Origin of the sequence: Nostoc sp. TCL26-01, from assembly GCF_013393945.1 — a bacterium.
GTDB lineage: Bacteria > Cyanobacteriota > Cyanobacteriia > Cyanobacteriales > Nostocaceae > Trichormus.
In genome coordinates this window covers 1-115,343 of sequence record NZ_CP040297.1, presented here as the reverse complement: position 1 = coordinate 115,343, position 115,343 = coordinate 1, and the positions used below count along the sequence as shown (strand labels likewise).

Below are 115,343 nucleotides of genomic sequence, written 5' to 3'. Positions count from 1 at the left end.
ATTCAACATGACAAAGAAACAGACTTTTCAAACGTCCTCTTACAATGCAACGTCTCTATTTTGATTTAGTACTCTTCATCTATGCTACTTATTGAAGTTCAGAATGTGGGATAGAAAATTAGTATATCTAACCTCCTGGTGTTTGCATATAAATTGCCTGACCTTGAGCATTGTAGATAAACAAAGGTAAATTAGCGTTTTCACTAATTACTTTTAAGGCTTCTTGTAAACTTTGCCAGTGATTAGCAACATCAACCACAGAATTGACATCTTGAGCTTTGGTATCGTCAGTACTACTTTGGAGAACTTGTTCATACTCAGGTGTAATTCTGACCACAATTCCTTTATCGTCTAGGGTAAAGTTGCAGATTCTCATTTCCCCAGAACAAATTCTATCTAAATCAGCACGAGTTTGTTGCTGACCGTTATTTAGTTGGAGTTTTTCTTGTGCTTGCTTGAGAGACTCGGAATATGGTGTAATTAAACTCTGGGCTTGATTGTAATATGGGCTATTATTGGAAATTTGTTTAGCAGTCTGCAAAGCTTGTTGCCAGTAGATTACGGCTGCTTGCCATTGCTGTTTCTGCTCATAGGCTTTGGCTTGGTTGGCAATACTTATCAGCTGCTCGTAACTTTTAGCTGCTAATTGTTCTGTAGTGACGCGATCGCGCGCTCTAGCTAGTTTGGGTTTATATTCTAGTAATAGTTCTTGTGCTGGCTGATATGCTGAATTCGATGGCGGAATCGCACTTAAGGCACTAACTACTACTTGCCAAGTAGATTGTACCTTTTGCCAATCTTTTACGGATTTAGCAGTGGTTTCCCACTTGTTAGCTACACTGGCGACAGCTTTGGCATCGGCTAGTTTTTTCACCCATTTTTCTTGAGATAGCAACTGCTGATTCACCGTTTGCAAATTAACCCGATATTTCAGTAATCTGGGCTGTACTAAATTATAAAGTTCACTATTGGGATTGATGGACTCTAACTGTGTGATGGCTTGTCGCCACAGTTGTTGTGTGGCTTGTAACTCCGCTTGGCTAGTGGCGGGTGTTTGCATTTTTTGTTCTGCTTGCGTCGCCGCCTGTAACGCTGTGATGACTTGATTGATTTTTTGGGAATGTCCAGATAAATTGGTCTTCAGGTCTTCTGCTTGCTGGTGATGCGGCGACCAGCCGGGTATTGTATTTAAATCTGTACTGGTTTGTGTTAACTGTTTTTGGATAGCGATTAATTCTTGTTCTGATTTAGCACGACCTATCAGTTTTGTGGATTGAATTTTCAGTTGTTGAGCTGTTTGTAACTCTTGACACACAGACAAGACACAAGGAAGAGTAATCAGGTAAGCACCACCAACACTTAAAAACACAATTCCCACCACAGCACCCAACAAAATTGGTGGGATTTGGCGCTTGGGTGGAGTAACTAATAAATCTGGTGTACCAGCTAAAGGATCGAAGACTTCTTCTGGTTCATCATCGGTGGTATCAGATGCAGGATCATAACTCAGAGGTAGTGCCAAGGATGAAAAAGATGTCTCTTCCTCATCTACCTCATCTTTAGGAATCGCTGGATTTTCTACCTGTCCATGTCCCCGCATCATCAGAGAACGTTTAGCGTAGGGGAGTTTTTCACCCACAATTCTCAGAAAACATTGGACTTGCTGATCCCGATATGGTGGTAGCGATCGCAATGCTTCTTCCAATACAACAAAAATTTGTTCCGTATTAACCTTGACATTAACGGGATGTTGAGTCAATATCATTAACTCATCTTTATTGACAGCACATTTAATCTGAAAAAATTCGCCAGAAGGAACTTCAGCCAGGAATTGTTCTTGTAAAGTCCTCGCTAAAAGCTGTAAATCCTCCTGCTGGACTGCTACTTTCATAGAGCTTTCCTGCTGGTTTTCTATATTATTTTTTTTATCTGTAGGAGAAGAAAAAGAAAGATGTTCGTTTGTTGAATACAGATGCACAGTGTAACCAACCATAACCACAAAATTTGATAGACCAACTTTTTAACACAACTTCTGAAATTTCAGCAAAATAAAAATAATCAATAGTCAATAGTCAATGGTCAATAGTCAATGGTCATTAGTCACTACTCTCCGACTTCGACTCAGCACTCCCTCACTCAGCACTCAGCACGGGCTAAACGCCCCGCTTCCGCTAACAGCACTCTCTCACTCTCTCACTCCCCCTACATCTTATTGTCTAACTGTATATTTACTGATAATATCAATTACCCCAGATAGAGCAAATCTCTAGAGTTAGTGCTAGAAATTAATTTGCTATATTTACTGGATTCGATAAAATTGATACGTAAAAAATAGGTTTTTTATAGTTGACTCAGCCTGATTATATGATGAAGGTGCGATAAAACCTGGGAAGTAGCACCGTAGAGACTCTCTAAAAGTGTAAATTAAGAGGTGCATAACAATGGATTTATTAGAGTATCAAGTTAAAGAATGGTTTGGAGAAATTGGTATTCCTGTATTACCATCTCAAAGAATTGACCATCCCACAGATTTGAAGCGGCTCAAAATTCGCTATCCAATTGTATTGAAATCTCAAGTACACGCAGGAGAACGGGAAAAAACAGGTGGTGTGAGGATGGTAGAAACTACCATTGATGCGATCGCCGCAGCACAAAATATCTTTAATTTATCTATCTGGGGCGAGTTACCAGAGGTGTTACTGGCAGAATCTAAATATGATGCTCACCAAGAATTTTATCTGGCAGTAGTCCTAGATACGGCTGTTTGCCGACCTGTATTGTTGGGTTCCACCACAGCAGATATTGATTGGGAACTGACAGACGAGCAAATTCAGTATGTGGTTGTCGAACAAGAATTCTCGCCTTTCTATGCGCGGAGACTGGCTTTAAAGATGGGTTTGCAAGGCACTCTCATGCAGTCTGTCAGCAATGTTTTAGAGAAAATGTACCAGTTATTTGTCCAGAAAGACTTGGATTTAGTAGAGATTAATCCTTTAGGTGTGAATATTTCTGGGGAGGTAATGGCTCTTAATGGTAAGGTGAGAGTCAATGAACGGGCAATTGGGCGACATCCAGAAATTGCGGCCATGGCAGCAAAAGTCAGCTATCGTCATCGGGGGATTAGTCCCGCAAATGGCAAGATAGCTGATTTGGAGAGTTTGAAAACACGCAACAAAATCGGCATTTTAGGTAATGGGACTGGTTCAATTATGGCAACTAGTGATTTAGTTGCTGATGCCGGTGGTCAAATAGGAGTATGCTTAAATCTCAGACACGCAGCAATTAGAGATTTATCTTCAACTACGTTTAGCGATCGCCTCTCTCAAGGTCTAGATACTTTAGCAGCTGACAAAAATACTCAAGTAATCTTAATTAATCTCCTGGGTAGTATCCCTCAACCCGAATTAGCAGCACAAGTTATCGTCAACTCGCTGCAACAAAATCATGGAGATAACGGTACTAATGGCAATAAAAACCGTCGCCAGTCACAGTTCCCCCACTTAGTTATCCGTCTAGCCGGTTCCGAGTTAGACACAGCTAAGGATGTCCTAGCAACATTTGCTACTCATCATCATGGCGTAACACTGGTAGAAAATTTAGATGAAGCCGTAGCAGAATCAATTCGCTTGGCTAAAGCACAAACTTATAAGAAAGTTTCTTAATCAGTGATGAGTGCTGAGTAGGGAGTGAGAGAGTGAGGGAGTGAGGGAGTGAGGGAGTGTTGAGTGCTGTTAGCGGAAGCGGGGCGTTTAGCCCGTGATGAGTGCTGAGTGGAAGTCGGAAGTCGGAAGTCGGAGAGTGCTGACCATTGACCATTGACTAATGACCATTGACTAATGACTATTGACCATTGACCATTGACTAATTTTATGAACTTAACCCCCGATAGCAAAATTATTATTCAAGGCTTTGATGAATTCATCTCAGCGACTCAGATTGCTCAAATGAAAGCTTATGGGACAAATTTGGTTGCGGGTGTTGCGCCTGGATGTGGTGGACAGCAACTTTATGATTTGCCAGTCTTTGATTTAGTAGAGGAAACATTATCACAGTTTGGCACGATTGACACAACTATTCTTTGTGTCCATCCCTATCAAGTCCTAGATGCGGCATTAGAGGCGATCGCTTGTGGGATTAGTCAGATTATTATTATTACTGCTGGTGTGCCGCCGTTGGATATGGTGCAACTCCTCCGTAAAGCTGAAGCCTGCGAAACTTTGGTAGTCGGCCCCAATAGCCCTGGTATTATTGTCCCAGGCAAGATTCTCTTAGGGACTCAGCCTAGAGAATTCTATACTCCAGGGTCAGTTGGTATTGTCAGTCGTAGCAGTACCCTCACCTATGAAGTAGCGCGGGAACTCACTCAAGCAGGCTTAGGACAATCGATTAGTGTGAGTATTGGTAGTGATGCGATCGTTGGATCTTCCTTTCTCCAATGGTTGCAGATTTTAGACGAAGATGAAAGTACTGAGGCGATCGTTTTGGTCGGACAACCAGGTGGTGATAGCGAAGAAACCGCCGCACGTTACATTGCTGAAGCCATTGATAAGCCAGTCATTGCTTACATCGCAGGTAGACACGCACCACCAGGCAAAACTTGGCGACAAACTGGTACATTAGCAACTGTTATCGGTCGTCCTCCTAATTTTGGCACTGCTCAAAGCAAAATTGCCGCTTTCGCCGCCGCCGATGTTCCCGTAGCCGAACGTCCTTCTTTAATTCCCCCATTGTTGAGGAAGGCAATTCATTTAGGGGAGAGATGAGACTGTAGCTTGTTTAATCAGGTTCGAGCCAATTTTCTACTTTTAAATTGGGAATGCGACAAAATTCACGAAAATTGGCGGTAATAACTGTTAGGTTTAATGTCAAAGCATGGGCAGCAATTAATAAGTCATTACCTCCTATCGGGCTACCTTGCTGTTCTAGATCCGTGCGAATTTCTGCGTAATATTGCTCTACTGGATGAGTTAGGGATAGTATTTCGATACTATCCAAGATTATTTCAAGTTTTTCTATGAGCTTTTGAGAGTTCTTTTTTTAAGCTCCAAATCTTGATTCACAAGCTACAATAATACTTGTACAAATTTTGTCTTCTCCAACATTTTGAATTTTTGAAAATATCACCCCCCTCGGATTTTTAATTAGATCGGAAATGATGTTTGTATCTAACAAGAACAAATAACTCATTTTTAAAACTTAATATCATCTAAAGGTAATAATCCTTCGTCTAAATCGGCAAAGTCTTCGTCCAATGGTTCAAGGGTAGAAAGGGTTTGGAGGAGAGATTTTTTCTTAATAGGAGAAATGATGGCGAAGGGGACACCATTTTGAATAATGGTTAGTGGCTCGCCTGTTTTTTGAGCTTGGTTGATTAGGCTTTGGACGGTTTTGGGGAGGTCTGAAAGGGTAATTTGTGTCATCTTAGTTTTTAGACTTAGAGGGTGTTTGAAAAGTTTCGGTAGGTATAAAAATGTCATTCTGACTGGAGCAGAGCGTAAGGAAGAATCTAGGTTTTGTGGCATATACCGAGATGTTTCATTCCGCTACGCTGCATTCAACATGACAAAGAAACAGACTTTTCAAACGTCCTCTTAGGGGATAAGGATTTGCCATACATATATTTTACCTGTAACGGCGTTGGTAATTAGGGCAGTGCGATATTCTTTTAATAGTTAGATGGCTTCTTTAACCATTAATAATCAATTCTTGCTTTTCGGTAAATAGCATAGCTACACCTTTTTCATAGTAGGCGGCTTCGTTAATAAAAATGGGATAAATTGTTGATGTGCCTGCGTAGGCGATCGCTTGACCATCTAATGTTAGAAATAAAGCATCTCCTGGGTTTAATGGTTCATAGTCTCGATTTTGCAATGCAGGATGTATCATTGCTTGAATTTCCCCGTTTTCATTTCTGGGATAATCTATCGACCCTACATATTTATATAGTGTTAGTGTATGACTAATTTCGGGTATCAGACCTTGATTATATTTATCTAAATAATCTAAAATTGCGTAGATTAATTCTTCAGTCTTGTGAAACCATTCCGCATTTAACACACCCTGCGCTACAGGGCCAACTTCAATTACAAAACCTAATTCACAAAGAGAACGGAGAAAATTACTCCCTCTTTCAGGTATGGTGTAGCAAACTTTTACTAAAGGATTAATAGAACTAAGATAAGCGGCTAATTTTAAGAGAAAGGGATGTTGATTACCTAGAATAATGCTTAACTGCATATTTGTAGTTGTGCTGTGTAAATCTACCAGCATATCTACCGGAGATTTACTATCTTTCCCTAACATTTTTACTATAGTTTTTGCTTGAATATCTTCATAACTAGTTAGGGTTTCATCTTGGAGATTCTGCTCTAAAAAACAACGGTTCAAATCTTTTTCAATATAACGTTTACCTGCGGCAAAAGCTTGGGGATTTGCCAATAATGTTAAAACTTCAAAGCTGGATTTTTGAATTAGCTGAGGAAATTGTTCAAATTTTTTAATTAAGAATGCCCCAGTAAATTCATTTCCATGAGTTCCTCCAACAATTGCAACCCGATTAATTTTGTTCATAAAAGCAATCACCGTGAGGTCATCAAGATAAACTTAGAACTTACGCACTCAACCAATAAACCCTTCTGAGGGTGGTCAATAGTCCATAGTCAATGGTCAAAATTAAGTTTTTTTGGACTATTGACTATTGACCATTGACCATTGACAAAAAGTGCGGAAAATCGGTGACACTGCGTAAGTCCTGAAACTGTATTGTTCTATAAATATAGCAATCATATCTGATATGTGATACCAATTTCCTTTAAATATGAACAGTAGAGACGTTGCAATGCAACGTCTGTACATAATTTATGTGTATCATGATTAACGGGAAATGGTATGAGAATTTAGATACTCAAATACCCGACTTCGCAAAGAAGTCGGGTATCTTGTTGCTCATGAACGATTGAGAATTGTTATATCTGACAAAAAAGCAAGAGTGAGTCTGAGACAATTATTAGCTGATATTATGCCACAGCGACCTGCTTACTATAGTACTCAAGTTGGGGATATACGCTGATCAGACTATTGCCAACTACAAAAAATGTCCCTGATTGCTCATGTTTAGAAAACTGCAAGTTAGGATATTGAGCAGCAAGTTCTTCAGCCATCATGGCTGGCGCAGTAATGGCATTAGGTAATCTGCCAGTTACACCAATGTAAAATACCCAAGGAGAGACTTTAGTTTGATAAATTTTCTCTGCACAATCTTCTAACTTAGCTTTAGCATCTGTCAAGGCTGCTACCATGTTATCTTTATCGATATTCTTGCCGGAATTTTTGTCTTGTAATATTTGTACTAAGTTATCAGCACCAACTTTGCCAAGAATTTGTTGCACAATACCGTTACTTGCCAAGCCCAAAAAATCATCAAAAATCGCCTGCATAAATTCATCAACTTTGGTAATTTTGATGCGATTTGATTGTAACTTATGCCGAAAAGCGAGATTTTTTTGGAAAGCGATCGCTAAACTTGGTTTAGTAAATATTTCTCCAGTTTCTGCATCATAAACACGATACATTTTATCCAAAAATTTATTAGCAGAATAAAACTTACTCAGATTCAAAATTTCTGGACTACCAATATCAATCTTGTAGCTAAACTTTGATTCTAGCGTGCTATTAGCTATGGCTTGTTGGCGATCGCTATATTTGTTAGTGGTGGGAAAATTCACATAAACACTCTTGGAGAGATAGTTATTTTTCAACTCTGCTAATTGATTTGGGACAAATACATCAGACTCTCCTTTAAGATAAGCAGAAATAATGCTAGAAAGTACTTTGATTTCTGCCAGTTCTGAGAATAAACCATCAAGGCTAGGATAATTTACTTCACTAGGTACTATTGGTAAATTATCCAATCGAATAGTATATTCCTGACAAAAATCAAATTTCTCGTCATTGAGGATATTTTTGAGTTTGAGTAAGCTAAACAGTTTTTTGTTACTAATTTTGACTTTTAAGGCATTTACATTGAGCTTACCATCACTGACAATTGTATAATTATTAAAGCTGTTTAACTGATTCACAAGCAAACCAGCAACTTCAAGTACTGGTGTTTGATCCTCCAATTTCACCAACTTAACTTGACGTTGAATCAGCATATTTAGGGTAGCAGTATTGCGATTAAATACGAATGTACCCATGCGAATATATTGGGCATTATCGACATATTCTGTCCGCAACCAAGGCTGATTAATTTCGCCTTTTTCATCTCTCCATCCAGCAATACGTTTAACCCCAGTCCTCTGATAACTTTCTTGCAGATGTTGGATATTGATAATAATGTAGTTACGGTATTCTGTAAAAATATCGATGAGTTCTAGCAGAGAAATTTGGCAATTATTTGTCACGTTGCTGCGCTCCAAATTCAAAACAAAAAATGAACAATGCCATCAATAAGTTAACCGAACAGGTAACAGGTGACAGGTAACAGTGCATTAGTAGGTTGGGTTGAGGCTTTGGGAAACCCAACATCAGATCCATACTAGGTTTTTGAGATCCATGTTGGGTTGCGCTGCGCTTAACCCAACCTACTGATCTTTTCCAGTTATCTTGCGATTGTGCATATTCAGTGGATAACTGAATCAACCAGAGTTGAATGATTTTGATTATAGTACAATTGTATCATAAGTATTGGCAGCTAGCAAGATTTACGAGTGATGTAGGTTTCTAGTAATGGTAATTGGTAATTGAGAGGAAATTCTTACCCATTACCCATTACCCATTTATTTGAGATGTCACCTTGGCGAGTTTCTGAGCGATCGCTTGTACTGTTTGCACCTGCTTTTCATCCTTGAGTTGTCCTTGTTCATCAAAGGCTTGGTAGGCGTTGGGAATAGCCTTTTGATCGGGAATTACCAACACACCAATCCCTTCCAGAATTGCGCGGACATGAACTAGTCCCCGCATCCCACCTAATCCACCAGGAGAAGTTGCCAATAGCGCTGCAACCTTACCAGTAAAACCACTGAGCGCCATTGCTTCGTTTCCTGGTTCTGGTCGAGAAGCCCAATCAATAGCATTCTTCAATAGTGGTGTGATCGAGCCGTTATACTCTGGACAGGCAATCAAGAATCCCTGATGACTTTTCAACAGTGCTTTGAACTCCAGCACTGATTCCGGTAGCCCTGTTTCTGCTTCTAAGTCTTCATTGAATAGAGGCATGGGATAATCAATTAAATCAATGTAGTTAACCTCTGCACCTACATTTTTTGCCCCTACCGCCGCAATTTTTACCAGTTTTTTATTGAAGGATTCCTGGCGTGAACTACCAGCAAAAGCCAGAATTTTCGGTGGATTAGTCATTTGCTTTATTTCCTTATCATGCCAACAAAAAACTAATGTAACAAATACTGCAATGGCGCTTCTATCAACTAAAGTTTAATTTTGGCGATCGCTCTCAAAATCCAGTAAATTTGACCATTATCATCTCCATCTTTTCATCCCCTTGCGGGGAAGCAAAAAATTATAGTTTGACTGGTTCGATGCCTTTCATACCATTTCACTTTAATAATGATACAAATACGTGAGTCCGACAGGGATTGTAAATCCCTGTCTCATAGCTAAAGTCCTCTCAAGAGGACTGAATATCAGAGTCCATTTTAATGGACTTAAGCTATGAGACCACCGTTTTAACGGTGGGCGGACAATACCCAACGAGTAAGCTATATGTATCAGGATTTTTGTGAATTGGTATCACGAACTGTATCTGCGCGTAACTCAACACCGATATCTCAAGGTTTTTATCCCCTTGCGGGGTAATGCGATCGTAAAGAGCAAATTGACCTCGATGCAAGCTGCGCCACTTTGAAGTTTCCATCCCCTTGCGGGGAGATGCGATCATAAAGTCAACAACGACATCGAAAGCGTGCTTTGGTACTACTGTTTCCATCCCCTTGCGGGGAGATGCGCTCTTAAAGTGTAACGGATTTTGTTTTTACAATCAACAGTCTACCGTTTCCATCCCCTTGCGGGGTGATGCGATCGTAAAGAATCATATAATGAATCCCGCATTCCGTCTTCTCCTGCCCGTTTCCATCCCCTTGCGGGGTGATGCGATCGTAAAGCATTGCCCAAGGCTTTTACGCTAGCGGGCATTTGATGAAGTTTCCATCCCCTTGCGGGGCGATGCGATCGTAAAGGCAATTTTTCTTCGCTCATGGCAGTAGCGATGATCTGAACTTGTTTCCATCCCCTTGCGGGGCGATGCGATCGTAAAAGGCTTTAGCTTCCACCGTTAGCGCCTCCCACTAGGAGGTTTCCATCCCCTTGCGGGGCGATGTGATCGTAAAGAATAATTTTTCTGATATATTTTCTTATCTCTTATTTAAGGTTTCCATCCCCTTGCGGGGCGATGTGATCGTAAAGAAACTTGCAGAATTTCCTCCAAATCCCAAACACCAAATTGTTTCCATCCCCTTGCGGGGCGATGTGATCGTAAAGTCATCGAGTAATCTGTCTTTCTGCTGCAACCACTATGTTTCCATCCCCTTGCGGGGCGATGTGATCGTAAAGCTAACAAAGCCGTAGATTTTGGGGTTCAACACACTCAAGTTTCCATCCCCTTGCGGGGCGATGTGATCGTAAAGTCTAATTTAACCATTTCCCTAGAAATAGGGAAAATGGTGTTTCCATCCCCTTGCGGGGCGATGTGATCGTAAAGTGGTTTCCGCCAGCCCAGTACTGGCTGATGAAGAAATGTTTCCATCCCCTTGCGGGGCGATGTGATCGTAAAGAGTTCACTTCTGGAAACCTTACTATAAGCGGGTTTCAGACCCCCAATTCGACACACCTTTTTTATCCAACGAAATAAAATTAAGAATTGGCGAATTTTGTAGGCTGAAACCTGGACTGTGTAAGCAATCGACACAGGTCAACGAAGTTATAGGGTTTTCAAGGTTCGGTGGAGCTGCGTCGATGAATTCAACACTCCAGTTTTAAGAGTAAAATATGTTACTGGAAGCTGTCAATTTTATTACAAAAACTTAACTGATCAGATCGCCTAATAATTTACGTAGGTAGGCAATAGGCAATAGGGAATGGGCAATAGGCAATAGGTAAGAAGTTTCTTGACGGGTACTGATTTTTTTCAATAATCAAATACTAGTCCTATAGTAAAATTTTCCTTGCTGCTATAATTCTTCCAAAGCAGCTGACAGAAATAGCATAGATGTGTAAAGTAGTTGAGGAATGTTTACCACCTCTCATCTTTAACGCATCCATCTATGGATAGAAAAACCAAACGCTTGTTACTGCTGATAGCTTCCTGTAGCTTAACTGGGGTCATTTTAGGCGGAACCGCCAGTTGGGCTGAGAGCAATCTTTGCTTGCGAGCCGATAGGGTGACAAGTGATTGTGTGACTCAAGACCCGATACAAAAAACCATCGAAGGTATGAGTACAGGGTTAGTAGCCGGAGCCGGAGCAGCTTTGGGTGTAGCCTGGAATTTACGTCATCAAGACTAAAAACGATAATTGCGATCGCGTACCCACAGACTCACTGGGATAGCATTACCTTGGGGGTCTACTTTCACTTTTACTGCTAGCGGTCGTAACTGTCCATTGCGTGTTTGCCGAGCAGCGCGGAAAATATCATTATTCAACTGCTGACGCTGTTCATTGGCAACATTGTAAGTTTCCACGCCGTAGTTAACAAAACCATTTTGATAGACACCTCTTAAAGCCACTTGATTATCTGGGAGAGACATAGGCAAGTTGCTAGTCACTCTCACAGGTCGCCAAGCTCTAGGAGTACCACGACCAAAAGATTGCTGCTCTTGCAAAATCACATACAAATTGGTTCCAGATAGGAGTTGTCTGCTGTTTCTTCCCCGATTTCTTCTGAATAACTCCTCCCAACCAGGAAGTCGTCGCAAACTAGATAAACGAGATATATTGTAGTCCAGATTGAGAGTGTCACCTTGTAAAACATTATCAGGGTCAGCCGATAATGTTTGTAAAATTACCTCCCTACCTGTGAAGCTAGTCAGCATTGCTTGGCTAGGAACTGACAAAATTAGCCCAGTTTGCAGCATTAACGGCAAGAATAACCGCCAAAAAGGTAAAGGCTCGTTAAATTTTTTGTCAGTAGACTTGAGATAATCTCGAAAAGTCTGCTTTTTAGAAGAGTCAGATTCGGAAGACGATACTTTATTCTTACTAGATTCAGAATTTTTACTGGATTCAGATGAATCACTTTTCATGAGCGTAGTCCTAAAAATAGCGAACTTTGAGGTAGCAAAAACAAGACTTACGCAAATAAATTCCCCTCAAAAGAATCGCAACATAGATTTACTTCTAACTTGCACCAGGCGACTGGAAGTCGCTGCTACACAGGCAAAACCCGCCTGCGCGGGTTTCAAACCCTTGATTTTGTGTTAGTCCGCGTAGGCGGACTTTGTTTGTATAGCCGCGATTTCTAATCGCTAGGGCTAGGTGCAAGATGTGAGTAAACTCACAACTCACCACTCTTAACTCAGCACTCACCACTCTTAACTCAGCACTCAGCACTCACCACTCTTAACTCCCCACTCAGCACTCACCACTCAGCACTCTTAACTCCCCACTCTCAACTAGACTTCTTTCCCGACGAACTAGTTAAACGACCTTCAAACCAGAGTCCCGCACTAATTAATAATGAACCACACATTAAAAAAACCATCGACCGAAAAAGTGGATCAGTATTGTATTCTAACATCCGGCTAATAACTAGTAAAGTTAGTAATAACATCCCCCCCCAAAAGGATTTTCTATCACTCAGTTTTATGCCTTCTTGAATTAGTCCCCAAGACAGTACACCCAAAAGAATGTTGAAAATAAAACTTCCCAGATCGCCAATTCGACTGATAGCTTGATGCCAAAAAGGCACTACAACAATAAAACCGAGAAAAGTGGCAATTAGACCAGTATTAAACACAACTTCCCGCCGAGGAGGGTTATTTCTTTGACGTAAGAGAAACAACCATTGCAATACTGCTAAACCACTCAGAATTCCCAAATCGATAATAGGCAGAGATAAGTAATTGTTGACGTTATTCGTTGAGCCAAAGGAGTTGGAAGAAAACCCTTGCCATTGCCAACGAAACGAAAGAGCATAAAATACTAAACCAAAAGCAATTAAAGCTAAATTCCGCGCTAAGGGTTGAAACAGTCTGTAACTAATCGTGGGAAATAACAAATCGTCGTAGCTCCAGAATATCGCAGGTGGCAGCGCTAAGGCAAAAGATGCCACCCAAGGAGCCACATCAGAGAAATTTAACAGAGGTAGAGGATTGAGATTGAATTGTAAAGAAGCAGCAAAAAATAACGCTGCTAAGAAAAAAATCCACCGGGAACGACAAAAATAGGCGAGAGGGACAAACAATAGCCATGAGATTAATGGCATATGTCTGACTGCTAATCTTGCCCATCCCGCATCACCTGAAGAATACCACAAATCCCCTAGTCCAGCCCAATACCCAATCTGTACTAAGATAATTGCCATAATTCCCAAGGAATTTAACGACAAACCATAAGCCATGAAAGAAACGCCAAATCCCCAAGCTAAGAATAGTTCAGCAGTCGAACCACTGATATTAAAAATTTGTGCCATTAGGATTAAATTTGCACCCAAAATAAAGGCAGCAAAAATCAGTAAGGCTTCACCTAAAAAGCGCTTACTCCGTGGCGGTTTTTTGCCGTCTTTTTTGGCGAGTGTCGGTTCTCTCCAGGTGTAAAAACCTGTGATACTAATAGTGAAAAACAGACTCATCATCAAGATGAATTTGACCTCACGCGACCATGCTAGCCAATTGGCAGCCGCAAAGGTAAATACACCTATGACGAGGAGGATACCACCTACAGCGATCGCTATCATCATAAAGCGATCGCGTGCAGCAGCTTCCAGCTTATTAAATTGATAGCGATCGGCAATTTGTTGATACTGAGAAGGACTAAGCATACCTTCATCACGCCATAATTGCGCTTCTTTCTGCAATTTTCGTTGAAAATTATCAAAAATCATGACCCTTGCCAGTACGCTGAATTTGGGCATTGAATACTGGGTATTGGGTATCAAGGATTAGGTATTTGGTTTGCGGTATTTAATAATAGAAAAATTAATTACTACTCCCACTCCCCATTACCCCTTATCCCCAGAGGGGGCCCCGAGTTCCCCATTACCCATTCCCCATTTCCCAGTATTATGAAGCCAAGCCGCTATCCAGCATTGTTCTTCTCTAACAATTTCATTAATGGAAAAACCATCAAATTTATTACTTAAACTTGCCCGGCGTTTGTTTGAAAACCCTGATAAACAAGAACAATTTATTGCCACATTAATTGCGCCCCAACCTTTTAACCCTTGTATTCTTTGGTGTCAAAATCAACCAGATATTTCACCTTTTGTAATCGAATCCCCATTAAGTTGGCAACCTAAGTTTGTAGATCGATTGCAGTTAGGACAAAAACCCGGACAGCATCCTCTACATCATCAAGGCTATTTCTATTGTTTAGATTTTTCTTCAGTATTCGCCGCATCTACTTTACTAACACTTACCCAACCAGCACCGTTAATTGTTGATATATGTGCTGCCCCTGGTGGTAAAAGTATTTTTGCTTGGCAAGCTTTGCAACCCAAATTACTGTTAAGCAATGAAGTGATTGGTAAACGTTTAGGAATGCTAATTTCTAACCTAAAACGTTGTCAAATTAGCCCATCTATTGTGGTTAATAGAGATTCTAGTATTTTTGCCGAAACTATGCCTTTCACAAGTAATTTAGTGTTAGTAGATGCTCCTTGTACTGGACAATCTCTACTGGCAAAAGGTGAAAAAGCACCAGGATGTTTCCATCCAACTGCTATTAATAAGAGTGCTAATCGTCAAAAAAGAATTATTGCTAATTCCGCCAAAATTGTTGCTCCACAAGGCTATCTTGCCTATATGACTTGCACCTATTCACAAGAAGAAAATGAGCAAGTTTGTGAATGGTTCTTGTCACGCTTTCCCCAATTCCAAGCAGTAACAATTACTCATTTACAAAATTATCAATCACATTTAACGACTCTGCCTTGTTATCGTCTCTTCCCTCAAGATAAATTAGGCGCTGGTGCATTTACAGTCCTTTTTCACAATACTGAGGAAGGTGGAATCAAAGAATTCGATCAGGAAGTTTTAAATCAACTCGGCATTATCCAGAGTTTATAATCCAGACTAGCAACTGAGTGCTTTCTTAATTTTGAATTTTGTGGAAAGTTGCGTGCGGTGAATCCAGCCCTGTAGGCGGGAAACCAGCCGTAGGGGACTATAGTCAATAGTCAATAGTCCTATTAGTATAAGTCCCCATATTTATTTTTCTTTCTTCCTAGTTCCAAGAAAAGGTTAACGTGCGCTTCTCTGGAAAGCACACGTTAAGGGAAAGTATTACGCAATATTTTTTTCATTCAGTCAGACACAAGGCCTCACTGTTTTATTTCTTTACACCCTGCTGGATTGTTTAGTTTTGAGGTGGCAGTATTAAAGATGGAGGGGTAACTATAGGCTGTGTAACGCTAGGATTGGTAATTCCTGGCAAGCCTGGGACAACTTGCCCCCCTTGTTGATTGGTATTGGATTGATTTAACCTGTCTCTGTAAGCTTTGGCTGCTTCATCTATTTGATTCAGGTTAAATGTGCCAGTACCAAAGTTTGCCCGATGAATTAGGTCAAACATATTAAAGTTACCAGAGTTGAAGTCAAGATTATTTTGGTTTTCGTCGAAACTACCACTGGGCGTATCAGTTGTACCGAGTTGAGCTAAACTGGGCTGGTCTGTGAGCAAGGAAGCAAAGCTGATGCTTGCCACTGTTGCTACTAAGAGTCTGGTAACGAATAAAAAAGTTGTTTTCATGATTTTGACTCTAAAATTCCTCTAACACCATCCTGCTTTTATCTTAAGCAAGAGTTCGTCGTAGTTGGGGCTGAATACTCAATAATGCCACAAGGGCAAAACCAAACAAGACGAGTAAAGCGCCCCCAAAGGTAACATCACCCCAAGGAGCCTGCATAACTACACTAGCCAATCCCCAATCACTATGGAGATAAAGATAGCGAATGGGTTCAATAGCATAACTGAGAGGGTTTAAAGTGGCAATAACCTGTAACCACTTGGGCATGAAGGATAAAGGCGCTAAAGCTGTACTGGCAAACAGTAAGGGCAGGTTGGTAACGAATATGACAGCGATTAACTCAATATGTCCAGGTAAAGCAAAAGCCAAACCGAGAGAGATGGCTGTGACACCCAGAGCTAAGAGGAAGACTATAAGAGCGATCGCTATCAACCCGGTCACATCTGGTAAGCCAGCACCCAAAAATGCCGCCGCAGCTACAATTACGGCTGCTTGCAACAAACTTTGACTGATAATAAATATGGCTGAAGCAAAGACAATGGAGAAGCGCGAGGCTAAGGGTGCAACTAATAAACGATTCAAAAAGCCAAATTCCCGATCAAACATGACGGGTAAGCCAGCGTTTAATGCTCCCGCAAAGGCGGTAAAGACGATAACACCCGCAGATAAAAATTGTCCGTAATTTGTCGTAGTACCAAATAAACCTTTGGGTGCATTCTGGAACAAAGCCCCAAATAACACCAACCACATTACAGGTTGAATAATCCCTGCAAGTAAGGTTGAAGGACGACGTTGTAATTGAATAAACAAGCGACGAGTTAAAGCTAGTGTCTCTTGTACTAGTTCACCAAAAAAATTCGGCGCACTATCAGCATAGGCTTGGGGTGACGTGGCTGGTTGCCAGTTGATATCAGGTTTTGGGGTTACGCTCATAAGAATTTTGGGGTAGTGGGGATTGGGGATTGGGGATTGGGGATTGGGGATTGGGGATTGGGGATTGGGGATTGGGGATTGGGGATTGGGACAAGTAAATACTGACTCTCTCATCTCCCTGCTCTCTCTCATCTTCATCCTCATCTTCTTCCCAGTCGCTAGTCCCTAGTCCCCAGTCCCTATCTCATATTCTGCTTTTTCTCAGCTTTGGGATCACGATTGGCTGCTGCTGCCAATTCTGCATCTAAGAGAGTGCGTCCGGTGGCGGCGAGGTAGACATCATCTAGGCTGGGACGAGATTGGGCTATGCCAAAAATCGGTAAGCCTGCGTGGTTGAGGGATTGTTGGATGGTAATTAACACATCGTTTTGGGGTGTGACTACCAAGTTGAGGGAATTACCTTGAGCGCTGTTGATGATGACTTCTTTGACAAAGGGTAATTCTTGCAGCAGGTTCTTGGCTTGTTCGGCTTCAGATGTGGGGGAGAATTCGCGGATGCGTAAAGTGATGCGATCGCCACCTAAGCGATCTTTCAATTCTGAGGGTGTACCCACAGCAATGATCACACCACGATCAATAATTGCCACGCGATCGGCTAGAGCGTCAATCTCTTCTAAATAGTGGCTGGTAATCACAACTGTTGTCCCTGATGCCCGCAACTTCCGCAGGAAATCCCACACCACAAAACGGCTTTCAATGTCAAGTCCTACAGTCGGCTCATCCAATACTAAAACATCTGGGGCGTGGAGTAACCCAGCAGCCAAGTCTAGACGCTTGCGTAAGCCACCGGAATAAGTGCCAGTTTTCTTATCGGCGTATTCTTGTAAACCGAGTAAATCTAAAACTGTCTCGATGCGTTGTTTCGCTACTTTGCCGGGGAGGTGATAAAGTGCGGCTTGCAATTGCAGCAGTTCTCGTCCAGTCAGCACTTTATCCAAAGCGACTTCTTGGGCTACATAGCCTAGCCGTTGTCTGGCCACTCTGGGGTTATCCACGACAGAAACGCCAGATACTTCGATTTTGCCAGCATCCGGTGTGGTGAGGGTACACAAGGCACGCAAAGTGGTGGTTTTGCCTGCACCGTTGGGGCCGAGTAAACCAAAGATTTCCCCTGGTTCTACCAAAAAGGAAACATCCTTGACAGCTTCAACAGTACCGTAGCGCTTTTGCAGATTTTGAATTAAAACGGCGGGAGCCATGACAGCTAGACCCTAACTATACAATTCTCAACAAAGTCTATCTATATTGTAGTTGAGAGGTGAGAAGTCGAGCGATCGCCTATCCACTTACCCACTACTTCTGAATTTTTCCGTGATCAAGTCTGATATTTTTTCTGACTAAGTAATACCAGATCGTCCAACTCTTGCTGCATCTTGCTCACAACTAACTCATAACATTCATTCACATAATGGCGATCGCTGGCAGCTTCTCTACCGTAGCGTTCAAAAATAATCTGCGGACAAATTCGCGTATGTATAGACACAGGGAAAGGAATATTTGGTAAAGGGCCAATAGCTAATCCCCAAGGCAAACCCAGATAAATGGGAAATACCACCGGATCAACATCAAATAACCAAGGCATTCCCCAGTCGTGGAATTGCTTAACAACATTGTATAAATCAGCTAGCACAATTAAAGTATCGTGAGCGCCACAAGAAATTGCCGGAATAATCGGCACTTTTTCCCGCAGTGCTAGCTTGATAAATCCTTGCCGATCAGCAAAATATATTTTATTACGTAAATGATGAGGTCTAAACACATCTTCCGCCCCTCCTGGATACACAAGTACGGTAGCACCGGAACGCAAAGCCGCATAAGCCATTTTGGGGTGAGCCATAATTGCCCCAGTCTTAGCCACCATCTGCGCTAACGGCGGCGCAACTTGCCAAACTGTAGGGTGCATGAGTCCGTAAGCTGGACGTTCTACGCCAAACTGGCGAAACCAGTCATACATCATCATCAACATATCAGGAGCCGACAATCCCCCATTATGGGAACCGACAATTAAAGCTTTTCCTTGCGGCGGGATGTGATGCCAACCACTAGTTTGGACTCGAAAATAATAATGGTAGAAAAACCCCAATAAGGGCATGATCGATTTGATAAATTGGGGATCTCGTTCTGCTAGAGACCATCCCAGTTGTGTGTTGTGGGTAGATTGCTTGTGTAACATTCAGGCATATTAACAAAGTTGAAAGTAGAAAGGGAATAGGGAATTGGGGATCGGCGATTGGGGAGTAGAGATTAATGACTAATGACTAATGACTAATGACTATTCCCTATTCCCTAGTTCGATGATAGGCTATCAGCGTTGGCAGTGTAGAGGTATTGAAGATGACTAAGTTGCGGGTAGGATTGTTATTTGGTGGTCGTTCTGGGGAGCATGAGGTTTCCATAAATTCAGCACGGGCGATCGCTACAGCCTTAAGTGCTGAGGAGAATGCCAACAAGTACGAAATCTTGCCTTTTTATATCCAAAAGGATGGACGTTGGCTAGCAGGCGAAGCCCCACAACAGGTTCTTCAGTCTGGTGTCCCTCTAATAGCATCTGAAAATGCCGCATCTGCAACCCAACATGATTTAGTATCCCAGCAGCAACAAACAATTGATCGTTGGCAATCACCCTCCCAAGTGGCAGAAGTAGATGTTTGGTTTCCCATTCTCCACGGGCCGAATGGGGAAGATGGGACAATTCAAGGCTTGCTGACTTTAATGCAGGTTCCTTTTGTGGGTTCTGGGGTGTTAGGTTCGGCTTTGGGCATGGATAAAATAGCCATGAAGATGGCTTTTGAGCAAGCTGGACTTCCTCAAGTGAAATATAAGGCTTTAACTAGAACGCAAGTTTGGTCTAATCCTTGTGTGTTTCCTAAATTGTGCGACGAAATCGAAGCGGCTTTGGGTTATCCGTGTTTTGTTAAACCAGCAAATCTTGGTTCTTCTGTGGGTATTAGTAAAGTGCGATCGCGTCAAGAATTAGAGAATGCTTTAGATCAAGCTGCTACTTATGATAGACGTTTACTAGTCGAGGCAGGAGTAGTAGCGAGGGAAGTTGAATGTGCCGTTTTAGGTAATGATCAACCCCAAGCCTCTATCGTTGGGGAGATTACCTTTAATAGCGATTTTTATGATTATGAAACTAAATATACGGCAGGTCAAGCAGATTTACTGATCCCTGCTCAAATTCCCGATGAAATCAGCCGTCAAATTCAGGACATGGCTCTGCAAGCCTTTGCAGCTGTTGACGCTGCTGGGTTAGCAAGGGTAGACTTTTTCTACGTGGAAGCTACAGGAGAAGTGTTGATTAATGAGATCAACACCTTACCAGGCTTTACAGCTACCAGTATGTATCCCCAACTCTGGGCTAATAGCGGCATCCCCTTTCCAGAGTTGGTAGACCGATTAGTGCAGTTGGCAATAGAAAGACACAATCCTCGTAATTCGTAATTCGTAATTCGTAATTATGAAATTAAGGTGAGAGCGTTTCGTTTGTAGAGAGACGTAGCAATGTTACGTCTATTGTGGAATGGCAATGCTGCGTCTCGCCTGTGGAAATTCTTAAAATCTGATTTTGTAGCCAAAATGGCACAAAAAAGTTACTAAAATCGCCAAATTCGTTACGGATACCTGATGGGGCAACCCTTTAGTACAATCATGGACTAGAGGGGAAATAATCTGAAAGTCATCATGGAAAACAATCAGAGTACACAGCATGAGCTAACCCAGGTACAAAAACCCGTAGCCGAACCAAAAAACAGTAAGTCTGTAGTTATCAGCAGTTCCAAATTATTTATCTATCTGCTGACACGTCATCCTTTATTGTTATTGACTGGGTTGTTAACAACACTTCTGGGAACTACTGCCCTTGCCTTGTATAGCCTAACCCATGTTAGTGATGTCGAGCAGGTGGAATCAGAACAAGTCCCAGCTATTGTAGAAAGTCCAATAACAACTACATCTGAGAATAACAATCCTCTGCCTTTGTGGATGGTAGCAGCGATCGCTCTCAGTTGTGCCAGTGGTTGTTGGGTGATTTTCCGTTTACTCAATCAATCAACACACCGTCCCAAAATCCAGCAACCACCAGCAAGTTCTCACAAAGTCCCGTTGAAATCAACTCACCAACCAAAACGGGCATCCCAGACTCTCAACACTCAACCAATTTTTGCATCATTACCACCATTACAGCCAATCACCCCCTTACAGGCTATCAGAAAACCCTTGGTGACAATTCTGCCACCAGAACCGAAAAATCCTTTTGATGAGAGCAAAGAGTCTTTAGCAGACTTGCTAGATTGGCGTAAACACAATTCCTTAACAGCCATTTTGCAGCAATATCCATCGTGAGCAGGCAGGGATTAGAGAAGTCTGGAAACAAAGCAGTGACCAGACTTCGTTGAGCTTCAGTGACCACCTACGGGGATTAAAAGCTTGATTTAAAGACAAGAGAATTTTTTTGACATCTGCTCAACCCCGTGTAAACTTATACGCAGGAGAACAGAATACAAATAATCAAAAAGCGCCTTATGTCAATTATTGCGCTCAGAGCATGGTATCTTCAGGACTATGAACCGATCGCTGAACTAGAAAAACGCCCACCAGACATCCGCCTGAGTAAAAAGAGTCTGCTGAGATCAGCATTGCGTGCGGATTTTTTAGAAGACAGTGACGAGGTAAAGCAGTCAACTTGGTTTGGACGCTATCTGGAGGGTGAAAATGTAGAATTTTACATTGAAGGTAGTGGGGGCTACTCTGTTGCTAACATTGACTTGATTAGCCATGAGATTTATTTTACCAAGCAGGCACTACTAGCTCAGTTAGAACCAACGATTTTTTTCTCCTCTCAAACTGAGTATGCCGCCGCCAGTGATGCACTCAAAGAAGGATTACAAAAAAGTTTAGAAACTTTGAATGTGCGATCGCGTCTTCCACTCACATTAGTAGAATCATACCGCCCCAGCGATGCTCCCCTACGCCTCAATCGCACCATCTTGCGAAAAATCCGTAAAAGTTTGTTGTTTATTGCCGATACCACGCCCATTGCTACCATTGATAGTCAAGAATCTCCGCAATTGATTCCCAGTCCCAATGTTTGTGTGGAGATTGGCTACGCTATTCAAAGCAAGCGATCAGAACAAATTTTACTAGCTCATCAACAACGCCCAGACTTTACCGGACAATTCCCCTTCGACTTACCCACACAACAAATCTTACAATTTCGAGACAGTAAAGAACTAAATAAAATCCTCACAAAAGCCATCGAAACCCAACTAGCAAGGTTTAAATTATTTTTCTAAAATATGACAAATTACCTCACTGCATTCTATCTATCGTCCGATATTGAATAGCTTCCGCCACATGATGCGGTTTTAGTTCATCGTCACCGGCTAAATCTGCAATAGTCCGGGCTACTTTGAGAATGCGATCGCTAGCTCTGGCTGATAAACCTAACTTTTTAATTGCGGCTTCTAACAAATTGCGGCTAGCATCGTCTAATTTACACCATTTTTGCAGATGGCGACTTTGCATTTGCGCATTACAACATAGACTGGGTTCTTCTTGAAAACGATTAATAGCGCGATCGCGTGCTTGTTGTACCCTTGCGCGTACAGACACAGACGCTTCTCCTGTGGGCTGTTGAGTAATTTCTTCTGGTTTTAAGCGATTGACAGCCACTTGCAAATCAATTCTATCCATTAAAGGGCCAGAAAGTTTTGCCCAATACTGCTCTCTTTGTCTGGGTGAACAAGTACACTGTTGGATGGTATCGCCATAGTAACCACAAGGGCAAGGATTAGTACTTGCTACCAAAGTAAACTGTGCTGGAAACATTACCGATTGTCTTGTCCGAGAAATAGTTACGTAACCATCCTCTAAAGGTTGTCGCAAAAATTCCAACACATCTCGCTTAAATTCCGTAAGTTCATCGAGGAAAAGTATACCTCTATGTGATAAAGAAATTTCTCCAGGACGAGGGAAACTACCACCACCGACGAGAGAAGGGCCAGATGCTGAGTGGTGGGGACTGCGAAACGGGCGATCGCGTACTAAAGAACCACGATTTTTTAATAACCCAGCGACTGAGTGAATGCGGGTCACTTCTAAAGCTTCACTAAAACTCAATGGTGGTAAAATACCTGATAAACGTCTGGCTAGCATGGTTTTACCACTGCCAGGAGGCCCGACAAAAATGAGGTTGTGTCCGCCAGCCGCCGCAATTTCTAAAGCCCGGCGACCATGAGCTTGAGCTTTGACTTCTTTTAAATCTGCACCTTGGTAAGATGCTGCTGGCAGAACCTCCATCTCATCTAACTTTACAAGCTGGTGCTTTCCAGGATTATTTAACAAATCCACGACTTCACATATATTTTTACAGCCATACACAGATAATCCCTGCACCACCGAGGCTTCTTGAGCATTATCAGTTGGTACAACTAAACCAGCAATTCCCATTTTTTTAGCAGTAGCCGCAATTGGTAAAACACCCGCTACCGGGCGCAAACTACCATCCAAGGAAACTTCACCCAAGAAAAGATAATCCCCCAACAAATCAGCACTGACTTGTTCAGAAGCAGCCAAAATTCCCACACTAATCGGCAAATCAAAACAAGGGCCTTCTTTGCGTAAGTCAGCTGGAGTTAAATTGATGACAATTTTTCGCATCGGAAAGGCAAAACCAGCATTTTTTAATGTGGCTTTAACTCTCTCTCTCGACTCCTGAACCGCGCTATCTGGTAATCCTAAAACAACAATTCCTGGCAAACCCCCCGATATATCGACCTCTACACCTACTTTCACGGCATCGATACCGACAATTGACGCACTCCAGACTCTAGCAAGCATTGGCTAAATATTTCTTCTATAAACAGTAACCCTTTAGAATCTCTAGCAGATGAGTAATAAAAACGGCATGAGTGAAACCACAGAGACAATTTTTAGCAAAATTATTCGTCGGGAAATTCCCGCCAACATCGTTTATGAGGATGACTTAGCTTTAGCATTTACAGATGTCAATCCCCAAGCACCAGTACATATCCTGGTCATTCCTAAAAAACCCTTGGCAAAGCTAGCTGATGCTGAATCTCAAGATCATGCTCTCTTGGGACATCTTTTGTTAACAGTCAAGCGTGTTGCTGAAGCAGCTGGATTAGACAATGGCTATCGCGTGGTCATAAATAACGGTGTTGATGGAGGTCAAACAGTCTACCACTTACATTTACATATTTTAGGTGGTCGGCAGATGGCTTGGCCTCCCGGTTGATCCTGCTTGATGAATCGCGTCTTAGACGTGATTCATCAGTAAAACAAATGAGAGACATAAGATATGGCTAATTAATTTTGCTTTACAAAACTAAATATTAAGATTAATGTAGTAAGCAAGGTAGAAACACCTACCAAAAACATACATAAAACCGCAATCATAAAGCAATGACCGCAACCTTACAACAGCGCCAAAGCGCCAACGTATGGGAACAGTTCTGCAACTGGATCACCAGCACCAACAACCGCATATACATCGGCTGGTTCGGCGTATTAATGATCCCCACCTTGCTAGCTGCAACCACCTGCTTCATCATCGCCTTCATCGCCGCCCCCCCCGTAGACATCGACGGCATCCGTGAACCAGTAGCAGGTTCATTAATGTACGGAAACAACATCATCTCCGGAGCAGTAGTACCATCATCCAACGCAATTGGACTACACTTCTACCCAATATGGGAAGCAGCATCATTAGACGAGTGGTTATACAACGGAGGTCCATACCAACTAGTAGTATTCCACTTCTTAATCGGAGTATTCTGCTACCTAGGACGTGAATGGGAACTATCATACCGCCTAGGAATGCGTCCATGGATCTGCCTAGCCTTCTCCGCCCCCGTAGCAGCAGCAACAGCAGTATTCTTGGTATACCCAATCGGACAAGGATCATTCTCAGACGGAATGCCCTTGGGTATCTCTGGAACCTTCAACTTCATGATCGTGTTCCAAGCAGAGCATAACATCCTGATGCACCCCTTCCATATGTTAGGAGTAGCAGGAGTATTCGGTGGAAGCTTATTCAGTGCAATGCACGGAAGCTTAGTAACATCTTCCTTAGTTCGTGAAACCAGCGAAAACGAATCACAGAACTACGGCTACAAATTCGGACAAGAAGAAGAAACCTACAACATCGTGGCAGCCCACGGCTACTTCGGTCGTCTCATCTTCCAATACGCATCCTTCAACAACAGCCGTTCCTTGCACTTCTTCCTAGCAGCATGGCCAGTGATTGGTATCTGGTTCACCGCCCTAGGCGTAAGCACAATGGCGTTCAACTTGAACGGATTCAACTTCAACCAATCCATCATCGACTCACAAGGTCGTGTAATCAATACCTGGGCTGACATCATCAACCGCGCTAACTTGGGTATGGAAGTCATGCACGAGCGCAATGCTCACAACTTCCCCTTAGATTTGGCTGCTGCTGAGTCTGCTCCTGTGGCTATCAGCGCTCCTGCTATCCACGGTTAATTTCTCAGCTTAATCTAGCTCGAAAAAGCGTCTCCCTTGCGGGGGGCGCTTTTTTGTTTGAGTTTCTCATTTACCTAAAAAAAGGTAGATTAAGACTCACATTAGTTCTCTGTTCTACTTGCTAAAAGCATCTTTGATATTATCAACAGTGCGTTCAACAGCATTCTTGGTTTTATCTACTGCTTTTTGTGTCCGACTTGCATCTTGTTCTGCTCTTTGCTCAATTCGGGCTACGTCTCTTTTGGCTTTGCGCTCAACAAAACTACCGTTGTTATTTGTTGCTTCCTCAACCCGTTTAGCATTCTTCTGGGCTGTTTCCTCAACTTTATTGGCAGTGTCACGAATGAAATTCTTGGTTTGTCCTGCGTCTTTACTGGCTTTATTTTGAATCACATTACCTGCGTCTGTAGAACTAGCGATCGCTATATTATTGGCGAAATATGCCCCATGCCAAGTAAAAGCGAAAACTGATACACAAAGCAAAGCAGTAGCTAGACAACGTCCTACAGTTGAAAGCCGGTTGCTTAAATAATTCAATTTCATAGAATACAATCTTCATGAGATTTGGCATTCTCATATTTACTTTATTTGGTTCATTGACCAAATCATTCTTGAGACTGAGGTTTTCTTGTCATCAGTTCTCAATAAATTCTCTCTTTCCATAGATAGTAATAATCAACAAGTGTGAAAGTTGCTAACCAAGTCCCTTCGGGTGACGCTCGCAAGCTCGCTACCGCTACGCTAACGCCAGTTCCCTACGGCGGGAAACCCGCCTACAGGACTGGTCTCATACCAATTTCCTTTAAATGTGAAACAGTAGAGACGTTGCAATGCAACGTCTCTACATAATTCATGTGTATCATGATTAACGTGAAATGGTATCACCGCCTGCGCGGACTAACATAAAATCAAGCTTTTAACCCGCGTAGGCGGGTTTTGTCTGTGTAGCTGCGACTTCTAGTCGCCTGGTGCAAGATATGAGGTTTTTCAGATAGTGTTGGGTGACGCAAAGCCTCTACCCAACCTAAATTTTTCTTGACTAGAGAAATTCTGCGATTCTCTCAACAGCAGTTTCTAGGATAGATGGCTCGTGAACTAGAGCAAAACGCACGTATCCTTCGCCAGATTTGCCGAAACCAGCACCAGGAGAAGCCGCTACACCTGTTTGTTTCACTAATTGGGTACAAAATTCTATAGAGTTTTGATGCCAATGTGGAGGTAACTTTGCCCAGATGTACATTGTAGCTTTGGGGGTGGGGACATACCAACCGATGCGGTGCAAAGCATCAATAAAAGTATCACGCCGTTGACGGAAGGTAGCAACAGCAGTTTGCACTCCTGTTTGAGGGCCAGAGAGAGCTGCGATCGCTCCGTGCAGAATTCCCCGATACTGATTAAAATCGACGGCGGCCTTGATTTGTCGCAGAGCCTGAATCAACTGGGCATTACCGATAGCGTAGCCAATGCGGAATCCACCCATATTGTAAGACTTGGAAAGAGTGAAAAATTCAATAGATACACTCTTATCTAGGTCAGCTTGGAGAATTGAAGGCACAAGGGATGAGGGCTTTTCCCAGTCCCCATTTCCAGCAAACACCAAATCTACATAAGGGAAATCGTGAACTAGCGCAATATTGTGCTGTTGACAGAAAGCGACGGCTTCCTTGAAGAAAGACAGAGGAGCGATCGCAGCTGTAGGATTATGAGGATAGCTCAACACCATCATCCGCGACTGAGCCAAGACGCTAGTTGGGATATCTGTAAATACTGGTAAAAAGTCATTTTCTGCCTGCAATGGCATCGGGTAGATTTGCCCACTAGCTAAGTAGACTCCCCCAGCATGAGAAGGATAGCCAGGATCGAGAAGGAGAGCAAAATCACCAGGATTGAGCAAGGCTAAAGGTAAATGCGCTGTACCTTCTTGGGAACCAATCAAAGGTAGTACTTCGGTTTCCGGATCAACTGTGACACCAAATTTTTGTGCGTACCAATCAGCTGCGGCTTGGCGAAACTCCCTTGTACCATTAAATAACAAATAACCGTGGGTACTAGGATCATAAAGGGATTTGGCGATCGCCTCCAAAACATGAGCTTCAGCTGGCAAATCAGAAGATCCTAGAGACAAATCAATTAAATCTCTACCTGCTGCTAGGGCGATTGCCTTAGCCCTATCCATATCAGCAAATACATTAGATTTTAGGGGTTGTATACGGCTAGCAAATTGCATATTAGTCATTGGTCATTAGTCATTAGTCAACAGTCAACAGTCATTAGTCATGGCTATGGACTATTGACTATGGACTAATTATTATTTAAATGCGAATCTAGGAAATTGAGTAATTTGTCTTTGCCAATCACTCCTTCGGTAGAGTCTAATAGTTCTTGTCCTTTAAATAGTCTCAGAGCTGGAACACCTTCTACTTGGTATTGTTTGACTGTAACAGGATTAGGATCGATTTCTAGTTTGACCACCTTGAGGCGATCGCTGTAGGTATTAGCAGCCAGATTAATTAACGGCGACATTAGCTGACAAGGCCCACACCAAGAAGCCCAAAAGTAAACTAATACAGGCTGCTTGGCTTTCAACACTTCGGTTTCAAACTCAGCATCAGTGATGGTGATTACACCCTTACTCATTGCAGTCTCCATTAGTTGACATCAATACAATGTTGATACACAGAATACTCTATACCAAAGTAGTCAGTTTAGGGAAATTGGAAGGCGACAGGGGACAGGGGGACAAGGGGACAAGGGGAGTATAGAGGATAGCTAATGACTAATGACTAATGACTAATGACTATTGACCATTGACTAATGACTAATGACTAATGACTAATGACTATTGACCATTGACTATTGACTAACTAAACAAAATCCCACAACCAAGAGGTGTGGGACTATATGTCATGGTTATCGGCAAATTTACAATTGATCCAATTGTTTGCGGAGGGCATCTAACTCAGAATCAACCACTTCGTTCGATTTGGGAGGAGTGGATGCTTGTTGCTGTTGTTGTTGTGGGGGTAGTAGATTCTGTTCGGGTGCAGGAGCCAAGGAGGCTTTCAAGGCTGCTAATTCATCATCTACATCGCTACCAGCTTCTAGTTGAGCAAATTGGGTTTCTAAGTCTGCGCCTGCCAATTCTGCGGCTGATTGGGCGCGGGCTTCTTGCATCAGGACTTTTTCTTCCATGCGCTCAAAAGCAGCCATAGCACTGCTGGTATTCATCCCGCGCACCATCCCTTGAAGTTGTTCTTGGGCTTTGGCGGTGGTAATCCGGGCTTTGAGCATTTCTTTCTTGGTTTTGGCTTCAGAAATTTTGCTTTCTAGCTGGATGAGGTTACGCTTGAGGGTGTCTACTTGAGTGACTTGTTGATCTAGACTAGCTTTGAGAGATGTACTGGTTTCGGTATAAGTTTTTTTCCGTTCAAGGGCTTGTCGTGCTAGGTTCTCATCACCTTTTTGCAATGCCAATTGAGCATTACGTTGCCACTTATTAATTTCATTTTGGGCATCAGTATATTGTTTCTCTGTACGTTTTTGCGCCGCGATGGTTTGGGCTACACCTTGGCGTAACTGTACCAAGTCTTCCTGCATCTCCAGGATGGCTTGCTCCAGCATTTTTTCTGGATCTTCAGCTTTATTAACTAAGTCGTTGAGGTTGGCACTGACTACTCGCTTAATGCGATCAAATAATCCCATAACTTTATTTTTCCTTTGGAGTTTACGCGCTTGGTTGAACAGTTTGCTTTTTAAGTTACTCAGTGATGAGGGAGTGAGGGAGTGCTGAGTGCTGAGTGCTGAGTAGTTAGAGTAATTAATTATTCTCCTCTGCTCCTCTGCTCCTCTGTCTTAATTTTCTCTCACTCCTCAATTTTCACTCAGCACTTTTAACTCATCACTCTTCATTATTTAATAGCTTCCACTCTCAATGTAATCTTTCCGGTTGGGTTCAGTACGTTTCAATACCCGCTAATTTTTAAAATATATCTTACAGTTTAACCACTCAACACTCATCACTCCCTCACTCCCGGTTACTGAGCGCAGTCGAAGTACACTCCCCACTCAGCACTCAGCACGGGCTAAACGCCCCGCTACCGCTAACAGCACTCAGCACTCCCTCACTCCCCACTCCCAGATGGCAGTTGCGGAGGCTTTTCAGCTTCGTGTAGGGCTTGGGTTTTCATGGCTGCTATTTCGGTGTCAATGTCTTGGGCAGCTTCTAGAGTAGCGAATTTTTTTTGTAAGTCGTCACTGCCGAGTTGATTGATGAGTTCTGATTTGGCTTCTATTTGCAAAACTTTTTCTTCCATGCGCTCAAAAGCACTCAAGCTGCTAGTTGCAGATGTACCGCTTAACATTTCTTGGAGTTTATACGATGCTTCGGCTGAACGAGCGCGAGCAATGTACATATCCTTTTTGGTTTTTGCTTCGGCAATTTTTAACTCCAGTGTCCGCATATCTTTTTTGAGTCTATCTACTATTTCTACTTGCTCTCCTCTTTGTTGAGTCAGGGTGGTGGCAGTTTGTACATAAGCTTGGCGTTTTGTCAAGGCTTCTCTGGCTAAAGGTTCATTACCTTGTTGGATGGCTAATTGGGCGCGACGATACCATTCTTCTGCTGTGGATTGAGCCGATGCTGCTTGGCGTTCTGTGCGTTTTTGGGTGGCGATCGCTTGTGCTACTCCCTGTCGCAGTCGCAGTAAATTTTCTTGCATTTCCATGACGGTTTGTTCCAGAATTTTTTCTGGATCTTCTGTACTGGCTAGCACACTGTTGAGGTTAGCGCGAATCACCCGTTGGATACGCTTGATTAATTCCATAGTCTCGGCTCTCCATTCATTTTCCGCCAGTCAGCCCCAGAGGGAATGCAAAATTCAAAATTAATTTTTTTGATTTGATCTCTTGTTTCCCCTATGGTATCGTAAATTTTTACAAGTCACGGTTGCTGCACTCTGGCTTTAATCCCTTTAGCTTGTAGCTGTTTTAACCTTTGTTGCGCTTCTTCTTTTGTCTTGAGTGTAGCCAGATAAATTAATGTGCTGTTGCGTGACAAGTAGGCATCGGGAACTATTTTTCTGGCATTTGTCAGAGCATTATTACCTTGATTATCTACCACGATATGAAACACTCCGTCTGCTGACGGTTTGATTTCTGCATTGGCTGGGGATGGTGTTGCAGTTGCTTGAGGCTTTGGTGATACATTCAGGGATGGTAAAGGCTGTAGTTGTGGTACTGGGCTGGCAACTGGAGGAATAACTAGGGGTTGAATGGGAACGGGGTTGACTGGTAGTGCTGTAGGCGTTGGTTGGACTTTGGGTTGTAAGCCGACTACATCATTAGGGTTGCGGACTTCGGGAAACTCTTTGGCGGCTAGATTGGGATATTTAGGTATGAGTGTAGGTTCTGGCTGTAACTGGGGTTGGGATTGATCAGCAACTGTTTGGGGATTTTCTGCCTTGGGAGATGAGTTGCTGTTGAATAATTTACTAAAATTTAGCTGAGGTAAACTTTTGGGGTTAAAAACTACGTAACCTAATGTCAGGCTGGCTACCAATAACAGCAGCATGGAACCTATACCCAGAGGAGATAATAGACTATCACTAGAATTATTGGGTTGAGTGGTTTCGGGTTGTTCATCTGTCAAACTACGTAATAGGGCTTCACTGGATTCTAAATAGTCATCGGGTTGGCTGGGAGTTTCTTCTGCTAACAGTTTTTCACCTGGATAAGATTGAGCGATCGCTGACACCATACTACTATCGTTAACACTAGCCGCAGGTAGGGGAATTTGTGTGTTGGCTTCAGGTTTAGGGGGTATTTGCGGTGTATCAGTTATGGCTGTGGTGATAGTGGCTACTGGTATTTCTGGCGGAGTTTCCACAATGGCATTGATAGGAAGTTTGATTTCTGCTGGTGGGGTATCTGCTACTGTGGCATTTCTAGTAGGCGATTCTTGAGGATAATTGTTAGCATAACTATTTACACGGGGCTGGTTAGCTGCTTTCACGCCCATGCGAGTGCGTCGGTAACGGGTTAACTCTTGTTCTAACTGCACTTCTAAACTTGCTAATGCTGCTGCTAATCCTGGTTTTAATCCAGTGTCGGCATCTGTGAGATGATTTTGACTCATTACCTCAATACCTGCTTTTCAATGTCTTTAAAATCTGTCAATGATATTTTAAGTGTTTTGCAAAAGCAAGCTAAATGGCAAGAACAACCATTTCAGCAAGTGTGTCAATATTGGGCGGAAGTTGTGGGGGTGATAATTGCTGCCGAAACTCAACCTTTATCAGTGCAACGTGATGTCTTACGAGTGGCAACTTCTAGTGCTGCTTGGGCGCAGAATTTGACATTTAGCCGCCAAAAATTACTTTTGAAGTTAAATGAAAAGCTATCTCAGCCTTTAGTAGATATTCGTTTTGCTACGGCTGGTTGGCAATATCATCCACCTGTGGTTGAGTCAGAATCAACGGTGAATCAACATCCCAGTTTTTTGGGTGATTTGGCTGATGATGTCTATGATGGTAAAGTTGCACCTATAAATCAAGATGTTAATCAGGTGTTCCAGAATTGGGCCAAGATGAGACAAGAGCGATCGCAAGATTTACCCCTCTGCCCTCATTGCCAATGCCCGACACCTCCCGGTGAACTCCAACGCTGGGGCGTTTGTGCATTTTGTAGCGTTAAATAGTAGAGACGTGGCATTGCAACGTCTTTACATAATTTATGTGTATCATGATTAACGTGAAATGATATAAGTTGTAGCGATCGCACATAAAATCTCGCTGATTTTAATGTGTGTGCAACTACATCCGTTCTGATTTTGTTGACACTGGTAAGGTAATCACAAATTCTGTACCTTTTGCTAAAACAGAAATACAGTTCAGCGTGCCAGTGTGAGTTTCTTCGACAATTTGCCGAGCGATCGCAAGTCCTAAGCCTGTACCTTTACCGACAGCTTTGGTAGTAAATAAGTGGTCAAAAATCTTCTGTTTGACTTGTTCTGTCATGCCGATGCCGTTATCAGCAATGACAATTTGAATTTGCTGCTCTTGGGCTGAAGTTGTGATTGTAATGCAGTTGGGATTATCTTTAATTTCCTCAAATCTACGTCCATGATTTGATTCTTCTAAGGCATCAATGGCATTAGCAATAATATTCATAAATACTTGATTTAGTTGCCCAGGAAAGCATTCAATTTTAGGTAAATTACCGTAATTTTTGATCACTTCAATGAGGGGATGTTGTTCGTTAGCTTTGAGACGATGTTTTAAAATTAAAATTGTGCTATCTATACCTTCATGGATATTAAATAGGACTTTGTAATCTTTATCAGCACGAGAAAATGTTCTCAAACTGGTGCTAATATTTTTGAGTCTGTCACAAGCCATTGTCATGGCATCCAGCATTTTTGGTAAGTCTTCTAAACTGTAATCTAGGTCGATTTCTCTGGCATGATCGTTAATTTCATCACTGCCATGAGGCAGTTTTGCTTGATAGAGTTTTAAATGTTCTACAATATCAGCGATCGCTGGTTTGGCTTGTTTAAGACTTGCAGCCATAAAACCGAGGGGATTATTCATTTCGTGAGCAACACCAGCAACTAAATTACCCAATGCTGACATCTTTTCACTTTGGATAATTTGTAATTGGGCTTGTTGTAGAGAAATTTCTGCCTGTTTGCGTAAGTGTAGTTCTTTATGAACATCGCTAATATCAATTACCACCCCATCCCACAGGATAGCGCCATCGTCTTCGCGTTGTGGGCGAGCCGCCGATTGTACCCATTTCACCGTTCCTGACGGCAGGATAATCCGCCATTCTTGCTCAAATGGGGTCAGATTTTGGGCAGAGTAGGCGATCGCCTGATAAATGGCTGGATGATCGTCAGGATGGTGTAAGGTGTAAAGGCTTTGCTTTCCTGCCATTACCTCGTCTGGATCTAACCCGTATAAGTCCCAACAGCCAGAACTAACGTAGGGTGTAGAAGTTGAACCATCTGGGGCTAGACGGAATTGGTATACCATCCCAGGAATATTATTTGCCAAATTGTGAAACCGGATTTCATTGGCTTGTAATTTCGCTACAGATTGCTCTAACTGTTGGGCATAATTTTGGGAATGGCGATAAAGTCGGGCATTTTCTAGAGAAATTGCTGTTTGAGTGCAAAGTAAGTTGAGGAGTTCGACGCGATCGCTGGTAAAGGCTCCAGTAGTAACATTGTTTTCTAAGTACAATACAGCTAGCAACTTACCCTGATGCAAAATGGGGCTACACAAGATACTTTTCGGCTGTCGTTGCTGAATGTAAGAGTCATTAATTAATGATATATGCACTGTGGCATCAGTAATTACCACATGTTCTAAACTGCGCTTGACGGTATGAATTAAGCCAACTGGCACATCTAAGGAGTCTTCTACAGGCTGTGAATGGGTGAGTATTTGGGTATTGCTATCCAGCTTTGCTAATGCCCGAATCAATAATTGATCTGACTCCATTAGCATGAATACACACTTATCAGCTCCGGCATTTTCGATGACAATATCTAGCAAAGATACCAGTAGTTTTTCCAGTTCGATTTCACTGGAGATGGTTTGGGAAGCTTGAAGAATCGCTGCTAAGTCTAAGGCTACAGCAATACTGTGATTGGTGGCAGTGGCTGAACTGGTACAGGTGACATTGGCAAAAGTGAATAGAGTTTCGTTAACTGAGAGCGTCGTCCGAGTTTGTTTGAGGATGGGAGCTAGGAGTTGTGGGTAAGATTCTTCTAGATGGGCAACTTTGGCTTTTGCACCCCAGTGAGCATAGCCATAATAAGCTTGGATTATGTGTTCTCTGGCAAGGCGCTCTTTACTCCAGTCGAGATAGAATTTTGCTGCCAGTTCGTTGGCTAAGGCTTCTTCGTGAATGAATTGATGTGCTTTTGCCAGGGTGATGGCTTTGTCATAACATTCAATGGCAGCAATTTTTTCACCCAAAACTCTGTGATGTTCAGCTGCAACTAAATACCATTTGTGTAAATGATTCATGGGGTTATTTTGCGCCCATTGATGCAGTATGGTTTGATGAGTTTGAGCTAGAGCTAAACTTTCGGCTGACTCGATTTCTGGCTGAGTGGGGAAAAGTGCTAGATATGTTAGAGCTGCATAAAAGTGGAAAACGGGAATATAAACCGTTCCCGATAGTGCCATAAAATATAACTGAGCTTGGGCAATGTAGTTGCTAGCATCTGTATAATTACCAAAACAGTAAGCAAGTAGCAGTTTGTAGATATAAAGTTCAGCGATCGCTGTAAGATCATGATCCTGCTGATGCTTAGGCAGCATGACTGTTTCATTGTAAGCATTGCCGATTAAGCAATGTGGTTGCATGACTGGTTGCATCAAGTTTTCGGCTATTTGCCTTCCCATATCTACATACGCTTGAGCCGAATATTGTTTCACCTGAGCCAATGCCACACTATAATCTGTCATGTCTTGCACAAAACTATCTAGTTCTGCACCACTAAAAAATCTGGCATTACTGTGCGTTGCTAGGGCATAACCAGCGTGAACGAAGTTACCTGTTTCTATTCCTGCATGGTAAGCTGCTTTCAAAATAGGGACTGTGGCACTTAATTCCTCTTGATGGTGCTGAATAAAGCAGCCAAACAGAAACATCACGATAGTTTTCAGCTCTTGTATTAGCAATTTTTCTAGTAAATTTAGCGCCAATTTACCAAAAGCATAGCCTGTAATAACATCTCCCAAGAAAGCAGACATCACCATCCCATGAATAGCATACCCAGTTGTTGATGCGACACTATTGCCAGATTGAAGAGATAAACTCACCATCGTGGAACTGAGCAATGGTAACAAACTCGGCATTCCTTGGATAATTGGGGCAAACAACATTCCCATCACTTGCATGGCAGCTTGAGTGTTAGTATCAGTTGTTAGTGGTAAATCGATTAAGTCTGCAACTTGTCTGCCTGCGAGTTGGGTAGCTAGGGCTTGTAATGCTTGGCTAATTTTGGCTTCATCAGCTTCTAAAGGTAGTTCAATCCCAAATTCAGATAAGGCTTTTCTACCAATAGCGATCGCTTGTAATACATTACTTTGTAAAGTTTGTGCTGCAATTTGAATTTCGTAAATTTTAACTTTATCTAAAATTGTCTGAGATTTTTGCAAAACTAATGTTCCGATCTGTTCTAGACTATCAAAGTCACCATGTAAATAACTCACTTCCGCAGCTGCAATATGCAGGTGTAAAGTCAATTCATATTGATGCTGCCACGAGTTTGGCTGTAGCAATTCTATACCTGTTTGTAAATACTCTCTGGCTGCGGCGTAGGCTGTAGATTTTCTGGACTTAATGCCAGCTTTTAAATTGAGTTGAGCTAAGGTTTCCTGTGCTTGTGGTTGACTGATTAAGTCTCTGGCTTTGTTCAAATGCCCGACAATATCAAACAGTTTTTCTGCTTGCTCTATTTCCGATAAATTTTGCTGGAGTAATTGTCCAATTTTCAGATGAGTGGCTTGTTTTTGGTGAGTAGGAATTAGGGAATAAGCTGCTTGCTGTACTCGGTCGTGCAAAAATTTATATTGTGCTAATTGTTGAGTAGTATTGGCTTTTGCTAGCTCTAATTTATCATGATGTTCTCCCTGATAGAACTTATAAACATCACTAATTGGTAAAATTAATCCCGCTTGTAAGGCTTGCCATAACTCAGTTGCCAATACAATTTCTGATTGTTCGGACACAATTACCAAAGTTGCTAAATCAAACTGATTGCCGATACAGGCAGCTAACTGCAAAACTCGTTGAATTGATGGAGGTAGTTTGCCTAATTGCCATGCCATAAAAGCGACGACATCATCTGTCAGCGTTTGCTGATTCACTTGTGTAATATCACATTGCCAACAGCCTAATTCAAAATCAAATTGAATGCAGTTTTCTTGATGTAATGCTTTGAGAAATTGGGTTGTAAAAAACGGATTACCTTTGGTTTTCTGATAAATTAAGCCAGAAAGATGATAGACATAGGATTCTGTACATTTGAGTGTGTCAGCAACTAATTTATTTACCTGAAGTTGGCTTAGTGGTGCTAAGGTAATTTTATTAATAGTGACTCCTGTTTTTGCCAGATCACTTAAAGTTGATATTAATGGATGTCCTGGAGTGACTTCATTATCACGATAAGCACCAATTAACAACAGATATTTTGTATCTGTCATGAATAATTGAATTAAGTTCAAAGACGCAGTATCAGCCCATTGCAAATCATCAATGAAGATCACTAACGGATGTTCGGCACTGGTAAAAACTTGCGTAAATTTTGGGAATAATAAATTAAATCTATTTTGGGCAGCCGTTCCTGATAATTCTGGTACAGGTGGTTGTGTCCCAATAATTTGTGATAACTCAGGAATAACTTGAATGATTACCTGTGCATTATCTCCCAAGGCTGCTAATATCTGATTTCTCCATTGCTGAATTTGTGCATCAGTTTCTGTTAACAATTGCTTGATTAAATCTCGAAATGCTTGCAAAAAAGCACTGAAGGGGATATTCCGTTGAAATTGGTCATATTTGCCTTTGATAAAATAGCCCCGTTGCCGCACAATCGGTTTATGAACTTCATTGACTACTGCTGTTTTACCAATGCCGGAAAACCCAGCCACCAACATCATTTCTGTTGCACCCAAACTAACTCGCTCAAATGCTGCTAGTAGAGTTTTGACAGGGGTTTCTCTACCATAGAGTTGATCAGGAATGATGAAGCGATCGCCTACATCTCGTTGAGCAATGGCAAAGTGTTGAATTTGTCCAGTTGTTGTGAGTTGATGTAAACAATTTTCCAAATCAAACTTCAAACCTAAAGCAGTTTGATATCGATCCTCCGCATTCTTTGCCATCAATTTCATGACAATATCTGACAGTACCTGGGGAATCTCTTCCCTATTCCCTATTCCCTGTCCCCTGTCCCCTGTCACCTGTTCCCTGTCCCCTGTTACCTGTTCCCTATTCCCTAAGACAGTCGGTATTTTCGCCAGATGACAATGCACTAACTCCATTGGATCATCAGATATAAAAGGTAATTCACCAGTCAATAATTCATAGAACGTTACACCTAAAGAATAGAAATCAGTCCGATAATCAATTGAGCGATTCATTCTACCAGTTTGTTCTGGAGATATATAAGCCAGTGTGCCTTCTAAGATATGGGGATTGATAAATGTTTGTGTTTCTTTAGCAAGTAAAGAAGCAATACTAAAGTCTATTAATTTAACTTGTTGAGTGTCGGGATTAATTAAAATATTGACGGGTTTAATATCTTTATGAATAATCCGATTGTGATATAGTATATTTAAGGCATCGCAGAGAGCGATCGCCACAGGTAAAAATTCTGCTAGCGATCTTAGTTTTCCTTCAATTCCCCATGTTCTTAGGGAAATGCCGCCAAAATCCTCCATAATTAACCCATAGCCATTTTGGTATGGTTCTAGACTATAAGTTTGGATAATTAAAGGAGAGTTGAGATTTTTAGCAATAGTATACTGGTTGCGAAAGGCCAAAAGTTCACTAAAACTGGGATAATGGTTTTTTAATAGTTTAATAACTACTTTTAAGCGATCGCTTTCTCGATACCCTCGATAAACAACGGTTCTAGAACCATTGTAAATTTCTTCGTTGACTTGATACCCAGAGATACTCACCGTATTCGGATTCATAACACTAAATCTGACAATTTCTGCATTTAGTGTTCCCAAATGAATACTGACTCATTAAGTATATGCGAAAATGAATGTAGAGATGTTGCACTGCAACGTCTCTACAAGGATTTTGGGCAACGCAGAATTAATTTTTGGAGATGTCTATTAAACATACACGCAAAAAAACTCTTTATTCGACACCCTCAAGACAAGCTTTCAGGCGTTGTGCTAAAACCTGGACATGAGGCTGCAAAACAAACGAATAATGATTGCCCGGTACGTCTATAATCCTGATATCCTTCGCTGCCATCACAGAAAATAACTCTACCCAAACTAAAGTTGGGTCAGGAGCCATGATATGCTTTTCTTTAGCTCTAAAAATAGTGACTTTACCTGGATACGGTTGTCGCACATAAGCATAAGTTGCTTTGAGAGTACCGACTAAAACATCAAGAATCCGGCGATTATTTTGACGTTCTACACCAGGCGGAAAGATTTGTGCTTTCCTAGCTTTATCGATAATATAGTCAATTTTTGCTTCTACACTAAGATACTCTATTTCTTCTGGTGTCACTAGATTATCTTGGCCAAACATCCCTCCAAATACTCTAGAAAGCACACCAACTAAATAAACATCATCAATTGGTTTTTGTTTATCCAATAAAATTGGCACATAAGAATCTAATATTGCCAGTAACGCAACTTCCTGTCCTTGTCTAGATAATTGTTGTGCTACTTCATAAGCCACGACTCCACCAAAAGACCAACCACCAACATGATAAGGCCCTTGGGGTTGAAATTCTCTGATAGTTTGTACATAGAGACTTGCCATATCTTCGACACTTGTCAAAGGTTCAGCATCTCCATAAAAACCTTGAGCTTGTAAGCCGTAAAATGGTTGATCAGTTCCCAGATAATTGGCTAGTTGAAAATAGCATAAAACATGACCACCAGCCGGATGTATACAGAAAAAAGGTGGTTGATTTCCTTTTGTTTGGATGGGAACTAGAGGTGAATTACTAATTGAGTAATTATTGTCTTGGAGAACTTTTGCTAAATCTTCAATGACGGGATTAGTTAAAAGTGTTGCTAATGGTATTTCTCTGCCAAACAACTGCTCAATTTTAGCAATTAAATGTAACGCTTTGAGTGAATCACCACCGATCGCTAAAAAGTTGTCTTGCACACCTATGTGGGGTAAATGCAAAATTTCTGTCCATATTTGGACTAGTTGTGCTTCTATTTGGTTACGCGGGGCTACAAAGGTATTACTAGCTGTAAAATTAAATCTATCTGGTTTTGGTAAAGCTTGACGGTCTACTTTACCACTAGGATTTAAGGGAAGATTTTCCAGCATCACATAAGCAGAAGGAATCATGAAATTTGGTAACTTGGAATGTAAAAATTCGCGTAAACTATGAAGTGTTGGTGGCTCTAAATGAGAAGTAAGATAAGCAATTAGTTGCTTTTCTTGGTTAGCTTCACCATCAGCAATCACTACAGCTTCTCTGACTTGTGGATGTGAAGATAGGGTGTTTTCAATCTCGCCAATTTCAATCCGATGTCCACGAATTTTGACTTGATAGTCTATTCTGCCAACATATTCAATATTGCCATCTGGTAAATAACGTCCTAAATCACCAGTTTTATAAAGTCGTTCTTTGTTAAAAGGATTCAAGATAAATCTTTCATTAGTTAATTCTTCCCGGTTTAAATAACCACGTCCTACCCCAACACCACCAATATAAATTTCCCCTGTAACACCTATGGGAACTGGTTGTAAATCGGGATCAAGAATATAAATTTGGGTATTGGCAATGGGACGACCGATAGGTACAGTTTTTAAATTACTATTTTTTTGACATTGCCAGAAAGTCACATCAATGGCTGCTTCTGTAGGGCCATAGAGATTGTGTAACTCGCATTTTAAACGTTGGAAAAATCTATTTTGTAAGCTGAGTGGCAAAGCTTCACCGCTACAAATCACTCTTTTAATTGAGGTACATTTCTCCACGACAGAATTTTCTAAAAACACTTGTAGCATGGAGGGAACGAAATGTAAGGTGGTGATTTTTTCTTGAATGATTAAATCTATTAGATATGCACTATCTTTATGTCCACCTGGTTTGGCTATGACTAAACGAGCGCCAGTTAATAGCGTCCAGAAAAATTCCCAGACAGAGACATCAAAACTAAAAGGTGTTTTTTGTAAGATGCTATCTGTGGAATTGATTTGATAAGTTTCCTGCATCCATAGCAACCGATTACATATCCCTTTGTGGGTGTTCATTGCACCTTTGGGTTTGCCAGTGGAACCAGAGGTGTAGATGACGTAAGCCAGATTTTCTGGTTGAGTGTTGCTGGTGGGATTGGTATTTGGTTGTAGAGAAATTTCTGGCCAGGCTGTATCAATACAGATAGTTTGTGCTGGATTTTGGGGAATTTGTGATAGTAATTTTGCTTGCGTTAGTAATATTTGTACTTGAGAATCTTCTACCATAAATCTCAAGCGTTCTTGGGGATATTCGGGATCAATGGGAATGTAAGCCCCGCCAGCTTTGAGAATTCCGAGTAAACAAATGACCATTTCTAGGGAACGTTCTGCACAAACACCGACTAATGTTTCTGGTTGTACTCCTAGTTTTTGTAAATAATGGGCTAGTTGGTTGGCTTTGGTGTTTAATTCTTGATAGGTGAGTTGTTGCTGTTCAAAAGTTAAGGCGATCGCTTGGGGGGTTTTTTCTGCTTGGGCGGCGAATAAATCATGTAAACTTTGGGAAAGATCATAGTCTTTTTGGGTGTTTAGGTAAGTTTTTATTTGTGTGGTTGACATTTTTGGAGGGGGAGGGGAGAGGGTTTTTAAACGCAGAGGTATGGGGAGGTCAGCGCAGCGAAAAGTTCTGTAGGCGGGTTTCCCGCCGTAGGAAACTTTTCAAGACAGAGGTACGCGGAGTTGGTTTTTTCTCTGCGCTTTGGGGTGGGTTAATCTCCGTTGGGTTCTACTAATTTACCGATGTTGAAATCTATTCTTGTCCAGCCTTTGAGGTGGCTAAGGTTTTTGAGGAGGAGTAGGGGAATTTGCCAATGATGTACCATGAGGAATGGTAGGGGGTCATGTGGTTGATAAATTGCGTCGGTTCCTCGCCAAATATTTTGCAGCCATTTGCGTAACTGGGTGAAGGAACGGATACCGGTTACGCGCCAAGCTTCGTGATATGTCCAGTAAGTAGGTTTGCTGGTTTTGAGTGGTTGTAGGGTTGTGGCTAATGGTTCTGTGTCTAGGTAGGCTTGGGCGACTAGGGGATGGTTGTAAAATGTGGTGATGGCTGAGTGAGTGCGGGGGTTACACTCGATGGCGTAGATTTTACCGTCTTCAGTTTGGATGAAGTCGAAGGAAATCTGTCCAGTCAGTTTGAGTTCTTGGACAAAATGTTTCACCCAGTCGATGATTTGTGGGTTTTCGACGTTCTCATAGTTGACTTGGAATGCTGATGATTCGCAGCAGCAATGTAGTCGTAGTTCGCCGTCTCTGACGGTGCTGTGGGTGCAGAATTCTTTACCTGGGATGAATTCTTGCATAATCCACGGTGTTTCGGGACTGATGGGTAAGCTGTTGACGAAGGCGGCTGTTGCTTCTGGTGTCGGACAGGGAAGTTTGGTTAAATCTAAGCGGCGGACTGAGTCGTAAGGGATGCTTTTGAGGATGTATGGATGAGATTCACCAGAGAAGTCGAAATTGAGGACTTGTTCGGCTGATGTAATTTTAAAGGATTTGGGGACTGATAAACCAAGCGATCGCCCTTTCTCGGCAAAGGCAAATTTATCATCTAGCATTTGCGTAATCTCTGCATCAAAATGCAATACTTCGCAATGAGGCGATAAGGCTGGTTTGGCTAAGGAGTCGTAGTAGCTACCCACCGGACTGGTGACGGGAATATAGATATCAATATTTTCTTGTTTGATGATATCTACTAAAGCCTGAGTATAGGCTTGTGGGTTTTCCTGGGGTGCGGGAACTGTATAAAACTTATCTACCGCTTGCGAAAAACGATGTCCAGTCAGCCAGTATTTATGGGTTTCTAGCAAAACTACTCGGTGTCCAGCAGCATGAAATGACCTTGCTAGTTGCAAAGCTTTGGTCATTTTCCCACCACTAATCAAAATGTTTTTGGGGTTTGCTGCTTTGGTTTTTACAGGACGGAAAGCTAGTAGGGATAAGAAAACAATGATGGCATTGATGGGTAATGCTAGCAACAGCAAAGCCAAAGTACCGATGTTTTGGATAATTGCGGCTATTTTCGTCTGGGAGGGAACAGACGGTGTAGCAAAAACAGAAGTCAAGGGAAGAGATTGTGCCATACTCAATTGGACAATTAAGGTGTTGTTCTGCGGATAATCGTCAAACCATCACGCAATGGCAACAGTACTTGTTCCACACGGGGGTCACGGCTGACAGTATGATTAAATTGAGCGATCGCTTCACCGTTCACACTCCGTTTTTCTGGTGCTAGATATACTTCCCCTTGCAATAATGTGTTATCTACACAGATAAAGCCATTAGCAGCTAGCAAATTTGTATCTAGCAATAGCTGAAAATACTCTGTGTACTCCTTTTTATCCGCATCGATAAACACTAAGTCAAAGGATTCTCCCGCCTCTGCTAACCTGTGCAAAGTTGCCAATGCTGCACCCAATTCCACCCGAATTTTCGTACCGTGGGGAGATTGTGCAAAAGCCTTTTGACCAATTTCGGCTGCATATGGGTCTACTTCACAAGCTACCAGCAATCCGTCCTCTGGTAAAGCTTCCGCCATTGCTAGGGCTGAATAACCTGTAAACATCCCGATTTCTAAGACTTTTTTCGCCTTAGTCATATGGACAAACATCTTCAGTGTTTGCCCTTCTATGTGACCAGATAACATCTCCTGTTCCAAGGGACGGACGGTTGTACCACCGCTAAAGTGTTCTCCCCAGGCTTCTTGGGCTGTTGTTTTGGCTAATGTAGCCAAAGCCGGCGATTCTGGAGTAGTGCATTCTTCTAGATAGGAATCTAAACCAGCAGCTAAACTCCAGGCTTGATGAATTTCAGTAACCAACGACTCTGGTAAATCTGAGTGTTGCTTGACTTCTTGCACAACTACTGCTAATTTCTCGGTTAAAATTCCCAGTGGTGTCACAGGCCTGGCTGTAGATTTGACAATCACATTCGTCATGATTTGCTACTCCCAATTAATTCTTTTTGATAGTTGGGGTACACATCTACACCTTCACCACCACGAGGATAACGAGTGCAGAGTTCTTTATGTTCTGCTAAAGCTGCGGTTAATTCTTCTTTTGTTAAGTCATTGGCAAAGAAGCAACTACCAATAGGTCTGGGCATGGCAGCTCTTTGTAAACCATCACGGGTTAAGGTGATAGACTCAGTAGCACGCCATAGCAGTTCTGCATCCAACAAAGGATGATCCAGTGATAAACCAATCCGACTCATTAAGCCTAAGATGCGATCGCGCTCTTGTGTGGTAATGTAGTTTCTGCGAGCTGCGATCGTTGCTGACAATGCCATATCAATATTGACTGCGTGACCGTGGAACATGGGAATATGAGGTGCAAGTTCTAAAGTCGGACTCCAAGTGTGACCATAAGCAATCACCCTATCTAGGTCTAACTCGTGTAAGTTGGGTACTTCCAACTCCAACATCTTGTGGATAGCTTTGTATGTCAGACGATGAGCTATTTCTTTGATCTCTGGTGTGGCATCTACATTACCAAAGTGAGTGTACAGCAATTCTTCACCGTACTTTTCCAATAACTCAAACACTTCTTGGTGTGCGACTACGGCGATTTTGACTAACTCCGCCATACCGTTACGCACTTGGTCTATTGGTAAAGTACGCAGTAAGGAAAAATCTAAGAACACTTTTTGTGAAGCATGATAAGCACCTAAACGATTTTTCAGCTTCTTGTGATTCACGGCTACTTTAATCGCCACACTAGCATCGATTAATCCTATCAGGGTGGTAGGAATACGGATATAATTGCTGCTACGACGATATGCAGAGCAAGCAAAACCTACAACATCTGTAATTAAACCACCACCTATGACTAAGACTGGTTCTTTGCGGACTAATCGGAAATCTGCAAAGACATCTACAACTTTCTCAAATGTTTGGATAGTCTTATTTGGTTCGGTAATAGTAATGGGAAACAGTGTCAAGTCAATATTGTAATACTGGAAGTATTTCTGAATTTGCTGACTATATAGCTGACTGACATTAGCATCTACAATTGCCAAGCATCTACCAAAGTTACTGTATGTATCTGCTAACTCTGGATTTGTAATCTCAAAAACTCCATCTACATAAACTAAATCGTATGCAATTTTTTCGTATCCCTCTACATGAAAAGATGTTGCTTGTGCTTCAAACTTTGTTTGGACGATACTCATATTTTTGACCTCTGATTGCAATACATAATTATCAATATCTGGCTGAAATTTTTAGACGTTCTCGCCAAGATATTAATGTTTTTGCAGCAGTATCTTCCCTAATTTCTCATGAGAAATAAGAGCTAGCCTACAGCAGATTTTGGCAGTTACGAAAACTCTGTCATATCAAGGTAAAGCACTAGAGAATAAACAGTGCCATTAAACCTCAGAAACACCATATAAGCAGAAAAAAAGTATCCTACTTCCCTGTTGCTTAACAGATGAGTCTAGATATGTTCAAAAATTCTAGGATTAATCATTAATCAAAGAAACCGCACCTGATTAGTAGTAGTTGTTGTTGACGAAGGTGCTTTAGATTAACTTCACATTTCTAAACATATCACTATTTGCTAGTTGTTGCACATTATCCATAAAAATTTTTTAGAAAAATTTATTGATATCCCATAATCAATACTTTTGACACGATTTTTCTAGATTGAACTTGAGCAATTATATTCAGCCAACCAGCAAACATAATTTTCCCTCAATGCCTAATATCCTTAGAATTGACATGATTGAATTGCCTCCAAATTTTCAAAAAATCAAGAGGCGTTTGAGAAAGTAGACATGAAAATTACCTAATAATTAGGCAACTTCTGACTACTAAACTAGTAAACATATCTAACTTTTTAGGAACAGCAGAAGAGTGATTTATCTTTGTTGAACCTTCAATAACCTACCAACTATTGCAACAAAAATACATAAAATTACTCTCATTTTTAATCTGTTGACACCAAAGGAAATCTCAGGAGATGATAGATTTCTTGGACTTAGGCAGTAGTTTGCCAGCCAGAGCAGTAATTTTGATGCTCAAACAGCTTAATATTGTCTTTACATTTCTCAATGTAACATTGTTTGTAAAATATTTCACCTAAACTAAAGATACATTTTCACTAAAATTCCTGGGAATTTCACGGATTACTTGAGTAAAAATACTTATTGACAATGTGAGTATTTTCTAGGCGATCGCATATTTAAGAGGATGGAGGAGACAAGGGGAGCCAGCACCGTGCGGGGGTTTCCCCCGTTGAGGTGACTGGCGTGACAAGGAAACAACATATTAATCTTTCTCTCCTTCACTCACGACTCACTAAAGAAATTTCTCCCTCAGTATCGCAATGACATCTAAAGCCTCGTACAATTAGTATCACTTAACTTTTTAATCAGGAGCTAATGCCATGCCAATGGCGGTTGGCGTAATCGAAACTTTAGGTTTTCCAGCTGTGTTGGCGGCAGCTGATGCAATGGTAAAATCTGCCGCAGTGACACTTGTGTATTATGGTCAAGCAGAAAGCGCTCGCTTATTAGTAGCAGTTAGGGGACAAGTTGCAGAAGTCAAAAGAGCAGTTGAAGCCGGGATCGCGGCTGGTGAACAAGCACATGGGGGTGAAGTCATTACCCATTACATAGTTCCCAACCCCCCAGACAATGTGGAAGCAATTCTGCCTATCCACTTTACTGAAAAATCTGAGCCTTTTCGGATGTTTTAGGGATTGGGGATTGGGGATTGGGGATTGGGGATTGGGAGCAGAGGAGAATAATTAATTACTCAGCACTCAGCACGGGCTAAACGCCCCGCTTCCGCTAACAGCACTCATTACTCAGCACTCAGCACTCACCACTCACCACTCTCTTACATAGATTTGTTATTCATACAGGAGATTAATTAATGTCATCACTACAAGCAGTTGGAGCGCTAGAAACTAAGGGTTTTCCGGCTGTGTTAGCCGCAGCTGATGCGATGGTTAAAGCCGGTCGTGTTACCTTGGTTGGTTATATTAGAGTCGGTAGCGCTCGGTTTACAGTGAATATTCGTGGAGATGTTTCGGAAGTCAAAACGGCTATGGCGGCTGGTGTGGAAGCGGCACAGAATGTTTACGGTGGCACATTAGAATCTTGGGTAATTATTCCTCGTCCCCACGAAAACGTAGAAGCTGTGTTACCTATAGGCTATACAGAAGCAGTTCAACAATATCGGGATTCTGTAGAAAACCCCATCATCCGTTCATCTAACGGCAGATAGAGTGATTCTCTCTAAAATATATGTGAGAAATATATCTGTAGAGACGTAGCAATGCTACGTCTTTATTAGTGTAATTTCATTCATATATTATTCAGCACAGTTAATAATTAGATGTGTTAAAGCATCAATTAGGCGATCGCTTTCCATTGGCATAATCTCTTTACCGTGCATAATCTCTTGGGTCATGACAAAATGCACTAGTGAGCCAATGAGTATTCTGGCTGTAGCTTCGGGATCGGGGATGTTGAGTTCAGGACGGGAAGCTAAGTATTTACTAATAGTTTCTAGTGCTGGTTTGGCAATGCTACCAATGAAAATTTGCGCTAGTTCTGGAAAACGTGCTGATTCTCCGATCAACAATCGTTCAAATGACTGATATTCTGGATCATCTTCCATCTGATTTAAGGCTGTTTTAGCTAGCCGACGCAACACTATATATGGTTCACCCCGTAAAGGTTGTGTGCCTAAGATTAATTGAAACCGCTTTCTTGCCAGTTTTTCTATTAAGGCTCTAAAAAGTCCTTCTTTATCCTGAAAGTGACTATACACTGTGGCTTTAGAAACACCAGCCGCCTCTGCTACCTTGTCCATGCTAGTAGCAGCATAGCCATGAGCTAAAAATTCTTGCATCGCTCCTTGCAGAATTTTTTCAACTTTATCTGTAGAATTAGAGCGTTCTGTTTCCCCAGCTTTTGCGCGTGCCATTTTTTAATCCTTATTTTAAGAGGGGAGTGAGAGAGTGCTGAGTGAGGGAGTGAGGGAGTGCTGAGTTTTGACTAATGACTAATGACCAATGACTATTGACTAACCTAAACTAGTCCGTTTAGTATAATCATATTATATAACTATACAGTTTAGTTTTGTATAGCTCAAATCAGATATTAGGTAGGGATTGAGCATATAAGAGTAGCTGTAAGAGTTAAATTGTAAAGTCGGTGGGGACATTTACCAAAATTCGATTTGAGTCAGCGAAGTTGAAATTGCTACAAAGGTATGCGATTGTGCAAAATTCAAAGCTAGACCGTTCAATTGCTCCTCAGTCGATTTTACGTCCATCCATTTTTTTAGCTTTTTTTGTATCTTGTGTTGTCATCGGTATCAGTGTTTTTATAGGAATCAAATTTCGGGAAGCATCTAATCAAAAGGTACAAGCACCAACAGCATTAATACCAGAGCTAAAAACGGTCACAGCTTTAGGACGGATTGAACCAAAGGGGACAGTGATTAAACTCTCTGCGACTACATCCAGTGAGGGAAGTCGGGTAGAACAACTACTAGTCAAAGAGGGGGATAGAGTAAAACCAGGACAATTAATTGCGGTGTTGGATAGTCGCGATCGCTTGGAGGCGGCGTTTAAGGAAGCACAAGCACAGGTAAAAGTAGCGCAAGCAAATCTCAGCCGCACTCAAGCAGGAGCTAAACCAGGAGAAATTGCGGCTCAACAAGCCACCATTGCTAGGCTAGAAGCAGAAAGTCAAGGTAACGTAGCGGCTCAATTAGCAACCGTAGCGCGACTACAAGCCGAAGTGCAAAATGCTCAAGCAGAAAACCAACGCTACCAAACCCTGTACGAACAAGGTGCGATTGCTGCTTCCCAACGAGATAATAAGCGGTTAAATCTGGAAACAGCCCAAAAAACCCTCCAAGAAGCACAAGCTCAGTTGCAGCGCATCCAAGCTAGCAGTTGGCAACAACTCCAACAAGCCAAAGCCACCCTAGCACAAATCACCGACGTGCGTGGGGTAGACGTAGCCGCAGCCAAAGCCGAAGTAAATCGAGCGATCGCTGCCAGGAATCAAGCTGAAGTGGATTTACAACAAGCCTACGTACGCTGGCCGAAAGACTCCACACAGACATCTTCTCCAGACGCTCAAGTATTTGAAATTCATACTCGTCCTGGGGAACTAGTATCAAATGATGGCATAGCCGATATCGGACAAACCAATCAGATGTACGTAGTAGCTGAAGTATACGAAAGTGATATCAGCAAAATCAAACCAGGTCAACAAGTCCGGATTATTGGTGACTATCTACCCATTGAATTGCAGGGAATAGTAGAACGCAAAGGTTTACAAGTTCGTCGGCAAAATGTAGTAAATACTGACCCCACCAGCAACATTGACAACAGAGTCATAGAAGTCCAAATCCGCCTCAATCATCCCTCCAGTCAACAAGCAGCCGATTTAACAAATATGCAAGTTAAAGCCGTCATTGAACTGTGAAGTAAGAGGATTGGGGACTGGGGACTGGGAACTGGGGAGAAGAATAATAACCAATGACTATTAACTATTGACCATTGACTATTGACCATTGACCAATTATGCAAATCTTTGAGCAATTTAGGCGCAGAACACCTCTAGGATGGCTGCAACTGAGTCATGAAAAAAGCCGTCTTTTGGTAGCATTGTCGGGTATTGCGTTTGCTGACTTGCTGATGTTTATGCAGTTGGGGTTTCAAGCAGCGCTATACGACAGTAACACTAGATTACATTGCAGTTTACAAGCAGATGTGATTCTCATTGGTTCACAAACTCGTAACTTACAACGCATCTCTACTTTTTCTCGACGGCGGTTGTATCAAGCAATGGATATACCGGGAGTGAAATCAGCTGAGGCGATGTATGTCAGTAATATGGTGTGGAAAAATCCCCAAACACGGCGAGATACAGAAATTCTCGTGATTGGGATTAATCCAGATAGGCCGGCTGTGAATTTCCCAGAAGTTAACCAAAAAATATCAGAAATTAAGCTGCCAGATACAGTTTTATTTGATCGTGCAGCAAGAGGAGATTATGAACAAACCATCGCTCAATTAGAACAAGGTAAAACTGTTAAAACTGAGCTAGAAAGACGCAAAGTAACTATTAGTGGTCTATTTAAATTAGGCGCTTCTTTTAGTGCTGATGGTACTCTCATTACCAGTGATCAAAACTTCTTGCGGCTATTTCCTCGACAACCAGCCGCTAGTGTCAGTATTGGTTTGATTCAGTTGCAACCCAATGTTAATCGTCAACAAGCAGTAGCGGCATTACAAGCAAGACTATCAAATGATGTTAAAGTATTAACTCATGCAGAATTTATTGAATTTGAAAATAACTTTTGGCGAACTAATTCCCCTATCGGATTTATCTTTAGTATTGGGGTATCAATGGGCTTTGTGATTGGAGTAATCATTGTTTATCAAGTCTTGTCAACAGATGTGAATACTCATATAAAAGAATACGCAACTTTTAAAGCTATTGGCTATCGTCATTATTATTTGTTGGGTGTGGTGTTGGAAGAAGCTGTAATTTTAGCATTGCTAGGCTTTGTCCCAGGTTTAGCAGTCTCTTTAGGACTTTATCAACTAACTCGAACTGCAACAAATTTACCTATGTATATGACATTAATGCGGGGAGTACAAGTATTGTTGCTCACTATTTTTATGTGTGCAATTTCCGGAGCGATCGCCACTCGTAAACTGCAAGCCGCAGATCCGGCAGATATGTTTTGAATGGCTATTAAGTACTGTGTACTGTGAGGATGAATAAGAAAAACTAATCCCCAATTCCCATATATGTATAAAATAATTTCCATCCGTAACCTTGACCACTATTTTGGTAATGGTTCACTGCGTAAACAAGTTTTATTTAATATCAATCTAGAAATTAATCGGAGTGAAATTGTTATTTTGACTGGACATTCTGGTTGTGGTAAAACTACTTTACTGACTTTAATTGGGGGCTTACGTTCTCCCCAGTCTGGTAGTGTATTGGTGTTAGGCAGAGAACTTTGTGGTGCTAATGCGGAACAATTAGTCCAGGCGCGACGGCGTAATGGTTATATTTTTCAATCACATAACTTGCATGGCAGTTTAACAGCCTTGCAAAATGTGACAATGGGTTTGGAACTACATCAATATATTGATTCATCAGAAATCTCAACTCGTGCAATCCAGATTTTAGAACAGGTGGGTTTAGGAAATCGCCTAAATTACTATCCTGATCAGTTATCGGGAGGGCAAAAACAACGAGTAGCGATCGCTCGCGCTTTAGTTAGTCATCCCCAAATTGTTTTAGCTGATGAACCGACAGCCGCTCTAGATAGTCAATCAGGACGAGATGTGGTGAATTTAATGCAGAAATTAGCCAAGGAACAAGGCTGTACAATCTTGATGGTTACGCATGACAATCGGATTTTAGACATTGCTGATCGCATTGTACAAATGGAAGATGGCAAGCTAGTTAATCCCACTCCTGCCACAATTAGCTAACTAGGTTCATAATCTTGTCGTCACTTTGTCATATTATTGCCATACTTGTATGTAATATTTAACTTGTATTTGGTTACAAAATGCTTTTTTTGGGTTACAAGGTAGGGTTTTCCTGCCTTTTTTTGTGCTTTTTACAGTTCAGGTAGAGCGAAAAACCTGAAATTGCGTAGATTATACCAATTAAAAAAAAGAATACGACGGATAGCTTACCTGCATTTCTCACAAAACGGTAGGGGCGGGTTCACGAGATATTCGTAAATGATTGAAGCATATTTGTAAACCCGCCCCTACAGCCTCTAGACTTCGATTTGATAAATTTCGTGAGAAATCCGGGCTTAGTAGGCGTGTATGTCGTACCCCTGACAGTTATTTTGGTTGCTGACGAAAAAATGCTTGTTACTGCCGAAACTGTTTAATCAACTCTAGTGTTTTTTGGTATTCATCAGTGTTGCTAATTATTTGGTCTTCTTTGTGCCAGTGATTAGTGGAGTATTTTGGCTACTTGAAACCCAGTAACTTCCAGAACTATCACCAATTAACTTAGTTTGTTGTCTGGCAATATTGGGTAGACCTCGCCCAGAATTTCCTTTAGTAACTGCTTCCCACCAAGGAGAGTTCATTGTAGTAGTTGGACGAATTAGCGGCTGTCGATTCATCGCCTTGTACAACAACGATTGCAAAATTATACTGTTGGTGCTGCTGGTGAAACCAACTGCTGTTTTACCCGTGGTTTCATAGAAGCCTTCATAAAATCCAGCTAAGGGATTGTATAAGTCAGTCGTTCCTTGGAGTAACTGTTGACTATACTTGTTTTCTGGTAGCAGAGCATGATAAGCAAAAGCTACTGCTGTACTTACCAGTCGTCCCTTGGGTACAGGTTGACCGTTATCTCCTAAAGCTACCCAAGGCTTACCCTGCCCAGTAATTGTAGTGTGGACAATGTAAGGACGGCGATCAATAAGGGTGGTGGCTGAGGCTGTGAGAGTGCCAGTCCGACGGTAACGTTCGGCTTGGGCTTGGAAAATTGGTTCAAAGAGCGATCGCATCTGTGGATCTAGTCCAAACTCCAGAGCGTAAACTAGAAAAGGATTGCTCACTGTATATTGATTAACTTGGGAGTTGGTATCCTGGCGACGGCGTTGGGTTGGGACTTTTACCCCTTCTACTGGGGTCGTTTGATATTCACCCCCAACAACAGAACCTTCAACATTAAACCCCCATAATTGAAACGCACGGGCGGCGTATTCTTCATAACCCAAGCGGGTTTCGGGATTAACGCGGGTAAAAGATCGCCCATCTGGCTCTTTAGTGACAGTAGCGCTGGAGAGAATACCTTCACGTACCACACGCAAGTATGACCAATCCAACACAATTTTATCTACGGCAGTTGTGTATTCTGGATGACAGGTTTTTAAGTTGTAAAGTGCTGCTAGTATCCTGCCTAAATCTAAAGCTGACCAACCGTTACCTTCTGGAACTGGATTTCCACCATAATCTACTGATTGTAGAGTGCGCGTATCGTAACCCCGACTCGGCAACTCCTCAGCAAATAATGGTAATTTTGTCAATGCTGCTAAAAGATGGCGGGTGCGCTGGTCAAATTCTTTGGGTGTAATGATATCGAGCGATCGCGCGCTATGAAGTGCAGCCAGATAATCTCCTAGTCCCCAGAGAGTTGCACCTTTAAAATCACTGCGATCGTCAATTAGCCCATTTTTAGAATGATAATTAGCTTGAAAGTATCGCCAAGCCGCCTCTGCATAACGTCGTTCAATCACCGACAGCGATCGCTCTAATTTGAGATTAGATGACGACTTCGGACTACCGACTGGTGGAATAGGTGTAATAGCTACTTCTGTAGGTTTAGAAGTATTCGTCAGGGTTGCAGTTGGAGGCGTTGCAGAAGCAGCATTCTCACTGGGCTTGACAGTAGATATAGAATTGGGAGGTGTGGCAGGAGAAGTATTCTCAACGGGCTTACCAGTAGAGACACTAACTGAACTAGAGCCAATTAAAGGGCGATTTCCCCTAGCTTTGTAATATAAAATCTCCAAAATTAACCCATTTGTATTACCTGTCAAAGCTTTGTTGGGTTGTTTGGATTCTTCATAAATCCCGGCATAATAACCACTATCATCAGGACTGCGGAGATCCTTAACCACATCAAAAACTTTTTGAGCATAGGCATGATCGGGAAACAGATAGCGCCAGCCAAAAGCAGCTTTGGTACTGATGCTGCGAAACTGTGGGTAAGGTTGATTAGCATCGGTAATAGTTGCCCAGTTTGCACCATTGGCGTATACGGTGTTGTAGAGAAAATAAGGTGCTTGGTCGATATTATCTTCTGTAACCGCAGTTAACTGACCTGTAGTATCGTAACGCCGTTTCTGCACATCTAAAACTCTGGCAGCAAAATCAGCCAACTCACCTTGCCAGCCAAATTCAATCCCGTCAAGGATATAAGACTCACTAACAACGTAATTATTGGCGTTGGTGCTTTTAAAGTCACGGGTATCAACGGGAATTTGCACACCATTAATTTCCACTAGTTTGAACGGCTCAAAAGCGATCGCTTTAGGTGCAGAGAAACCCCAAAGTTGATAACCTCTAGCACCGTATTCTTCGTAACCGAGTCGTCCTTCTTGCACCAATAATGTTTTTTTATCTGGGAGAACAGTTGCGCCAAAAAGTTGCCCATCTTTGAGCGATCGCGCTACTTGCCACTTGGCGATAATTCCTTTGAGCCAATCATTATATTGCGGATGACAACTGCGGATGACATCAAACGCCGCCAACATTCGCCCAATATCCAAAGCCGACCAACCAATACCCTGCTCAATCACATTGTTGCCATAATCAACCATTTGTGCAGTGGCTGCATGATAAACTTTATTGGGCAACGCATCTTCAAATAATTTCAGACTGTTGAGAGTAGTTAAAAATTTGTTAAGGCGAGTATCAAAGTCTGCTTGGTCAGTCAGATTTAACCAGCGTGCAGCATTCAAGGCCATTAAATAATTACCCATGTCCCAAATTGTACCGGAAGGATAACCCCCAGTAGCATTGGTAAATCCCGTTGCTGGCTGATAATTTTTGACAAAATACTGCCAAGCCGCACGAGCATAAGTTTGTTCTTCGGGTGTGAGTGGGGCTGTAATACTGCTACAGCTATTGGGGTTTTGAGATAAAACTGGTGTTGGGATGTAAAACAACAATTGTAGAAATGTTCCTACTAGGAACATTGCAATCCATCTCAACAGCTTTTGTTGATGGTGCTTAAATAGCATATTTTTTATTGCTGAGAATATTAGCTGTAACTTAAATTGCCTTGTTGGTTGATTATCACTTTACCCCTGCCCAAACAGTCAGTGGTTTACCAACCTGCTTATACAATAAGCTTTCTAAAATCACACCATTATTGTTAGCGGTAAGAGTTTTATTTGGCTGACGCAGAGATTCATAAAAGCCGTTGTACCAACCATCTTTTGATTTGAGGTTGGCTTGGACGAAATCAGATAACTGACGAGTATAAGGGGTGTTATATAGTACGTGCCAACCGATCGCTGCTTTGGCACTGAGAAACCGCAAATCATTATGCTGTTGTCTAGTATCTGTGATCGTTGCCCAAGGTTCTCCGTTGACAAATAGACTGCTGTAAACAAAGTATGGAGGGCGATCTAGGTTATCTTCAGTGACGGCGGTTAATTGTTTTGTCGCTTGATAGCGGGATTCTTGAGCCGCTAAAATTCTATCGGCATAGGCTTTAGGTAAAGCTTGAAAGCCTGTTTCCATACCGTCTAAAATATATGGCTCACTCAGAACGTAGTTATTCGCGCCAGAGTTTTGATAATCGCGCCGGTCATAGGGAATTCCCTGGCCATAAAGATTGACAAACGCAGTATTAGACTGGTAATCCAAAGCTTGTTTAACATTCAAGCCCCACAACTGCAAACCATAGGCAGCATAATTCTCGTAGCCTAAACGACCTTCTTGATTGTATTGTTCTTTGCCTGCGATGACGCTAGTACCGTACATTTGGCCATTTTTGGTCAAGCGTTTGACTTGCCAATGTTGCCAAACATCAGTGGAAAGCGATCGCAATTTTGGATACTTCGCGCCGACAATCTTCAGCCAGATCGCCATCCGCCCTAAATCAATAGCTGACCAACCAACTTCTTCTTGTTTGTCTAGTTGACCGTAATTAACAGGTATCAGGGTTTTGGCATTGTAGACTTTGTTGGGTAGCTCTCCTTTGTATAAGGGCATTGATGCCAGTGTTTTCAACATTTTGCTCATTTTGGCTTCAAATTCAGCCACAGGCACAATGTTGAGTTCTCTAGCACTGACTAAGGCGGCGATCGCTGCTGTCTGATCCCACATACTGACAGAGGCAAAGCCATCAACAGCATTTACTAAACCAGTTTCATCGTTCCAGTTGCGCTGGAAGTATGACCAAGCCTGACGGGCATTTGCCATTTCTTCAGCAGTTAGTTTTCCCACTCCAGGAGCAACATAGGGAAGCTGATTTGCTGTTATTTGGCTTTTAGGAATAGGTTGACCAGGCAAAACCACAGATTTGGCATCTAGGCTAGCAACTGTTTCCGCTTCTTGATTAGGGAGGGTAGGACGCGGTGTATTTTTACTCCCAGTTTGGGAGGTTGATATTTCCGGTTTGGCAACGGAAGTCTGAGCAAGTTGCTTAGACCAAAAATTAAAAAAGGCGATCGCGATGACAGCAGTTACTATACCTCCTACGGAAGCCAGGATGGAAAGACTTTTCGGTGGGGGTTGAAAATCAGAACTCATGCAGATTAAAACCTCATCTTAGTGGTTGCTGTTGTTTGTGAAGTCTCGCTAAAGTTTAGTCTGCCCAATTTGTAAATTTGATGAACATTTCTCTGGGACATTTCCATATTTAATCGGACACCACAAAGTAAATCAGCCACCGATGAGAAATCCCTAGACCTCGACAGATTTTAAATACTCTTGGATGCGTTTCACAACGCCTTCTAGGTCTGAGATTAAGTTAGCAGTACCTCGACGCTCTTGGTGATGAGCTAGTTTTTCTAGTTCGTCTGCTGCCAGAAACATAGTTGTTGCTCCCACATTACCACTAGCACCTTTCATTTGATGGGCTTCTTGCGCTAGTTGTGCGAAGTCATGAGCAGCGATCGCCAATTTGGCTATTTCTAAATGATTGTGTATATCTTCAACGAATATTTGTAGTAGTTGGATTTCAAATTCTCGATCATTTTCTGTGAGGCGATGCAAGTGTTCCCAATTAATTGGTAAATCAACTAAATCTATATTTTCTGAAGAAATAGTCTGCTCAGATGCCTGTTTTTGGAAGATTGCCTTTGCCCAAACATCTAAAGTCTTCGCTAAGATTTCTTTCATCACTGGCTTGCTGAGATAGTCATCCATCCCTGCATCTAGACACATTTTTTGGTCTTCTTTCATGGCATTAGCTGTCATCGCAATTACCACAGGACGACGACCACTAGCAAAGCGACTTTCTGGCCAACGATGAATTTCTTTTGTGGTTTCCAAGCCGTCAAGAATCGGCATTTGGCAATCCATGAGAATTAAATCGTAAGGAACTTTTTCTAAAATCTCTAAAGCTTCTTTGCCATTATTAGCAACATCGGCACTGCAACCTAAGCTTTTGAGTTGCTTAAGAGCCACTTTTTGATTTACCAAATTATCTTCAGTTAAAAGAATTCTTAAGTTTGCATAATTTTGCACAGAAACATTGCAGTTATGGTTGTCTTTTTTCGCTGCTAACTCCTGAGTTCTGGTTTCTGCTTCCGCAAGCATCACATCAGCAGTAATCGTGAAATAGAATGTACTACCTACATTGATCTCACTTTCAACCCAAATTTTGCCACCCATTAATTCGCACAGTCGCTTGCAGATGGCAAGACCTAACCCAGTACCGCCATACTCTCGCGTGATGGAGGAGTTCGCTTGACTAAAAGCTTTAAATAATCGTTCCAGGCGATCGCTGGGAATTCCCATACCTGTATCTTTAACAGTAAACTGAATTTCGTAAGTATTTGCAGCAGAGTCATGAAGATTCCCCTTTTGACGACTAATAAATGAAACCTCTATACCTCCAGTTGCCGTGAATTTAATCGCATTACTAATTAAGTTAATCAAGATTTGGCGCACTCGAATGATATCCCCGACAATTATTTTCGGAAATTCATGTGTATCTATAAAAGTGAGTTGTAAATTTTTTTCTTGGGCTTTATGCTTAAGTAAATTCAAAGCCTCTTGAATGCAGTTTCGCAAATTGAAAGGTTGATATTCTAGTTCTAAACCTGATTGAATTTTAGAAAAGTCCAGGAAATCATTAATAATTTTGAGTAAGGAATTTCCACTAGTGTAAATGGTTTCAATAAAGTCTCGCTGTTCGCCACTTAATTCTGTATCTAGTAATAAATCAGCTATGCCAGTCACCGATGAAATGGGAGTCCGGACCTCATGGCTAATCATCGCTAAAAATTCCTGTTTCGCTAATTCTACTTGCTTGCGTTCAGTCATGTTTCGCAAAATGTAAACATAACCTTGAAAATGTTCAATTTCTGTCTTCACTATTGAAGATGAGAAAGCTACGGAAATTTTTTTACCATTTTTGGTACAGCAAACGGTTTCCACCTCTTTGAGCAAAGGATTTAGTTGTAGACTTCGGGATAGATCACTACTTTCAATATTAACTTCTTGCAAAACTTTAGTGATAGGTTGACCGATAAGTTCTACGTCGTCATACTCTAATAACACTTGTGCGGCTGGATTGAGTTTTTTAATTTCCCCCGACAAAGTTGTGACTAACAACGCATCTGCCATTGATGTGACAATTTGGTCAATGTATTGTTTGGAAGCCTTTAAGTTACGCAGCAAAAGATTTGCTTCATTTGCACCTTGAAACAATTTTTGTTCTAAAACCATCCTTTCGGTGACATCTTCTACAACCATAATTAGTTGAGTCCTAGAATCATCTGTTTGAAGATTCTTGGCAATACAAATATCAATATATAAAGGAGCATCTATATCGAGCGATTCTCCTGCGGAGACGCTACGCGATCGCCTAATTCCCTTTAATTCAAAATTATTTTGCTTTCCTTGTCGAATCTCAGCAAATATATCTTCTAACCCTGCCAATTCGGGAAATATAACGCGCACATCTTGCCCTTGCTTAACTTCATCTGTAATATTAATAAAATGATTTACACCAAAGGACATTTCTCCAATCTGAAGGTTTTCGTCAATTATCAAGTATTCAACACGACATACAGACAATATAGTTGTCAATAATGAGTTCATTTGATTAGACTAAATGATTGGCTAAAATTTGAAATATTTCATCAACGTTATTGCCAGTTTTGGCTGAAGTTACATAAGTATTTAATATCTGCTTTTGATCGCTGAATTGATACGTTTGGCGGATGTTTTCTAAATACTCTTTTGCGACTAAATCCGATTTATTCAAGGCAACAACAATATAACTTTGAGGATTAACAGTTAAAAAAGTTTGCATATGTTCTTGGAGATGATTGAGTGTTTCTGGTTGTGTGACATCACCAACTATTACAGCACCTTTAGAACCTTGAAAATAATTTTGAGCAACTGCTTTAAACTTATTACTGCCTTCAATATCCCAGATGATAAGTTGTAGCTTTAGCGAATCATCTATGCCAAGTTTTTGTTGGGTCAAATTAATCGATTTTTGAGAAATTTTTACTCCCACGGTTGAAAGATATTCATCACTAAATTGACATTCAACAAATTGGCGAATTAGACTGGTTTTACCAACTCCAAAATCGCCGAATAAGCATATTTTTTTCGAGATTGTAGACATATATATCTTCTATTTGGTTTTGGCTAAAACTTAGTAAACCTGCATTTTCTAGAATTTTCTTACCTATGGTAAAAGCTGCTAATTACTGACTGAACGGTTCTAGGACTACACAGCGACTTAACCATAAGGGGTGAGTTGCATCAATTCCTGGAGGTAAATTTGTGCGACTCATTAGCTGTAGACGAGATGGATTGACACCTAATTTGATTAAGGCTTGTTGTACAGCTTTTGCTCGCATGAGTCCTAAATGGTGAGATGAAATTTTATCATTCCGTTCATTACTATAACCAATAATTTTTAAATTCTTACTTGGATGTTGATTTAGAAAAAACTTGACTTGTTGAATCTTAGACCTTAAATCTGCTTTGAGCAAATTTCCTGAATCGGGTTCAAAGTAAAACCTAACTTTAATCTCCACGGGTTCTACTCGGACTTCGCTATATACAGATTTTACGCCAGGAATTTGCTCAAATGCCTGAACAATAGTGTGAATATCTGCTATTCGGTTGACAGTACCGACAATTGCTACTTTACCATCGATATATTGAGTAGAAATTGCTGTACCATCCGTTTGATTTAAAACTGTCGTGACTCGTTTAACTTCAGCAGCAGCTAATACAGGATCTGCTGGAACTTCTACTAATAAAATTTGATTGTCAATCAACCAATTAGGTGAAGTAATTTTTACAATTTGTTCGGCTTTCTGGCGCAGAACTTGATTGGGTAATCGTCCAGTTAATTTTAATTTATTATGTTTAACCTCCACTGTTAATCGATATATAGCTAATTCTGGAATAGAAGCTATTGCCAACGCATTTTTACTTTCAATAGAATTTATTATGGCAGTATGGCGTTGCCAAATACTCCAAGGAATGATAATAGAACTAATAACTGTTAAGCTTAATAATAGCAGTGGAGAAAACTTACTTTTCTGCTTTTTTTGCTGAACATCTGCATTTTTAATTGCTTCTAAAAGTGTATGTATTTCAATTGGAACTGAATCTGGATTGCCGTCAAATTTTTCAATGACATCACCATATGTTTTCACAATCTTACTGAAACTTTGCCGCATTTCCCAGATAAATTTTTTGTTTGGTTCTCCTTGTACAACGATCGCTAAATAACAGTAGCCTGCAACTTCTAAAATTATTTTGGATGTACCATATGCTATAGTGTCTAATTCGGATACACTGCCTGATTGATTGATACAATCATTAGCAAAGCTGCGAATTGCTGTTAACATTCCTGCAACCATTTCTGCTTCTAGCTGCTGTGTATCGGCATTCTGAATATCGGAAATTACTAAACCAGATGCTTTATGAATCAGAAAAATAGCTTGAATTGCAAATGGTAGAGCTTCTTTAAGAATTAATTCTGCTTCGGAAACCCTCTGTAACCTGGCACGAATTTTACGTTTAATTCCGTCAACGCTTAGAGTTTCTTCAAGTTGTCGGTTAATGGCACTGATTGTCTCTGCCATATATTTAGAGATAGTACTACCAATAATGGGGTAGAGTGCATCCACCATAATATTTTGTTCAAGTTCAATTTGCTTTTTTATAGCTTGTCCCATCGCCGGAGCGATCGCTTCAGAAACTTCCTGCGGCGCAACAATAATCTGCTGAGAGATAGCTAAGGGAACAGCTGGAGCGATCGCCATACTCACGCTGATTTTATCTTGTGTAGTACGACTCTGAATAGCCTGATCAATAATAGGAGAAATTATCTGTGCAATTTCCTCTTTTGACTCAGTAATTTTGAGCTTCAAAAGCTCAGAAATACATGGGAGCATAAGATTAATTAGCTCTTGAGGAGTGTAAATTTGATACTCTAGTTTGGTGAATTTTTGTGTTAATTCAGTGAGAATACTATTAAAATAGTCTAATTCTTTTCCTAATAATATCTGTTGTAACTTCTTGAGAGGATCTTCTACTATATCGGAATTTAAATTATCTAGACTTTCCTCAAATATAGCAATCATTTGTAAAGGTTCTTCTATTTCTTCTCTAACAATTTGTGATGTAATAGGTAGATTGTGGCGAGAGAGCAAAGTAGATTCTAAATAAGCTTCACATATTTCCCAAGGGACTGGAGCGAGTTCCAGGAATTCAATATTTTCTGTAGCATATTTGTCCTGATCATCAGTTTCTAAAGATGGCTCAGGTGATTCGATAATGTTGAGTTCAACGAGCAGATCCACTAAACTTTCAATATGTACAGTTTCTTCTTGCTTTAACTTCACAGATTGAGAAATCGAATTTTCTATCTGAGTCATATCAGTAAGTCTTACTAAAGTACTGAGTGTTGAGGATTTAAATCAGTTATCAGTTATCAGTGAAGAGTCCTAACGGCGTATGGTGGGGGATTTAAATCAGTTATCAGTTATCAGTTATCAGTTAACGCTGATATAGTGGGAGACTTAAATCAATTATCAGTTATCTTGACTGATAACTGTTCACTGTTAAAGTGGGGAACTTAAACCCAATTATCTTGACTGATAACTGTTCACTGATAACTGTTCACTGTTAAAGCTTCTCGCCTTTTAGGAGAGAGATTTAAAGAGAGATCAAAGTGTATTGCATTTAAATGAGAACTGCTATATTTCGCAGAATGGTTGTTAAAAGTCCAGATTCAAAAGCTAGCTAAGACTTTTGAGCCTGGAAAATTCCAACGCTAGATCGTTTAATCTATACACACATCAGCTTATGAATGTAATTCTGCAATACTGTTGGAGTGGGTTAATACTTTTGACAAATTTGTCTTTGTAGTTTCTAAAAGTGGTACACCAGTGTAGTCGTTGCTGCGTTGATCAGCTACTTCTCGCAGCTTAGGAATAAATTCAGCTTCTTTCAGGCGCATTCCCAAGGCAAATAAAGTTTCAGCCATATCATCTTTAGAAACCTTATTGTCTGTCAACTGCGAGAAGCGTCGATCTATTTCTTCTAAAATCATATCCCGTAACGCGGTAACGTCATCTTGTAATTGAACTTTAGTTTGAAAAATTTCATCTCGAATTGAGGTAGTTTGGCTATCTAAAGTCTCATCAAGAGACTGAAAGTTGTTAGAGAACTTTTTATTAAGTCGGTCAACTTGTTGTCGTAAGTCAAGAGTTTCTTCTTGAGTTGTGATGTTGAGTGACTTCAGCTTTTTCTCTAGCACTTCCAAACCCGTCTTTAGTTCAGCTGAAAAGTTTGACTTAAGTTGATCGATATGCGATCGCGTCTGTTGTTGCAACAAAGAAATATCTGACTCCAGCTTGCTAAATCGATTTTCGTAATCTCTTAGCTGTGTTCCCAGAATAATATCGCGGATCTGATCGATATTGCCAAGGCGTTCCCGTACATCGTCTCTACTCATTTGACTCATCAGTAAAACCTCAGAACTTGCTTTTAAGAAGTTAATGTTATTATTCCCATTTGTGTGACAAGTTATATCTTGAGGTTCATCATTGCTGATGAGAACTTAGCTTGGCTGTAGATTCACTGACTAATTTCTATTTTGATCTGTTTGACAGTTTTCTAGACGGGACAAAAGATTAACGCCAACACTTCTCGGTTAAAAATTAAGCAGTATTAGTATTGAGCCGAGATTTAAAGAATTTTCGACAAAGCGTACATCTAGAGTACGAATACCTAAAATAACGGAGAGGGGGAGATTCGAACTCCCGGAGGTTTTAGCCTCATCCGATTTCAAGTCGGACGCAATCGACCACTCTGCCACCTCTCCAGATAAACTGTCAACCTAGTATTTAACCTTAATTTGTCGGTTAGCATCAAAGCTGACAGATAATACTATAGCCTATCATCTACGCAGATGGTACAGTTGAAGCCGATTGCTTATACAAAATTTCCTCTTTTACCACCTGAAACTCTTCACCCACCCAAACTAAGGAAGCTTGCGTCACCACACCCGCTTCTAGAGAAACTAGAGAGAAATTCCGCAACTTTCCGGTTTCACTTTCTATAATTCTGGGTACACTGGCAGCATTGAGGTAAATGATCCCCTCTGGGCTTCTAAAGATGGGTTTTCGCAGTTCCTTTTTGGTGTGCCGCAGGGTATGGTGCATATGCCCAAATGTCACCAAGGAAATCTGTTTACCAGCCGTGATAGTTAGAGAAATTGCCTCGGCTAAATCTGGATCACCAAAGTCGCCGCCGACAGGATGCCAATCTTTGCCACAGGGGTCTTCTGGGCGATCGCCTAAGCCACTCGGCCCATTATGACCTAGAAAAATTATCGTGTCACAGGCGGCATTTTTCACTGATGCAAAGATTCTTAAGGCAGATTCTTCCAGACTTGCTACACCGTAACGGTCTTTACAGATATCAGCAAATCTCCATTCATGTCCACCCCAGCTAAAAGGACGACCCCCCACCACAGTTAAATTCCACTCCGGGAAATCCAGCTTGCTGTAACCCACATGGGCTGCACCGAATAAATCGAGTTGTGCTTGTACCCAGTCTTCCTTGGTGCGATCGTAAGGACATTTCTTGCGTCCCCATTCTGTCGCTGTGTACCAGGCATCGTGGTTGCCCATCACGGCTGCTTTGGGAATATCAACAGAAGCGATCGCTCTTACCACTTCCACCGACTCATTGCCAAAATCCCCGACAAACAGCACTAAATCAACACCCAGATGCTTGAGTGCAATACCATCTTCTACTTCCCACTGATCGTGGACATCGCCAACCACAGCAATTTTGAGAGTTATCAATTGAGATTTCTGACTGGTCATGCCACTTTCCTTGCCGTCTATCTCCAGGATATGAAACTCAGCCGCATTTGGACACAATTTAGGGGTATTAACCCACCCACTATTTTTGGTAAAAACTACTATAATTGATGGACACAACAAAATTTGCAACTGAAGCAACCCCTAACTGTGTTTACCACTGCATTTGCCCAACGGGAACAAACTCAACCAGGTGGACTACCACTAGATTTATTTGCGGCTATTGAGAGTCTTAAACAAGAACTCAATGCGGTTATTTTGGCACATTATTATCAAGAGCCAGATATACAAGATATTGCAGACTTTATTGGCGATTCGTTACAACTAGCAAGAGCTGCTGAAAAGACTAATGCAGATGTCATTGTCTTTGCTGGCGTTCATTTTATGGCGGAGACTGCTAAAATCCTCAATCCCGATAAGTTGGTACTTTTACCAGATTTAAATGCGGGTTGCTCTTTAGCAGATAGTTGTCCACCAGCCGAATTTGCCGCTTTTAAAGCTGCACATCCAGATCATTTGGTGGTTTCATACATTAATTGCTCTGCCGAAATTAAGGCCATGAGCGATATTATCTGCACCAGTTCTAATGCTGTGAAAATTGTCCAGCAAATCCCCCAAGAACAACCGATTATTTTTGCCCCAGACCGGAATTTAGGCCGGTATGTCATGGAACAGACAGGACGGGATTTAGTGCTGTGGCAAGGTAGTTGCTTGGTGCATGAAACCTTCTCTGAGAAAAAGATTGTCCAGTTAAAAATTGCTCATCCAGAGGCAGAGGCGATCGCTCATCCAGAATGTGAAAGTAGTGTCCTCCGCCATGCCAGTTTTGTCGGCTCTACAGCCGCTTTACTTAAATATTGTCAAACCAGTCCTAGCCAAGAATTTATCGTTGCTACAGAGCCAGGGATTATCCACCAAATGCAAAAACTAGCTCCCAACAAGCACTTTATTCCTGCACCATCCATAAATAACTGTGCTTGCAACGAATGTCCATTTATGCGGTTAAATACCCTAGAAAAACTCTACTTAGCAATGAAAAATCGTACTCCGGAAATCACCATGTCAGAAGATATCCGCCTTGCAGCTTTGCGACCAATGCAACGGATGCTAGAGATGAGTGTTTAGTTAGATTGTGTTTGTAAAAATTGTAGAGATGTTATCTAAACATCTCTATAATTTGCTTAATTATTATATTTGTGAACCCGCCCCTACCGTTTTGTGAGAAATGCAGGAAATATAGCCTTAACACGCCAGTAATAGCAATAGTCGCAGCAGTTCTCAAGTATAATTCAAGTATTGAAGGAAACAGTACCATGTTTCAACCTTTAGTCGAACCAATCAGCTTTGAAGAATTTATAGACTGGAAACCCGAAAATGGGAGATATGAATTACATAAAGGAGTTATAGTCGAAATGCAGCCAACAGGAGATCATGAGTTGGTCAGAGCTTTTTTGATTAGAGAACTCAACTTTGAAATTCGTAAGTTTAATCTTGCTTATTCAATTCCTAGTCAAGCATTAGTTAAAGCAGTAGATAAAAAATCAGGTTATATCCCTGATGTATTAGTATTGAATCTTCTTAACTTGGTTAATGAACCTGCTTGGAAAAAGTCATCAACAGTTTCTCAAGCAGAATCAATACCATTAATAGTGGAAGTTGTAAGTACCAATTGGCGTGATGACTATTTTCTGAAATTTGGTGAATACGAAGAGATGAGCATTCCCGAATATTGGATTGTTGATTATGCAGCTATTGGTGGTAAGCGATTTATTGGTAATTTTAAACAACCCACAATATCAGTCTATGTTTTAGTTGAAGGAGAGTATCAAGTTACCCAATTTCGGGGAAATGAGCGCATTCAATCACATACTTTTCCAGAACTGAATTTGACTGCTGAACAAGTTTTTCAGGCTGCTTTAGGAGAATATTAGAATTTAACTGAAAATGCCAATGATGGCAATTTGTCACTAGCAAATGCCATTTAGATATTAGCTAAATCTTCAGGTGTTTTGGAAAAATAGAATTTTTACACACAAAAATACTGTGTGTTAATCAATTTATTTGCAGTAACGATTATTGGCATTTATGGAAAAAGTAATAAAGTGAGCATATAATCACAATTTACTTTTCTCAGCTTCTTTTTGCGCTGCTTCACTATATTTCTTGTATAGTTGAGTGCGGATTTTTGCTTCCTGATGACGACTATGATCTGGTGGTACTGCATTCATTAAATCTGATGCTCGTTGCCACATAGCTGCTAGCTCTAACCATTGAGTTGAGGTTGTTGCTACTTTACCAGTCGCGGAGGCTTGATTAGCAATGCGCACAGCAGCAGCGAATGAATCATCAGATGTATCAGTAACACCATGATTAATTGTGTTACTTAGTACTGCCGATTTTTTCTTGTTAGTATTCGCTGTAGCTAGAGAACTGTGGTTGTCTGACTGCACTAAACTTTTAATTTGTTCGCCAAATTGGCTATAAACAACCCAACCAACCGATAGCAGTAAGCATAAACCAAATGCCGACTGTAGTCTGATTTTGGGTAATTTCTTGGGTTTATTTTTGTTATTTAAGGGCAAAAATTCCGGTAAATTTGCTTGTCCTACCTCAGCTTGCGCTGCTTGAAAATCGTTAATTAATTGCTTGATCACATTGGGCTGAGAAAGTGTAATTTCTTGTGACCAGAGTAATTGATTATCGCGATCGCGATCAATTTCCGTCAACCACAGCAATTGCTGTTCCCGAACAATGCGACTATTGATATTAACTCTGCGAATGTTGCGCGGTGCGATCGATTCCAGAATTTGCTCGATTTGCTCGACGAGTCTAGGTTGCTCAAGTTGTTCTACTTTAGCCGCCTCACACAACAGTTGTAAGACACCATCCGCAAAAACTGCCCTGATTCTCACCCCAGACTGAGTCAGTTTCTCATTTAATAGTTGAATAATCGCTGCAACGCTACCTTGGTGGGCTTGCCAAGCGATATCGTTTATTCGATCTAGCATTGGAGATTTATTGATAGCTTTTCTACCCTGATTTTTTTAACGGCATCACCAAACTCAGGCTTCTGTTCTACTGAACTTTACCTTGTCTTCGATTTTACGAGTAAAAATTTTAGGTTGCCACATAAAATCTTAAAAAATCTGGTGTAATCATACAACAGAAATACCTAATCAGGAAATTTAACCCCAAAAGCCTGATATCTACTGCATCACAACTATAATTTTGCAGTTTTCGGAAGGGGAAACTCTTCTAAATAAAGCTCGGTGGCTTCTTTGAGATTAGCAATAGCTTCTTCAATAGTTTCACCTTGGCTTGCTACTCCCACTTCTGGACACTCAGCCACATAGATATCTTCTTCCCAATAGACGATCGCTCTAAAAGTGTGAGTCATATCAGTTATTAATTTGTACTACTTGATTTTTCATTATTCTAGCGATCGCTCAATAGTTCTCCAAGCGATCGCTCGCATAGTTTTAATTCTGGATCAAGTCAAACACAATCAGGTGATTAGCTTTTGGTAGCAATCTTTGCAGAACCTGTAAATATCCATCTGCATCATGACGACGATGAAATCGAGCTACTACCAAACGTTGCATATCCGGTAACTGACGAATAACACACCAAGGATGAATATTTGATTTTGGCTGAGACGTTGATATCATAGAGCAATCCTTCTCATTTTTGTGAGATGTGATTATATGGTGCGATCGCTCTCAAGTTTTCCAGGCAAGACGAGCGATCGCTTTTAGTGTACACAGATATTATCGGGCGCATACGCACCCTTGTCAACCATCAAATGGGTCATGTCAGGCTGCGAATTCGAGAACTAGCTCAACAGAAAGGTTGGACATTAAAAGAAGTAGCTGACCGTTCTGGAGTCAACTACAATACAGTTAAAAGTTACGTTCAACGTGATGTGTTAAATACGGTTGACTTAAGTGCAGTCTACAAGATAGCTCGTACTTTTGAAGTGCCTATTGAAGACTTGATAGAAGTGGTGGAAGAGTAGAGTTAATCTGAACAGCATACGGAAGAAACAATGTTAGGTAATTGCAATGATTTGTTATTAGAATAATCTTCTCTATATTCAAGTATGCAACGGGCAACATATTCGGCTAGCTTGACAGGAACAGCATTACCAATCATCTGTTCTAAATTTGATTTATTCCCATTAAACTTAAACGTTTTTGGAAATGTTTGAATATAACTTCGTTCAATTGTAGAAAGAGGGCGCAGGTTCTCATTAACATCACAAGCATCGCCTTCATGCTTTTTATATGTTTTGGGAATAGGACGATTGACTCCCCGAACTGTTGGGCTAGGCTCATATATACTGAAAATACCCCTTCTCTTATAGCTTCTTGGGTGACGATAAAAATATTCAACACCTAAATCATTACCAAGATAGTCAAAAATACTCATAGCTTTCTTGGATTGATGTTTTATGAGATAATGGTTCAGAACATCATCTTCCCCATGAAGCTGACCAATCATAAAGTACCGTTTTCTAGCTTGTGGAACCCCACAGTAGCTTGCATTTAAAATTGAACAAGTTAAACCATATTCATTTTGACGAAATATTTCTAAGACTGGTTGTAAAACCTGACTTTTAGCAATTCTGTCAACATTTTCCATAACAAACCATTTAGGCTTAATTTGAGAAATAATATTTGCAAACACATAAGTTAAGTCTGCTCTTCCAAGTTTTTCATCTCGTTTACCCGCACTTGAGAAGTCTTGGCATGGAGGCCCACCAATAATTATTTCTGGATTAAAATTGGAGATTAATGTACATATATCTTCTTGTAAAAGGTCTTTCTCAAAGATAGGATGTTGGAAGTTTTGCTCATAAACTTTAATTGCTGGAAGCCAGTAATCAAAAGCTGCGACCAAATCGAAACCAGCATTTTGAAATCCTAGTGATAAACCTCCACAACCTGCAAATAAATCTACTGTTTTCATCTTTGAGGGGATAGCTTGATAATAGCGACGTACTAATCAGGTATATAACTATTAAATCCTGAATATACTAAAGTTAGTGTATTAAAAAAATGATTACTTTAAACTTGCATATTTTTGCAGAGACTTAAGTTTTATGATTTTTACTTACGTTTAAGCGTATTTTCACTGTTTAACTAATAGTCTGGCATACTCGGTACTTGTATATCGAATATATCTGGTGAGTTGACTATTATAGCATCAAATCTTCTCTCAGGACTCAATAAATTTTGACCACCTCCTAAAATGATTCTTTTGATTTCTTGTTTTTTAATTCTTGGCTGCTTTAAAGCCGCAGATTTCATATAGACGTGAGTAACTCTACCACTGACCGCAAATGCCTTGTCATTTTTCGTATTATAAGAAAGATTATCTATAATTCTGCGATGATTAAAAGAGCCATTAATACTAAAGTCAGATAGCATTTTAAATAACCAAATAATTGTTCGCGTATGTCTAGAGATATTTCTTATCCTGCCGTATGCACTAATTTCTATTTTTGCTAAATCTATAAATAATCTAGTAAAAGCAAGGTTACTCCAAACGAAAACATCTAGGCAATTATCAGATAAATTTGGGGATTTTCCTTCTGTTTTCCAGATAGGCTGCATGAGAAAAGGCTTTTGAACATCTAAAATTGAAAGTGCGATCGCATCTATACAATCAATCATATCTGGAATATAAGGTATTACAGAAATTGCTTCTGTCCAGTCAGTAATGTTTGCAAACTTTTCAGTAATTACACTGCCAATAATAGACGGGTTGAGTCTGAAATTTTCTACAATACTACACGCTAAATAAACTATAGTGTCTGGTCTGACGACAATTTCACAACCATAATAATCTTCTGCTAAATCACAGGTTGTATTATCTGGTAAGGCTGTCAATTTAATCTCAATCGGCTGTAAGCAAGAACCTAAATCTCTCGCTTGTGTAACTAGGTCAACACCTGGGAGATTTCCAATTAAATATTGTTGATATGGTGTAAACTGTGTTTCAAAAGCATAGAAAAGATTATCGGAGTTTGGGTTGATTCCGTAAAAGCTGGCTGTACTAATACTCGAATGATCAACTTTAAGATTTGAGTTGAGCTTGATGTATATATTATCAAGATTTAAACTATGTAGGTAAGAACAAAGCGAAGCTGGGAAGGAAGAATTAAAACAATTTTTTCCCCAAGCTTCTTTTTGTGTAAAATCTCGGTTTGAGTGTTTTAATCCAAATAATCCAGGCTGCTGATTTAGCCTATTCTCTAAAAACACAGGGTATAGCTACTAAAAACATCTTAACTAGTTAGTTTTTTGTATCATTTGTATTGTACTATGCACACCCTAATTTAGGGTATTGCTAACACAATTAAAATTGTGGTTACTGGAGACATATAAATATTAAGGTATAAAACATCTAATTCTCAGATGCAGCACCCAAAGCCTCAAAAAATGACGTTCATTCTCAAACCCATCAACTTCCCACAACTTGAATTTGATTGAGCTGATTAATCACCACATCTGCACCATGAACATGATCTAATTTACCTATCCAAGTGATACCAATACAACCTGCAGCTTGAGCATGACGCGCCATTTGCATATCACCGACAGCATCACCCACCATTAATGTCGTACTTGGTTCTACACCTAAAACTTGACAAGCTTGCAAAAATAATCTGGGATCTGGTTTACTAACACCGTTATCTACACCGATTTGCGCTTGGATGTAATCACTTAATTGGTGGTGTGCAACAAAATCGTTAACTTCTGCGGTTGTAGCTGCGGAAACAATACCCAGTTTGAGGTTAGCTGTACTCAGAGATTGTAATAGTTCCAACACACCTGTAAAGAGTGGTGCTGGGTCTGTACCGAGATATTTTTCTGCATCATCTAAGGCTTGACGAGCTATTTTTAGTGATTCAAACCACCCTCTCCCGGTTTCGGCGACGTAGGCGGCGGCGGCGATTTCTGTTTCTCGACGGCTGGCGACTGCGACTATACCTGCGGGGTCAAGGGTATCACCATTCACACCAAAAGCCATTAATAATGGTTCGCCAATGCCGGGTATTTGAGCATCTATTAACCGTGCTGCTTTTTGGGCAAGCGATCGCAAATAAACTTCTGAGTTCTCCAATGTACCATTTTTGTCAAATAAAATTGCTTGAATATTAGTAAATGTGATGTCTTTACACTTAATAGTTGCCATAGATTTGCACTCCCTAAAAATTTAAAATAAAAAAAGAGGGATAATCCCTCTTTTTAAAAATGATTTGATGTTATTGATCAATATTACTCTTCGATCGCTGCTGGAATTTCTTCTTCTACTTCTAATTCTTCAGTAGCGGGTGGAATTTCTTCTTCTACTTCAACAGCAATATCTTCTACAGCTTCAACTTCAGCCGCTACAGGAATACCTTGCTGTTTAGCCAGCAGTTGTTCTCGGTATTTAGCTGCCATTTCTTCGGCTTTATCGTAAACCAAATCACGGTTTTTGATCATGTCTCCGGGTTCTGGTTCTAGCTGTTTGGTAGACAGTGAAATTCTGCCTCTTTCCGCATCCAAGTCAATAATCATGACTTTCACTTCGTCATTGACATTGAACACGCTATGGGGTGTGTCGATATGCTCATGGGATATTTCGGAGATGTGTAACAAACCACTCACACCACCAATATCGATGAATGCACCATAAGGTTTAATACCGCGAACTGTACCGATTACCACTTCCCCTACTTCTAGGCGGTTCATCTTGCGCTCAACTAAGGCGCGACGATGAGATAGAACTAGGCGGTTACGTTCTTCGTCTACTTCTAAGAATTTTAGGGGTAATTCTTCGCCGACTAATTCTTCTTTGGGTTTACGGGTACTGATGTGAGAACCAGGAATAAAGCCACGCAATCCTTCAATTCTCACCAAGGCTCCACCACGGTTCGTAGCGAATACACCGGAGCGTACAGTGGCATCTTCTGCTTGCAACTGTCTTACACGCTCCCAAGCGCGCATATATTCGATCCGCCGGATGGAAAGTGTGAGTTGTCCATCTTCGTTTTCATCGGTGAGGATGAAAAATTCCCGTGTTTCGTTGGATTGTAATACCTCTTCCGGGGCATCTACCCGGTTGATGGACATTTCTTGAATGGGTATATATGCTGCTGTTTTAGCACCTATGTCAATCAGAGCGCCGCGCGGTTCTATACTAAAGACTGTACCTGGGACAACGTCACCAGGGCTGAAGTGATAGTCATACTTGTCAAGTAGGGCAGCGAAATCCTCGTGAGTAAATCCAATTTCAGTAGCGGTTAAGTTCTGATTGACCATGCTGTTGTGTTCCTGGTTCTAGTCTCCGTAAAGGTTATGCCATAATTGCGATGTGTATGCAACTGCCTGAGTGGTAGTGTACAACTGTATCTTTGTCTAATGCTAGCGCAGAAAACCTAGTGTTAACACATATCAACTTCCAGACATACAATTATATCACGATTTTTTGTAGATTGTTTATTAATAAATTTCTCAATCAAAAAGAATCTATTATTCTCTACATCAGCTTATTACTGAGCTTTAGATCCTGAATCAGACATTTTGAGTAATAAATTTATGTTGAATATTTTTAGAACTTACACAATAGTCAATAGTCAATGCTCAAAAGCAGCCAGCCGTTTGTGGGGGTTTCCAGCGTAAGTCCTAATTTTATGAGTGAAGCTAAGAATTAAAATGTCCGCCGTTTTTTTGAGAAAAACGACGGATATTAGTTTTATGGAACTTTAAAAGCTGGGTATTGACTACCTTACTTTTCTTCTTCTCTATTAATGCGGGGAGGTTCGCGGAATGCGATCGCAAAAAAGAGAACACCTAATGCTAGGGTCAAAATCAAAATGTAAGCTACGCTTTCCATATTAAAAACTCCTGCTTGTCCAGCGAGTAATTAAAGTTGTGAGTGCTGAGTGCTGAGTCCTGAGTAATGAAGCTGAACTCAGTACTCGTTACTCATAAATCAGCACTGAAAATTAGAGAGCTTCCTTCCGGCGGGTTGATTTATCACCAACTTTCTGGAATAGACCCCATTCTACTTGTTCTTCTAGATCCGCATCCACACCAGCGAATACGTCTCGGTAGATTGTCCGAGCGCCGTGCCAGAGGTGACCAAAGAAGAATAGTAGAGCGAATACAGCATGACCAAAGGTAAACCAACCTCTAGGAGATGTCCGGAATACACCATCAGAGTTTAAGGTTTCTCGATCAAATTCAAATATTTCTCCACCTTGAGCCTTACGAGCATATTTCTTCACTTCGGCAGGATCAGTAAAGGTTTTACCATTCAAATCGCCACCGTAGAAGCTGACAGTTACGCCAGATTGCTCAAAGCTATACTTAGATTCTGCCCGACGGAAGGGGATGTCAGCGCGGACAATACCATCAGCATCGGTCAAAATCACTGGGAAAGTTTCAAAGAAGTTAGGCAGACGACGTACAGTCAATTCTCTGCCTTCAGAATCTTTGAACACTGCATGACCTTGCCAAGATTGGGCAATGCCATCACCCTTAACCATAGGCCCTGTACGGAATAGACCACCTTTAGCGGGGCTATTGCCGACATAATCATAGAAAGCTAGTTTTTCAGGAATTTGCGCCCAAGCTTCGGAAAGGCTTGCACCTTGAGCTACGCTATTTTGGACACGACGGTCAATTTCCTGACGGAAGTAGCCTTGATCCCATTGATAACGGGTGGGGCCAAACAGTTCGATGGGTGTGGTAGCGTTACCATACCACATAGTACCTGCAACCACGAAAGCTGCAAAGAACACTGCCGCAATACTACTGGAAAGTACGGTTTCAATGTTACCCATCCGTAGAGCTTTGTACAGTCTTTCGGGTGGTCTCACAGTCAGGTGGAATAAACCAGCAATAATACCTACGATACCTGCGGCAATGTGGTGAGCTACTACACCACCAGGGTTAAATGGGTTAAACCCATCTGGCCCCCATTCTGGTGCTACTGGCTGCACGCTCCCTGTCACGCCATAGGGGTCAGAAACCCACATTCCTGGCCCGAATAAACCTGTCAGGTGGAAAGCACCAAAACCGAAGCAAAGTAAACCAGATAAGAACAGGTGAATGCCAAACATTTTTGGCAAATCTAAAGCAGGTTCACCAGTACGAGGATCTCTAAAGAGTTCCAAATCCCAGTAAACCCAGTGCCAAACGGCAGCTAGGAATAATAAACCAGAAAGAACGATGTGAGCTGCGGCTACACCTTCAAAAGACCAGAAACCAGGGTCAGTTGCTGGGCCACCAGTCACGCTCCAACCGCCCCAAGATTGGGTAACACCTAAGCGCGACAGGAAGGGTAATACGAACATCCCTTGTCGCCACATGGGGTTAAGAACTGGATCACTGGGGTCATAAATAGCTAGTTCGTATAGTGCCATCGAACCAGCCCAGCCTGCCACCAGGGCTGTGTGCATCAAGTGTACAGAAATCAGTCGCCCTGGATCATTCAGAACAACTGTGTGTACTCGGTACCAGGGTAGTCCCATCGACTACGCTCCTCCTCGATGAGTTATGTTTACAAAACAATTTTCTTACTTTAAGGTTCCAAGGTTGGAAGCCTCACCTCGGACTTCTCTGAATTTTTTTATTACCAGAGTCTGATCCTGACCATATCTGAATCTAGTGAGCTTCAGACAGTGGTTTTTTAGCAACTGCTAAATCACTCCGGGGGATTAATCCTGTAGTGTAGCGATCGCCAAGTAAAAATGAGAATGTTTTAAAAAGTGTAACTATTGATGGAACTGTTTGCAAGCGGGTCAGTCGATGCGATCGCGTAGCCAGTAGGATTTATCCTGCTACACATCAGCGTTATGACTGATTTTTTATGTGTTTAAGAATCTTTACAAATGGGGATGAGGTAGTGCTGAGTGATGAGTGGGGTTTTCTTGCTGACATCCTTACACTCACAGCATTTCATGTTAATCATGATACACGTAAATTATGTAGAGACTTTGCAATGCAACGTCTCTACTGTTTCTGAACTACTGAACTACTAAATGGATATTTTGCAAATGGCATTTTGCCTCAGCTGTACCAAGGCGTTCTATGACTTGTTCGGCTGTGATTAAGCGCTTTAGTACTACTTGGCCGATGGTTTGGCTAACGGTGGATGATGTAATTGGCTTTACTTCTACAGTGATGACAACTTCTTCTGTGCGGTAGAGCCACATCAACTCGTTGTTTTCCACTAGACAAATGTTGAGACGCTGAATATCCGGTGGTCGTCTCCAGGCGGTTATCTGCCATAATCCATCAGATGCCCACACTCTACCAATAATCCATCCTTCAGAGAGAAAGAAATATTTCACAGTTTTAGTCTCACTTTTTTGACTTTTAATCTGCTGTTTACAGTCTATTTATCATCTGGAGTTGATGATTTATAAACATGAGATTTATTAATCAAGCCATTAACCCAAGTTGCTAGTGATGTAGATGTAGTTTCTGGTGGCGGTAATTGGTAATTGCTAATTCCTAATTGAGAGAAATCAATTCTTACCCATTACTCGTTACCTATTACCAGTCCTGATATTGATAACTAGTAACTTACGTTATTATGATTAATTTTAGGTGATGCTATATTTCCTAAATTCGGATGCCGACAATATCCCTGACAAATATAAATTTACGATAGTTCTACTCAAAAACAGAAAATTTCCCTAAGTCGAAATCATCTATTTTTCAGTATTATATAGGGTGTGTTCGGCATAAGTGGTAACGTACCAGAAGCCTTGCTTTAAGTGCATTACCCTGATGCTAATACACTCTACGTGTATTTCTAAAATAAAATATGAGTCTTACAGCTAAGATAAGATCAAGGTAAAATTAATTAACTTGAAAACTTCCAGACTTTAGAGGCAAAAAATTATACTCTGGCTGAAGAGTATTGAATTTATGTTGCTGAAATTATTAAGATTTATGCGCAAAATGCGATGAAGCGATCGCCTAACTGGCTAGTGAGGAATAACATATAAAAGCGATTTATATAGTATAATTGCTGACCATTATTTTCAAAAATTGGGATTTTATGACCGGGTTTGCTTTTTCCACAAGACAGTGGAGTCAGATCACAAAATTTTGCTCTTTATTCTGTCTCTGTTTATTTTTAGTTATCAGTTGTGCGCCTCGTTCACAGACAAATACACCCACAACTAGTTCTAATAATACCCCCACAGGGGATGGTCGGATTACTGTAGGCACAACCCTCAAGCCCAGGACTTTAGATCCGGCGGATGCTTATGAACCAGCATCTTTGGGTTTGGTGTTTAATATGAGCGATCGCCTTTATACTTATGAACCAGGTAGTACCGAAATTCAGCCACAATTGGCGACAGCACTACCAAAAGTCAGCCAAGATGGATTAACTTATGCTATACCCCTACGTCAAGGCGTAGTTTTTCATGACGGAACCCCCTTTAATGCTAAAGCAATGGAGTTTAGCATCCGCCGCTTCATTGAGAATAAAGGCAAACCCTCTTTCTTACTAGCAGATACTGTAGATTCGGTGAAAGCTACAGGTGAGAATGAACTGACAATCAAACTGAAAAAACCCTTTGCCGCGTTTCCCTCCTTATTAGCATTTTCTGGGGTGTGTGCAGTTTCCCCCACAGCTTATGAAATTGGCGCAGGGAAATTTAAACCAGATACTTTTGTCGGGACTGGGCCTTATAAATTAGCCCAGTATGGTACAGATTCATTACGCTTTGATTTATTTGACAAATATTGGGGAGAAAAACCACAAAATAAAGGTGTGAATGTGCAAATTCAAACTAGTCCAGTTAACTTATTTAATGCCTTTCGGACTGGTGCAGTTGATGTAGCTTACCTTTCCTTACAACCAGACCAAATTCGCAGTTTAGAAGACAGTGCGAAAAAAGGAGATTGGCAAGCGATTACGGCACAAGGTAGCGTTGTGACATTTATGGCATTAAATCGCAATCAAAAGCCTTTAGATAAACTAGAAGTCAGACAAGCCATAGCGACAATTCTTGACCGTGAACTGTTAAATCAACGCGCTTTATTTGGTCAAGCTGAACCACTTTATAGCTTAATTCCTAAGACTTTAAATGTTTCTCAACCAGTATTTAAAGATAAATATGGTGATGCTAACTATGACAAAGGGAAACAATTGTTAACTGCGGCTGGTTTTTCTAAGGAAAATCCGGCAAAAGTGCAAATTTGGTATCCATCTAGTTCAGCTACTCGTAATTTAGCAGCCCAGACATTGAAAGCGATCGCTGATCAAAATATGGATGGTATACTGCAATTTGAAGTCAGCACCGTGGAAGGCCCGACTTTTTATAAAGACATTTCCAAGGGTTTATATCCAGCAGCTTTAGTTGATTGGTATCCTGACTTTTTAGACGCAGATAACTATGTACAGCCATTCTTAGCTTGTCAAAAAGGGTCAGTAGCTAAAGGATGTGAAGAAGGTGCGAGTCAAGCTCAAGGTTCTTTTTACTATAGCGAAGCAGTCAACAAACTAATTGATCAGCAACGTCAAGAACAAAATCCTGCCAACCGTCAGAAAATATTTACCCAAATCCAAACACAATTGTCAACTGATGTCCCCTACATTCCCCTATGGCAAAGCAAAGACTATGTATTTGCCCAAAAAGGTGTAAATAACGTACAACTTGACCCAACCCAAAATCTCGTTTATAAGTCAATAGTCAAAGGTCAACAATAAGTTTTGCTACATTTCTCTGTGTCTTCGTGCCTCTGTGGTATAAAAATTACCTTTTAAACACAAAGACACAAAGACACAAAGAAAAATATATTTGACTACACATCCGCCTATGTCTCGCTCAAAAGCGCTGCAATATTACATCGTCTCTCGGTTACTGTTTGCGCCACTGCAACTTTTAACCATCATTACAATTGTATTTCTTTTACTCAGAGCTACGCCAGGAGATCCAGCCGATGCAATTTTGGGTGGACGTGCGCCAGAGAGTGCTAAACAGCAATTACGCGAACAACTAGGTTTAAACCTACCTATATGGGTACAGTATCTCAATTATTTAGGTGCTTTGCTGCGATTTGATTTAGGTACATCTCTCACAAGTCGGGGACAGCACGTTTGGAATATTATTGGACAATATTTTCCCGCGACAGTAGAGTTAGCAGTCTTTAGTATGGCTGTAGCGCTGATGGTGGGAATTTTCGTAGGTACACTTTCCGCTTCCCGTCCTGGAACCTCATTTGATCTTGGTGGACGCTTGTTTGGCATTATCACCTACGCCCTACCGATGTTTTGGGCAGGAATGCTGTTACAGTTGATTTTCTCTGTACAATTGGGTTGGTTTCCCAATTCCAACCGTTTTCCGCCAAATCTCCCTGCGCCTAATCCCATCACTGGACTATACACCCTTGATAGTCTATTTGCTGGTAACTTTAGTCAATTTTTCGCATCCTTGCACCATCTAGCACTTCCCAGCCTGACTTTAGGAATTTTGCTCAGTGGCATTTTTGAGCGCATTGTCCGTGTTAATTTAAAGCAAACCCTCAAATCTGACTATGTAGAAGCAGCGAGGGCTAGAGGGATTGAGGAAAATAAAATCTTAGTGTCTCATGCTTTGAAGAATGCCTTAATTCCCGTGATTACGGTTTTAGGGTTAACCTTTGCGTCTTTGCTGGGTGGTGCGATTTTAACCGAAGTGACATTTTCCTGGCCGGGGTTAGCCAATAGACTATATCAAGCCATCTCCGATCGCGATTATCCCACAGTCCAAGGTGTGTTGGTATTTTTTGGGGCGATCGTTGTTGGGGCAAGTATTTTGATTGATATTCTCAATGCTTATGTTGACCCACGTATCCGCTATTAGGGAAAAATGATAGCAATTTTCGAGCCATGTAAAAGTTCATGAACAACAACACTAGAAACGGCAACTTCTGATTTATGAATATCTAGTTTGTGCAAAACGTTGACATTAGGAATAGGGCGTGCTGGCTCTGAGAGAATATTAGTTTTAATCTCTACATCAAAGCTTGAGTCTCTATTTTACCATTTAATAAACTTCATCATGGCTACCAATATCAATCAATAAAATAATCATTTCTAATAACTTATCATCCTCAGACAAATTAAAGATAATTCTACAATCATAAGCAACAGAACAAGACCATAACCCCGCTAAATTTCCTGTTAACTTATGAGACTTCAAAGACGGTGTAAATGGATCATCTGCCAAAAGCCTTAATACATTAACAATTTGATTCTTTAATTGCGGGTTTTCCTTTGTAATCTTCCTAAAAGACCCCTTAAATCCACTACTCCAGACAACTTCAATCATCATCTCCTAGTAAATCAGTGATCAAATCATCAACGCTTCCTCTGTTGGCTGTACCATCCTTAAAAGCCTGCATCACTTCCTGAGCATTAGCCAAAATTTCAACCTGCCGATTCTCAATTCGTTGCTGGCGAAGAAACTCAAATAAATACTCTCGATCTTCTGTGGGCAAACTTTCAATAGAATTAATAATTTCTTGTAAAGTCATCATAGAACCTGCCAATCAAGTAAACTCTATCTTTACTAACCCTATTTTAATCTTTAAATCCAAAGCCTCAGCCTCTTACATTTAGCCAATTTCCGCAAAAATATGATATAATTTACGGCGCAGTAGAAGCAAATGTTTCTAGATGGCAGAAGCAGCGATTAGCGTAGGCTAGCAAACACCGCAGGCATTGCTGGATGTGTCAAACCCAGAGCCAGACTAGTTTTATCTTTAGAATAGCTGAACCGTATTGGGGCATATTGACAGAGTTTAGGTATTAGACATCTGGTAGAAATTAATTCTGCGTTGCCCGAAATCCTTGTAGAGACGTTGCACTGCAACGTCTCTACATTCATTTTCACCAGATGTCTATCAGCTATGACTACGTATTTACTAACTTCTCTCCTTTGAGCATTCTGACTGCGGCTTCTAGTAAAGCTTCTTCTAAGTAAGGCTTGGTAAAGTAGCCACTAGCACCGAGTTGAATGGCCATTTGCCTGTGTTTGTCTGCACCTCTAGAGGTGAGCATAGCAATAGGTAGATGGTTGAGGTTAGAGTCTTTTTGAATCCGTGAGAGTAATTCCAGTCCGTCGCAACGGGGCATTTCGATGTCGCAGAAGACGATATCGCAAGGTAGCCCAGAACGGAGTTTATCCCAGGCTTCTTGTCCATCACGGGCTTGTTCAACACGGTAGCCTGATTTGTTGAAGGTGAGTGAAAGTAATTCTCGGACGGTGATGGAGTCATCGACAATCAATACTGTCGGATCAATTTTCTCAATGGGTGCTTCTGGGACGCTGGGTGGTGCTTGTTGCGGCCAAAGTGTACCACCATTGTGCTTGGACATTCGTCCTTGGAAGATATCGATAATTTCTAATACATCAGCGATGGGCATGATGCGACCATCACCTAAGACTGTAGCACCGGCAACACCAATCGGTTTTGGCGCTGGGCTTTCAAATTGCTTAATGACAATTTCTTGCTCACTCAATACTTGGTCTATCTGGAGAGCAATTAATGTATTTCCCGATCGCACGACGACAACAGAAATCATATCATCATCTCGGTTGCCACCGTAGACGTTACCGCGACTCAGCTGACGATTAAAGGTTAACAGTTCTTTTAAAGGTTTGAATGGTAAGACTGTATCTCGCCAAGAGATAAACGATTGTCCATCAGCATTGTGTTGGACATTTTTGGTGGGTATATCCAGGGTATCTTCGACACCATCCATCGGGAAAGCAATCCGGGCTTTATCTGAGACGCAACATAAGGCTTTACAAATACTCAATGTCAGTGGTAGGCGAATTGTAAAGGTAGTTCCTTTGCCTACAGCAGAATCTGTGTTGACTGCGCCACGAATTTCGCTAATTTCCGAGCGTACCACATCCATGCCCACACCACGACCAGAAATTTCATCGGCTTCGTCTTTGGTACTAAAACCTGCTTGGAAGAGTAAGTCGTAAATTTCCAGCCGGGAAATGGTTCTCGCCTGCTGTGGTGTCATCATGCCAATCTGAACAGCTTTGACTTTAATCCTTTCTGTATCAATGCCTGCACCATCATCACCCACGGAAATTACGGTTTGGTTGCCTTGGTGAAAAGCACGGATGGTAATGATTCCTACTGGTGCTTTACCTGCGGCTTGCCTGACTTCTGGGGTTTCAATCCCGTGGGCGATCGCATTATTCAACATATGAGTTAATGGATCAATCAGATGATCTAAAATCATCTTGTCAATCAAGGTATCTCCACCTTCAATCACTAACTCGACTTGTTTACCAAACTTGATGGCATTATCTCGCACACCCCGCCGCAAGCGATCGATGGTTTGAGAAAAGGGAACCATGCGGGCGCGTGTGAGTCCTTCTTGTAGTTGGGTGGTAACTTGCCGGAATTGTCTAGCGACTCGTTCGGTTTCTTCGGTGACAAAATCAATGTCACTGGCTGACTCCCGCACTCTGACAATTAGTTCAATCATTTCTTGTGACAAGGTGTGGAAGGGGGTAAAACGATCCATTTCTAATTCGCTAAAACCCCTATCTGTCTCAGCTTCAGGTGCTTGGTAAGCGACTTCTCTAGTTTTGCGACTAGCCAGCAAAGATGCTTCTAGAAGCGATCGCTCATACAATTCTTGCATCCTTGCGCCTACATCTGAGAGCTGTTGCACTTGCACCAACAAGTTATCTAGAGATTGTCGCAAACGTTCATGATCTTGCTCTAGGGTGTTGCGATTGACTACTAATTCACCTACCAAGTTACTCATGTCATCCAGTTGTTTGACTGGCACTTTCATTGTCTCTTCAAATCTCGCACTGCGACGAGTGGAAGTTCGTGAGATTTTACCTGTAATTGGCTTGGTGGGTGATGAGTGGGATATAGTTTGATCTGCTTCTGCTAGGAGTTTTTCTAGATCACCAAAGTCATCTCCTAAATCTAGCGATGAATTGCTATTGCTAGTGTTTGCTGAGATAAACTGCTCTACAGGTGCTGGCGTTACCGCAGGTGGCTGATGATTTACAGGTTCTAGGTGATTTTCTTCCACCAGCAAGGCTTCTAGGGCTGCGAAATCATCAGAGGCGATCGCTGTATTATCAGTACTGGGGAATGTTTCTACTGCTAATAGTGTTTCTAAATCAGCAAATTCATCTTGAATATGTGTGTCTGCTGTTGGTGTGGCGTTTTCTGTTGTCGGCTCTGATATTGGTGTTGTCTCTACCAGCTGCGTTGGTGAATCTGCGGTTGCTTCTGAGGTTGATAGGGTTGTAGTTTCTACATTTTCATCAGATTCGCCACTAGTGATCACATCTGCAAATGCAATACTTGTTAAGTCTTCATTGAGGGAAAGTTCATCGTCAGTTAATGCTGTTAGCTCAGATTCTACAGTCAGGAAATCATCACTCAAGCTGAATTCTGCTGTCGCATCACTAATTTCTGCTAATTGAATATCTGTTGATTCGTTAGTTAATGCCAGGAAATCATCACTCAAGCTGAATTCTGCTGTAGCATCACTAATTTCTGCTAATTGAATATCTGTTGATTCGTTAGTTAATGCTAGTAAATTATCACTCAAGCTGAATTCTGCTGTAGCATCACTAATTTCTGCTAATTGAATATCTGTTGATTCGTTAGTTAATGCTAGTAAATCATCACTCAAGCTGAATTCCGTGCTGGCATCAGAAAATTCAATAATTTCTAAGTCAACCTCTTGTAAAGAGGAGTCAGCAACTAAACTTTCCCAATCCCCCGTACCTGATGCCATTTCTAACTCACCACAGGGTAATTCTAGGGGTTGATTAGTAAATTCAGGAATAAAATCTAGAGCTTCTGGTTGTTGAGAAAAACCTTGAATTTCGCTTGAGGCAATTGAGCGATCGCTAACACTAGAAGTATTAACCGGATCATCTAATGTTAAATCTGCAAATAGATTATCTTCAGTTTCTGAAGGAAATTCTTGGATAAAAGTCAGGTTGAAATCTTCCAGTTCTAAATTGTCTGTTGCAGATGCAGTAGATTGGATATTTTCTCCAAAAATTTCTCCAGAAGCTGCTGCCGCAAATAAACTATCTTCTAGAGCTTTAGCTATATCTTGCTCGACGACAGATTCTAATTCTGACTGTGATGATACTTCAATCTCTGGAACCCAAAAATCACCTAAATTGTCATCTGTTTGGGAAAAGTCTAAGACTGTTATCGGTGGTAAGTCAAATAAATCACTAATTTCTAATTCATTTTTTAATGATGGTGGATTTTCTGGAAAATCAGTAAACAGATTATCTAATTCTAAATTTTCTGATGGCGTAATTAACTGAGATTCAGGAATATCGTCCAGTTTAATTTCTTCTAAACTACTTATATTTGTATCTGTGCCTGAGAATAAATCATCAAAGTTTTCTGATGTTGCGAGTGGATTTATTTCACTATGAGGTTGTGTATTGTCATCTATTTTTAGTGATAATAATTCTTCTATAACATCCTCGGAATCCGGTAATTCATGAGATTGTTGGGTGATTTCTGGTAATATTTCGGCGTTATTACTAACAGATTTCAGAGAAATTTCTGATTCTAAATTATCTTTTTCTAAGAAAATGTCACCAAATAGTAAACCTAAATCTTGTGTCGTTTGTGTGATATTTGGAGACGCTTGAGTATCCCCATCTAGGATGAGAAAATCAGCTAGATCATTATCAACTGCTGCAACATCATTAACACTAGTATCTGTAGCAACTTCACCAGTAGTTGATATCTCTAAAATTTCTTCTTGTTGCCAAGTTTCATCTAGTTCTGGTGTTTCACCTTCAAACAAATCAGCGAGAGTATTTAACTCGGCTAATCCAACTTCCGGCCCATGAGTATCTACACGGTTATTAGACAGGAGTGAATTATCTTCAGTATCAAATAAAATATTGTCAGCGATCGCTTTTTCAGATGCGGTACTTTCTACTGCGACTGGGGTGGGATCAAGTTGCTCAGATATTTCTGTAAGACTAGTGACGCTATCGGCTGGCAAATCCAAAATATTTCCATCATCAGAACTAGCAGTATTTGCCGATAATTTTTCGTTTGGATTTGCCTTAGTTTCTGGCAAAATTAATGATTGAGTAACTGTAGGTGGGACATCACCGAGTAAATTTTCGGCAATTTCCAACATTGGCATATCGGGAAAGCCCCAGAGTGTTTCTAGCTGGTGACTAATGGCAATTTCCGATTCTCTCCCATTGAGGACTAATTCTTGCGCTTGTTTAATTTCTGTGATGACGATTTTGGCTAAAGTCAGGTAAGTATTTTCTGGATTAGCGATCGCATTAGCTGCGGCTTTACACAAATTCGACCAATTTGGGAGATTCCACGTTTTGCCAAGTTGGGCTAATTGCTGACAACATTCCTGGAGATTTTGTCGAGATTCTGAGGTTGCTGGTTGCTTAAACAGTTGCAACATCTCGCGTAATCTCTGTAAAACCTGGGCTTGGAATTCACCCCAATGATCATTAGTGGTTGCAGCCATGACAGCTACTTGTGCAGGCTGAGGTACAGATATTTTGGTATTGTTGTCGGCTAAAGTTACCGCATTTGGACGGAAGAAAATTTCTGTCAGTGTACCAACACTATCACTCACAGGTGAAGCGATCGCCCTCTCAGCAGTATTACTGCCATTTTGTTGTACCAGTTGTTCTAAATGCTCATTTAGCCATTGAAAAACTGGTTCTGTTTCTGACATTAAATTACTAGCAGCTTCTTCTGAAAGACCAAAAGGGCCACTCAGATGTTCTAATAATGCCTTGAGAGTATCAGAGACACCCAGAAATAATGACTCTAATTTTTGGTCAACTTGGATGGGATTTTCTTTGAGAACTTTAAAACAATCTTCTAAACGGTGGGACGTTTGCTGAATGCTAGTTAGTCCCAGCATCGCTGCTCCTCCTTTAATGGAGTGAGCCGCCCGGAAAACTTCGTTGACCATTTCCGGGTCGTTTAAGGTACTTTGAAGATTCAGCAATCCCTGCTCAATAGTGTTCAGGTGATCCCGCGCTTCTTCAATAAAGTAACCTAAAATCCTCTGTTGTTGTTCCGGCAGCATAATTCAAAGTGGTGAGTAATTAGTGAGTGCTGAGTGCTGAGTAGTGAGTGCTGAGTGGAAGTCGGAGAGTGCTAACTATTGACTAATGACCATTGACTAATGACTAATAACTAATGACCATTAATTACTTCGTTTCCATCGTTTCTACACGGAAACGTTCTACAGAAGAAATCAAGTCACGGGACACTCCGACTAAGTTTTGGAGAGCGCCGGAAACTCGTTGGGCTTCTTGAGAAGTTTCTTGGGCTGTGAGTTCTACAGATTGCATTACCTGAGCAACGGCGCGGGAGGTTTCCGTTTGTTCTACGGTATCACTGGTAATTGAGCGCACCAAAATATCGATGCGATTGGCAACTTGAATAATGTTTTCTAGCGATCGCTTGGCTTCTTCCGCTAGCTTTGTGCCTTTAATTACCTGTTGTGTACCTTCTTCCATCGCTGTCATCACCGAGCCGGTTTCGCTCTGGATTTGCATGACAATCTGTTCGATTTCTTTCAAAGATTTAGCTGATTTATCCGCTAATTGGCGGACTTCATCTGCCACAATCGCAAATCCTCGTCCCGCTTCGCCGGCTCTGGCAGCTTCAATACTGGCGTTGAGGGCGAGTAAGTTAGTCCGGGAGGCAATCTGCGAAATTAATGCCACAATTTTAGAAATTTCTTGAGAAGATTCTGCCAACCGCTTCACCTTACGGGTTGTTTCCGCGACAGTTTCCCGAATTTCCAAAATCCCCGCTACGGTATTTTCTACTGCTTCCCCACCTTTGAGAGCGATCGTACTAGCATCACGAGCTACTTTCTCTGCTTCCCGTGCTGCTTCTGCCACCCGTTGAATCGAGTCTGTCATCACCTGCACAGAATTTAAGGTGACGGCTAACTCTTCCGCTTGGCGTAAAGCATCACTAGATAAGGCTCTAGCAAAGGTTTCCGAGTTGGTTGCCCCTTTGGTTACTTCCTTCGCCGCTACTTTTACCTGTTGCACAATGTCCCGCAGGTTTTGAATAGTTAAGTTAAAGGCATCGGCAACGGCTCCCAGCACGTCGGCAGTGACTTCCGCTTGGACAGTTAAATCCCCTCTGGCTGCGCCTTCCACATCATCTAAGAGACGAATTACTTGACGTTGCAAGTTTTCTTTGGCTTCCTCTTGTTCATCAGCTTTACGTTGGGCTTCATGGGTGGTAGTGAAAATTACCCGCGCCATTTCGTTAAACCCAGCCGATAATTGCCCCAATTCATCTTCCGAAAACACTGTGGCTTGCACATTCAAATTGCCTTGACGCACAGCATCAAATTGCTTTTGCAAGTCTTTGGTGGTGCGCCGGATTTGTTTGAGGGTGAGATTACCCATAAAACCGGCTGTAGCAAAACCAGCAACACCAGCTGCCAAAGACATTGCCCAACCTGTGTTTCGGACTGATTCTCGTTGTTGGGGGGGAGAAAAATTGGTAGCGGCAAAACTGACTGTAGCCACCACTAAAGCGGAGAAAACACCGACTGTTCCCGCTACTAACCAAGGTTTTGCATCGAGAGAAGCATTTTCTAGCGGTGCTAACCAACCCTGTTCGACGTTGACATTAGCTTCTACCTTGGCAACTTCAGACTGGCTAAAGATGGGTACTGATTCTTGAGAACCAGTGATGGTGAACAGTTCCTCATCGCGATCGCCTGTTGTACTGCCTAAGCTTACCTCTCCGGCTTGACTGCGGGGAATGCTATTAATTTCCGTAGAACTGGAAAGCATCACATCACTGAAGCTAGAATCCGTGTCATTCAAATCAAACCCAGGAATATTCCCTAAGTCATCAAATTCATCAAAGTCGTCTAAAAACTCGATATTACTCTTAGAATTTTCTTTATGGAGTAAACTACCCGTCTCTTCATCTGTAGTTATACTCTCGGAACCAAAAGCTGACTCAAATGCCTCGAAATCAAAACTCTCATCAACATCAAAGCTATTTAAATCAGCTTTAGGACTAGTTGTATCCAGAGATTCTTGAGGATAAAAATCACGGTTGATAGATTTAGGCGGTGGGGAAAAATTATCTTGCTCTGCTATTTCCTCTAGCCAATTTTTAGCTTCTGGTTGAGAGAAATTAGCAGAACTAATATTTGCCGCGTCATCTACAGGCTTTGCACCGTTTCTCTCTTCTTCTTTAACAGTTATTAAATCTTCAGTATCTGGGATATTTGGTGTTGGTTCTACATCAATATTTTGAGATTCTGGAGTTTCTTCTATCTTCAGAAATTCCGCAGCTGAAGCTTCACCAATAAAACTGTTTGTGGTATCAAATTCGGCAAAAGGTGATTCACTACTAGTATTTTTATCAATTTCCGAAGTTGCCTGACCATCTAAAGAATTATCATCACTTTTTGACTGTTCCAGACTATCTTCTTGCCAAAAAATCGGCAGTTCTAATTCGGCTGAGTCTTGATTACTAATAGTATTTGCATCTGATTTATTTACAGCAAAAGGATCATCACTAAAAGTTGGTGTAGATGTTGAGGTTTCATCTAAAGATATGCTGTCAGAAAGACTGGCAAATGGACTACCCACAGGTATTTCCACTGCTCCTAAAACTGGTTCGGCAAAAGCATTCAAATCAAAACTATTACTATCAAAGTCTTCTATCGCTCCTAAATCCTCTAATTCCGGTATTGAAGATGATAAAAAATCTGATGTATCTGTAGTATTTATGGGTTTTTGATGATCAACAGATGTCGCTTTCTCTGGTACAAGCTGTTGACATTGGCTAATATTTTCCAAGCCATTACTAGCAAGTCCCAGAATTTCCAAATCATCAGTTAATTGCAAAACTTTTGTATATTCTGACTCTGCCACATCATATTGCTGCAAAACATAATAGATGTGACCTCGTAATAAATGACAATTAGGATCATCCGGTACATTCTGCACAACCTGATCAACTAAACTAGCGGCAACTTCATATTTTTGTTGCGCGTAGGCTGTACAAGCCTGCTGATAAGTTTCGAGGTATTTGTCTATACTTGCTGCCATTTGCTCCCCTCTCATATTCATCCTGCCCACCTTGCACTCCGTAAAATTGCTGTTTGATCAAGTAGTCTTAGAGACTGGTTGTTTTTCGGCTCTAATAACCACTCTCCACGCAAAAAAGGAGCCATTGTATCCGGTATGTTTGCAGGTGGCATGAGATGTTGTGCATCTAGCCAGTCCATACCTCCAATTGCGTCTACAGCTAAACCGACAATAGTGTCTTGCTCTTGAACGGCAATCACCGGAATTTCTGCTCGGTCTGTGTTTAACGGAGTGGCTTCTCCTAAAAATTGACCCAAATCAGCTACCCAAATTACTCGACCTCGTAGATTTAGAGTACCCAAAAGTAAGGGAGAAGCATTAGGAATTGGGGTAATTCTGTCAGGACTCAGTTCCATCACCTCTCGAATACCAGTTGCGGGTAGTGCAAACTCCTGATGCGAGGGAATGTAAAATCGCAAGTGTAACTCACCTTCAGGACTTTCTACTTGTAATTCAGGACGGAAATGGTCTTGACCACTGCCATTTAAAAAGTCCGGTAACTTGACCATGTTGTTTTCGTCCTTATCCTCGCAGCAGTTGTTTGACTGTTCCCACCAATTCGGTTGGTTGAAACGGTTTAGCTATGTAAGCATCCGCACCTTGTTTCATGCCCCAGTAGCGGTCAAATTCTTCACCTTTGGAAGAACACATGACTACGGGAACATTTTGGGTTTTGGGGTCGGATTTTAATCGACGGCAAACTTCATAACCGTTCATGCGGGGCATGACAATATCCAAAACCACTAAGTCGGGGGGTTCGGTTTGTATGGCCTCTAGTGCTTCTAATCCGTCGGTGGCATGGGTGACTGTTAGGCCACTGGCTTTCAGGAGGTCTGTGATCATCTCCCTTTGTGCAAGACTGTCTTCCACAATCAGAACTGTACTCATAAATGGCTATCTACCTCCTGATGTAGACGTTCCTCTTTGGAACATTCCCTGATCTCCCCACGTAATTTAATGTATAAATTAATTTTATTGTTTGGTTAATTTATTTCGCTTGCAGCTTGTCAGTTGTCAGTTGTTTTACTGATCTGGTTAAATGTCGCCTCCCTGTGTGAATGGTAACTTTTAATAGATAATCATGTGGTTTGGGAATTGGTTGATTCTGTGATAACATTTTTTACTCTATCTTTGATGAAATCAACAAGTCTGTTTTCTAAGAAAAAGGCAGGGGTAGAAAGTATAGATTTCTTCACCAGTTCCCAGTTATGAGTACCCAATCCCTAGATTACATATTTTTTTATAACCGTAAGTAACTCAGTGTCAACAACAGGTTTTGTTAAATAAGCTGTGGCTCCTACCATTTTTGCTCGGATTTGATCTATAAATTTATCTTCACTAGTCAGCATAATCATCGGTATATACCGAAAAGCTTGGGATTGCCTCAACATGGCGCACATCTGATAACCATCTAATTCGGGCATGGCAAGGTCACATAGTATTAAATCGGGTTGGAGTTGAAAGAGCAAACTCAGTGCTTCTAGGGGATTGGTGAAAGCGATAACTTCATATCCTTGTGGTTGCAAAATTGACTCTACAGTTGCACAAATGGTCTTTGTATCGTCAATACATAATATCTTTACTTTTGGTTTTGTCAGTATTTGAGTATGAGTTGTTTGAGAAGATGTGAGTCTGAGCCAACCTTGCTGGGTATATGGATATATGGCTTTAGCGACTGTTAAAATATCTCGGTTGAGATGACGAGCTAATTGACGTAGGGAAGTTTTGCCGTCAGCCCAATGTTTAAGTTTGTCGATGGTTATCTGTGGGAGTGAGGAGTGCAAGCGAACTGTATTAGCTAATATGGGTAGCTGTTCTGGGGATTGGATGTAAGGAGATAACTGATACCATTCTTGTAATTGTTGGCTAATTTGGCTTACCAGTGGTGAAATCTCCCAGGTTGTAAGTTGGGGTGCGATCGCTATATCCTGAAGAAAACTAAACCTCCCATTGGTTAAGCTCAGTAAGTCAAAAAGTGTTTCACAAATCAGGCGGTAGATGATATTTTCAGCCATTTTGGGGTTAATCAGATTCTGGTCTAATAATGCCCAAATATAGCCATACTCTAAAGGATGCTGTTTTTCTAAGCTTTCTAGTTGTTGTTTGTCTAAACCCATCTCCACACGGTAATAGCGCAAACAATCTTCAACCCGTGACAAACTACTATCTTCTCGTTGGCAATAAATTATTTGACCATTCAGGAAAAAAATCCACCACGACTGTTGTGAGGATTGACTAAAATGCTCAGATTCTCCAGCGCTTTTGTCGTGATTTTCCTGTTTAAGAACTTCAATCAATAATTGCCCAGTTCGCTGCCCTAATTCAATTAATTGCAGGAGACTGCGAAGATCAATTTCATGTAAATTTCCCTGCATTTAGCTTGAAATCACTCCCTATAATGCTGTTGATAATTTTTGCTTTGTCCCATGCTCAAACTGCATGAGTGTGTTGATGATTGTTCAGCTACTTTCAAAATATATTTCGCTCACAACTAGTGTTAATCAGAGAATATATTGAGCGACAAACTGTAAAGTTTCTTAATAGACTTTGATAAAGCTAGTGATAACACGGAAGTCATCATCACTATCACCAGTACAGAATATAAAGACGCGACTCAATTGTCGTTATAAATATCAGGACGCAATATATCGCGTCTATAAAATAGTTTTGTTTGTTTTGTTTTGCTCAATTGAGGCAAAATCAAACGAGTTAGCAGAATTATCATAAAGTATCAAAAAACACGGGCATCAAGTACACAAGAGGAAAAGCGGTGTGCTGTATTTAGCAGAAGTACAAAAGCAGAAAGGCGGCTTACTGGGTGGTAGTTCCAAAACCGAACTAAAACTGCTAGCTTGTCAGCGAACCGACCAGAATTGGAGTACTGTGTCGGAAGAAGTAATTGCGGCGGAAGAAGCTAGCAAATTAAACGATGGCGCACTAGTTTTGGTAGAACTGACTCCGAATCGCCAAGTGCAACGGATTCAAGAAGCAGGTAGACCACTCGTAAATATTTTGCAGAATTTTTCCCGACAGGTGGAAAAATATAAGCTGAAGGAAGACGAAATTACCCAGTGGAAGGAGTCGCTGACATTTCAGGCGCAAGAGTTGAATCGCCGAGAAATGGACATGGAAGTGCGGCTAGAACAGTTGCAACAAATGGAAGAAGATGCACAACACCTGGATGCACAAAAACAGGAGGTTGATACATCTCGTGAGCAAATCGAGCAGTTGCAGGCAGAAATTGAACGTAACCGTCAAGAATTAGAAGGTGCTTGGGAGCATTTGCGGGGTGAGCAGCGTCGTCTAGAGGAGCGTTTGCAAGAGGGAAATGTTCTAGACCCAGCACAAAGTCAGAAAATTAGCGAATTACTTAATCGCTTGTCTAGTCGAATTGCCCCTACAGATATAGTCCGGGAACACTTACATTTAGCTGGGGAATTAGTGGAAAGACAGCAAGCCACTCTCAACCCCCACTGGCAAAATCTGGAACAACAACGCATCCTGACTAATCAACAACAACAGCAAGTTGATCAACTGGCGCAAACATATAGCGATCGCCAAAATACATTAAAACAAGCACAAGATTCTTTAGCGCAGCAAACAGCACAATTAAAAGTCAATACAGCAATTCTCAACTGCAAGCAAGAACATCTCCGCATCATTAAAGAACAATTGCAATCTCAAGAAGCTTTATCTCAACAAATTAATTCTTTGGCTGCTACTTCTGGGAATGTACCTACTAGTCAAAAAGTTGATATCCAAGCCCTAGAAAAAATGCCTTTGGATGAACTACAAAAGCTGATACAAGATTTATCGGAAAAACTAGAAATAGATTCTACTTTTGTTCATGATCAAGAACAAGAATTGACTTATAAACAAGCAACCATAGAAGAATTACAACAAAAAATCAATCAAGCAGCTGATCAAGATTTAATTAATTTGCAAATGGAATTGTCAGATGAACAAGACCTTTATCAGATGCTGAATCAAACTTTGGTAGGACAACGGCGTAGTTTATTGGCACGGCAGAAGTTTATCAAGCAGCACCAAATTGTGTTGTGGAAACGACAAGGGCAATCTGTGAGTGATGCCCAAGAGGATAATAGCATCGATTTTAGTCCTGTGCTTTTGCAAGTTGATAGCCGACGACAACAACAATCCCAAGAATTACAGAATCTAGAACGAGAAATTGAACAAATGCGATCAGCGATCGAACTAGATCAAGGGATGATTGATAATCAAAGTCATGATTTGCAAGAAAAGCAGCAAGAACTGACAACGATGGAAGCTAACTTAGTTGCTCTCAAAACGGAAATGACTGAATGTTGGGGGCGGGTAAATCTTTATCAAGAAACTCTCCAACCTATCCAAGATTGTGTAGATGAGTTAAAACAAAAGCTGCAAGGAATTGGCGAATCTTTAGCGGAAGTTCAAGAAACTGCTGATTATCAATTGCAAGCGATCGCTGAAATTCGTCAGACTGTCTATGGTTTGTTATCTCAGCCGGAATTAGTAGCTTCTTAGTATTTTTAAGTGTTGCTAATTAAGGATTGCAGTACATACATTGAGATGGATCGGCGAATTCTTGACCATAAGGAAATAGTTTTTCTTGTCTAAAATGGCATTTTTGACATTGATAAATTTCTCTGTGAGTGAGGGTGGTTGGCATATGGCAAAGTTCACAGGGTAATCCAGGAATTCTTTCGGTGATGGCAAATCCTGGTGTATGACAATTGGGACAACAACTCCTGATTTTATTGAGTAGATTATGAGTGGCTTTGGCAATATTTTTCATGCGGGTAGGATTATAAATTGCCCGCATATCTGTTTCAATATTCGCTTTACTATTGGATGATTGATTGAGAGCAAGATTAATTGCTGCTTCTAAATCTGTTATTTGAGTAATTCCTTTAATTATTTCTCGAGATTTAGTTGCTGAATTTTCCCACCAGATAACTAAGCCATGTTCAGGAAAACCAATTTTTTGGGCAAAATTTTCTGCCTCGTCTAAGGTTGCTATAATTTGATGATTAAAGTTAGTATCTCCAGAAAATTCTTCACCAATAATTTCAATCTTATTTATTTTATCTAATAAAATAACTATTTCTCGATTAGTATAAATATAAGGAACTAAGGGATGTGGTGCAAAACTACCTTCACTAGCGATCGCTAAACTTTCTCCTGTGAGTTCTAAGGCTTGTTCAGCTTTTAATTTAGCTGTAGCAATTTGTGTGTCTGGGCGTTTGATTTCTCTAGTAAATGTGCCAAAAGCATCAGTATTAAAATTTTCTGGTACTATAACTTTAATGCCTAATGCTGGTTCTAAAATTGGGGCGATCGCTTTTTCTTTGTGGTGCATAGTTGCAAGAATGCACAGGCGATCGCTAAATAATTTTTGATAGTTCATTTTGGGCTAATTCTCTTTTTAAATCGCAGTGTATGAAGGTCGGTTGGCTGACATTTTGCGCCTAGCCTTAGCATTAAAATTGTAGGTTGGGTTGAGGCTTTGGGAAACCCAACACCAATATTCATACTGGGTTTTTAAGATCCATGTTGGGTTGCGATGCACTTAACTCAACCTACTAATTCACAAATTTAGGCTTGCTATGCTACTACACCCAACCTAAATTTACGAGATTTTATTAAGTATTAGCTGATAACAAAGGTATATTCTCAGCTAGAGAATCTTTCATGATCACACCTTGTTCTCTAGCCCAAAATTGGCTTAAAAAGTGAATTTGTCTCAACCCAACTAGTAGATTTAATCCTGGGACAAATATCCACCAAACCACAAGCGGTTCTCTCATTCCTGCTTGCTGATAGAGTTGATTAACAGTTTTGTATAACTTAAATTGAACAATATAAATCCAGATGATACCAAGTAAAGAAAACCAACCAAACCATCCCGGTACATCAGGATCAAATATCCGCAAAGCTTGAGGAATTGCCACACCTAAAATAAAAGGTGCTAAACACAAAGTTCCTGACCAACCAAAACCATAATAACGGCGTAATTCTTCTTGAATAATCCACTTATACCAGCCGTAATACAGCATACCAGTGACTACAGACAAGAAAAGGACTCGCCACAGTGGGCGGGGTTTACCTAGAGGTTTATCTGACATGATTTACGCTTGAGATATCATAGCTATGTTTGTAACATTTCTTAATTTAAAGTATCTCTGGTCATCTTGTCCAAGATATTACGTAAGTTCGACAGACTTCACCTTTGCCATTTTCTTATCTTGGAAGGCTGCTGATAAGACTAATACCAATTTCTTTTAAATGTGAAACAGTAGAGACGTTGCATTGCAACGTCTCTACATAATTCATGTGTATCATTATTAACGTGAAATGGTATAAAATGCTTTGGTTGCCTAAGCGTAACTCAACACCAAGATATACATTGGGTTCCTCAGATCATGTTGGGTTACGCAAAGCCTCCACCCAGCCTCGAAGACTAGCGTTAGTGCAGCGTTTTCATCCCCGTGAGGGGAAGTTGATGAAAAAGTGTTGCAGGCTTCATGGCCAATCAAGACTTGGTGACCAGTTTACGTCCCCGTGAGGGGAAGTTGATGAAAAAGAAGTCTGGCTTGGCTCCTCAGGCAAGGCAGATGATGAAAAGTTTACGTCCCCGTGAGGGGAAGTTGATGAAAAAGCTAATCCCGTTGGCGCTTTAGTTATGGGTGTTGGTGGAGGTTTACGTCCCCGTGAGGGGAAGTTGATGAAAAAGCTTTTGACAACCAAGAACCAGTCAAGCGTAGTATCCCTACCGTTTACGTCCCCGTGAGGGGAAGTTGATGAAAAAGATGTACTCCCCCAAAGAACACCAATTTCTGTTGCCGGTTTACGTCCCCGTGAGGGGAAGTTGATGAAAAAGGCTACCTTTTTCAAAGCCTTACCATAATTGAACTTGAGATAGGTCAATCTGAGGGGGTCATTTTTTTCTCTAAATAATTGATAAAAATTGTCAATAATCCCAAAGACGACAGGCCTCAAAGCCTTACTCAGTAAGCTATCTGAGGGGGTTAACGGAGTAATCAGGGTTTCAGCCATTGTCAGATCCCCTCAGATGCTTATCAATCACTAAGTAGCTTATAAATTTATCTAATTATTGAGAGTTATCTTAGAAACATCTACTTGTGATTTTGATTTATTAATTTTTCATGGTTCAGCAAAGCTGGTATACAGTGTATGAAAACTTACTAAAAAAGTCAAGGTGAAGTAGAAAGTATAAAATTACTCCACCGAAATCTGCTGCTTTTTAGCCTTGTTCTTGCGGGATTTGTGTGATTTGGGCTGTGAGTTTTTCTTTATCTAACCTGCGTTTTTTGGCATAGAGTTGAATTGTCACTGCCATCAAAATAATCATGGCAAAAATCACCCAAGCTGTGATATCCGTAGGTAGATTATTCTTAAATACTGCCAGCATGACGATAACTACCAACATGACTGTCGGTGCTTCATTTAAAGCGCGTAATTGCTGACCACTCCAGCGACATTCATCGGCGGCTAATTTCTTCATTAACCGACCGCAGTAATGATGATAAGCAAGTAACAGGGCAACAAACAGCAATTTGAAGTGTAGCCAACCTTCTTTCAGCACATCTGGTTCTGTACTCAGTAAGCCAATAGCCATTGCTACCGTCACGAACATTCCTGGGGTAGTGATGATGTGGTAGAGGCGTTTCTCCATGATTTGATATTGATTTTTCAATATCGTGCGTGCTGGTTCTGGTTCTTGGTTAGCTTCCACATGATAGATGAATAACCGTACTAGGTAGAACAACCCAGCAAACCAAACCACAATTCCAATGATATGAAATGCTTTAAACCAAGAATAAGCCATGAATTTCAACCTGCCTTGATCAATCTGTTCTCTAAATGATTGCCAGTACTCTTATTATTCAGGTTACGGCAAAACCTCATACGACATTGCAGATTGATAAAGAAGTGTAACTAAGTCAACGTGAGTTCGATAAATCTTTTTTGACCTCTCCCCCAACCCCTCTCCGACGCGGAGAGGGCAGGGTGGTTTCATACGAAAAAAGAAAAATACATACATCTTGATTTGTCGCTTTGTAGCAGAAGTTTTGACCCCTCTCCAAACCTCTCCCCCACGGGGGGAGAGGCTTTGAAACAAAGTTTTGTTTTTTCTCTGTTTGTATGAAACCACCCTGCTCTCCGACGCGGAGAGGGGAGTGAAGAGCATATATAATATATCAACGAAAAATGAGGCTTTAAAAGCCTCTCTCCTTGCAGGGGAGAGGTTTGGAGAGGGGTTTTTCCAATCGTCGAACTCACGTTAAATAAATTCAGATTTCTAATCTCCAGGCAAAAATCTAAAATGAGATGAGCAATCCCAGTGAAAGACTGAAATGAGATGAGCAATCCTCGTGTTTTGTGCCTTGGTGAAGTTCTGTTCGATTGTTTAGCTGATCAATTAGGGCTAAAGTTAGAGGAGGTCAAGTCTTGGACTCCCTATCCTGGTGGTGCGCCAGCGAATGTGGCTTGTAGTTTGGTGAAGTTGGGAACTCCGACTGGATTTATTGGCGCGGTGGGTGAAGATGAAGCAGGAAATGCTCTGGTGAGCTTATTGCAAGAAGTAGGTGTAGACACCAGGGGTGTACAACGTCATCCCACTGCGCCAACAAGACAAGTTTATGTGACAAGAGATTTAGCAGGCGATCGCACTTTTGCCGGGTTTGGTAAATATGACACTGCGGAATTTGCTGATACTCATCTGCAAGCCAAACAAATACCAGAGTCGTTGTTTCAAGATGCAGATTTCTTGATTTTGGGGACGTTGGAATTGGCATACCCGGATAGTGAACAGGCTATTCATCGAGCTTTGAAACTAGCAGAACAGTATGATTTGAAAATTGTCTTAGATATCAACTGGCGACCGGTTTTTTGGCAAGATGAAAATATCGCTCGGCAAAAAATCCTAGAGATATTGAAGCATATTGATTTTCTCAAACTGACTAAAGAGGAAGCACAATGGTTATTTGACACCACAGATCCGGGCGCTATTACTTATCGGCTAGATTCTGTTGAAGGGGTGTTGGTAACTGATGGGGAACATGGTTGTGCTTATTGTTTGGGTGAGAACGAGGGGAGTTTACCTGCTTTTGCGATCGCTGTAGTTGATACCACTGGTGCTGGGGATAGCTTTTTAGCGGGATTTATCCATCAACTAAGCAAATATGGCATCCACGGTTTGAGTGATAAGGACACAGCAAAGCGCATTGTTACCTATGCAAGTGCTGTCGGGGCATTGACTACTATAAAACCAGGAGCGATCGCATCTCAACCCAATGCGGTGGAAGTTGAAGCTTTTCTCACCACAAATCAAATCTAATTTGTGCAGCATGGGGACAAATATCTGCTCTCCATGCTCTAATTTGACAGAATTGACTAAGAGGGTGTTGGAAAAGTTTCAGTAGGTATAAAAATGTCATTCTGACTGGAGCGGAGCGTCAGGAAGAATCTAGGTTTTGTGGCACATACCGAGATGTTTCATTCCGCTACGCTGCATTCAACATGACAAAGAAACAGACTTTTCAAACGTCCTCTAATCAGCTACTTGACAAATTGCCATGATATGTGATGAATACTGATTAGTATTGTAATGCACTAGTTGTAGTCTGGCTTGCGCTAATTCTTCTATCAACTCAGATATTTGATATTTGTGATGTCTCCACAATGTAATTTCTTCTCCTGCGGCAATATCAATACTCTCATTGATATTCATTAAATTAAAATTAATAGTGTAACTGCGACGAAATTTTATATTAGCAACCACACTATCTATATTGGCATCATACTTTCTAATTAGTTCACAATCTGCTGCTTGAATATCCAGCATCTCTTTAACCCATTTATAGATTTGTTCTGCATGATACTTACATCCACCTCTAGGAATTCCATCCCATTTAGCATTCTCACCAAGTTCATTTGTCAGCACCAATAAATCATTCTGACTCATACCGTCTCTAAAGTTTTTGAGAGCAGCAATGCGATTTTGATGATTACCAATTGTCACACCTAAATGTAAGATTATATTAACTGTTTCATCAGTTTGAGAGTTGCCTTGATTATTTAATATCCATTTAGGGATAACGTTATTTTCTATATCAATACTAGAACTGATGAATTCTATATTAGAAAACCATTTGTGAAAGTTTTTTCTAGAGACTTCTAGTAACTTATCACTAATATCCAGTGCAAAATACTTATTAATTTTACCAACTTTATCTAGTTGAGCAATAAATTCTTTAACTGGATATGAGTTACCAGCACCTACATCAATAACATTTACTTTCTGTCCAGCTTGAATGTATTGCTTAATATATTCAAAGTTTTTCTTTAAAAGCTCAATCTCTGTGTTAATATTTCGATACCATTTCAGAGCAATATATTTTAAGTAAAAATCATCCCAAATTTTCCCATCTCTACCTTTATAAGAATATTTTACCGGCATTTCTCTTTTTGTGGCTAAGGAGTTAACTATCTCCAAAATTTCTGCTGGAGAAAAAAGAGCATAAAACTTAGGGATTGGTTTTGCTACACGACTAATGGTAATAGAACTATCTGATTTAAATAGAGATTTACTATCGAATTTTTGAGACATTCTACCTAATAATTTCCCTAACGCACAGCTTTCTTCCCGTTCGCGGTAGCGTCTCCGACAGGAGAAAGGTACAGCATAGCTTCTCTATGAGACGCTACGCGAACGCTTAGAGGATGTTTGAAAAGTATCATGCGTAACATCAAAATCTCAAAAACCTAACCTCTAACCCCTTCCCTACTAGGGAAGGGGAACAAGAAAATAAGGGGTTCAAAGCCTATCGACCTTTCGGGGAGCCAGTGCGTTGCGGAGCCAGTTGCATGGGCGGGTCTCCCGACTTGTGCAAACTGGTATCGGGTTTCCCCCGTTGTAGCAACTGGCGTGAGAGGTTTGGAGAGGGGTTTCTAGTATACTTTTTGACTTTTCAAACAACCTGTTAGAGCGAGTCTTCTCCCAAGGGGAGACGCTAAGAGCGAACAAGCGTCTTGATTCTGACTCTTGTATTCTGACTTCTGAATTTTTCTTCAAGATTACTCAAAATACTGCCTAAAAAGTATTTTCTCATGTCTATGACCATATAAATCAAAACTCCAAGCCATAAGGGGATGAAGTTTAGTAGTGTGTTCAGTGTCAGTAGTCAGTGGCCTTGTGGCAGAAGTTGTGAGTTGCAACTGGTAAAATGATTATGCCCGTAAGGTTGAAAACTAGGCGGTTTTAGGTATTCCCGAATAGCTGATCCTCAACTCAGGTTAATTTAAAATTTATATGACTGAAGTGACTTTTCCAGCTTTAATTGAGCAGATGTTACAGCCGGGATTCTATCCCCATCCTGTACAAGAACCTATCCAACTCATTCAAACTCACGTTTCTTATGTGCTGCTCACGGGGGAGTATGCTTATAAGTTGAAAAAGCCTGTTAATTTTGGCTTCTTAGATTTCTCGACTTTAGAAAAGCGTCAGCATTTTTGTCAAGAAGAATTGCGGTTGAATCAGCGAGGTGCGGCAGAACTTTATCTGGAAGTTTTACCAGTGAGTTTGGCTGGTGAGAAATATATTTTGAGCGGAACGGATGAGGCTGTTGAGTATGTACTCAAAATGCGTCAGTTTCCTCAAGATGGTTTATTTAGCACATTGTTTGCTGAAGGTAAGCTGGGTGAAGCCCAACTAGAGGAGTTAGGACGGATAGTAGCTGAATACCACGCCAAAACCGAGACGAATGATTATATTCGCAGTTTTGGGGAAGTGCCACAAGTCCGGGCTGCTTTTGATGAAAATTACGAACAGACAGAAAAATACATCGGTGGCCCCCAGACGCAGCAGCAATTTGCTGAAACTAAAGCATATACAGAGAAATTTTTTGCTGAACAAGTAGAATTATTTCAACAGAGAATTCAAGACAACTACATCCGGGAGTGTCACGGAGACTTACACCTACGCAATATTTGTCTGTGGCAAGATAAAATCTGGCTGTTCGATTGTATTGAGTTTAACGAGCCGTTCCGGTTTGTAGATGTAATGTTTGATGTTGCTTATGCTGTGATGGATTTGGCAGCACAGCAACGCCCAGATTTAAGTAACGCCTATTTAAATACTTATGTAGAACAGACTGGTGACTGGGAAGGCTTACAGATATTACCTATATATTTAATTCGCCAATCTTATGTCCGGGCTAAGGTAACTTCGTTTTTGTTAGATGATCCTAGTGTGCCAACGACAGTTAAGGAAGAAGCGACTAAAACAGCCTCCATATATTACACACTAGCTTGGGAATACACTAAACCCAAACAGGGCAAACTGATTTTAATGTCGGGTTTGTCTGGTTCTGGGAAGAGTACCACAGCAAAACATTTGGCGCGTCAACTAAATGCGATTCATGTACGTTCAGATGCAGTTCGTAAACACTTGGGGGGAATTCCTTTGTGGGAACGTGGCAATGATGATTTGTATACATCTGAGATGACCGAGAAAACCTATGCACGGTTATTGAACTTGGGGATTATACTAGCTAATCAAGGTTATACGGTCATTTTAGATGCTAAATATGATAAACAACATTTGCGACAAGAGGCGATCGCTCAAGCTGAAAAACACCAACTCCCTCTCCAGATAATTTACTGTACAGCACCCCTAGAAGTTATACAGCAACGTCTGATTAACCGTACTGGTGATATTGCCGATGCGACAGTTGATTTATTAGCTTCCCAACTCCAGCAAACAGAACCCTTTACCGATGCAGAGAAATCCTATGTACAAATTTGGGATACAAATTCGTAATTCGTAATACTCGCCTTCATGCGAGAAGCAAGCTACGTAATTCGTAATTTCATACCATTTCACGTTAATCATGATACACATGAATTATGTAGAGACGTTGCATTGCAACGTCTCTACTGTTTCACATTTAAAGGAAATTGGTATCACTCCTAAACCCGTACACCCTCACACCCCTTCTTCAGTAACTTATGGCTAACAATAACAATCTCTTCAATTTCTCCCCTGCATTCCTTTCCCAACTAGCATTTGGGTCATTTTTAGCATTTATTTTAATCTCAACGGGGTCGCCTGTTCCGTTGAGTATCTTTTTAGGAATTATCACTGGCTTTACGATAGGTTGGTTTACAAATTCCAGTAAAAGTAGTCCCCAACAGCCAACGGTGGCTTCTTCTGATGGTATTGATGCTGGGTTGAAATACTGGTTATTTTTCTTGCTGGGTTTTGCGCTGTTGGGATATCCTGCACCCATGAGTATCTTGTTGGGAGGTATCGGCGCTTTAGGTGGGGGTTGGACTATTGCTTGGTGGAGAAGTAAAGAAGAAACCAGAACTCAATTACCTGTAGAAGTTGTAGAAGAGGTGGAAGGGGAAGAGTCTAGTGACAGAATTACTAAACGACAAACAAGAAGAACTGTGCGCCGTTATCGCCGCAGTCCGGGAAGTTTTAGGTTTCCGTTTTCGAGGAATAATGATGGGGATAGGGGATAGGGAATGGGGAAGAAGTAATATTAATGACTGTTAGGCTATGGCTGATGATGAAGTATGTTTTTATATTTGTCTAAGTTACTGCCACTATTCTTTTATCCTTTGGGATTGGCTTGTATCTTTTTAGTGGTTGCATTAGTGACGTTGCGAAAAAGACCGCGTGTTGCTACTTTGGCGATCGCTGCTTCACTAATCTTATTATTATTTTGTAGTAACGCTTGGGTTGCTAAATATTTTGTGCGATCGCTAGAATGGCAAAATATTCCTTTATCTGAATTACCTAATGCGGAAGCGATTGTAGTATTGGGTGGGGCAACTAAATCAGCCTTTCCACCAAGGCCTACGGTTGATTTAAGTGAACAGGGCGATCGCGTTATCTATGCTGCTCAATTATATCGACAAAAAAAGGCTCCGTTAATTATTCTCAGTGGTGGACGCATCGATTGGCGTGGTAGTGGTGCATCAGAATCAGCAGATATGGCGAATATCTTAACGTCGATTGGTATCCCCGCCGAGGCGTTGATTCAAGAACCAGATTCACTCAACACATATCAAAATGCCGTAAATGTCAAGAAAATTTTGCAATCTCGTGGTATTAGTAAAGTTTTATTGGTAACATCAGCAATGCACACACCGCGATCGCTCAAAATTTTTCAACGTCAAGGTATCGATGTTATTGCTGCACCAACTGACTTTTTGGTAAGTAAAGGCGAACTCAATGAACTCAGCAGCAGTCCCAAAGCCGCTATCTTAAATCTACTACCAGACACCAACAACCTACATCAATTTACTAACGCCTTAAAAGAATATGTTGGCAGCTTAGTTTATTGGTTACGCGGTTGGACATGATTAGTAATTCGTAATACCCTACGGGAAGGCTTGCGCCTACGTAATTTGTAATGACGCTAGTTCGCTCTTAGCCTCTTCCCTGACCCCTTATCCCCTTGTCCCATTTTGAATTTTGCGGAAAGTTGCGTGCGGGGGTTTCCCCCGTTGAGCAAACTTTCCAAGACGAATTTTGAATTTTGAATTGACTTGTTCCCAATCCCAATATTGTTATGTCAGAAAAATTAACTTATATTTTGCCTTGTCCCCAACCGCAAGTTGAGGAAAGCTTTGCGGTTTATCAGACAAGTCATCAGTTTTATTATGAAGTGCAGAAACGCTCGGAGTTTCAGCGTCATTGTGAATGGTATGACGTTACTGCCGAGGAAAACCGTCAACAACTCCAGAGAATGCGCGGCGAACTGAATATTATGCAGTGGTTCCGCCGCCCTTCAAAGATTTAGATAATTTCTAATTCATTTTCGCGTAGGTGAGCTTTAAATTTTTTACTAAACTGGACTAAATAAGGCAGGTTAGCACTAACCGGTCTACCTTGCCATTGGGTAACAATCTCCGTAATTTCGCCTTCTGAGCCTTTGAGGTCAAAAGCTTGACCGCGATGTTCAGGGTGATGATACACTACTACCGATTCTTTAATCCGGACGCGATCGCCTACTTTCATAGCAACATTAACACCTTTTTCCACAAGTATCTCCACGGCCATCCCTCACTGAACTAACTTGCTTTTTTGACAAATTGTATTTTTGACAACAGCAACTCCCTTAGCGCTAATAATATTGATAGGTGTCCTGTTTCACCTCTGTATCTGCTAGCCAAAAATAGACGCAAGCAGACTTTGAGCGCAATTAGTCGGCGACATCAGAAGTTCTGATGAGACTAATCTATATTGACAAGTTGGTGGAAAAACTAGGTTTTCCCAAATCCTTGACGACAATGACGCAAGAACTCTAAGCAGTGGTTTTCGCCGAACATTAGCTCTTTAGCGGGAGAGTCCATACTGCTTGTGTTGCTCTTATGCGATCGTCCACTCTCACAGATGTTTTAGCAGTACCTTTGCGAGTCTGGATATGCTCAACGGGTGAATAAATACCCGCTTTGCTTTTGCTGTGCGCTTTAATGACAGAATTAATTCTACAACAATATAGATTAGGACTTACGCACTCAACCAAGAAACCCTTCTGAGGGTGGTCAATAGTCAATAGTCAATGGTCAATGATCAAAATCAAGTTTTTTGGACTGCTGTAACGCAGCACCAGAAGGTTTTGGTGCGTTACCCTGCGGGATAACCACCCGGACGAACTATATTTAATATTTATTATTTAATGCTTGATCCCTTGTGCCTTATTACCAATATCCTGCCCGAATCCTTGATTTTGCGTTACCCATGCTTAAGTTCTATTGATAATTTACTGGGATAATTATTGATTTTTTACTATTCAATAGATGGCATCTATAGAAACCTGCGGTAAATATTTATAAGGAAATGTTTACAAAGTTTAATACAATATATTTATTCACCAATAAGTATTTTTGCTCAACATCATGATAGCGGATGGATTTCCTTGGCTGACCGCGATTATATTGCTACCACTCGTTGCTTCTTTGTTTATTCCCGTGCTGCCTGATAAAGATGGCAAGCTGGTACGATGGTATGCCCTCGGTGTAGGAATCGCGGATTTTGTTTTGATGTGCTACACCTTTTGGCAGCATTACGATACCGGTAGTGCGAGTTTTCAACTTGTGGAGAAATATGATTGGGTTCCCCAGTTAGGTTTTAGCTGGGCGGTTTCAGTCGATGGAATATCTATGCCACTTGTGTTGCTGGCTGGGTTTGTGACGACGCTTTCTATGTTTGCAGCATGGCAAGTTAATCTGAAGCCTCGTCTGTTCTATTTCTTAATGCTGTTGCTATATTCAGCCCAAATCGGGGTGTTCGTTGCTCAAGATTTGTTGCTATTCTTCATCATGTGGGAACTAGAGCTAGTTCCTGTCTACTTGCTTGTCTCAATTTGGGGTGGACAGAAACGTCGTTACGCTGCCACAAAATTCTTACTTTACACAGCAGCCGCTTCCATATTCATTCTTGTCGCTGGGCTAGCAATGGCTCTCTATGGTGACAATACAACCTTTGATATAGTCGAACTGGGCGCGAAGAATTACCCCCTAGCGTTAGAACTGTTACTTTACGCTGGTTTATTAATTGCCTTTGGCGTGAAGCTGGCGATCTTTCCCTTACACACCTGGCTACCTGACGCTCATGGTGAAGCATCTGCACCAGTATCCATGATTTTGGCTGGTGTGTTGTTAAAAATGGGCGGATACGGGTTGATTCGCTTAAATTTAGAACTGCTTTCTGATGCTCACATTTACTTTGCTCCAGTTTTAGCGACTCTGGGAGTCATCAACATTATCTACGGTGCTTTAAACTCCTTCGGGCAAACTCACATGAAGCGCCGCCTCGCTTACTCTTCCGTGTCTCACATGGGGTTTGTGTTGTTAGGTATTGCTTCCTTCACTGATGTGGGTGTGAGTGGTGCAATGCTGCAAATGCTATCTCATGGTTTGATTGCGGCGGTATTGTTCTTCCTGGCTGGAGTGACTTACGATCGCACTCATACAATGGCTATGGATAACTTGGGCGGTATCGGTCAAGTTATGCCTAAAGTATTTGCCCTATTTACCGCAGGTGCAATGGCTTCTCTAGCGCTTCCGGGGATGAGTGGCTTTGTCAGCGAACTCCAAGTCTTTGTTGGTGTCACCAGCAGTGATATTTACAGTTCCACATTCTGTACTGTGATGGTGTTCTTAGCCGCAGTGGGCGTGATCCTCACACCGATTTACCTGCTCTCGATGTTGAGAAAGGTCTTTTACGGTACTGGTTCAGACCTCAGTTGCAACATCAACAATGCCGCTTATGAGAATCAAGAAGACGAAGGAACCGCTTGTTTTGGTACAGACTGTCTACTACCTGGTGAATCAGTATACAGAGATGCTGCCCCCCGCGAAGTATTTATTGCTGCTTGCTTTTTGGTGTTGATTATTGGCATTGGTGTTTATCCTAAGATAGCTACGCAAATGTACGATGTAAAAACAGTTGCAGTTAACACCCAAGTTCGTCAATCTTATACCCAAATCGCTCAAGCAAATCCCCAAATCTATGCCAAGGGATTTTTTACCCCAAACATTTCTGAACCAGAAGTAATGGCTGTTTCAGGAATCATCAAGTAACTCTTTAACCGGATTAATAATTAAGCGATCGCTTTCATCAGGCGATCGCTTTTTTTTGACCAAAATCTGCTAAAAAAATGCCAAATTCAAAAATAGGATTTGAATTTGGCATTTTGGCTTGTAAATTTCCGCTAGGGGTTATTCTCCACTGCCTGTATGAACAGTTTTTACCCATTTCAAGCGTTTAGGCCTAACCGACATCCGGGCTGTGGTACTGCTCATCACTACTAGCCAGTGCAGCATATACAAAGAGCCGCGTAGTGTTTGCAGTAATAGTACTAGGGGGGTATGAACATAAAATTTCTGTTCTTGGCGGATGCGTCGCAAGCCAGCAAACATCCCCACAACAGACATTGTTACCGACAAACCAGTCACAGGGCCTAACATGGGTGGGCGATGGCGCAGGATAGCCATTAACAAATCGGGAATTGCGGCTGTCGGCAGGATATACATTGTCAGCAGAAACATCAGCATATCCCAAGTTTTTCGCGTACCCATGCGATTTTTGAGAATCAGATCCCAGTAATCTAAGTAGCGCTGATAACCACCTTCTGCCCAACGATTGCGTTGATGCCACAGGGCGATCGCATTTGTTACCCCTTCTTCCAGCACGGCAGGATAGAATAAGCATTCAATATCCCATTTGTCAAGATGTAGGCGGAAAGTCAGATCCAAATCATCAGTGATGGTTTCTTCATTCCAACCGCCGCAGCTATCTAGAGCTTGGCGACGGACAAATTGACCATTACCCCGCAGTTCACCAATGCCGCCCAAGGCAGTACGCTGTTGCTGGAACCAAGTATCCAGAGCCATTTCGGACATTTGCCCCTTTGTCCAGAAGTTGTGCTTGGCGTTGGCGATCGCTTTTCGCACCTGCACCGCCCCCACCTTATCTCGCTGAAACAAAGGTACTACCTGAACTAGCATATCTGATGCCACTTGGGCATCAGCATCAAACACGGCTATAATTTCACCCTTAGTTAATGGCAAAACTTGATTTAATGCTCCCGATTTACCACCAGTAGCTTGAGCAGAACGCCTGAGTACTTTGAGCTTGTCGTATTCTTTGGCTAATTCTACTAATACATCATGGGTTTTATCGGTACTATTGTCGTCAATTATCCAAACTTCGTATTGCCCGTTGGGATATTCCAGATTACAAAGGCTCTTGGCTAACTTACCAATGACTGCTTCCTCATTTTTCGCGGCTACCAAGATAGATACAAAGGGTAAACTGCCCTGAATCTCTTTTGGATAATGGCGGGGTCTAGCAAAAATTACGACTAAAGCATGAATTCCTAAAATGGTAGTCAGCCCTAGTATAAAGATAGAGGCCCAGGAAGCTAGATGTAGAGCGATCGTGCCACTCCAGACTATGGTTAAAACCAGAGCAGCTTTACGTCTACGTCCTTGAAACCGGGATATGAGAGACAAATCCCGTGTTTCTACCACTGATTCCTCAGTTGCCGATAGGTCAGACAACAAGGAGTTGAGTGGATCAAGCTCTTTGTAGGAATCGTTGTCGGGCCAGGAATTCGCTGGCATAAGTTATTTGATTCAAAAACCGTATTTATCTACACCTCAAAAGAAGCTGGGAATCAGATAACGCTAAACTATGGCAGCTATATTCGCCAATTTTGAGCCATTTGAGCAATCAAATGAGAAACTACTCCTCATGAATCATTACAAAATGAGTCATCCCTAAACAGAACTTCAGATTGGAAGTAGTGGTAGCAAAGTTGCCACAGTTCATTGTTGGTAGAAACTGCAATACCAGTATTCACCACCTTACGGTGAGGATTCTAGTTGTTATTGCGCCCAGCTTCAAGAAAAGCTAATGCAGCATTATTTTAACTGAAATTTTAATATTTCTTAGCAGTAACTTGTGTTATTGCTATCATTCTGAAGAAATTAGGGGATAGGGGATAGGGGATAGGGGATAGGGGATAGGGGATAGGTGACAGGTGACAGGGGATAGGGAAGGGGATAAGGGGATAAGGAGAAAATACTTGTATAGGTTCTTTCTCCCATTACCCATTACCCATTACCCATTACCCAGTCCCCATTACCCATTACCCAGTCCCCTTGTAAATAACTCAAATTTTTTGGGAATACTATCGAAAGTTACTAATATCCCTAGTTGTCAATTAACTTGAGGAATATTCAAAAATGTCTATTGAGCAACTACAACCTGCTACTCCACAACAAGCTAGCGTCTACTTGCCTTACGTTCAAGGCACTAAACGCAATTTTTTACCTCTGGCTATCAGTCTCTACCAGAAAGGTATTCTCGAAGGACAACGTAAAATAGAGGCTGGTGATAATGTTCCCTTTGTTGCCTCTTGGAATGTTGCTACTCTACCTTCAGACTTAACCCGTTGCCGAATGCAGTTTGATGGCAATGCTGATTTTAGTTATGAGGTGATGATGGCAAGTTTTGAATTTATTAGTTTTTTGATTGAATTAATGGAAAATCATAAACGTTATAAATTAACTGATTTTTCTCAGTCATTTTACCGCAAGCTCTTGCGTATAGATGAATAAAAGTTGGTTGTGCATATGAGGGTAAAGAGGTGTAATTGGTTATTGGTAGTTTTCAATTGGTAATTGAGCGACAATTCTTACCTATGAATGATTGCCGATTACTGATTACCCATTACCTGTTCTGGAAAATTTGTTATGTTTGATAAATTGTTTAGGTAATTAAACATTCAATAACTATTTTTATATAAATAAAGGAAAAGTCTCTGATATTTAGTAAATATTTATGATTTTACTAGTAAAAATATTTATTTTTTCAAGTAGTTACATTACATCAAAAAAGTACATTGAGAAAAATTACCTTGAGAGAATCCCCAAAGTTTTTCCCGGAACCAACTAAAATTAGTAAACACCTGGCTGGGTTTTACTTACTTTTGAAATTAGGAGTGCATTTGTGCCAAAATCTGCTAAACATTTGCTGATTGGCTCAACTGAGACTTATAGCGGTAAGTCGGCAACGGTTTTGGGTTTATCTCATCAGCTACAGCAACAAGGATTAGATATTGCTTATGGCAAACCATTAGGCAATAGTTTGAGTACCTCTGATGGCACTGTGGTTGAGGAAGATGTTGAGTTTATTACTCATAGTCTCAACTTATCAGCAAACCGCATTGCCCCTACAATGCTGGCTTTAGATGAAGCTAGAGTCCAAAAACGCCTGCTTGGTGAAGACAAAACTGATTATCGTCAATCTTTGGTACAGCAATATTTACAGGTTCCTCGTGGGGATTTGGTGTTGCTGGAAGGCCCTGGTGATTTGGCTGAAGGACATTTGTTTGATTTGTCTTTGCTACAGGTGGCAGAAGTTTTAGATGCTGCTGTATTGTTGGTAAGTCGTTATAAATCTCTGTTGTCGGTTGAGTCTTTGTTGTCGGCTCAAGAGCGTTTGGGCGATCGCTTAATTGGTGTTGTGATCAACGATATCCCATCTGCACACACAGAGACAGTTAACAATTTCTTGCGCCCATATTTGGAACAGCGCGGTATTGCTGTTCTGGCTATGCTGCCGAAAAATGATTTGTTGCAAAGTGTCAGTGTTGGCGAACTGGTGAAGCAGTTAAATGCTGAGGTGCTGTGTCGGAGCGATCGCTTGGATTTGATGGTTGAGAGTCTAGCTATTGGGGCGATGAATGTCAATGCGGCTGTGAAATATTTCCGCAAACGCCGGAATATGGCAGTGGTGACAGGAGGCGATCGGGTGGAGATTCAGCAAGCAGCTTTAGAAACTTCTACTCAATGTCTCATCCTGACTGGACAATTACCACCACCGCAGTTTATTCTCAGCCGGGCTGAAGAATTAGAGATCCCGATTCTCTCTGTTGATTTGGATACTTTGACGACTGTGGAAATTGTTGATCGGACTTTTGGACAAGTACGTGTTCACGAGCCAATTAAGGTTGAGTGTATTCGTCAGTTAATGAGGGAGCATTTTGATGGCGATCGCTTGCTCTCTAAGCTTGGTTTGACTCCAGCAAAGGCCATAACTACCTAGCAAAGCATAAATTCTTCCCCTATTGCCTATTGCCTATTTGCCTATTGCCTATTCCCCTATTCCCTCCTCTCTCAAAAAATTTATCTGGTATGTGACCTAAGTTCGCTTCGTACTTACACGCTGTTTGGTAGAATAGCTGGGTTGTTTAATCTGATTACCTCCGTCTTTGAGCCAGTCAATAGACCTCATCAACCTCGATACGTTAGCGCAAGAACTGGCGACAATCCAGCAAACAGGTTCTAAACGAATCGCTTTGCTCGGTTCTCGTCACGTGCCAATTACGCATCAGAATCTGATTGAAATGATGACTTACGCTCTGGTTTTGTCAGGGAATCGAGTCATTACTTCTGGTGCTACGGGTACTAATTCAGCTGCCATTAAGGGAGCGATGCGGGCTGATCCCAATTTGTTGACGGTAATTTTACCGCAAAGTTTGGAACGTCAGCCACATGAATCGCGCCAGCAACTAGAGCAAGTCATGCACCTAGTCGAAAATCCTAGTAATGATAACTTGTCTCTCGCTGAAGCTAGTTATTTGTGCAATAAGGAAATTATTTCCCGATGCCAGCAGCTCATCTGCTTTGCATTTCATGATAGCCGTACTCTGCTCCAAACCTGTGGAGACGCGGAAGAACAGAGAAAGGTGGTAACACTTTTCTACTTCGATTAGTCGGCAGTCAATAGTCAAAAATCTCGACTATGGACTGTTGACTAATGACTACTGACTAATGACTAGAAAACATGATTATTTTTTTATATGCAATTGCCGCAGCTGCGGTGCTGATTTATGTGCCATTTTTAGTGGTGGCTTATGCGCGTGTGCGTGTGGGATATGATATTTATGCTCCACGGGCTATGTTTGAGAAATTGCCGCCTTATGGGCAAAGAGCGACTTGGGCGCATCAAAATTCCTTTGAGGCGTTTATGATTTTTGCCGCAGCTGCACTTATGGCTTATGTCACTGGGGTGAATTCTCAAATAGCAGTGTGGGCAACGATCGCCTTTATAGTAGTGCGTCTGCTATACTCGGTCTTCTATATTTTGAATATACCGTTTTTGCGATCGCTCATGTACGCGATCGGCACTCTTAGCTCTACGACTCTCGTTGTTCTGAGCATCATGCAAGCTAGTAACTAGATATTATTTATGGCTTCTACTTATTCCTTTGATATTGTCAGCGACTTTGATCGACAAGAATTAGTTAACGCCGTCGATCAAGTCGTGCGAGAACTGAAAAGTCGTTACGATCTCAAAGACACTCAAACTACTGTTGAGTTGAGTGAGGAAAAAATTACTGTTGGAACTGATAGTGAGTTTACCTTAGATTCCGTTCACAACATTCTCCGCGAAAAAGCTGCCAAGCGTAATCTCTCTCAAAAAATCTTTGATTTTGGCAAAGTAGAATCAGCTAGTGGTAATCGTGTCCGTCAAGAAATTACTCTGAAAAAAGGCATTAATCAAGATATTGCCAAGCAAATATCTAAATTGATTCGGGATGAATTTAAAAAAGTTCAAGCCGCCATTCAAGGTGATGCTGTGCGAGTCACGGCTAAATCAAAGGATGATTTGCAAGTTGTCATCCAACGCCTCAAGCAAGAAGATTATCCCGTGGCTTTGCAATTCACCAATTATCGTTAGTTGCCGGAAATTCTTGTAGAGACGTTGCACTGCAACGTCTCTACTGCATCGTCTCTACAATCATTTTTGGAGGTATCCTGATCAAGATCGTCCGGCGATCGCTTTTTGATATGCTGGACGTTCGTTAATTTGCTGGATGTAGTTGACGACTGCGGGATAATTACTCAAGTCCAGCTTTAACATGATGGGAATGTAAGCCAATATTGAGCCTACCGCGACATCAGCAACGCTAAATTCATTGCCGAGTACAAAAGGTTGCTGCTGAAACATTTCATTGAGTGGAGTTAACAGCCGGGGTAGTTCCCGTTCTCGACTTGCTTCTACAAAAATACCAGGGCCAAGGGTGGCATTGGCAAATAATATCCACTGGGAGAGTATGCCACGTTCTGCTGGTGAAAGTGGAGATTTGCCATACTTATCGGTCAGATACAGCAAAATGGCTCCTGATTCCCAAAGCTGGAAATCTCCATCAACAATTGCCGGCACTTTACCAAAGGGGTTAATTTGCAAGTATTCTGGTTGACGGTGTTCGCCTGCTTGCATATCTAGCAAGACAAATTCGTAGGGAACTCCTAGTTCTTCCAAATACCATCTAGGGATTGTAGCGCGACTACGAGCGCCTCCATACAGTTTCAGCATGATTGATTATATTTAAAGCACTTTATGAGTGTGAGAATGTTGTTTGACGTTATCGTCTTTGGTAACGACTCTACTAGCGTTCAACACCCGCTTCCGTTCAAGGGAGTATTGAAAATCTGTGTAGGTTGTACCCAGAGGAATGAGAGCTTGAGAACTTTCACGACGCTTGTAAGTACGAGCAGATGACAACACCCGTAAGACAAATTCATCGCCAAACTGGGCTGAGTCGGGGAAACCTGCTGGTAAGATTGGCTCATCACCGTTGACTACTGCGCCTATATTGGTGGCATAAGCCAATTTATAGGAGGTGGGAATACCTTTGAAAATTGCTTCTAAGGCTGCTGAAGGAATCGGTTCAATCACATCTATCTGATGCACTTCGCCATCTTCTTTAATAAAGCACGTAGCTAAACCAACGACGACGTAATCATCAGCACTTAAGTCGGCAGTGTTTTGTTGGGAAATTGTTGTCATAAGGGTTGGGGATTGGGGATTGGGGATTGGGAACAAGGGGACAAGGGGACAAGGGGACAAGGAGAAAATACTTATATAGGTTCTTTCCCCTCATCCCCCCATCTCCTCATCTCCCCTACTTCCTTGTGGCATTTTACCAATTTGTTTCTCTGACTACTGGAATCGTCTTAGAGATTAATAATTTTTTGTTTCAGGAATTTACCTCAAGAGTCACGTATGTATTAGTAGATTGGAGCGTAAATTTTCTGTATCAGGTTTGCTGGGATGGAAATAAATCTTTAACAAACTACAGCAAAAACTCTAATTTGATTTTGAGATGAAGCAGCTAGGGTAGGAACAGATGAACAGTCAATCATTTTTAGCTTTTGGTGACCAGCAAAACAACAGTTACCAATTTGTAGCCAAAACTACATTTAATCCTCAAGCACATACAGCTAATCATGATAGAGATTCAGCTTTAGATGATAGTTACCTGCGTTCTAGAGCTTTGAGGTTAGCACAACAGGGCAATTATCCGGAAGCGATCGCTTTACTGAACCAATTGATTAACCGTGATCCACATAATGCGGTTGATTACAATAACCGGGGACTAATTTATTTCCAAAGTGGACAGGCACAACAAGCACTACAAGATTACAATACAGCTTTGGAATTAAATCCTTGTTTGCCCAGTGCTTACAACAATCGTGCTAATTATTATGCCGCGCGTGGAGAACTATCAACAGCACTAGCAGATTATGATCGGGCGATCGATTTAAATCCTCGTCATGTGCGAGCATGGATTAATCGCGGGATCACTTTGCGCGATTTGGGCAAATATGAGCAAGCAATTGACAATTTTGATATTACACTACTGTTTGGTCAGTTAGAAGCTCATATCTGGGCTGGACGTGGCAGAACTTACCATCTTTGGGGTGATTGGAATTGTGCGATCGCTGACTATCGTCGTGCTTTAGCTCAACTACCTGTTTTGAGTAGCACTAAGGATGTTGCAGGCGATCGTTTGCGCTTACAAATAGAAAGTTGGTTAGATGAATTGATGTCTCAAACTTCTACTTGGGATATGCTGGACGAATTTTTTTAAAGGTTATTTTTTTCAGTTAACCACTTATACCAATTATCTAAACCAGTACCTGTAGTTGCTGACACTTGAAAAATTTGTATATGAGGATTTACCTGTTGAGCATATGCAATACAACGATCTACATCAAACTGGAGATAAGGCAATAAATCAATTTTTGTGAGAATCATAATCTCAGTATTACGAAACATATGAGGGTATTTAATTGGCTTATCTTCACCCTCTGTAACTGAGAGAATTACTACCTTTGCCTGTTCTCCTAAATCAAATAAAGCTGGACAAACTAAATTTCCTACATTCTCAATCATCACCACTGAATTTAATGGCGGGTTGAGTTGTTGTAAACCTTTTTCTATCATTGACGCATCTAAATGACAGCCTGTACCCGTGTTGATTTGGACAACTGCACAGCCTGTTTCTCGAATTTTTTGTGCATCATTCATTGTTTCTTGATCGCCTTCAATAACACTAATAGATAGTTGTTGTTTTAGGTCATTAATAGTGCGAGTTAATAGAGTTGTTTTCCCTGCCCCAGGAGAACTCATTAAGTTTACAGCGAGAATATTTCTACCTTTAAACCATCCCCGATTTTGGGCTGCCAAAAGATTATTTTTAGCTAAAATATCTTGTTCTAGAGATATAGTTGTATTGTGAATTTTTGCATGAATTTGGGACACGTCCTGGTGATGAGCGTGACCATGAGCATGAGTGATGACAGTACCATCAGGTAAAGTGTGGGTATGATGATTGTGGTTTTGTGCCATATCACCTGTTTCTAGATTAGTAATTATGGTTTGAGCATCATCAGAACAACCGCAGGTTACACACATATTTCCTCAATTTCTATCTCTTTAATTTTTAGTTCTTCCCCGGTAATTAAATCTAGATGCACGCTACCACAATCACAAATACCAAATGGTTTGTCTAAAGCAATTTTTGCCCCACATTGACGACATTGCGCTAAACCAGGAATGGCAATAATTTCTAATGTGGCTCCTGCCAAAACTGTACCTTGGGTACAAATATCAAAACAAAATTGCACTGCATCAGGCATAATTGCCGATAGTTGTCCAATTTCTACGACAATTCGGTTGACTTTTGCGCCTTTGGCATATTCATTGACAATGGCTACAATATTTTGCGTAATTCCTAGTTCGTGCATCAACAAATCCACCTATTATCAACAGATTCGTGGCAATTGATCGCCCACCAACATATCAACAATCCGTTCTGTACCAAAAGTAGTTTTTAGTAAAACTATCCCAGGTGGTGTAGCAATAACCTCACCAATCATACACGCATCTTTACCTGCTGGGTGAGATTGCATTACGGATAAAACTGTATCTACCTGTTCATTCTTCACCACTACTACTAATTTGCCTTCATTGGCTAAATATAGGGGATCTAAGCCTAAAATTTCACAAATTCCCTTGACTTCCTCTCGCACAGGAATAGATTCTTCATAGAGGCGTATCCCTACATCAGAACTAGTGGCAAATTCATTTAAAACTGTAGCTAAACCACCTCTTGTGGCATCCCGCATAGCATGAACTTCAGGGCATACTTGCAGGATATTTGCTACTAACTCATGTAACGGTTGACAGTCACTTTCTATATTAGTTTCTAGGGCTAATTCTCCACGAGCAATTAAAATCGCTGCCCCATGATTACCTAATTCGCCATTAATAATTATGGCATCTCCTGGTTGTATATTATGAGCAGAAATATTGATGCCTGCGGGAATAACACCTACACCAGCCGTGTTAATAAACAGTTTATCCGCAGCACCACGATGAACGACTTTTGTGTCACCAGTCACAATTTGCACACCTGCTTTTTGTGCAGCAATTTTCATACTGGTAGCTACACGGCGGAGGGTTTCTATTGGTAATCCTTCTTCTAAAATGACACTACAAGTAAGATATAAAGGTTTAGCACCACTCACAGCTAAATCATTTACAGTTCCATTGACAGCTAATTCACCTATATCACTACCAGGAAAAAATAGAGGATCTACTACATAGGAATCTGTGGTAAATGCTAGTCTATCTCCTTGTTGAATGAGAGTCGATAAATTGAAGCTGGCTTGGTCTTCTAATTGTGCCAAAATAGGATTATCAAAGTTACTCACAAAAATATCATCGATTAAATCGCGCATGGCTTTACCACCACTACCATGTGCCAGAGTGATATGAGCATCTCGCACTTTACCTTGGCGACGGCGGACTTGGGGAATTTTTGTCAATAAGGAATTTTTAGGAGTATTTAAAGGGAAAATAGCCAT

General features: G+C 41.2%; 94 protein-coding genes, 1 tRNA gene, 1 pseudogene and 1 CRISPR repeat array. Of the genes and pseudogenes, 33 read left to right on the top strand and 63 right to left on the bottom strand.

What is annotated here, in order from left to right; translation table 11 throughout:
• Nucleotides 1-127 precede the first annotated feature (127 nt).
• Entirely contained in the window at nucleotides 128-1,891 is a 1,764-nt protein-coding gene (locus tag FD725_RS00480; protein ID WP_179046317.1) for a hypothetical protein, read from the bottom strand.
• A 550-nt stretch (nucleotides 1,892-2,441) separates the two neighbouring features.
• Between FD725_RS00480 and FD725_RS00475 the strand changes: the two genes are divergently transcribed.
• Complete coding sequence (locus FD725_RS00475) at nucleotides 2,442-3,662, top strand: succinate--CoA ligase subunit beta (protein WP_179046316.1); 1,221 nt, start codon at nucleotides 2,442-2,444, stop codon at nucleotides 3,660-3,662.
• 207 nt (nucleotides 3,663-3,869) lie between these two features.
• Nucleotides 3,870-4,763 (top strand): CoA-binding protein, encoded by an 894-nt coding sequence (locus FD725_RS00470; protein ID WP_179051367.1) that lies wholly within the window; start codon nucleotides 3,870-3,872, stop codon nucleotides 4,761-4,763.
• A gap of 13 nt (nucleotides 4,764-4,776) precedes the next feature.
• Here FD725_RS00470 and FD725_RS33030 read toward each other — a convergent pair.
• The 6 genes and pseudogenes from FD725_RS33030 to FD725_RS00440 form a co-directional block, all read right to left on the bottom strand.
• Nucleotides 4,777-5,187 (bottom strand): annotated as a pseudogene (locus FD725_RS33030) (type II toxin-antitoxin system VapC family toxin).
• 2 nt (nucleotides 5,188-5,189) lie between these two features.
• Nucleotides 5,190-5,420: a type II toxin-antitoxin system Phd/YefM family antitoxin gene (locus tag FD725_RS00460; RefSeq protein ID WP_179046315.1), complete on the bottom strand. Its 231-nt coding sequence runs from the start codon at nucleotides 5,418-5,420 to the stop codon at nucleotides 5,190-5,192.
• Between the two features lie 265 nt (nucleotides 5,421-5,685).
• Entirely contained in the window at nucleotides 5,686-6,570 is an 885-nt protein-coding gene (locus FD725_RS00455; protein WP_179046314.1) for an aspartoacylase, read from the bottom strand.
• Nucleotides 6,571-7,016: 446 nt separating this feature from the next.
• Nucleotides 7,017-8,402 carry a hypothetical protein gene (locus FD725_RS00450; protein WP_256871816.1) on the bottom strand — a complete coding sequence of 462 codons (1,386 nt, stop codon included), beginning with the start codon at nucleotides 8,400-8,402 and terminating at the stop codon, nucleotides 7,017-7,019.
• Nucleotides 8,403-8,769: 367 nt separating this feature from the next.
• On the bottom strand, nucleotides 8,770-9,357 hold the full coding sequence (locus FD725_RS00445) for an NADPH-dependent FMN reductase (RefSeq protein WP_179046312.1): 588 nt from the start codon (nucleotides 9,355-9,357) through the stop codon (nucleotides 8,770-8,772).
• 645 nt (nucleotides 9,358-10,002) lie between these two features.
• Nucleotides 10,003-10,212, bottom strand: a complete 210-nt coding sequence (locus FD725_RS00440) for a hypothetical protein (protein WP_179046311.1) — start codon at nucleotides 10,210-10,212, stop codon at nucleotides 10,003-10,005.
• Between the two features lie 1,064 nt (nucleotides 10,213-11,276).
• Between FD725_RS00440 and FD725_RS00435 the strand changes: the two genes are divergently transcribed.
• The gene (locus FD725_RS00435; RefSeq protein WP_179046310.1) at nucleotides 11,277-11,516 is read left to right on the top strand and encodes a hypothetical protein; all 240 of its coding nucleotides are present in this window, start codon (nucleotides 11,277-11,279) and stop codon (nucleotides 11,514-11,516) included.
• Here FD725_RS00435 and FD725_RS00430 read toward each other — a convergent pair.
• From FD725_RS00430 to FD725_RS00420, 3 genes are all read right to left on the bottom strand, one after another.
• Nucleotides 11,513-12,253: a GDYXXLXY domain-containing protein gene (locus tag FD725_RS00430; protein ID WP_179046309.1), complete on the bottom strand. Its 741-nt coding sequence runs from the start codon at nucleotides 12,251-12,253 to the stop codon at nucleotides 11,513-11,515. The genes FD725_RS00435 and FD725_RS00430 overlap by 4 nt on opposite strands.
• 94 nt (nucleotides 12,254-12,347) lie before the next feature.
• Nucleotides 12,348-12,560 carry a hypothetical protein gene (locus tag FD725_RS00425; RefSeq protein WP_179046308.1) on the bottom strand — a complete coding sequence of 71 codons (213 nt, stop codon included), beginning with the start codon at nucleotides 12,558-12,560 and terminating at the stop codon, nucleotides 12,348-12,350.
• 58 nt (nucleotides 12,561-12,618) lie between these two features.
• Nucleotides 12,619-14,052, bottom strand: coding sequence for a DUF2157 domain-containing protein (locus tag FD725_RS00420; protein ID WP_179051366.1), 1,434 nt, complete (start codon nucleotides 14,050-14,052; stop codon nucleotides 12,619-12,621).
• Between the two features lie 229 nt (nucleotides 14,053-14,281).
• Between FD725_RS00420 and FD725_RS00415 the strand changes: the two genes are divergently transcribed.
• Entirely contained in the window at nucleotides 14,282-15,235 is a 954-nt protein-coding gene (locus tag FD725_RS00415; protein ID WP_179046307.1) for an RsmB/NOP family class I SAM-dependent RNA methyltransferase, read from the top strand.
• A 289-nt stretch (nucleotides 15,236-15,524) separates the two neighbouring features.
• Here FD725_RS00415 and FD725_RS00410 read toward each other — a convergent pair whose 3' ends face one another.
• The 4 genes from FD725_RS00410 to FD725_RS00395 all read right to left on the bottom strand — a co-directional run bounded on the left by FD725_RS00410 (nucleotide 15,525) and on the right by FD725_RS00395 (nucleotide 19,021).
• Nucleotides 15,525-15,917, bottom strand: coding sequence for a hypothetical protein (locus FD725_RS00410; RefSeq protein ID WP_179046306.1), 393 nt, complete (start codon nucleotides 15,915-15,917; stop codon nucleotides 15,525-15,527).
• 43 nt (nucleotides 15,918-15,960) lie between these two features.
• Entirely contained in the window at nucleotides 15,961-16,848 is an 888-nt protein-coding gene (locus tag FD725_RS00405) for an ABC transporter permease (protein WP_179046305.1), read from the bottom strand.
• 179 nt (nucleotides 16,849-17,027) lie between these two features.
• Entirely contained in the window at nucleotides 17,028-18,047 is a 1,020-nt protein-coding gene (locus FD725_RS00400) for an ABC transporter ATP-binding protein (RefSeq protein WP_179046304.1), read from the bottom strand.
• A 116-nt stretch (nucleotides 18,048-18,163) separates the two neighbouring features.
• Nucleotides 18,164-19,021, bottom strand: coding sequence for a lysophospholipid acyltransferase family protein (locus tag FD725_RS00395; RefSeq protein WP_179046303.1), 858 nt, complete (start codon nucleotides 19,019-19,021; stop codon nucleotides 18,164-18,166).
• A 161-nt stretch (nucleotides 19,022-19,182) separates the two neighbouring features.
• Here FD725_RS00395 and FD725_RS00390 point away from each other — a divergent pair, with 161 nt between their 5' ends.
• The 3 genes from FD725_RS00390 (at nucleotide 19,183) to FD725_RS00380 (ending at nucleotide 22,142) form a co-directional block, all read left to right on the top strand.
• A complete protein-coding gene (locus tag FD725_RS00390; protein ID WP_179046302.1) occupies nucleotides 19,183-20,292 on the top strand; it encodes a D-alanine--D-alanine ligase family protein in 1,110 nt (369 codons plus the stop codon).
• A 240-nt stretch (nucleotides 20,293-20,532) separates the two neighbouring features.
• A complete protein-coding gene (locus tag FD725_RS00385; protein ID WP_179046301.1) occupies nucleotides 20,533-21,192 on the top strand; it encodes a hypothetical protein in 660 nt (219 codons plus the stop codon).
• Between the two features lie 179 nt (nucleotides 21,193-21,371).
• Complete coding sequence (locus FD725_RS00380; protein ID WP_179046300.1) at nucleotides 21,372-22,142, top strand: hypothetical protein; 771 nt, start codon at nucleotides 21,372-21,374, stop codon at nucleotides 22,140-22,142.
• 16 nt (nucleotides 22,143-22,158) lie between these two features.
• On the opposite strand, the gene FD725_RS00375 is transcribed toward FD725_RS00380, so the two are convergent.
• Nucleotides 22,159-23,688, bottom strand: a complete 1,530-nt coding sequence (locus FD725_RS00375; RefSeq protein ID WP_179046299.1) for a YifB family Mg chelatase-like AAA ATPase — start codon at nucleotides 23,686-23,688, stop codon at nucleotides 22,159-22,161.
• 67 nt (nucleotides 23,689-23,755) lie between these two features.
• On the opposite strand from FD725_RS00375, the gene FD725_RS00370 reads away from it, so the two are divergent.
• Both FD725_RS00370 and psbA read left to right on the top strand, forming a co-directional pair.
• Entirely contained in the window at nucleotides 23,756-24,106 is a 351-nt protein-coding gene (locus FD725_RS00370; protein ID WP_179051365.1) for a histidine triad nucleotide-binding protein, read from the top strand.
• Nucleotides 24,107-24,273: 167 nt separating this feature from the next.
• Nucleotides 24,274-25,356: a photosystem II q(b) protein gene (gene psbA / locus FD725_RS00365; protein ID WP_179046298.1), complete on the top strand. Its 1,083-nt coding sequence runs from the start codon at nucleotides 24,274-24,276 to the stop codon at nucleotides 25,354-25,356.
• A 114-nt stretch (nucleotides 25,357-25,470) separates the two neighbouring features.
• Here the strand turns inward: psbA and FD725_RS00360 are convergent, their stop codons facing one another.
• The 6 genes from FD725_RS00360 to FD725_RS00335 all read right to left on the bottom strand — a co-directional run bounded on the left by FD725_RS00360 (nucleotide 25,471) and on the right by FD725_RS00335 (nucleotide 31,489).
• On the bottom strand, nucleotides 25,471-25,899 hold the full coding sequence (locus FD725_RS00360) for a hypothetical protein (RefSeq protein ID WP_179046297.1): 429 nt from the start codon (nucleotides 25,897-25,899) through the stop codon (nucleotides 25,471-25,473).
• A 496-nt stretch (nucleotides 25,900-26,395) separates the two neighbouring features.
• Entirely contained in the window at nucleotides 26,396-27,592 is a 1,197-nt protein-coding gene (locus FD725_RS00355; RefSeq protein WP_179046296.1) for an LL-diaminopimelate aminotransferase, read from the bottom strand.
• Between the two features lie 65 nt (nucleotides 27,593-27,657).
• Nucleotides 27,658-27,993 carry a co-chaperone YbbN gene (locus FD725_RS00350; protein WP_179046295.1) on the bottom strand — a complete coding sequence of 112 codons (336 nt, stop codon included), beginning with the start codon at nucleotides 27,991-27,993 and terminating at the stop codon, nucleotides 27,658-27,660.
• A gap of 285 nt (nucleotides 27,994-28,278) precedes the next feature.
• Nucleotides 28,279-29,058, bottom strand: a complete 780-nt coding sequence (locus FD725_RS00345; RefSeq protein ID WP_179046294.1) for a PspA/IM30 family protein — start codon at nucleotides 29,056-29,058, stop codon at nucleotides 28,279-28,281.
• 419 nt (nucleotides 29,059-29,477) lie between these two features.
• Nucleotides 29,478-30,179 carry a PspA/IM30 family protein gene (locus FD725_RS00340; protein ID WP_179046293.1) on the bottom strand — a complete coding sequence of 234 codons (702 nt, stop codon included), beginning with the start codon at nucleotides 30,177-30,179 and terminating at the stop codon, nucleotides 29,478-29,480.
• Between the two features lie 116 nt (nucleotides 30,180-30,295).
• Nucleotides 30,296-31,489 carry a hypothetical protein gene (locus FD725_RS00335; protein ID WP_179046292.1) on the bottom strand — a complete coding sequence of 398 codons (1,194 nt, stop codon included), beginning with the start codon at nucleotides 31,487-31,489 and terminating at the stop codon, nucleotides 30,296-30,298.
• A 21-nt stretch (nucleotides 31,490-31,510) separates the two neighbouring features.
• Between FD725_RS00335 and FD725_RS00330 the strand changes: the two genes are divergently transcribed.
• Nucleotides 31,511-32,050, top strand: coding sequence for a DciA family protein (locus FD725_RS00330; protein ID WP_179046291.1), 540 nt, complete (start codon nucleotides 31,511-31,513; stop codon nucleotides 32,048-32,050).
• A 115-nt stretch (nucleotides 32,051-32,165) separates the two neighbouring features.
• On the opposite strand, the gene FD725_RS00325 is transcribed toward FD725_RS00330, so the two are convergent.
• From FD725_RS00325 to FD725_RS00305, 5 genes are all read right to left on the bottom strand, one after another.
• Nucleotides 32,166-38,072, bottom strand: coding sequence for an ATP-binding sensor histidine kinase (locus tag FD725_RS00325; RefSeq protein WP_179046290.1), 5,907 nt, complete (start codon nucleotides 38,070-38,072; stop codon nucleotides 32,166-32,168).
• Between the two features lie 172 nt (nucleotides 38,073-38,244).
• A complete protein-coding gene (locus FD725_RS00320; RefSeq protein WP_179046289.1) occupies nucleotides 38,245-40,887 on the bottom strand; it encodes an amino acid adenylation domain-containing protein in 2,643 nt (880 codons plus the stop codon).
• Nucleotides 40,888-41,036: 149 nt separating this feature from the next.
• A complete protein-coding gene (locus tag FD725_RS00315) occupies nucleotides 41,037-42,413 on the bottom strand; it encodes an ATP-grasp domain-containing protein (protein ID WP_179046288.1) in 1,377 nt (458 codons plus the stop codon).
• 14 nt (nucleotides 42,414-42,427) lie between these two features.
• Nucleotides 42,428-43,267 (bottom strand): O-methyltransferase, encoded by an 840-nt coding sequence (locus FD725_RS00310; RefSeq protein WP_179046287.1) that lies wholly within the window; start codon nucleotides 43,265-43,267, stop codon nucleotides 42,428-42,430.
• Nucleotides 43,264-44,499 carry a sedoheptulose 7-phosphate cyclase gene (locus FD725_RS00305; RefSeq protein WP_179046286.1) on the bottom strand — a complete coding sequence of 412 codons (1,236 nt, stop codon included), beginning with the start codon at nucleotides 44,497-44,499 and terminating at the stop codon, nucleotides 43,264-43,266. Before FD725_RS00305 ends, FD725_RS00310 begins: the two co-directional genes overlap by 4 nt.
• 1,217 nt (nucleotides 44,500-45,716) lie before the next feature.
• Between FD725_RS00305 and FD725_RS00300 the strand changes: the two genes are divergently transcribed.
• On the top strand, nucleotides 45,717-46,028 hold the full coding sequence (locus tag FD725_RS00300) for a carbon dioxide-concentrating mechanism protein CcmK (RefSeq protein ID WP_179046285.1): 312 nt from the start codon (nucleotides 45,717-45,719) through the stop codon (nucleotides 46,026-46,028).
• A gap of 179 nt (nucleotides 46,029-46,207) precedes the next feature.
• Nucleotides 46,208-46,561 carry a carbon dioxide-concentrating mechanism protein CcmK gene (locus tag FD725_RS00295; protein ID WP_179046284.1) on the top strand — a complete coding sequence of 118 codons (354 nt, stop codon included), beginning with the start codon at nucleotides 46,208-46,210 and terminating at the stop codon, nucleotides 46,559-46,561.
• 87 nt (nucleotides 46,562-46,648) lie between these two features.
• Here the strand turns inward: FD725_RS00295 and FD725_RS00290 are convergent, their stop codons facing one another.
• Nucleotides 46,649-47,266, bottom strand: a complete 618-nt coding sequence (locus FD725_RS00290) for a TetR/AcrR family transcriptional regulator (protein WP_179046283.1) — start codon at nucleotides 47,264-47,266, stop codon at nucleotides 46,649-46,651.
• Between the two features lie 296 nt (nucleotides 47,267-47,562).
• Between FD725_RS00290 and FD725_RS00285 the strand changes: the two genes are divergently transcribed.
• The 3 genes from FD725_RS00285 (at nucleotide 47,563) to FD725_RS00275 (ending at nucleotide 50,813) form a co-directional block, all read left to right on the top strand.
• Nucleotides 47,563-48,783, top strand: coding sequence for an ABC exporter membrane fusion protein (locus FD725_RS00285; protein ID WP_179046282.1), 1,221 nt, complete (start codon nucleotides 47,563-47,565; stop codon nucleotides 48,781-48,783).
• Between the two features lie 98 nt (nucleotides 48,784-48,881).
• Nucleotides 48,882-50,054, top strand: a complete 1,173-nt coding sequence (devC, locus tag FD725_RS00280; RefSeq protein WP_179046281.1) for an ABC transporter permease DevC — start codon at nucleotides 48,882-48,884, stop codon at nucleotides 50,052-50,054.
• 63 nt (nucleotides 50,055-50,117) lie between these two features.
• Nucleotides 50,118-50,813, top strand: coding sequence for a DevA family ABC transporter ATP-binding protein (locus tag FD725_RS00275; RefSeq protein ID WP_179046280.1), 696 nt, complete (start codon nucleotides 50,118-50,120; stop codon nucleotides 50,811-50,813).
• A 455-nt stretch (nucleotides 50,814-51,268) separates the two neighbouring features.
• On the opposite strand, the gene FD725_RS00270 is transcribed toward FD725_RS00275, so the two are convergent.
• The 8 genes from FD725_RS00270 to FD725_RS00235 all read right to left on the bottom strand — a co-directional run bounded on the left by FD725_RS00270 (nucleotide 51,269) and on the right by FD725_RS00235 (nucleotide 63,409).
• Nucleotides 51,269-54,100 carry a DUF3131 domain-containing protein gene (locus FD725_RS00270; protein ID WP_179046279.1) on the bottom strand — a complete coding sequence of 944 codons (2,832 nt, stop codon included), beginning with the start codon at nucleotides 54,098-54,100 and terminating at the stop codon, nucleotides 51,269-51,271.
• A 55-nt stretch (nucleotides 54,101-54,155) separates the two neighbouring features.
• Nucleotides 54,156-55,619 (bottom strand): DUF3131 domain-containing protein, encoded by a 1,464-nt coding sequence (locus FD725_RS00265; protein ID WP_179046278.1) that lies wholly within the window; start codon nucleotides 55,617-55,619, stop codon nucleotides 54,156-54,158.
• Between the two features lie 153 nt (nucleotides 55,620-55,772).
• Nucleotides 55,773-58,058 (bottom strand): ATP-binding protein, encoded by a 2,286-nt coding sequence (locus FD725_RS00260; protein ID WP_218653144.1) that lies wholly within the window; start codon nucleotides 58,056-58,058, stop codon nucleotides 55,773-55,775.
• An 85-nt stretch (nucleotides 58,059-58,143) separates the two neighbouring features.
• Nucleotides 58,144-58,674, bottom strand: coding sequence for a Rab family GTPase (locus FD725_RS00255; protein WP_179046276.1), 531 nt, complete (start codon nucleotides 58,672-58,674; stop codon nucleotides 58,144-58,146).
• 82 nt (nucleotides 58,675-58,756) lie between these two features.
• Entirely contained in the window at nucleotides 58,757-60,949 is a 2,193-nt protein-coding gene (locus FD725_RS00250; protein WP_179046275.1) for an OmpA family protein, read from the bottom strand.
• 428 nt (nucleotides 60,950-61,377) lie between these two features.
• Complete coding sequence (locus FD725_RS00245) at nucleotides 61,378-62,040, bottom strand: hypothetical protein (RefSeq protein WP_179046274.1); 663 nt, start codon at nucleotides 62,038-62,040, stop codon at nucleotides 61,378-61,380.
• A gap of 275 nt (nucleotides 62,041-62,315) precedes the next feature.
• Nucleotides 62,316-62,400 (bottom strand) — tRNA-Ser (locus FD725_RS00240).
• Between the two features lie 79 nt (nucleotides 62,401-62,479).
• Nucleotides 62,480-63,409 carry a TIGR04168 family protein gene (locus FD725_RS00235; protein WP_179046273.1) on the bottom strand — a complete coding sequence of 310 codons (930 nt, stop codon included), beginning with the start codon at nucleotides 63,407-63,409 and terminating at the stop codon, nucleotides 62,480-62,482.
• 147 nt (nucleotides 63,410-63,556) lie between these two features.
• Here FD725_RS00235 and nadA point away from each other — a divergent pair, with 147 nt between their 5' ends.
• Both nadA and FD725_RS00225 read left to right on the top strand, forming a co-directional pair.
• Nucleotides 63,557-64,531 (top strand): quinolinate synthase NadA, encoded by a 975-nt coding sequence (gene nadA / locus FD725_RS00230; protein WP_179051364.1) that lies wholly within the window; start codon nucleotides 63,557-63,559, stop codon nucleotides 64,529-64,531.
• Nucleotides 64,532-64,719: 188 nt separating this feature from the next.
• Nucleotides 64,720-65,337 carry a Uma2 family endonuclease gene (locus tag FD725_RS00225; protein ID WP_179046272.1) on the top strand — a complete coding sequence of 206 codons (618 nt, stop codon included), beginning with the start codon at nucleotides 64,720-64,722 and terminating at the stop codon, nucleotides 65,335-65,337.
• A gap of 183 nt (nucleotides 65,338-65,520) precedes the next feature.
• Here the strand turns inward: FD725_RS00225 and FD725_RS00220 are convergent, their stop codons facing one another.
• The 3 genes from FD725_RS00220 to FD725_RS00210 form a co-directional block, all read right to left on the bottom strand.
• Nucleotides 65,521-66,414, bottom strand: coding sequence for a hypothetical protein (locus FD725_RS00220; RefSeq protein WP_179046271.1), 894 nt, complete (start codon nucleotides 66,412-66,414; stop codon nucleotides 65,521-65,523).
• Between the two features lie 212 nt (nucleotides 66,415-66,626).
• Nucleotides 66,627-66,803, bottom strand: a complete 177-nt coding sequence (locus FD725_RS00215; protein WP_179046270.1) for a type II toxin-antitoxin system HicB family antitoxin — start codon at nucleotides 66,801-66,803, stop codon at nucleotides 66,627-66,629.
• A gap of 82 nt (nucleotides 66,804-66,885) precedes the next feature.
• The gene (locus FD725_RS00210) at nucleotides 66,886-67,074 is read right to left on the bottom strand and encodes a hypothetical protein (protein WP_179046269.1); all 189 of its coding nucleotides are present in this window, start codon (nucleotides 67,072-67,074) and stop codon (nucleotides 66,886-66,888) included.
• A gap of 134 nt (nucleotides 67,075-67,208) precedes the next feature.
• Here FD725_RS00210 and FD725_RS00205 point away from each other — a divergent pair, with 134 nt between their 5' ends.
• The gene (locus FD725_RS00205) at nucleotides 67,209-67,421 is read left to right on the top strand and encodes a helix-turn-helix domain-containing protein (RefSeq protein ID WP_179051363.1); all 213 of its coding nucleotides are present in this window, start codon (nucleotides 67,209-67,211) and stop codon (nucleotides 67,419-67,421) included.
• A 2-nt stretch (nucleotides 67,422-67,423) separates the two neighbouring features.
• Here the strand turns inward: FD725_RS00205 and FD725_RS00200 are convergent, their stop codons facing one another.
• The 7 genes from FD725_RS00200 to FD725_RS00170 form a co-directional block, all read right to left on the bottom strand.
• A complete protein-coding gene (locus tag FD725_RS00200; protein WP_179046268.1) occupies nucleotides 67,424-68,374 on the bottom strand; it encodes a DNA cytosine methyltransferase in 951 nt (316 codons plus the stop codon).
• Nucleotides 68,375-68,547: 173 nt separating this feature from the next.
• The gene (locus FD725_RS00195; protein WP_179046267.1) at nucleotides 68,548-69,672 is read right to left on the bottom strand and encodes a HindVP family restriction endonuclease; all 1,125 of its coding nucleotides are present in this window, start codon (nucleotides 69,670-69,672) and stop codon (nucleotides 68,548-68,550) included.
• A 199-nt stretch (nucleotides 69,673-69,871) separates the two neighbouring features.
• Entirely contained in the window at nucleotides 69,872-70,606 is a 735-nt protein-coding gene (locus FD725_RS00190) for an HAD family hydrolase (protein ID WP_179046266.1), read from the bottom strand.
• A gap of 83 nt (nucleotides 70,607-70,689) precedes the next feature.
• The gene (locus tag FD725_RS00185) at nucleotides 70,690-71,718 is read right to left on the bottom strand and encodes a 30S ribosomal protein S1 (RefSeq protein ID WP_179046265.1); all 1,029 of its coding nucleotides are present in this window, start codon (nucleotides 71,716-71,718) and stop codon (nucleotides 70,690-70,692) included.
• A 466-nt stretch (nucleotides 71,719-72,184) separates the two neighbouring features.
• On the bottom strand, nucleotides 72,185-72,292 hold the full coding sequence (locus tag FD725_RS00180; RefSeq protein ID WP_179046264.1) for a photosystem II reaction center protein T: 108 nt from the start codon (nucleotides 72,290-72,292) through the stop codon (nucleotides 72,185-72,187).
• Nucleotides 72,293-72,404: 112 nt separating this feature from the next.
• Nucleotides 72,405-73,934 carry a photosystem II chlorophyll-binding protein CP47 gene (gene psbB / locus FD725_RS00175; RefSeq protein ID WP_179046263.1) on the bottom strand — a complete coding sequence of 510 codons (1,530 nt, stop codon included), beginning with the start codon at nucleotides 73,932-73,934 and terminating at the stop codon, nucleotides 72,405-72,407.
• 495 nt (nucleotides 73,935-74,429) lie between these two features.
• Nucleotides 74,430-74,756: a hypothetical protein gene (locus tag FD725_RS00170; protein WP_179046262.1), complete on the bottom strand. Its 327-nt coding sequence runs from the start codon at nucleotides 74,754-74,756 to the stop codon at nucleotides 74,430-74,432.
• A gap of 716 nt (nucleotides 74,757-75,472) precedes the next feature.
• Between FD725_RS00170 and FD725_RS00165 the strand changes: the two genes are divergently transcribed.
• Both FD725_RS00165 and FD725_RS00160 read left to right on the top strand, forming a co-directional pair.
• Nucleotides 75,473-77,134, top strand: a complete 1,662-nt coding sequence (locus FD725_RS00165) for an ABC transporter substrate-binding protein (protein WP_179046261.1) — start codon at nucleotides 75,473-75,475, stop codon at nucleotides 77,132-77,134.
• Nucleotides 77,135-77,243: 109 nt separating this feature from the next.
• Nucleotides 77,244-78,269, top strand: a complete 1,026-nt coding sequence (locus tag FD725_RS00160) for an ABC transporter permease (RefSeq protein ID WP_179046260.1) — start codon at nucleotides 77,244-77,246, stop codon at nucleotides 78,267-78,269.
• 183 nt (nucleotides 78,270-78,452) lie between these two features.
• Here FD725_RS00160 and FD725_RS00155 read toward each other — a convergent pair whose 3' ends face one another.
• The 7 genes from FD725_RS00155 to FD725_RS00125 all read right to left on the bottom strand — a co-directional run bounded on the left by FD725_RS00155 (nucleotide 78,453) and on the right by FD725_RS00125 (nucleotide 89,947).
• Complete coding sequence (locus FD725_RS00155) at nucleotides 78,453-78,734, bottom strand: type II toxin-antitoxin system YafQ family toxin (protein ID WP_179051362.1); 282 nt, start codon at nucleotides 78,732-78,734, stop codon at nucleotides 78,453-78,455.
• Entirely contained in the window at nucleotides 78,730-78,945 is a 216-nt protein-coding gene (locus FD725_RS00150) for a hypothetical protein (protein WP_179046259.1), read from the bottom strand. The genes FD725_RS00155 and FD725_RS00150 overlap by 5 nt, the downstream gene beginning before the upstream one ends.
• Before the next feature lie 376 nt (nucleotides 78,946-79,321).
• Nucleotides 79,322-84,517: a response regulator gene (locus FD725_RS00145; RefSeq protein ID WP_179046258.1), complete on the bottom strand. Its 5,196-nt coding sequence runs from the start codon at nucleotides 84,515-84,517 to the stop codon at nucleotides 79,322-79,324.
• Nucleotides 84,518-84,641: 124 nt separating this feature from the next.
• Nucleotides 84,642-87,533: a methyl-accepting chemotaxis protein gene (locus FD725_RS00140; protein ID WP_179046257.1), complete on the bottom strand. Its 2,892-nt coding sequence runs from the start codon at nucleotides 87,531-87,533 to the stop codon at nucleotides 84,642-84,644.
• 17 nt (nucleotides 87,534-87,550) lie between these two features.
• Nucleotides 87,551-88,081, bottom strand: a complete 531-nt coding sequence (locus FD725_RS00135; RefSeq protein WP_179046256.1) for a chemotaxis protein CheW — start codon at nucleotides 88,079-88,081, stop codon at nucleotides 87,551-87,553.
• A 13-nt stretch (nucleotides 88,082-88,094) separates the two neighbouring features.
• On the bottom strand, nucleotides 88,095-88,460 hold the full coding sequence (locus FD725_RS00130) for a response regulator transcription factor (protein ID WP_015139860.1): 366 nt from the start codon (nucleotides 88,458-88,460) through the stop codon (nucleotides 88,095-88,097).
• Nucleotides 88,461-88,795: 335 nt separating this feature from the next.
• Nucleotides 88,796-89,947, bottom strand: a complete 1,152-nt coding sequence (locus tag FD725_RS00125; RefSeq protein ID WP_179046255.1) for a response regulator — start codon at nucleotides 89,945-89,947, stop codon at nucleotides 88,796-88,798.
• Nucleotides 89,948-90,344: 397 nt separating this feature from the next.
• On the opposite strand from FD725_RS00125, the gene hmpF reads away from it, so the two are divergent.
• Nucleotides 90,345-92,096 (top strand): pilus motility taxis protein HmpF, encoded by a 1,752-nt coding sequence (gene hmpF, locus FD725_RS00120; protein ID WP_179046254.1) that lies wholly within the window; start codon nucleotides 90,345-90,347, stop codon nucleotides 92,094-92,096.
• 19 nt (nucleotides 92,097-92,115) lie between these two features.
• On the opposite strand, the gene FD725_RS00115 is transcribed toward hmpF, so the two are convergent.
• From FD725_RS00115 to hemJ, 3 genes are all read right to left on the bottom strand, one after another.
• On the bottom strand, nucleotides 92,116-92,979 hold the full coding sequence (locus FD725_RS00115) for a DUF6671 family protein (RefSeq protein WP_179046253.1): 864 nt from the start codon (nucleotides 92,977-92,979) through the stop codon (nucleotides 92,116-92,118).
• 235 nt (nucleotides 92,980-93,214) lie between these two features.
• Nucleotides 93,215-93,697 carry a hypothetical protein gene (locus FD725_RS00110; protein ID WP_179046252.1) on the bottom strand — a complete coding sequence of 161 codons (483 nt, stop codon included), beginning with the start codon at nucleotides 93,695-93,697 and terminating at the stop codon, nucleotides 93,215-93,217.
• Between the two features lie 351 nt (nucleotides 93,698-94,048).
• Nucleotides 94,049-94,452: direct repeats of the CRISPR family, unit length 35 nt; unit sequence GTTTACGTCCCCGTGAGGGGAAGTTGATGAAAAAG.
• Nucleotides 94,453-94,836: 384 nt separating this feature from the next.
• The gene (gene hemJ / locus FD725_RS00105; protein ID WP_179046251.1) at nucleotides 94,837-95,421 is read right to left on the bottom strand and encodes a protoporphyrinogen oxidase HemJ; all 585 of its coding nucleotides are present in this window, start codon (nucleotides 95,419-95,421) and stop codon (nucleotides 94,837-94,839) included.
• 534 nt (nucleotides 95,422-95,955) lie between these two features.
• Here hemJ and FD725_RS00100 point away from each other — a divergent pair.
• Nucleotides 95,956-96,933 carry a carbohydrate kinase gene (locus FD725_RS00100; protein ID WP_179046250.1) on the top strand — a complete coding sequence of 326 codons (978 nt, stop codon included), beginning with the start codon at nucleotides 95,956-95,958 and terminating at the stop codon, nucleotides 96,931-96,933.
• Between the two features lie 213 nt (nucleotides 96,934-97,146).
• Here the strand turns inward: FD725_RS00100 and FD725_RS00095 are convergent, their stop codons facing one another.
• Nucleotides 97,147-98,205 carry an L-histidine N(alpha)-methyltransferase gene (locus FD725_RS00095; RefSeq protein ID WP_179046249.1) on the bottom strand — a complete coding sequence of 353 codons (1,059 nt, stop codon included), beginning with the start codon at nucleotides 98,203-98,205 and terminating at the stop codon, nucleotides 97,147-97,149.
• Between the two features lie 702 nt (nucleotides 98,206-98,907).
• Here FD725_RS00095 and FD725_RS00090 point away from each other — a divergent pair.
• From FD725_RS00090 to FD725_RS00075, 4 genes are all read left to right on the top strand, one after another.
• Nucleotides 98,908-100,416: an AAA family ATPase gene (locus FD725_RS00090; RefSeq protein ID WP_179046248.1), complete on the top strand. Its 1,509-nt coding sequence runs from the start codon at nucleotides 98,908-98,910 to the stop codon at nucleotides 100,414-100,416.
• A gap of 188 nt (nucleotides 100,417-100,604) precedes the next feature.
• Nucleotides 100,605-101,123, top strand: coding sequence for a hypothetical protein (locus FD725_RS00085; protein ID WP_179046247.1), 519 nt, complete (start codon nucleotides 100,605-100,607; stop codon nucleotides 101,121-101,123).
• Between the two features lie 54 nt (nucleotides 101,124-101,177).
• A complete protein-coding gene (locus FD725_RS00080) occupies nucleotides 101,178-101,969 on the top strand; it encodes a YdcF family protein (RefSeq protein ID WP_179046246.1) in 792 nt (263 codons plus the stop codon).
• Between the two features lie 209 nt (nucleotides 101,970-102,178).
• Nucleotides 102,179-102,409 carry a hypothetical protein gene (locus tag FD725_RS00075; protein ID WP_179046245.1) on the top strand — a complete coding sequence of 77 codons (231 nt, stop codon included), beginning with the start codon at nucleotides 102,179-102,181 and terminating at the stop codon, nucleotides 102,407-102,409.
• Here FD725_RS00075 and FD725_RS00070 read toward each other — a convergent pair.
• Nucleotides 102,406-102,669: a ferredoxin-thioredoxin reductase variable chain gene (locus tag FD725_RS00070; RefSeq protein WP_179046244.1), complete on the bottom strand. Its 264-nt coding sequence runs from the start codon at nucleotides 102,667-102,669 to the stop codon at nucleotides 102,406-102,408. The two genes, FD725_RS00075 and FD725_RS00070, sit on opposite strands and share 4 nt — an antisense overlap.
• 839 nt (nucleotides 102,670-103,508) lie before the next feature.
• Between FD725_RS00070 and FD725_RS00065 the strand changes: the two genes are divergently transcribed.
• On the top strand, nucleotides 103,509-105,194 hold the full coding sequence (locus tag FD725_RS00065) for an NAD(P)H-quinone oxidoreductase subunit 4 (protein WP_179046243.1): 1,686 nt from the start codon (nucleotides 103,509-103,511) through the stop codon (nucleotides 105,192-105,194).
• 138 nt (nucleotides 105,195-105,332) lie between these two features.
• Here the strand turns inward: FD725_RS00065 and FD725_RS00060 are convergent, their stop codons facing one another.
• Nucleotides 105,333-106,739, bottom strand: a complete 1,407-nt coding sequence (locus FD725_RS00060) for a glycosyltransferase family 2 protein (RefSeq protein WP_179046242.1) — start codon at nucleotides 106,737-106,739, stop codon at nucleotides 105,333-105,335.
• Nucleotides 106,740-107,363: 624 nt separating this feature from the next.
• On the opposite strand from FD725_RS00060, the gene ebsA reads away from it, so the two are divergent.
• The 5 genes from ebsA (at nucleotide 107,364) to FD725_RS00035 (ending at nucleotide 110,865) form a co-directional block, all read left to right on the top strand.
• Nucleotides 107,364-107,738, top strand: a complete 375-nt coding sequence (gene ebsA / locus FD725_RS00055; RefSeq protein WP_179046241.1) for a type IV pilus biogenesis protein EbsA — start codon at nucleotides 107,364-107,366, stop codon at nucleotides 107,736-107,738.
• A gap of 391 nt (nucleotides 107,739-108,129) precedes the next feature.
• Entirely contained in the window at nucleotides 108,130-109,227 is a 1,098-nt protein-coding gene (locus tag FD725_RS00050; protein WP_179046240.1) for a phosphotransacetylase family protein, read from the top strand.
• Between the two features lie 166 nt (nucleotides 109,228-109,393).
• Nucleotides 109,394-109,897, top strand: coding sequence for a DNA recombination-mediator protein A (locus tag FD725_RS00045; RefSeq protein ID WP_179046239.1), 504 nt, complete (start codon nucleotides 109,394-109,396; stop codon nucleotides 109,895-109,897).
• A gap of 71 nt (nucleotides 109,898-109,968) precedes the next feature.
• Complete coding sequence (locus FD725_RS00040) at nucleotides 109,969-110,364, top strand: MAPEG family protein (protein ID WP_179046238.1); 396 nt, start codon at nucleotides 109,969-109,971, stop codon at nucleotides 110,362-110,364.
• Nucleotides 110,365-110,373: 9 nt separating this feature from the next.
• Entirely contained in the window at nucleotides 110,374-110,865 is a 492-nt protein-coding gene (locus FD725_RS00035; protein WP_179046237.1) for a YajQ family cyclic di-GMP-binding protein, read from the top strand.
• 81 nt (nucleotides 110,866-110,946) lie between these two features.
• Here the strand turns inward: FD725_RS00035 and FD725_RS00030 are convergent, their stop codons facing one another.
• Both FD725_RS00030 and FD725_RS00025 read right to left on the bottom strand, forming a co-directional pair.
• On the bottom strand, nucleotides 110,947-111,504 hold the full coding sequence (locus FD725_RS00030) for a glutathione S-transferase family protein (RefSeq protein WP_179046236.1): 558 nt from the start codon (nucleotides 111,502-111,504) through the stop codon (nucleotides 110,947-110,949).
• A gap of 12 nt (nucleotides 111,505-111,516) precedes the next feature.
• On the bottom strand, nucleotides 111,517-111,978 hold the full coding sequence (locus tag FD725_RS00025; protein WP_179046235.1) for a hypothetical protein: 462 nt from the start codon (nucleotides 111,976-111,978) through the stop codon (nucleotides 111,517-111,519).
• Between the two features lie 340 nt (nucleotides 111,979-112,318).
• Here FD725_RS00025 and FD725_RS00020 point away from each other — a divergent pair, with 340 nt between their 5' ends.
• Nucleotides 112,319-113,062, top strand: a complete 744-nt coding sequence (locus tag FD725_RS00020; RefSeq protein ID WP_179046234.1) for a tetratricopeptide repeat protein — start codon at nucleotides 112,319-112,321, stop codon at nucleotides 113,060-113,062.
• Here FD725_RS00020 and hypB read toward each other — a convergent pair.
• From hypB to hypE, 3 genes are read right to left on the bottom strand one after another with little or no spacing between them, the layout of a single operon-like run.
• Nucleotides 113,059-113,889, bottom strand: a complete 831-nt coding sequence (gene hypB / locus FD725_RS00015) for a hydrogenase nickel incorporation protein HypB (protein WP_179046233.1) — start codon at nucleotides 113,887-113,889, stop codon at nucleotides 113,059-113,061. The genes FD725_RS00020 and hypB overlap by 4 nt on opposite strands.
• A complete protein-coding gene (gene hypA, locus FD725_RS00010) occupies nucleotides 113,880-114,221 on the bottom strand; it encodes a hydrogenase maturation nickel metallochaperone HypA (RefSeq protein WP_179046232.1) in 342 nt (113 codons plus the stop codon). Before hypA ends, hypB begins: the two co-directional genes overlap by 10 nt.
• Before the next feature lie 18 nt (nucleotides 114,222-114,239).
• On the bottom strand, nucleotides 114,240-115,343 hold the full coding sequence (gene hypE / locus FD725_RS00005) for a hydrogenase expression/formation protein HypE (RefSeq protein ID WP_179046231.1): 1,104 nt from the start codon (nucleotides 115,341-115,343) through the stop codon (nucleotides 114,240-114,242).

What these genes read in the sequence shown, in the direction of transcription:
- FD725_RS00480 (WP_179046317.1), bottom strand. Translation starts at nt 1,891, where the DNA reads ATGAAAGTAGCAGTCCAGCAGGAGGATTTACAGCTTTTAGCGAGGACT.
- FD725_RS00475 (WP_179046316.1), top strand. Translation starts at nt 2,442, where the DNA reads ATGGATTTATTAGAGTATCAAGTTAAAGAATGGTTTGGAGAAATTGGT.
- FD725_RS00470 (WP_179051367.1), top strand. Translation starts at nt 3,870, where the DNA reads ATGAACTTAACCCCCGATAGCAAAATTATTATTCAAGGCTTTGATGAA.
- FD725_RS00460 (WP_179046315.1), bottom strand. Translation starts at nt 5,420, where the DNA reads ATGACACAAATTACCCTTTCAGACCTCCCCAAAACCGTCCAAAGCCTA.
- FD725_RS00455 (WP_179046314.1), bottom strand. Translation starts at nt 6,570, where the DNA reads ATGAACAAAATTAATCGGGTTGCAATTGTTGGAGGAACTCATGGAAAT.
- FD725_RS00445 (WP_179046312.1), bottom strand. Translation starts at nt 9,357, where the DNA reads ATGACTAATCCACCGAAAATTCTGGCTTTTGCTGGTAGTTCACGCCAG.
- FD725_RS00440 (WP_179046311.1), bottom strand. Translation starts at nt 10,212, where the DNA reads ATGAGCGAAGAAAAATTGCCTTTACGATCGCATCGCCCCGCAAGGGGA.
- FD725_RS00435 (WP_179046310.1), top strand. Translation starts at nt 11,277, where the DNA reads ATGGATAGAAAAACCAAACGCTTGTTACTGCTGATAGCTTCCTGTAGC.
- FD725_RS00430 (WP_179046309.1), bottom strand. Translation starts at nt 12,253, where the DNA reads ATGAAAAGTGATTCATCTGAATCCAGTAAAAATTCTGAATCTAGTAAG.
- FD725_RS00420 (WP_179051366.1), bottom strand. Translation starts at nt 14,052, where the DNA reads ATGATTTTTGATAATTTTCAACGAAAATTGCAGAAAGAAGCGCAATTA.
- FD725_RS00415 (WP_179046307.1), top strand. Translation starts at nt 14,282, where the DNA reads ATGGAAAAACCATCAAATTTATTACTTAAACTTGCCCGGCGTTTGTTT.
- FD725_RS00410 (WP_179046306.1), bottom strand. Translation starts at nt 15,917, where the DNA reads ATGAAAACAACTTTTTTATTCGTTACCAGACTCTTAGTAGCAACAGTG.
- FD725_RS00405 (WP_179046305.1), bottom strand. Translation starts at nt 16,848, where the DNA reads ATGAGCGTAACCCCAAAACCTGATATCAACTGGCAACCAGCCACGTCA.
- FD725_RS00400 (WP_179046304.1), bottom strand. Translation starts at nt 18,047, where the DNA reads ATGGCTCCCGCCGTTTTAATTCAAAATCTGCAAAAGCGCTACGGTACT.
- FD725_RS00395 (WP_179046303.1), bottom strand. Translation starts at nt 19,021, where the DNA reads ATGTTACACAAGCAATCTACCCACAACACACAACTGGGATGGTCTCTA.
- FD725_RS00390 (WP_179046302.1), top strand. Translation starts at nt 19,183, where the DNA reads ATGACTAAGTTGCGGGTAGGATTGTTATTTGGTGGTCGTTCTGGGGAG.
- FD725_RS00385 (WP_179046301.1), top strand. Translation starts at nt 20,533, where the DNA reads ATGGAAAACAATCAGAGTACACAGCATGAGCTAACCCAGGTACAAAAA.
- FD725_RS00380 (WP_179046300.1), top strand. Translation starts at nt 21,372, where the DNA reads ATGTCAATTATTGCGCTCAGAGCATGGTATCTTCAGGACTATGAACCG.
- FD725_RS00375 (WP_179046299.1), bottom strand. Translation starts at nt 23,688, where the DNA reads ATGCTTGCTAGAGTCTGGAGTGCGTCAATTGTCGGTATCGATGCCGTG.
- FD725_RS00370 (WP_179051365.1), top strand. Translation starts at nt 23,756, where the DNA reads ATGAGTGAAACCACAGAGACAATTTTTAGCAAAATTATTCGTCGGGAA.
- psbA (WP_179046298.1), top strand. Translation starts at nt 24,274, where the DNA reads ATGACCGCAACCTTACAACAGCGCCAAAGCGCCAACGTATGGGAACAG.
- FD725_RS00360 (WP_179046297.1), bottom strand. Translation starts at nt 25,899, where the DNA reads ATGAAATTGAATTATTTAAGCAACCGGCTTTCAACTGTAGGACGTTGT.
- FD725_RS00355 (WP_179046296.1), bottom strand. Translation starts at nt 27,592, where the DNA reads ATGACTAATATGCAATTTGCTAGCCGTATACAACCCCTAAAATCTAAT.
- FD725_RS00350 (WP_179046295.1), bottom strand. Translation starts at nt 27,993, where the DNA reads ATGAGTAAGGGTGTAATCACCATCACTGATGCTGAGTTTGAAACCGAA.
- FD725_RS00345 (WP_179046294.1), bottom strand. Translation starts at nt 29,058, where the DNA reads ATGGGATTATTTGATCGCATTAAGCGAGTAGTCAGTGCCAACCTCAAC.
- FD725_RS00340 (WP_179046293.1), bottom strand. Translation starts at nt 30,179, where the DNA reads ATGGAATTAATCAAGCGTATCCAACGGGTGATTCGCGCTAACCTCAAC.
- FD725_RS00335 (WP_179046292.1), bottom strand. Translation starts at nt 31,489, where the DNA reads ATGAGTCAAAATCATCTCACAGATGCCGACACTGGATTAAAACCAGGA.
- FD725_RS00330 (WP_179046291.1), top strand. Translation starts at nt 31,511, where the DNA reads ATGTCTTTAAAATCTGTCAATGATATTTTAAGTGTTTTGCAAAAGCAA.
- FD725_RS00325 (WP_179046290.1), bottom strand. Translation starts at nt 38,072, where the DNA reads ATGAATCCGAATACGGTGAGTATCTCTGGGTATCAAGTCAACGAAGAA.
- FD725_RS00320 (WP_179046289.1), bottom strand. Translation starts at nt 40,887, where the DNA reads ATGTCAACCACACAAATAAAAACTTACCTAAACACCCAAAAAGACTAT.
- FD725_RS00315 (WP_179046288.1), bottom strand. Translation starts at nt 42,413, where the DNA reads ATGGCACAATCTCTTCCCTTGACTTCTGTTTTTGCTACACCGTCTGTT.
- FD725_RS00310 (WP_179046287.1), bottom strand. Translation starts at nt 43,267, where the DNA reads ATGACGAATGTGATTGTCAAATCTACAGCCAGGCCTGTGACACCACTG.
- FD725_RS00305 (WP_179046286.1), bottom strand. Translation starts at nt 44,499, where the DNA reads ATGAGTATCGTCCAAACAAAGTTTGAAGCACAAGCAACATCTTTTCAT.
- FD725_RS00300 (WP_179046285.1), top strand. Translation starts at nt 45,717, where the DNA reads ATGCCAATGGCGGTTGGCGTAATCGAAACTTTAGGTTTTCCAGCTGTG.
- FD725_RS00295 (WP_179046284.1), top strand. Translation starts at nt 46,208, where the DNA reads ATGTCATCACTACAAGCAGTTGGAGCGCTAGAAACTAAGGGTTTTCCG.
- FD725_RS00290 (WP_179046283.1), bottom strand. Translation starts at nt 47,266, where the DNA reads ATGGCACGCGCAAAAGCTGGGGAAACAGAACGCTCTAATTCTACAGAT.
- devC (WP_179046281.1), top strand. Translation starts at nt 48,882, where the DNA reads ATGCAAATCTTTGAGCAATTTAGGCGCAGAACACCTCTAGGATGGCTG.
- FD725_RS00275 (WP_179046280.1), top strand. Translation starts at nt 50,118, where the DNA reads ATGTATAAAATAATTTCCATCCGTAACCTTGACCACTATTTTGGTAAT.
- FD725_RS00270 (WP_179046279.1), bottom strand. Translation starts at nt 54,100, where the DNA reads ATGCTATTTAAGCACCATCAACAAAAGCTGTTGAGATGGATTGCAATG.
- FD725_RS00265 (WP_179046278.1), bottom strand. Translation starts at nt 55,619, where the DNA reads ATGAGTTCTGATTTTCAACCCCCACCGAAAAGTCTTTCCATCCTGGCT.
- FD725_RS00260 (WP_218653144.1), bottom strand. Translation starts at nt 58,058, where the DNA reads ATGTCCTTTGGTGTAAATCATTTTATTAATATTACAGATGAAGTTAAG.
- FD725_RS00255 (WP_179046276.1), bottom strand. Translation starts at nt 58,674, where the DNA reads ATGTCTACAATCTCGAAAAAAATATGCTTATTCGGCGATTTTGGAGTT.
- FD725_RS00250 (WP_179046275.1), bottom strand. Translation starts at nt 60,949, where the DNA reads ATGACTCAGATAGAAAATTCGATTTCTCAATCTGTGAAGTTAAAGCAA.
- FD725_RS00245 (WP_179046274.1), bottom strand. Translation starts at nt 62,040, where the DNA reads ATGAGTCAAATGAGTAGAGACGATGTACGGGAACGCCTTGGCAATATC.
- FD725_RS00235 (WP_179046273.1), bottom strand. Translation starts at nt 63,409, where the DNA reads ATGACCAGTCAGAAATCTCAATTGATAACTCTCAAAATTGCTGTGGTT.
- FD725_RS00225 (WP_179046272.1), top strand. Translation starts at nt 64,720, where the DNA reads ATGTTTCAACCTTTAGTCGAACCAATCAGCTTTGAAGAATTTATAGAC.
- FD725_RS00220 (WP_179046271.1), bottom strand. Translation starts at nt 66,414, where the DNA reads ATGCTAGATCGAATAAACGATATCGCTTGGCAAGCCCACCAAGGTAGC.
- FD725_RS00215 (WP_179046270.1), bottom strand. Translation starts at nt 66,803, where the DNA reads ATGACTCACACTTTTAGAGCGATCGTCTATTGGGAAGAAGATATCTAT.
- FD725_RS00210 (WP_179046269.1), bottom strand. Translation starts at nt 67,074, where the DNA reads ATGATATCAACGTCTCAGCCAAAATCAAATATTCATCCTTGGTGTGTT.
- FD725_RS00205 (WP_179051363.1), top strand. Translation starts at nt 67,209, where the DNA reads ATGGGTCATGTCAGGCTGCGAATTCGAGAACTAGCTCAACAGAAAGGT.
- FD725_RS00200 (WP_179046268.1), bottom strand. Translation starts at nt 68,374, where the DNA reads ATGAAAACAGTAGATTTATTTGCAGGTTGTGGAGGTTTATCACTAGGA.
- FD725_RS00190 (WP_179046266.1), bottom strand. Translation starts at nt 70,606, where the DNA reads ATGGCAACTATTAAGTGTAAAGACATCACATTTACTAATATTCAAGCA.
- FD725_RS00185 (WP_179046265.1), bottom strand. Translation starts at nt 71,718, where the DNA reads ATGGTCAATCAGAACTTAACCGCTACTGAAATTGGATTTACTCACGAG.
- FD725_RS00180 (WP_179046264.1), bottom strand. Translation starts at nt 72,292, where the DNA reads ATGGAAAGCGTAGCTTACATTTTGATTTTGACCCTAGCATTAGGTGTT.
- psbB (WP_179046263.1), bottom strand. Translation starts at nt 73,934, where the DNA reads ATGGGACTACCCTGGTACCGAGTACACACAGTTGTTCTGAATGATCCA.
- FD725_RS00165 (WP_179046261.1), top strand. Translation starts at nt 75,473, where the DNA reads ATGACCGGGTTTGCTTTTTCCACAAGACAGTGGAGTCAGATCACAAAA.
- FD725_RS00160 (WP_179046260.1), top strand. Translation starts at nt 77,244, where the DNA reads ATGTCTCGCTCAAAAGCGCTGCAATATTACATCGTCTCTCGGTTACTG.
- FD725_RS00150 (WP_179046259.1), bottom strand. Translation starts at nt 78,945, where the DNA reads ATGATGACTTTACAAGAAATTATTAATTCTATTGAAAGTTTGCCCACA.
- FD725_RS00145 (WP_179046258.1), bottom strand. Translation starts at nt 84,517, where the DNA reads ATGCTGCCGGAACAACAACAGAGGATTTTAGGTTACTTTATTGAAGAA.
- FD725_RS00140 (WP_179046257.1), bottom strand. Translation starts at nt 87,533, where the DNA reads ATGGCAGCAAGTATAGACAAATACCTCGAAACTTATCAGCAGGCTTGT.
- FD725_RS00135 (WP_179046256.1), bottom strand. Translation starts at nt 88,081, where the DNA reads ATGGTCAAGTTACCGGACTTTTTAAATGGCAGTGGTCAAGACCATTTC.
- FD725_RS00130 (WP_015139860.1), bottom strand. Translation starts at nt 88,460, where the DNA reads ATGAGTACAGTTCTGATTGTGGAAGACAGTCTTGCACAAAGGGAGATG.
- FD725_RS00125 (WP_179046255.1), bottom strand. Translation starts at nt 89,947, where the DNA reads ATGCAGGGAAATTTACATGAAATTGATCTTCGCAGTCTCCTGCAATTA.
- FD725_RS00115 (WP_179046253.1), bottom strand. Translation starts at nt 92,979, where the DNA reads ATGAACTATCAAAAATTATTTAGCGATCGCCTGTGCATTCTTGCAACT.
- FD725_RS00110 (WP_179046252.1), bottom strand. Translation starts at nt 93,697, where the DNA reads ATGTCAGATAAACCTCTAGGTAAACCCCGCCCACTGTGGCGAGTCCTT.
- hemJ (WP_179046251.1), bottom strand. Translation starts at nt 95,421, where the DNA reads ATGGCTTATTCTTGGTTTAAAGCATTTCATATCATTGGAATTGTGGTT.
- FD725_RS00100 (WP_179046250.1), top strand. Translation starts at nt 95,956, where the DNA reads ATGAGCAATCCTCGTGTTTTGTGCCTTGGTGAAGTTCTGTTCGATTGT.
- FD725_RS00095 (WP_179046249.1), bottom strand. Translation starts at nt 98,205, where the DNA reads ATGTCTCAAAAATTCGATAGTAAATCTCTATTTAAATCAGATAGTTCT.
- FD725_RS00090 (WP_179046248.1), top strand. Translation starts at nt 98,908, where the DNA reads ATGACTGAAGTGACTTTTCCAGCTTTAATTGAGCAGATGTTACAGCCG.
- FD725_RS00085 (WP_179046247.1), top strand. Translation starts at nt 100,605, where the DNA reads ATGGCTAACAATAACAATCTCTTCAATTTCTCCCCTGCATTCCTTTCC.
- FD725_RS00080 (WP_179046246.1), top strand. Translation starts at nt 101,178, where the DNA reads ATGTTTTTATATTTGTCTAAGTTACTGCCACTATTCTTTTATCCTTTG.
- FD725_RS00075 (WP_179046245.1), top strand. Translation starts at nt 102,179, where the DNA reads ATGTCAGAAAAATTAACTTATATTTTGCCTTGTCCCCAACCGCAAGTT.
- FD725_RS00070 (WP_179046244.1), bottom strand. Translation starts at nt 102,669, where the DNA reads ATGGCCGTGGAGATACTTGTGGAAAAAGGTGTTAATGTTGCTATGAAA.
- FD725_RS00065 (WP_179046243.1), top strand. Translation starts at nt 103,509, where the DNA reads ATGATAGCGGATGGATTTCCTTGGCTGACCGCGATTATATTGCTACCA.
- FD725_RS00060 (WP_179046242.1), bottom strand. Translation starts at nt 106,739, where the DNA reads ATGCCAGCGAATTCCTGGCCCGACAACGATTCCTACAAAGAGCTTGAT.
- ebsA (WP_179046241.1), top strand. Translation starts at nt 107,364, where the DNA reads ATGTCTATTGAGCAACTACAACCTGCTACTCCACAACAAGCTAGCGTC.
- FD725_RS00040 (WP_179046238.1), top strand. Translation starts at nt 109,969, where the DNA reads ATGATTATTTTTTTATATGCAATTGCCGCAGCTGCGGTGCTGATTTAT.
- FD725_RS00035 (WP_179046237.1), top strand. Translation starts at nt 110,374, where the DNA reads ATGGCTTCTACTTATTCCTTTGATATTGTCAGCGACTTTGATCGACAA.
- FD725_RS00030 (WP_179046236.1), bottom strand. Translation starts at nt 111,504, where the DNA reads ATGCTGAAACTGTATGGAGGCGCTCGTAGTCGCGCTACAATCCCTAGA.
- FD725_RS00025 (WP_179046235.1), bottom strand. Translation starts at nt 111,978, where the DNA reads ATGACAACAATTTCCCAACAAAACACTGCCGACTTAAGTGCTGATGAT.
- FD725_RS00020 (WP_179046234.1), top strand. Translation starts at nt 112,319, where the DNA reads ATGAACAGTCAATCATTTTTAGCTTTTGGTGACCAGCAAAACAACAGT.
- hypB (WP_179046233.1), bottom strand. Translation starts at nt 113,889, where the DNA reads ATGTGTGTAACCTGCGGTTGTTCTGATGATGCTCAAACCATAATTACT.
- hypA (WP_179046232.1), bottom strand. Translation starts at nt 114,221, where the DNA reads ATGCACGAACTAGGAATTACGCAAAATATTGTAGCCATTGTCAATGAA.
- hypE (WP_179046231.1), bottom strand. Translation starts at nt 115,343, where the DNA reads ATGGCTATTTTCCCTTTAAATACTCCTAAAAATTCCTTATTGACAAAA.